This window comes from Saccharopolyspora antiqui (assembly GCF_052246905.1).
Lineage (GTDB): Bacteria > Actinomycetota > Actinomycetes > Mycobacteriales > Pseudonocardiaceae > Saccharopolyspora.
In genome coordinates this window covers 1-115343 of record NZ_JBQQBO010000009.1, presented here as the reverse complement: position 1 = coordinate 115343, position 115343 = coordinate 1, and the positions used below count along the sequence as shown (strand labels likewise).

Genomic DNA, 115343 nt, shown 5'->3' with positions numbered 1-115343 from the left:
GTGCGGATCAGCCTGTCGAACGGGAAGCGACCGCGCTGCCAGAAGGCGATGAGCTGGGGGATGAAGAACTGCGGAACGGCGTCTCCCTCCATGAGATAGGTCAGTACCCGCCCGCCGTAGAGCGCCCGTGGGGGAAGCGTGAGCTCGCCGCCGACACCGACCAGCCCGCAGACACCACGCTCACGCAAAGAAGCAAGGGCCGTGGCCACCACAGACGACACCCCGGTCGTATCAAAGGCGAAGTCCACGCCACCGGTCCACGCCGTGATCTGCGCTGCGACATCCGGTGCAGCGCCGTCGATCGTGCGCGTGGCACCGAACTCCAGCGCGAGCTCCCGGCGGTTCGCGTGGAGATCGACGGAGATAATCTCACTGGCTCCCGCTACACGAGCCGCCATCACCGCGGCGAGACCGACCGCCCCTGTGCCGAACACGGCGATGCTCGCCCCTGCACGCACCTTCAGCGCGAGCAACACGGAACCCGCTCCGGTCTGAATGCTGCAGCCCAACGGCCCTAACAGTTGCAAGGGCAACGAACGGTCGACGGCGACGACGTTCCGCTCGGTCGCGATCGCATGAGTCGCACAGGATGACTGCCCAAACCAGCGTGCGGCCAACGGCTTACCGGTTCGGTCCGTCATCGGGGTGGACCCGTCGACCCGAAGGGCAGTTATGTTGCGCGACTCGAATTCGACGCAATAGGAGGGCTCACCGCCCATGCAGCGGATGCACCGGCCACACGAGTCGAAGCTCATCACGACGTGGTCTCCTGCGACGACACCCGTAACGCCGGGACCGACCTCCTCCACAACGCCCGAGCCTTCATGCCCCACCACCAACGGATGTGGCCGAGTCAACCCATGGCGTGGCAAGAAATCTGTGTGGCACAAACCGGCTCCAGCGACACGGACGAGCACCTCACCCGGCCCTGGACCTGCCAGGTCCACCTCTTCGACGGTGAACGGTTGGTCCGCTCCTCGAAGCACCGCAGCATGCACGTTCATACTGGCTCCGTCCTCAGTCGACGGCCAAGATCGCGGACGCAGGACACAACCGGACCGACTCCTCCACGACCTCCCGCGCATCCTCACCGGGATTCTCGTTGAGCAGCACGACCATTCCTTCGTCGTCCTGGTCGAACACCATCGGTGCAACCATCACGCACTGTCCAGATGCGACACAACGGTCACGTTCGGTCGATACTCGCATCACTTGCCTCCTCGGTACGTGTCACGCAACGCGCGACGTTGCAACTTGCCGGATTCGGTCCTGGGAAAATCAGACAGAAATTCAATGCGGCGCGGACGTTTGAAACCTGCAAGGGCACGGCTGCAGTACGCGCGCAACTCTTCCGCGAGTTCCTCGCTCGGTGTGACGCCGACCATGGGTTGGACGACCGCCAGAACGCTTTGCCCCCACTCCTCGTCAGGCACGCCTACCACTGCCGCGTCCGCGACCGCAGGATGGGTGATGAGGCGCTGCTCGATCTCCGCCGGATAGATGTTCACACCACCCGATACGATGAGGTCAGTACGACGATCGGCCATGAACAGGTAGCCGTCGTCATCGACGTAGCCGACGTCACCGACCGTGACGAGCTGATCCTCCCGGACGGCAGCGGTCGCATCGGGATTGTTGTGGTACTCGAACTCCGGCGCCGTGAAGTAGATGGTGCCGACCTGCCCGCGCGGCTGCTCGACACCGGATTCGTCGCGGATCCGGACCGTCACACCAGGCAACGGGCGTCCGACAGCGCCAGGCTTCGTCAGCCACTCGTCCGGGCTGATCCGTGTCACCAAACCCTCTGTGGCACCAAGGTATTCCCAGATGATCGGCCCGACCCACTCGAACATCTGCTGTTTGACCGCGACCGGACATGGTGCTCCGGCATGGATCAGGACCCTCATGCTCGACAGGTCGTAGCTGCTGCGGGTGCCCGGCGGGAGGCTCAGCATCCGATGAAAGTGCGTCGGAACCATGTGACTACTGGTTACTCGATGATGATCGATGGCCCGCAATGTCGCCTCAGCATCGAACCGCTCATGGACCACGACCGTGTGCCCGGCGTGCAGGAACCAAACCGCGAAATTGCCGGGCGCAGCGTGATAAAGAGGGGAACACACCAAGTGGACGCCGTCGCCTGGCACCACGCCGTACCCCGCCAGGTTTGCCAACGCCAAAGCCTCGATTGACCGCTCGGGAGCGGCGGCGGACAGCGGCCGCCGAACACCCTTGGGACGCCCCGTCGTGCCTGACGTGTAGCCCATAACGGCGCCTGCCGCGCGCTCCTCCGGCAGCGTATCCGGCGCAGCTGCAACGAGTTCGGAGTAGGAGAGCCAGCCGTCGATTTCGCCGCCCACGACATAGCGATGTACTCCGTCGCCGACCTCTAGCGTTCCTGCTTGTTCGGCGTGCGCGACGACGACCCGAGCCCCGCAGTCCGTGATGATGTACACCATCTCCGGCGGCGCCAATCGGTAGTTGATCGGGACGAGGTACAGCCCCACCTGACCGGTGGCCAGCACAAGCTCGAAGTACTCGACACCGTTGTGCACGACTGCCGCCACGACGTCCCCAGAGGAGAGCCCCAGCGACCGCAACGCGTGCGAGATGCGGTTGACGCGAGCTCCGAGCTCGCCGAACGTCACCTCCACACCGCGTGGCGTGATGATCGCCAGGCGATCAGGCTGAGCCGCGGCTCGCTGGTAGAAGCCGACGTACTGCCGTTCAGCATGCGGATCGATCGTCGAACGGTTCGCGGACATCAAGCCTCTCTCAGCGCAGGTATCCCGGTAGAGGTCCACATCTTTTTCGGACGAAAAGTGTCTGATAAAAAGATAGGCACACTGTTCGCCCAACGTCAACCCGCCCCGGCGGAACGACGACAAGGCCGTCGGCTAGCGAGCCAAATCTCAGGAAGGACAAGGAACCACTCCCGCCCCTCGCTCCGCCCCCGCCTAGCAGAAAGGCGTTTCTGACAGCCACCAGGATGCGACTTGGGCCAAGAACGCCAGGTTCGGAGCCGACCGCATCCGATTCGAAGTTTTCGGCTCGGACCTGTGGACCACCGGAGCGGACCGCCTCCCAGTCCCACAGCCGGTCGTTTGACACGGGAACACCCGTCGCTGAACGCGAAGAGGGCGTCCAGGGACCGGAACGAACTCAGGTCGGCTGCGGAGGTCGCCGATTCTTGCGTTGAACCAGTTTCTTCATGGTCGACGGAGGAACGAGCCCCGAGGCGAAGCTGCGACGGCATGGGCAGGTCGTCGGCCCCTTCTTCGACAACCGCGCCTTCAAATTGGCGAGCAGAGTGCTCGCAAGGATTGATGACAAGGCAGGAAAGGTCTTTGGGTCGCGCGGCCCGCACCCCAGCACGACGCCGAGTCAGGGTCCACTGACTACCAAGGCTAGGAAGACCCAATTGCCGGGCACTGCTGGCCGATCCATGCCTCAGCGGCTGCTGCCACGGCACGGCCAACGGGATCAGCCATCTCGCTGCACTAATCCCGAACGTGATCCACACCCCCGCGCGACTACTCGTGAGGAGGTAGTGATGATGCGTGGAAACTCCTCTCGCATAGTGGCGCTGATCAGCGGCGAAGAGCCAGCCCGCACGGCTGCGCTCCCCGACCCGCAGCAACTTTTAGGCCTTGCACAGGAGCTTCGTCCTCGCGTGTCAGGCCGATACGGACGTGACATCGCGCTAATCCGTCGAGAGTGCTGGGACACCGCCGAGTTCTGCCTCGTCACCTCCTGCTGGGCCATGCCCCTGGTGACGACGCTGCACTCCCAGTACCTTCGTCACGAGCCCGTCGTTCACCTCGACCCACAAAGAGTATTCGTTCTCGAATTTTCCGCCGGTCGCGAGTTCTCCGCTCATCGACCAGCGTACGGTGCCGAGGTTGCCCTGGCTGATCTGGCGGTGCACCACGGTACGCACCGAGTTTCCATCGTACAGCGCCGAGAAGACCTTCTTCAGATTTTCGCGGACCTTTTCGCGACCGTAGCTGAGGCGCTTCACAATCTCATCGGGACCGGGATCCGGATCGGCGATCCACCATGTCACGTCCTCCGCGAGGAACGCGGTGATTTTGTCCGGATCCCCTGCAGCATTGACGAGTTGGGCCGCCAACGCGCCCGGCAGCGGGGCCGTCGTGGGCGTCTCATTCATTTCTGCATCATCCTCTCTACTGCATTTGATTTTTCTTCGGTCCCACCCTTTACGACGAGACAGCAGGAGAAAATGTGACGACCGTTCGGCATGACCACCGTCACAGCACTCGGGTGGGACTTCGCATCGTAAGGAATGTAGTTCGCCGTTATTCACAACAAGCCACAGGTGAGTTTGAGCAAGGCAGCGCCAGCCTCCTCGCGCCCGACGGCAACCAGGCGGGCCGTGGCCCCGTAGATCTTCGACGCCCGCATCTCCATGTCTAGTTGCCGGGCGTGCTCGGGACGTCTGGTTGGATCTCACTCATAGCCTGGGATGGAGAGGGCAACCCAGCTTCACGACATCTGCTGAGCAGCGGGGCGGCTGGCGATGCAGGATCTTCCTTTGATCGTTCGTGGGAAACCTTTGCTGCCTTCAAGCACGATTCGCGCATGCTTCGTTGCCTTCTCTGAGATTTCGAGGACGCGGACATGCCGCAGATCGCGGACGGCCCCCGAGGTACCGTCCGCGATCCGGACCATCCCGCGCGCTAGGGCACCCTCTTTCCAGGGCCGTGCAGGATGTTGTGTTCGGCCCGCCATCAACAACAAGGGCTTATCAGTGCGCCCCGTCAGTGGAGCGGCAGACGCCAGCAGGCGAACCTGAACAGATCGGCCTGCCAGTACGTTCAGCCGAGGGCCGGCGTGAACGAGTAGTGGGCCTGTTGAAGGAGTGCTCAGCGTAGTCGGCTGGAGGAATGATCACCATCGTATTGATGACCTGCTTGATGCTCTTCGCCTCTTGACCGGTGAGTTTGACATCACGAGCCCAGACCTCGGAAAGGACCGCGCCGGCCGGACCTAGATCCAGGCATGTCCCATAGGGGCTGGCACGAAGGGAACCGGGTCGAGCCCCAACAGATCTCCCACTACGTCGTGCCCGGCGTACCGTCCTAACGGCATCCCGTACTGGCAGCTCTGCGTAACGACGTGCCCGTCTTCCACCACGGCCGCAGCCGTGTCACCGGCGGCGTAGACCTCCCGCGCACCGGTCACCCGCAGGTACTCGTCCACCACAAGCCGCCCCAGCCGGTCTTTTTCCCGGGGATTTGCGCGGTCAGCGGGCTCGCCAGCATTCCCGCAGTCCACACGGTCGTGGCCGCAGCGGCGATCTCCGTTCCGTCGGACAGCCGGACACCGCCAGGCTTGACGGCCTCCGAGCTCACGCTCAACCGCGGGTGTCGTCGTACAGAGCCGTGGCCGCGAAAGAGAGATTCGCGCTCTCCACGATCTGACGCATGTCGTCGTTGATGACAGTCACCAGTCACCGGCTTTCGATCTGCTGGGCTTCTCGCCTGCCGATGCTGAGCCGGTCGAGGCTGAACGCGAAGGTGCGCACGGGCGACAAGCCGAGCAGCGCGGCCGCGGCGCAGGCCGCGAACACCGAGGCGTTCAGCGGCGCTTCCCAGCTGACGAAGACGCCCATCGACAAGGCGAACACCAGTAGCAGGCCGGTTGCGGCCCAGGCCGACCACCGCACGGCCACGCCGGCCAGCAGGGTAAGGCCCACGACCAACTCCGCCACCGTCACCGCCCACGCGGTCACGTCGACCAGCCCGTCGGGCAGGTACGGGGCGAGCTTCTGCGTGTAGGCGATGAAGGACTCGAAGTCGCCCCAGGTCACCGAGCCGGTGTGGGCGGGTCCCCAGAGGCCGAGGCGGTCGGCGACCGCCGACAAGAACCCGGACGACAACGTCAGCCGGGCGAACACCGTCGCCGTGGCCCACAACGGCTCCCGGCGGGGAGCGTGTTCCAGCTGGCGATGCGCGTTGCGTAACCAGGACATCAGATCTCCTTGTTAATTCAGAATGCGCGCTCTGCTCACGGCCGGGCGGCGTGGCGGGCGCAGTGCAGCCACGGATTGGCGAGCCGCTGCAGCGCGGGCGTGACGACGTACGTCATTGTGGGCACCACGACCGCGACCATCACCAGGGTCCGGGCCGGCAGGGAGAGCCAGGGCAGCCAGGCCGTGGCAGCCCACGAAGCGAGCGTCACCAACGGGTACAGACCGGCGAAGGACAACGCGGCCAGCTGCCACTTGGCGGGCGTGCCGTCAGGGCGGTGCACGGGCGCTGGGACGCCGACCCTGCTCATGGTGGACGAGTTCATGATTCTCCTTCCGTGCTCGAGATCGACACTAGGGCCGGGACGGTCCACAAGGGAAAGACCAACCACGGCGGATTCAGTAGTGTGTGGTTATGGATCTCGAGGCGCGGCACCTGAGGTACGTGGTGGCGGTGGCCGACACACTCAACTTCTCCCGGGCGGCGGAGCGGCTGCACATGTCGCAGCCTGCGTTGTCCGCACGGGTGAGGGCGATAGAACGACACTTGGGCGCCGCCCTGTTCCAGCGGACGACGCGATCGGTGTCGTGCACGGACGCGGGCGCCCGGTTCGCCGAGCGCGCCCGGGAGATCCTTCGGCTCATGAACGAAGCGGAGCAGGAGTGCCGCCAGTCGGCGCACGGAAGGGTGCTGCGGGTCGGGTTCTACGGGGTCGCCGCCGGCGAGCTGACCACGGCCATCGTCGACCGGTTCCGTAGCCGGAACCCGGGCATCGAGGTCGAGCTGCGCCGGCACGGCTGGGAAGATCCTTCAGCGGGACTGCAGGGCCGAGAGGTGCCGCTTGCCTTCGTGCGGCCGCCCTTTCGCTCACGAGGTTTGCGCCTCTTGACGTTGCTTTCCGAGCCGCGCGTGGCCGGATTGCCGGCGGATCATCCGCTCGCTGACCGGGAGAGTACGGACGTGGCCGAGTTGCTCGACGAGGCAGTCGTCGTCCGGCGCACCCCGGATCCGGTGTGGGCCGAGTTCTGGTACGCGGGCAACCTGCGTGCTGGCCGTCCGGCGCCGCGCCTGATCGAGGTCGGCGACGTCGACGAAGAACTGCAAGCGGTGGCAGCTGGACGAGCGGTCACCTTGACCACCGAGGCGGCCGCCGTCTATTTTCCCCGGCCCGGGGTCGCCTACGTCCCGCTCACCGGGCTGCCGCCCAGCCGGATCGCCTTGGCGTGGCACGCGGACGAAACCGACCCCGCCTGCCACGCGTTCATCGATGCTGCGCGACACGTGGCCGCTCAACACCGAACCGGCACGCTCTGACCGCGACGACGGAAGCCGCCGCGGGCAGGTTCACGACCGGTTGGCCCCGACGGCGACCGCGTGGCCTGTACGGTCGCGTTTGGTGCGTAGGTAGCGGATGTTGTCGGTGCCCAGGTCGGCCAGCGTTTTTTCCTTGAAGCTCAGCACTTCAGGGGTGTCGACCTCGTAGACCACCGTGTCGGCGGAGAGGGAGAGGCGAAACACCCTGGTATCGAGCCCGGCGCCGAGGATGGCGAGCTGCCGGCAGCCCGCGTTCACCCGGCCGGTGACATATTCGTCGTAGAAGCCCGTACGGCCCGAGAAACATGCGTAGAGGCCGTTCCACAGGTGCGAGGAACCGTCCTCCCGTGCGGGGCCGAGTCGAGGCAGTGATCCGGCGGCCACGTCGATACCGAGGGCGCGGGCGACGAACTCTTCCGCCAGTAGATCTACGAACAAGCGATCCGGACGACGGGATTCCTGGGCTCGGGCGTAGGCGGCGAACAGCGCGGTGAGACCGACCCCTTCGGGCAGTCTTGGTCCATCCATTGGTGGCCCTCCTAAGATGCTTTGGCTGCTGCAGAATCGGGAGACTTCCGTGCAGGCCGTCTAATAGGGCTCTCCGAGAGGAGTCGTCGTGCACGCGTGGCCCTCCCACGGGCCGAACGCTATCGCGTTGCGACGAAAGCGAGTGGTCCACTTGATTTTCGGTGGACTGGTCCATTCGCGAGTATTCAGCAGGATGTGCTTGTCCTCACAAAAGAAGCTGTCACGCCGGTCCGGCCTCGCCCCGTCTTCGGGAAGACACCAACCCGGGGATTCAGCGGGCGCGGTGGCTGAGTCGGTATTCAGGAGAAAATCATGCGAACTACGAAAATTCTTCGGGCCGCGGTGGGTGGGGCGGCCGTCGTGGCAGTGGCCCTGGCGGTGCCCGGCGCCGTCCACTACAGGACCGAGACCACGGCGGTGGCGGTGCCGATGCAGTCGGTGATCGGCCGCGACGGCGCGGGAACGTTGTTGTCGGTCAAGGCAATCGAGAACCTCGACCCGGTGCTGGCGTCGGTGTCCGGGCGAGCGGATCGGATCACCTACCGCTCCCGGTCGCTGCCCGGTCGCGACATCGTGGTCAGCGGCGCGTTGTTCACGCCGAAGGGGACGGCGCCGCGGGGAGGGTGGCCGGTCGTGTCGTGGTACCACGGATCGACCGGCATCATCGACCAGTGCGCGCCGTCGACCGTGCTGAACAAGGACGGCAAGGTCGACTTGTACGGCTACGGCGGCTTCGTCGCGCAGCTGCTCAAGGCTGGCTATGCGGTGGCTGCGACCGACTACGAGGGACTGGGCAGCGACGGTGAACACCCATACATCGTGGCCGACAGCGAAGGTCGTGGAGGAATCGACGCCGTTCGAGCTGCGATTCAAGCCGAGCCGAACCTGTCAAAGTCGTATTTCAATGTGGGGCATTCGCAGGGTGGGCAAGGCGCCATCGCCGCGGGCGAAATGGCCCAGACCTACGGCCAGGGCTTGGATTTCCGGGGCACCGTCGGGCTGGCCCCGGTGACGAACGTCGGCCAGGCCTACGGGTACGGCTACCCCGCCAACACGGACCGCGGGTTCTACTTGCTGGCGCTGTACGGATTGAAGACCGTGCACCCTGAGCTTCGGTTCGACCAGTACCTGGGCAGCCAGGCACTGGATCTGCTGCCGAAAGTCACCCAGGAGTGCACCGCGGAGATCTGGACCGACTTCTCCGCCAATTTCGGAGACAAGCTGAACGACTGGCAATTCGCTCCGCAGGATGCCGTCGCGGCGCTGAAGATCCAGGATTGGCTAGACCGCGAGTCCGTGCCGCGAGGCAAGACCCCGGGTGGCATGTTGCTGTTGCAGGGCACCGAGGACCCGTCGATCAAGAAGGCCGTGACCTACCAGGCGGTCCGCAACGCTCGCGCGGCTGGGACCTCCGCTGATTTCAGGCTTTACCCGGGCAAGGATCACTATTCGGTGCTCACTCCCCGAAGTGAAGGCGGCGCCGGCGACGACGTCATCGATTGGCTCAACAAGCACGTGCGCAAGTAACTCATCCGAATCGACCGCCCCCGCCACCCCAAGGAACTTGGGGGCGGGGGCGCTCTCAATCGGACGCGCGTTGATCGGCAGGGGCGAGCTGGGTGAGCTTGTCCGGGTTGGACATCCACTGGATTCCGGTGACTAGGCCACAGGAGATCTCGAACGCGCAGACCTGCCACTGCCGGCCGAGCCGGACCAGCACCGCGGCTTGTCCGTTGATTTCGGCGATCTGGAACTCGACGTCGGGGTACTTGTCGATCGTCCCGGTGAGGAACCGGCTGACTCGCTCCGCGCCGGACACCGGGCGCAACGCGGCGCGCGCCTTGCCGCCACCGTCGCCCCACAGGGTGACGTCTTGCGCGAGCAGCCCTTGCAGTGCGGTCCGATCGCCCGTGCGGGCGGCGTGCAGGAACCGTTCCACCAAGGCACGGTGCACCGACGGATCCGTGGGAAACCGGTCGCGGTCGGTGGCAAGGTGTGCGGCGCCGCGCCGGTACAGCTGCCGGGCGTGGGCTTCACCCAGCCCGAGGATCTCCCCGATCTCCTCGTACGGCAGCTCAAAGGCCTCGCGGAGGACGAACACCGCGCGCTCGGGCGCGGAGAGCCGGTGCATGAGCCGTAGCGTGGCCAGCGACAGGGTGTCCCGCTGCGCGGCGGTGTCGGCCGGCCCCAGTGGCTCAACCTCCTGGGTGCGCACGGGTTCTGGCAGCCACGGGCCGACGTACGTTTCCCGGTTCCGGTGGGCCAGCCGCAGGCGATCGATCGCGAGCCGGGTGACCACGGTGATCAGGAACCGGCGAGGGACCTCGATGGCCGACCAATCGGTATCGGCCCACCGCAGCCAGGCTTCCTGGACCACGTCCTCGGCGTCGGCGAAGCTGCCGAGCATCCGGTAGGCGACCCCCAACATCACCGGCCGGTGCCGTTGGAACACCGCGCTGGCGTCATCGTCGAGGTGATCATGGTCCGGCTTCACAGGGTCAGTGTAGGAGACGGCACTCCGGGCGACCTGTTCTTGGTCGGCCGTCCCGAGTGGGGGATTCACACGTCCAGGCTGGCGGTTTGGCGATAACGCCCTTATGCGCGAGCACCCGGGATACCTTGATCAGCCCACTGCACCGCGCACCCTTCGGATACCGCTCGTCCAGCGCTGCCGCGAGTCGCTCGCCCGGGGAGTCGATCGACCTCCACCTCGCGGGATCGCGCCGGGGTATTGCCCCCAGTACCGGGTGGAGCAGGCGGCAAACAGGTCGTCGGCGGCGGGGAAGTGCCGGTACACGGTGTGCCGCTGGACCCCGGCCAGCGTGGCGATCCCGGCGATGGTCGTGTGCGCGGAGCCCATAGTTCCATGCAGCTCGATCGGACCCCACCGACACGGAACGGCTACTGAGTCGCGTTCGTAGGCCAGCCGAGCCCGGGACCGCGGGGTTGCCGGTGTGGTCGACGACGTTGGTACTGCGGGTGGCACGCCTGCTGTTTGCGCTTGTGCGAGACCCGCTCTGCTCTGGCGACGTCAGATATCGCAACTGTCCCAATACCTCTCACGCACGGATGCCGTCGGTTGAACTGCCCCGTTTCGATAGAGACTGTGGTGTGCCGTAGTGGGCGGGCACGTCATAACGAGACCTTGTGCGAAGAAGTCACAACATGCCTCCTGCCTCGTCTATCTGTCAGGCACGGCATCAACAGGTTCAGGAGTGCGCGGCATGTCTGAAGTATTGGTTATTGGCGGCGGGTTCGCTGGTGTGTGGGCGGCCCGCGGTCCGTCGCCGTAAGGACGAGGGTGTTCCCGAGACAGATCTTCGGGCCACACCGCCAGCGTTACGGGGATCGATACCGGCAAGCGGGAGGTCGTGGCCGTCCGCCGGGACGGCGGGACGGAGTTGCTGCGTTATGACCGCTTGGTGCTCGCGAGCGGCAGTGAGGCATGAGCTCACTCCTCACAGGATCCACACAATTCTCTGATGGTAGATATCCAGGATAATCGATGTCAAAGATTCGACACGCTCGACGATGGAAAAACCTTTACACGCCAACTGGTCCAAGAAACACAGCAGCAATTGGACCGACAGCCCCGTCCGCGGCCGGAGTAGCCTCTACCTAGTGCGGGAGAAGAACCCGACGACCGAGGTCCTCGACCAGGAGACGCCGGACGGTCTCGGATTCGCCCGGTAGATCGAGGGCCGCGTGACAGGCGTCGTGACGGCGGACGTCACCGGGGACCGGGCGACGGACTCCGGATGGTCCTCGACCCTGAGAAGCTGACGTTCTGGAACTGAGCCTCGCGAAATCGGGAGCTGTGTCGTCCTCCCGGCAAGGCCCCTGAAGGAGAAGGATTCCATGACCCAGCAAGCAGGTATCGCCCAGACCGAGGCGGAGTATCGGCGCATCGGCATCAGCCCGGACTCCATCGCACAGTGGGAGGACGGCGCCCGTACCGACGGGCGCCGCGGCACCTACGAGTGGTGGTACTTCGACGCCCACCTCGACAACGGGGCCACGCTCGTCGTCGTCTTCATGTCGAAGGACCTGTCTACACCGGGCAAGCCGCTCAGCCCGGTGATCCGGCTGAACCTCGACCTGCCGGACGGCCGGAAGTTCCAGATCATCCAGGACTTCCCGGCGGCTTCGTACTCGGCCCGGACCGACCGGGCCGATGTCCGGATCGGCGACAACGTCTTCGCCGGTGACCTCTCGCACTACGAGATCCGGGCCGAGGTCGGCGGCGTGAAGGTCGACGTCACCCTCACCGCTGAGATCCGTCCGTGGCGCCCGCACACCGGGTACCTGCTCTTCGGGGAGAAGCAGGACCTCGAGTTCTCCTGGCTGCCATCCGTCCCGCAGGGCACGGTCCGCGGATCCTACGAAATCGACGACGTGCGCACCGACGTGAGTGGGATCGGTTACCACGACCACAACTGGGGCAACGTCGGGATGATGTCGATCATCCACGACTGGTACTGGGCCCGCGGTCAGGCCGGTCCGTACTCAGTGATCGCGTCGTACGTCACCTCGCACGAGAAGTACGGCTACACGCCGATCCCGATCTTCATGCTTGCCCGGGAGGGCGAGATCGTCGCTGACGACGCGGCGCGGGTGCGCTTCGAGACCGTCGACACCTACGTCGACAAGAAGACCGGCAAGCCGGTGGCCCGCACCACCCGGTACACCTACGACGACGGCGACGACGAGTACGTCGTCACGTTCACGAAGAGCCGGGACCTGGTAGCCAACACGTTTGTCGAGCAGATGAAGGGCTGGCGCAAACTAGCCGCGCGTGCGACCCGCTTCGACGGTGCCTACCTCCGCTTCACCGGCGATCTCACGATCGAGCGGCGCAAGGGTGGCGAGACCGTCGAGACGTTCTCCGAGCAGGCGATCTGGGAGCTGATGTACTTCGGGCACGCCCGCTGACGCGACACGGGGCGGCTCCTCTCATGACCGAGCACAAATCGAGATCAGCTCTCGACCGGACCGACTGCTGCCGGTCCGGTATGTACGCCGCGATCGGCACCAGCGGCCTTCCAGCTCGACAGGTCCGGCGTCGCGGTGGTGACCACCGAAGCCGCAGGCACCGATCGCACCCTGCTGCATCACGCTGAAGCGAGAACGGTGCGGAGATCGACGTCTTCTGACGATTCTGGCACTCACGATCGCCGGCCGCGCCGCCCTCCGAACCGTCGGCCACTGCTACATCACCCCGCCCCGATGAGTACTGACGTGTCTGTAGCCGAGTCCATCAGAGGCCACGGTGCGCCACCGTACGACCTGAACACCCAGGCCTCGACCTGGCGTCACTTCTGGCACCTGGTGGCCACGGTGCACGAGCTTCGCCAGGCGAGCCCAGTGGCCACGGTCCGATGCAGTGCACGCTGCTTTGGTGGAACGGACGCATGTGCGGCATGCCGTCGCGGTCGTCGAGCACAAGGCTCGGCGCGTCGATGTCGAGGGCGAAGAAGTCGCGGATTGAGGCCCAGAACACGGCGAGATCGGTGACTGACCATCGCCACAGCTCCCAGTAGCCAGCGAACCGGCGACCGTGCTCGCGTTGCAGGTAGTCGAGATAAGTGGTGAGCCGGGACTGGGCGGTGCACTCGAGTGGGGACGCCCAACGGACGCCCCCGCAGTCGGCCGCCGAGTCAGTCGGCGGGATCCCGTACGTCCAGCCAGAGGACGTCACCGAGGCGATGCTCTTCCTCGCCTCCGACGCGGCCCGATACATCACCGGCGTGACGCTGCCGGTCGACGCGGGCCATGCCGCCGGCTGAGGCTCCGCAGATCCGGAGCAGATCCGGAGCAGATCCGGAGCGACATCTCTTGCTCGACCCGCAACACTGAGGTAAAACTGTAAGCAGTTTTGAGGTATCGTTCGAGGAGTTGGAGCGACGATCCCACCTCAACGGATAGATTGGGCATTATCTGTCGACACCTGCCGGTGGTAAAGGAGTCCGCAATGACGCAGGCCGCCACCCCGATTGGCCTTTCACAGCTCCCCGTCCGGCTGCACCACAACGCCTGGGTGACCACCGACCAGGAAGTGACCCGGCAGTTCTACGAGACCGTCGTGGGGATGCCCCTGGTCGCCACGTGGGCTGAGGCCACCGAGATCGACGGCGAGAAGGTGGAGTACTGCCACACCTTCTACGCGATGAAGGACGGCAGCGCGCTGGCGTTTTTCCAGTTCGCCGAGCAGGCCCACCACGACAAGCTCGTCCCGCCGCCGACCCCCTCGATGTTCCGCCACGTCGCATTGGCCGTCGACGCAGCCAAGAAGGACGCCATCAAGGCCAGAGTCGCAGAGACGGGCATCCCCGCGGAGCGCACCTGGGAGATCGACCACGGCTACTGCGAGTCGCTCTATGTCATCGACCCCAACGGGCTCCTCCTGGAGTTCACGGTCGACACGGTCGACGTCGAAGCCGTCAACGAGAAGCGCCGCGCCGGAGCCCACGAGGACCTCCGCCGGTGGCTCGCGGGCGATCACACCCCGAACAACGACGTCCGGCACTGAACGGCGGCAAGAGGTGAGTGATGATCGACATCGACATCGACATCGACATCGACATCGACATCGACATCGACCGGATCGTCAGAGGTTCGCCGCCACCTTCGGAAGCGGTGACGCCGCAGAGCTCGACCGACTCTACGCACCCGATGCCACGGTATGGCACAACGACGGCGCCGGGCCGCAGCCGCGCGACCAGAACATCGCGTCACTGACCTTCCTGGCCCAGAGCATCCGCGACCTCCGCTACGACATCCAGCGGCGGTGACGCCCCCGTCGTGCGCGTACCAGCAGCACGTGGTCCGGGGCGTCCTCTCCTCGGGGGAGGAGATCGCCGTCGACGCCTGCCTGTACTTCGAGATCGAGAACGGCCGGATCACGAAGGTGGAGGAGTACTTCGACCCGGGCGCTGTCACGGCGATCGTCACCGCCTTGCAGAGCGGCTGACCCGGGCGGGCGAGTAGCCGAACGCCGACGGAAGCTGCTCGCAGCCCCACTACACGAGCGCGATGCTGGAGGAATTCTCAATGCGTGATGACGTCTTCGTCATCGGGGTGTCCATGACCGAGTTCGGGGTGTTCCCGGACCGCTCGGTCCCCGCCATGACCACGCAGGTCGTGCGCGAGGCGCTGGCCGACGCGGGGCTCGACGCCTCCCGGGTCGGCGCCGCGTACTTCGGGAACACCGGGCAGGGCCTGCTTGAGGGACAGACCATGATCGCAGGCCAGCTCGCGCTGCGCGAGGCCGGCCTGTCCGGCATACCGGTCGTGAACGTGGAGAACGCCTGCGCCACCGGCTCGACCGCGTTCTCCCTCGCGGTCACCGCGGTGCTCGCCGGCACCGCAGAGATCGCTCTCGCGGTCGGCGTGGAACGGATGAACATCGGCGACCGCGCGCGGACGATGTCGTTGTTCGACGGGGCGAGCGACGTCCACCGCCCGGATCTGCTGCAACAGGAGTTGATCGACCTCGGCGGGGACGTGGACCTCGACCGCGTTGGGACACGCAGCCCGTTCATGGACGTCTACGCGGCGTTCGCGCGGGCGCACATGAAGGCCTACGGCACCACCCAGGAGCAGTTGGCGGCGGTCGCGGCGAAGAACCACCGACACGCCGTGCACAACGAGCGGGCACATTTCCGCAAGGATATGACCGTCGAGGAGATCCTCACCGCGCGTCCCTTGGCTCCTCCGCTGACCGTGCCGATGTGCGCGCCCCTCACCGACGGGGCCGCGGCCACCCTGGTCTGCACCCCCGGTGTGGCCCGGCGGCTCGACCGCAAGGGTGTCAGGGTGCGTAGCAGCGTGATCGGGACGGGGGTGCGACGGGACCTGCACGACTACTCCCGTCACGTCACCCGACGCACCGCCACCCGCGCCTTCGATCAGGCCGGTGTCTGTCCGGAGGAGGTCTCCGTCGCCGAGGTGCACGACGCGACGGCCTTCGGTGAAGTTCTGGTCTCGGAGATGCTCGGACTGGTCGGCGAAGGCCAGGGTGGGCCGGCCGCCGTCCGTGGCGAGACGACCCTCAGCGGGCGGATCCCGATCAATCCCTCCGGCGGGCTGGAGTCCAAGGGACACCCGCTGGGCGCGACCGGGCTGGGCCAGATCTACGAGATCGTCACCCAGCTGCGCGGCGAGGCGGGCGTCAGGCAGGTGCCTGGGGCCAGGATCGGGGTGGTGGAGAACGGGGGCGGATACCAGCACGGCGAGGAGGCCGTCGCCGTCGTCGCGGTCCTCGAGGGCTGACATGCACATCGTCGACTTCTTCGACCGCGGACGTCAGATCGCGCCCGACGGCCCGGCCTTCGTCATGGACGACCGCAGCTGGACCTACAGCGACGCGGGCGACCTGTCCTGCCGCATCGGACACGCCCTGCTCGCCAACGGCATCGCCACGGGCGGCAAGGTCGCGGTCCTCTCGCCGAACGATCCCGTAGCCATGATCTGCGTTGTAGGGCTCTGGCGCGCCGGCTGCGTCTGGGTTCCCCTTAACCCGGGCAACCCGGCAGCCGACAACGTCAACCTCATCCGTCGGTTCGACTGCGAGTTCGTGTTCGTCCACAGCTCACAGCAGGCCGTGATCGATGCGCTCGTCCACGACACCGGGCAGACCCCACAGCTGGTGTGCATCGACCGGGACCTCGAGGACTGGGCAGCCGCCTCGCCGTCGACGCCACCCGAGGCCCCGTACGCCCCGGACGACATCGTGGCGATCATGCCCACCGGAGGCACGACCGGGCCCTCGAAGGGCGCCATGATCACTCACCGCAGCATGTCGGTGGCCCTGGCGCACATGATGATCGTCTTCACCTACCCGTCGGACCACCGGATCGTGAACCTGGCCGCGGCGCCGCTGACCCACACTGCGGGCTTCCTCGCGATACCCACACTGGCCCGGGGCGGCACCGTCGTCCTCCTCCCCAGGCCCGCGCCCGAGGCGGTGGTCGACGCGATCGAGCGCCACGGCGTCACCGAGCTGTTCCTCCCGCCCACGGTGGTCTACCGCCTCCTCGGGCTTCCCGACCTCGCGGCGCGTGACCTGTCGTCGTTGCGCTACCTGCTCTACGGAGCGGCGCCGATGTCAACGGCAAAGCTGCGGCGGGCCATCGAAGTACTGGGCCCCGTGCTGATGGGGGGCTACGGGCAGGTGGAGGCCTTCGCGTCGATCTCCTACCTCCGGCCGGAGGAGCACCTCGTGGACGGCCGTATCGCCTCGGACGAGCGGCTCGGTTCCGTGGGGCGACCGTCGCCGCTGATCCGGGTGCGGGTCGTCGACGACGCCGACCGGGAGCTCACGCCCGGGCAGACCGGCGAGATTTGCGTGCGCGGCGATCTCGTGATGGCCGGCTACTACCGCGACGCCGAGGCCACCGCAGCCGCCGTCGTGGACGGCTGGCTGCACACCGGCGACGTCGGCCACCTCGACCACGAAGGCTATCTCCACATCACCGACCGCAAGAAGGACTTGATCATCTCCGGCGGATTCAACGTCTATCCCGCCGAGGTCGAGCAGGTCCTCCTCGCGCACCCGGCGGTGCAGGACTGCGCGGTGGTCGGGGCACCCCACCCGGACTGGGGCGAAGCCGTCACCGCGGTCGTCGAGCTCATACCGGGTTCCACGGTCGACGCGGACGAGCTGATCGCAGCTTGCCGAGCCGCGCTCGGGCCGGTCCGCACACCCAAGCAGGTCGACTTCGTCGACACCCTGCCCCGGAGCCCGGCGGGCAAGGTGCTGCGCCGCGAGGCCAGGGCCCCCTACTGGGCCATCGCCGGGCAGACGATCTGAGACTGTCAAGAGGAGCACGTCACATGCGAGTGGGAAATCTGTCAGGCCGGTTGAGCGTCTTCACCGACACCGGCACCGGCTCAGATCTTCGCGATCGGGCTGAACTACCACTCCCATGCCGCCGAGAGTGGAGTCACCGATCCGGGCACGATCCCCCTGGTCTTCACCAAGTTCCAGACCAGCCTGACAGGCCCGGTCAGCACGGTGACGTTGCCCTCCGACGACGTCGACTGGGAGACCGAGCTGGTGGTCGTCATCGGACGCCGGGCCCACCAGATCACCGCGGCCGAGGCCTGGGACCACGCCGGGCTCGCCGTCGGCCAAGACCTCTCCGCACGGACCCTGCAACAGGCAGGCTCCGCTCCCCAGTTCGGGCTCGCCAAGTCCTATCCGGGCTTCTCCCCGGTCGGGCCATGGGTGGTCACGCCCGACGAACTCGACGACCCCGACACCCTGCAGTGCACACTCGGCGGGCAGGTGGTGCAGCGCGAGACCACCGGCGACATGATCTTCTCGATCCCCCAGGTGGTGGAGTTCCTCTCCTCGGTCACTCCCCTACTGCCCGGAGACATCATCTTCACCGGCACACCGGCCGGCGTCGGTCTGTTCCGCGAGCCGCCGCGGTTCCTGCGCGCGGGCGACGAGCTTGTCACCCGCGTGGACGGCATCGGCGAGCTGCGCCAGACCTTCATCGACGGGGGGCACGGTCGTGACCCGCCGGGTGACCCTCACCCTGGACAACGGACCGGATCCGGAGCTCACGCCACGCGTTCTCGACATCCTCGCCGAGCGATCTATCAGGGCGGTCTTCTTCCTTGTGGGCCGACAGATCGAGGCCGCGGGCGGGCAGAAGACCGCCCGCATGATCGTGGAGCATGGCCACCGGGTGGGTAACCACACCATGACCCACGGCGACCCGCTCGGTCTGCGGCCCGACGCCGATGCGGTTCAGGAGATCGCCCTTGCCGACGCCGCGCTGGCGGGGCTGGCCGCGGACCCGCCACTGTTCCGTCCCAACGGCGGAGGTGAGCTGGGGCCGCATGTGCTGTCCGCGGCTGCCGCGGAGTACCTGCGATCGACAGGCCACACAGTAGTCACCTGGACCGCAGTGCCCCGAGACTGGGAGGAACCCGCGGGATCATGGGTGCCCCGTGCGCTCGACGCCGTCGAGACCACCGAACACAGCGTCTTGGTGCTCCACGACATCATTCCGCAGACCGTCGAACGCCTTGCGGGGTTCCTCGACGAGTTGACCGCTCGCGGCGTGGACTTCGTCGAGGACTTCCCGGTGGTCTGTGTTCCGATCCGGGCTGGCGAGGTGCTGCCGCACGCCGACCGCCTTATCCGCTCGGAGTGACACCCTGTTTGCCCCCAGAGCGTGTCCTGCTTACACTTCGGCAAGTGGAGGGCACGATCGCGGACATCCCGACCGTCGACGGCGAGACGCCCGGCAGCGTCATGTGGCTCTACCGTCGCGTCCGCGACGACATCCTCAACGGCTCGCTTCCCGCAGGCCAACGCATCTCGCAGGTCCGCCTTGCGGACTCGCTTGGGGTGAGCAGGCCAACCCTGCGCGAGGCGCTGCGCATGTTGCAGAACGAGGGCCTCCTGCAGGCAGAGCACAACCGCCAGATGCGGGTAGCCCCTCTCGACCTCGAAGACTTCGAGCAGCTGTGTCTGCTGCGCCTGGCCGTCGAACCGATGGGTGTCCGCATCACCGTGCCGCGTTTGACCGACGCCGAGATCGCTGAGGTCACCGCCCACGAGGCGACCACGACGAGGCTGCATTCCGAACACGACTTCGCCGGGGCCGAGGACGCCCACGAACGCTTCCACGGCCTGCTCTTCAGCCATGCGGGGGCTCGACTCAATCGGATGGCCGCCGAGCTGCGCCAGGCCGCCGAGCGCTACCGACAGCTGCTGTCTCGACTCGGCAACGAGGGCGCGATCGCCCAGATCGCGTCCGCCGACCACGACGCCATCGTCGCCGCAGCCGCCGATCGTGACGGAGAGCTCTGCGCCGACCTCGTCGCCCAGCACATCACCCGGGTGGGGATCGTGAGCATCTCGCTCATCGAGCCCACGTTCCACCCCCAATTACTCCACGCCGCATCCAAGAAGAGCCACGGCGCCTCACGATCCCGTCGCTGAAACTCGAGACGCGCAAGAGAACACCATCACGACTCGCACTGCGGGCAGCTGGTCGATGCCACACCACTGCCCTGCGGCACATCCCGGGAGACGGTGAAACGCTCCGAGTTGAAGATCCAATCGGAATCAACCATCTAGGGAATCGCGCATATCGTCGAGGACCGACCCGGCGGCCATCACCGGTGAGCGTGGACGACGCCGCGAGAACCACCACCGTGGCCACTGCCCACCAGGACACGGTCGGGCAGGCGCGGACGAAATCTGGACCGTCTCTTCGACTCTTCCGGGCACCACCAAGTTGGCTGTAGCACGAGCTGCCGGCCCCGGACCAAGCCCGGGAGCCGGCAGCCAGCTATTCGGTTCGAACGTCACGCGTCCGGCCCGTCCGCCAGCGCGGACGGGTGCGGGGCCAGCGGGGTGACGACGACGCGCATGTATTTGAACAGCGGCAGGTCCCATAGCAGTTCGTGCAGCTCGGCGTTTCCCGAGACGTCGAACACGCTGAGGTTCGAGTACTCGCCCACCACCCGCCACAGGTGGGTCCACTTCCCAGCGCGCTGGAGTTCTTGGCTGTATGCCTTTTCCGTGGCCAGGAGCTCCTCCCGGGCCCCTGGATCCAGGTCTGGCGGCAGGTCGACGGTCATCCGCACGGCGAACAGCATCGCGCCCCTCAGGCCGGGTCGAGCACGAAGTCGTAGCGGACCTGCTCGCCGCTGCCGTCTTCGGCCGGCTTCGGAGCCAGTATCAGCGCGTCCTTGACGGCTGAGGCGATGTCGTCTTCGACGTGCTCGCCGCCGGTGAAGTACAGCTGGGTCGTGATCAGCTGGTGACCCGGTGCCGAGACCTTGATGTGGAGGTGCGCCGGACGCCACGCGTGCCAGCCGGCGGCGGTGATCAGGGCGCCGGTCGCCCCGTCCGTCGGGATCTGGTACGGCGCGGGGTGGATGGTGTGGATGGTGTAGTTGCCTTCCGGGTCGGTCGTGAACCGGCCCCGGAGGTTCCATTCGGGGATGCCGGGAGCGAACTGCGAGTACAGCCCGGAATCGTCGGCCTGCCAGAAGTCCACTTCGACGCCCGGCAGTGGCTCGCCGGTGACGGAGCGAACCTGCCCGAAGAACCGCAGCGGCCGCCCCGCCTCGCCGTCCCGCATCGGGAGAGTGCCCTCCGAACCGAACTCAGGCGCACCTTCTACGTAGTACGGGCCTTCGATGCTGCCCGCAGTGCCCCGGCGGTTCGCGTTGGCCACCTGCTCCACCTCGTGTTCGATGAACACGTCGAGGAACAGCGGCCACTCGCCGTCGGCTCCGACCTGGATCAGCCAGGCCTTGAAGACGTTGTACTCGTCGTAGGTCAGCTCGTGCTTGCGGACGACCTCGCGCAGTGCGGCCAGCGCGTCCGAAGCGATGGCGTTCACGCGCGCCGCATCCGCGGTGGCACCGGACTTGACGCGCTCCTGGAACGTCTTGGTCGCCGACGCGCCCGAATCCGCGGCAGTGGGCGAAGCAACCTCTGTCATGACAGTTCCTTTCTTCGTGGTGGCAGGGATCAGTCCTGGCGGTAGCGGGCGAGCTTGTCCTCGTCGAGCTGTATGCCGAGGCCCTGGCCTTCCGGCACCCTGAGCTCGCCGTGCTCGATCCGCAGCGGTTCGGCGAGCAGGTCGTCAGTCATGTCAAGGAAGTTCGACAGCTCCCCCGCCCGCCGGGAAGTGAGCTCGAACGCCGCGCCGAACGCCGCTGCGCACAGCGAACCGATCTGGCCGTCAATCTGGTTGCCGATCACCACTTCGACGCCGAGCCCGGAACATTGACTGAGCACTCGCTGCGAGTACGTGAATCCAGTGCGGGCCGTCTTGATGCTGATGCCGTGTGCGGCACCCGCGAGGAGTTCGCGGGTGACCTCGCCCGGCCGGGTAGCGCTCTCGTCTGCGTAGAGGGGGATCCGGCTCTGCGCGGCGAGCCACCTTCGGCCCAGCACGTCGTCCGCGGGACAGAGTTCCTCGGCAAAGAGCAGCCCGACGTCCTCAAGCGCCCGGAGCGCGGTGGCCGACTCCGAAGCCGTCCACCCGCGGTTGCCGTCGATGTAGAGCTCCACATCGTCGCCGAGCGCCGCCCGCAGAGCCCGACAGGCGTCGAGGTCGAGCCGGATCGGCCGGCGCCCGACCTTCACCTTGAACGTGGTGATGCCGTAGGTGTCGCGAATCCGCTCGGCTTCGTCGACCATCTCCCCCGGCTGGGCGAACCCGACCATGTGGCTCACCCGCATGCGATCGGAATACCCGCCGAGCAGCTCGGTGACCGACACCCCGAGGCTCTGCCCGACGAGATCCCACAGGGCCATGTCGACCGCGCTCTTCGCGGCCGGATTTCCCACCGTGCGGTCGAGCGTGGCGTGGACCGCCTCTCTCGCCAGCGGGGACATCCCGACCAGCTGCGGCGCGAAAATCGACTCGACAACCGCCATGATCGAGCGCTGGGTCTCTCCGTAGGTGAATGGCCGGGGTGGCGCCTCCGCCATGCCGACCAGCCCGTTGTCGGTGTGCACCCGCACGAGGACGTGTTCGGCTACGTCGACCTCACCGCTCGCGAACCGCAGGGGTTTGCGATAGGGAATGGCGAACGGGATGGCTTCGACTCTGGTGACTTTCACTGCGTACCTCTCTGGGGGCCCGGATCAGCGCCGGATCAACGGACTGCGCACCACGTTGGCGCCCGCGGCGCGGTCGGCCGAGTCGAAGAAGTCCTCCCGGTAGATGTCCCGGGGGAACAACCGGGCCCTCATCAGGGCCTTCATCGTGTCTTCGACCATGGCCGGGCTACCGCAGATGTAGGCGACGTGACCGCTGGCGCGGGGGTAGTCCTCCGCCAGCAGGGCAGGAACGCGCCCGGACCTGCCGTTCCAGTCCTCCCGCGACAACGCGGGCCGATAGGTGAACCAGTCGTGACATGCGGCCAGGTCCTCGAAGAACTCCCGGTCATAGAGGTCGTCCTTCGTGGCGACGCCGTGGTAGAGCGTGACCTGGTGACCGCCGCCGTTCTCGGCGATGTGCCGGACCATCGACTTCAGCGGCGCCAGTCCGGTGCCCGAGCCCAGCAGCAGGATCGGCTGGGTCCGCAGCGGCCGGAACGAGAACTGGCCGTAGGGACCGGACAACGTGACCTCGTCTCCGGTGTTCAGGGTCGAGAACACCCAACGATCGGTAGCGAGGCCGTTCTCCGACCGTTTGAGATGCAGTTCGATCACGGTGCCGTCCGAGGGCGTGCTCGCGATCGAATACGGGCGCTGATGCCCACCCGGCACGTCAAGCAGCACGTACTGCCCGGGGTTGAAGGACAGTGGTTCGTCGAGGGCGAGCACCAGGCGCCTGACGTCGGGAGCGATCTCCTCGATGCTGTCCACCCGGCTGCGGAAGTCGCGCACCGGGTGGACACCGACGCCCTCGTCCATGTCGACCTCACCCTCAACCACCACGTCGCTGCGGGGCTGGGCCACGCAGATCAGTGCGGCGCCCTCGTCGCGTTCGCTTTCCAGCAGCGCGTACGGCGAGGCATCGCCGAGGTCGACTTCGCCGTCGAGGATCTGGGCCTTGCAGGTGCCGCAAGTGCCGTGTGTGCAGGCGTGCGGCAGCCAGATGCCCTCTCGCAGGCAGGCGTCGAGCACTGCCTGGTCCTCCCGGCACGGGATTTCGACGCCGAGCGGTTCCACGCGAATGGTGTGGGTCGTCACGAACTCTCTCCGTTCAGGCGGTGAACTTCAGCAGTGCCTTGTGGCCGATGCCGAGTTCGGAGAGCGGCGCGTCGCCGGGCTCGTCGAGCGGCTGCCCGTTCAGTCGCCAGTCGCGCACCGCCTTCGGGTCGAACTCCGGGTCGGAGCTGGCCCAGGGCTCGACGACGTTCGCCACGAACTCGACGAAGCTCATCGCCTTGGGCACTCGGAAGCAGGCGGCCGAGCAGAAGAGGGGGTTGCCTTCCCAGTGCACGTAGACGAGCTGGTCGTCGCCGAAGAGCTCGGCACGGTCCGCCGAGGGGAAGTCGTATTCGTAGAGAGCTTTCACACTCATCTCAGACCCCCTGTGCTACGTCGCCGTTGTGCCAGTCGAACCACGACTGCTGGTCCGGCGAGCCTTTGTACTCGCCGTTATCGCCTTCCTGGATCCCGTACCACTCCAGGACCTCCGGAACCGACGGACCACCGCAGTTGCCCTGGTAGATCTGGTGCACCGGCAGCCATGCCTGCACGAACTTCTCCGGTTCGCGTTCGAAGATCCACTGGCACCCGTCACTGCAGGTGTGGTAGGTCTCGCCGCGGAACTCGCTGGTGCGGAAGGAGATCTTCCGCGGATCCTCCTTCTCGGTAAAGGCCATCGGGACCTGGCAGACCTGGCACAGCTGCGGCAAGCCCTGGAAGAACACCCGGCCGCCGTCGGCCTCGATCCGGTGGTGCTTCTCCCACACCGGCCGGTAGTAGCGGTCGAACGTCTCCGGGTATTGCCCGGCCAGCCAGCGCATGTGGGACTCATTGGGCGCCTGCGTGGTGAAGGAGGCGGCGAAGGAGAAATTGTGGAGGATCTTGTAGACCTCGTGCGACAGCTTGTCCTTCTCGGCGATGGCGTCCTGCACGTGCCTCGGGGGCCGGATGCCGTAGAACTCGAGGTCCGGGAAGAGGCCGCCGAGCATCTGATCCTCGAAGTAGAGCTCGAATGCCTCCTTCCAGCTCATCACCGGCTTCGGCAGCATGTAGTCCATCATTCCGGCGACCAGCGCGGACATCCGGTACGCGCGCCAGAACCATTTGTCGATCCAGTCCTGGATGATCGGCACGTTGCCCTCGTCCTGCTCCAGCAGGAACTTGATCGCTTCCAGGCCGAGCGTCATGTGACGGCTCTCGTCCGACTGAGCCGAGAACCCGAACGACATCGTCGGCATGTCGCCGTTGAAGCTGGCGCCGCTCATGAACGGCACGAAGAGCAAGTTGGTCAGCAGGTATTCGAAGCTGAACGAGATGGAGATGAGGAACTCGAACGGACCGGCGGTGATCGCGTCGTCGAACAGCGACTTGGGCACCGACAGGTACCAGACGCGGTCGTGCATCTTGGACCAGCTGTGGAACCCGCCGTAGTACTTGTTGTAGTTGCTGATCGTGTGGATCTGCGTCTGGCAATGCCGCAGCTCGTCGATGCTCTGGCACAGCGCGGCAAACCGCGGGGCCGGGCCTTCGAGGAACCGCGCGAGGTAGGCGAAGTGCCGGTGCGCGGCGTACTCCAGCGGCGTCACGCCCTGGATGAACAGCCGGATCGCGTTGAGGTAGCTGGCGTCAGCAAGACCGAGATGCCCCTGGCTCTGCGCGAAACCATCCATCACGGCGTAGAGCCGCTTGTCCTTTTCGGCCTGGTACTTGTAGTAAGCGTCCACGGTGAGCCGGAAGGGGTCCTCCCAACCATCCCAATCGTGGATCTTGATGCCCTCGTAACTGGTGTGCGGGAAGAGCTGCTTCTTTGTGACGTAGCTGGGCTCCCAGTCCAGGTCCCGGGTGAGCAGCGAGTAGCGCTCCTTGAGCGGCAGCTTGCGGCGCGGCGTGGTCTGAGTCATTTTTCTAGTGCTCCCACTTCACGATGATCCGATCGTCGTCCCATTCCGAGAGGTTGCCCGCGAAGGAGACGATGGCCAGCTGGAACTCGCCGGTCTCCCACTCGCGGCCGAGCTCCCGCTCGACGGTTTCCCGGTTGATCACGATCTGCCCAGCGGCCTGGAGCTTGACCAGCCCCGGCAGGTGCCGGACGGTCAGTTCCGGGTTGTCGGACCGGATCGCGGCGACGATGCCCCGGTTCTCTTCGGACTCTTGGATGTCGATGCCGACTTGGCGCAAGGTCTCGCTCACGCCGCACCTCCAGTGATTCGAGCCCACCACTGCTCAGCGGCCGTGGTGGTGTGCGAGAGCGCAGCGACCGTTCCCGCATCGGTTAGCTGGTTGTCGACCACATGAGCCAGCTCCATGGCCGCTTCGTGAGCAAGCGGGTTCCAAGTGGCCACTATCCGGGCGAGGTGCTCGCGGTTTGCCGAGCCGTACTGCTCGTCGTCGGCCCACGCGGTGATCAGCGCGTCAAGCCACTTCCGCTGGTCCTTGAACCAGTTGTAGAGGTACTGGGTGAACAGGCTGTACGCGCCAGCGCCGCTGGTGAGCGCGACCTCGTCGAGCCCCCGGAAGAGCACCGGGTAGACCAGTGAATCGACGAGATCGACCGCGACCAGGCCCTCCGCCCAGTCGCCTACCACCATCGCCTCCTCGGTAAAGCGACGCAGCGGCTGCAGCGGCTCGCTGTCCAACCATTCGCGCTTGGCCACCTGCAGCAGATCACCGGTACCTGCACCCAGCGCAATTCCGACCCGCGAGAGCATCTGGGCGTTGCCGATGCGGTCGAACGCGGCGAAGGTGCAGCACTGCTCCAGCGCGGTTCCGTAGGCGAATCGCGCTCCGCCGACGCTCACCATCTGCGCACCTGATTCGTAGTGCCGCAATGGAATGACGACCGAGGACAGAACGGTGCGCCACGCCGACGGCAACTTCGCCAGCAGCTCGCGCTCCTCGAGGTAGGCCATCTGCTTGGTGAACTCGTCGTGGAGCGTGGCGCGGTTGGTGACGTACGGCGTGTAGTAGAACTGCCGCGGGTCGGTGTAGCTGTAGGGATCCACCAGTTTCAGCGCGCTGTAGTCGGCGTCGTAGATCTCCCGGTTCTCGTCCCAGGTGGGGCGATAGTGGAAGTTCTCGCGTGGCTGGACGTCGAGCGTGCCTTCCAGGTACCGGCTGGCCGGCTGGTCGCCGAGCCGGTCGATCACGTTCTGGTAGGTCTGCCGTTTCGGCTCGATGACCTGATAACGCAGTTCGTATTGCATGAGTCCTCTTCCGGATCAGCGGTGCAGGGGTGCAGTCAGCAGGCTCAGCAGCAGGGCCCGGAGTTCTTCCTCGCTCGCCAGCCGCCGAGGATCTCCTTCGGGCTCGCCAGCGATGACCAGGTGTGCGATGGCCTCCCGGCCAGCTATCGCGGTCCGGATCCGCGCACTGCGATCGGCAAACCCGACGGTGAACGCGAGCTCCCCGTCGCCGCTGTCATCGACGAGACTGAAAACTTCGCCGTGTTCGCGCAGAATCGCATTGGCCTCACTGACCATTTGCTCGGCGAGCGATCGGATGATCACCTGCTCATCGGTGGCCTCCGCGACGGATCGCGACGCCGCCGATTCGGTGGCCGGCGCGGGAGCTTTCTCCCCGTCCAGCAACGACTGGACAGCCAGCATGAACGGGGTCACGGCTCCTCCTTGAGTCCGGAAAAACACTCATCCAGGGAAATTTGCTGTTTCCGAGTTTTTCCGATGGATTGAGAAATGGGAAATACTTGGATCTGAAAAATTGATAGGCAGGACTTCTGAATCTCGCCCGCTAGCGAGGCCCGCCGACGAGCGAGTGGGTGCGGGACAGCACCTTGGCCACGTGGGGCGAGCCGTCACCCGCGCGAACAGCGACTGCCAGCTCGACCTCACGCGTGGTCCCCGCCAAAGGCCGGTATTGCGACCCGGTGATCTGCAGATGTCGCACCGAGGCCGGCACGAGCGAGACACCGAGCCCGGCCGCCACGAACGAGACCAACGTGGCGGTCTCGCCTACCTCCTGCACGACGGACGGCACGAACCCCGCCTGCTGACAGGCGTCGAACACGGCGTCATACACCACCGAACGGTGCCGGGAGGGGTAGCAGATGAACGGTTCGTCGTGCAGGTCCGCCAGCCGGACCGTGTCGCGGTCGGTCAGCGGATGGCGGACAGGGAGCGCCGCGATCAGTGGCTCGCGGCGTAGAACGCGGACGACCAATCTGGGTTCCCGGACCGGCGGGCGGAGGAAACCGATGTCGAGGGTTTCCTCCACCAGCGCCGACACCTGGTCGGGGGTCAGCATCTCTCCTTTGAGGTCCAGCTCGATGCCCGGGAGGTCGCGGCGCAACACCCGAGCGAGCGAGGGCAACAGCTCGTACGTGGCCGATCCGGTGAACCCGATCGCCACCCGGCCCACGTCGCCGTTGGCGATGCGGCCAGCCTCGACACCCGCCGCGTCCACCGAGGCGAGCACGACCCGGGCCCGGTCGAGGTAGCGCCAGCCCGCGGGCGTGAGCTCCACCTTGCGAGTGGTGCGGGTCAGCAGTTCGACGCCGAGCTCCGTCTCGAGCTGCTTGATCTGGTGTGACAGGGCCGGCTGTGCGATGTGCAGCCGGTCCGCTGCCTTACCGAAGTGGCATTCCTCGGCAACGGCCACGAAATATCGGAGATGCCGTAACTCCATCCGGACCCCGCAATCGAAGGCTGACCCCGACCCGTCCTCAGCTCGCGGCGAGGGTTTCGACCGACTGGTAATCCGGCCACTCCGCTTGCGGGCCCGCCTGGCTCAGCAAGGCCGTCGGATCGTCCACCGGCGGGTAGATCCACTGTTCGTTGATCGTGTGCTTGAGGTCCTTGGCCATTTGCTCAGTCATCTGCACTTCGCGGTCCCAGCCCGAAGTCACAACCGCACCCGCAGGCCCCAAGGCGAGGCAGGTAACGTATGGGGCCGGCTCGAACCGGACCAACTCCTCGTCGAGGAGGTCCGCGGCCACGTTGTGTCCGGCGAACTTACCCTGCGGAACCGCATGCTGGCAGCTCTGCATGACGACGCGCCCTTCCGCGGGCGAGACAGCCGCGGCGGTGTCCCCGGCCGCATACACGTCCGGCAGACCACGCACCCGCAGGTACTCGTCGACGTCGAGTCGACCGAGCCTGTCCTTCTCCGCCGGGATGGAAGCGGTGAGCGGGCTGGCTGTCATGCCCGCCGTCCACACCACCGTGGCGGCCGGGACGAGTGTGCCGTCGGACAACTGGACCGCATCCCGGGCGATCTCCTCGACGCTGACGCCGAGCCGGACCTCAACACCGAGGTCTGCCAGCGCCTTCTCGATCGCCGGGCGAGGCCCCTCGCCGAGCTCGGGCCCGACGGCATCCAGGCGCTCCACGAGCACGACCCGGACCTGCTCCGGCGGGGCCAGCTCCCCGAGCCTGCCGACGAGCTCGGTCGCGATCTCCAACCCGGTGAACCCGGCGCCGACCACCACCGCGGTGTACCGGCCTCGTTCGGCCTCCCGCTCGGGGAGGCGGCGCAGGTGCGCCTCCAGCGTCGCTGCACTGGCCAGCGTGTCGATGTCGAACAGGTGCTCGGCGCCTGGGAACCGCGGCCGGACTACCTGGCTGCCCGATGCGAGGACCAGCCGGTCGTAGCCCAGTTCAGTAGTCGTGCCGTCGCGCCGGATCGCGGTGACCGTCCGCGCGCCGGTGTCGATGCCGGTCACCGTCCCGGCGATCCGGCGGACGCCGATCGGCCCGAGCACCCGGTCCAGCGACACCCGCATCCGGTCGGGGTCGGCTTCGTAGAGCCGCGGTCGGATGACCAGGTCGTCACCGGCGCTGATCACCGTGATCTGCAAGTCGTTTTCGGACAAGCCCCGTTCCTGGCGGAGCTTCGCCGCGCTCGCCGCACTCCACACCCCGGCGAACCCGCCACCCAAAATCAGTACCCTCGACATCCAGATTCTCCTTCTAGCTCCAGCAACACTCGATCCATCGCCGACTAGGCGAAATCTCGAAACTGGACATACAATGTCCTGAATCTTGCCATACGCCGACGCTGGACTCCTCGCTACCTAGGGGGACAAGACTGGATGTTAAATATCCAGGATATCCCGTGTCAACTATTGGGCAGCAGCTGAACTGGCCCAGTAGTTTTGCGATGCACTGGACCAAATCGAGGACCAGAGGCTGCAGTAGCGTTCTTCGCGCACACAGCGAAGGAGCCGCGAAGACCGTGCCGCACCACCCCACTGCTGAGGAGACCACCCAATCGTCCTGGGTGAGTGATCGACGTCGGCTCCACGGACTCAGCACCGCTGACTACCACGCCAGAACATATGGCGGTCATGGTCCGCCACGCCAGCGGCATCGCGTGCGTGCCGATGGGTGCGAAACGATCCCGGAGCCTCTGCCTGCCGCAGATGGTCGAGCAGAACAGCCGATACCCCGGCTTTCACCCTGTTCGAAAAGAGGTCTGATGGGCATCTCACTCGACATCAACGGCAGGACCGAGCAGCCGAGCATCGATCCCGGCGTGGCGCTGCTGGACGCGTTGCGGGAGCACCTGTCCACCACCGGTCCGAAGAGAGCTTGCGACTGGGGTCAATGCGGCGCGTCCACCGTGCACGTCGGCGGTCGGCCAGTGGTCGAACGGTTTCGAGGTCGACCCAGATCACTGGTTGAACCTTCACGCACATTCCCCTGTTGTCGCAGGTTCGAGTGTCGCCAGCGCGTCACGCAGGGACGAGTTGGTGAACTCCAGGTTGGGTGAGGTGCTGACCGCGTAGGAGATGATTTCCCGGTTGAACAGGTCCATCACCGGTGAGAGATAGATCTTGCGGTCGTTGACGCGGAACTCGGTGACGTCGGTGACCCACTTCTGATTCGGGCCAGTCGCGGTGAAGTCCCGCCCCAGGGCGTTGTCGGCGACCGTGCCCGCCGCGCCCTGGTAGGAGTTATAGCGCCGTCGGCGGCGGATCGGGCAGACCAGGCCCAGTTCCCGCATCAGCTTGAGCACAGTCTTTTTCGCTACCCGCCACCCGGCCTGATGCAGATGGCGGTGCACGACGCGATGCCCCCGGCACCTGCTGGTCTCGAATGCCGTGGTGATCGCGGCTTTGAGCTCGGCACGTGGATCGGGCCAGCCCAGGCGTGCCTGGTGGTAGAAAAACGTCGAGCGGGCCAGCCCGGCGACCTCCAGCAGCACCGCGAGGCGATGACCGGCCCTGAGTGCGATCACAGCGGCTACTTTCGCCGCTGTTCCTGCATCCTCAGGGCACGCAATTTTCCCAGGTAGGCGTTCTCGGCCCGCAACCGCTCGTTCTCCCGGCGCAGTGCTTGCAGCTCGCTTTCCCCGCCCGAGCCCGTCTCAGCGGACTGGGGCGGGCGGCCACGGCGTTTCGGCCGTAGCCCGTCCTCGCCCTCGCGGCGGTAGATCCGCGCCCAGGTCTCGACCTGCTTCGGCGAGGACAGGTCGAACTCACGGGCCAGGTCGAGCTTGGTCTCGCCCGCGAGGAACCGTTGGACCACGTCGAGTTTGAACTCGAAGGAGAACACACGCTTGGTCGGCTTACTCACCAACGCCGCACCACCACGGACCCGCCACCGGTCAAACAACCGAGTGACCGTAGGTCTCGACACTCCAAGCCGCGTCGCCACCGCTGTCCTTGCCCAACCTTCATCGAACAACTCTATCGCCGCCGCACGCTGCTCCACGGTCAACGAGCTGGTCCTCAACATGCAACTACTCCCCGGAGATCGGAACTGAATTTTCAGTCCAACCACCGGGGACCACTTCAACACCGGAGGCCCCGTTTTCGCGTGTTCGTCAGCCGTGGCGGGATTGGCAGTCGCTTAGCGTCCGCGGCGCGGCCGGAACGACCTCCCACAGTTCATCGTCGAGCAGTCTCTACCGGCTGGCGCGAGCCGGGCTGGTGCCCGCGCGCCAGCCCACGGCCGACCGAGTCGACCCGGCCGTGCAGCGACCGCTGGAGGTGATGGCAGCGGTTCCGGGGTAAGTGCTCAACGCGCGTCTGGACGTACTGGCGTGGAACGTGCTGTCGTCGAAGCCGATCACGACTATTATTGGAATGGGCAGTCTGGATTCGCCATGTTCACGGCTAACGGACTGCCAACCGGATTCTCGTAGACTACGTCCAGCACGACCGGCGTTGTGCCGAGGTTGCGCCCGATGTGCACGTAGTCGGCCCCGCTTCTCTCAGCGATCGCCCGACCTGGATCGTAGACGCCGTCGACTGAACAATTAGACATGTTGTGGGTGAGCACGCCCTGCTTCACTACACCGAAGACGAGGCCGGGATGATAGTGCCAACCAGTGGTACCACCAGGGGTGATGGTGATTTCTTTCACCACATAGTCGGTTTTGCCGACAACTTTTTCCGAAATGGTGACAGCGCTTACCGGACTCCCCGCAGTGGTGTCAACGGCCCTTATTTTGGGAGCGGGTGAGCTTGCCTTGTTCTCGGTCGTCCCGGTTGCGCTTGCACAACCAGAGACAAAGACCGCGACGGTGACAACAGACGTCATCGCAAATCGAGATAAACTCTTCACGCAAACGTCCCTTCTTGTTGACACTTGTTTGCTGCGGATGCCCATACCTTCAGGACGGCACAGCACATCCGTGTGTGACGTCATCGTGGGAGGGGCGGAGCATTGTGCGGCGCACGTCACAGCCGCAGTACGTTTGCCGGTCGTTTCCAGAGTGAGAGCTTGTCGGGTTTGAGGACCAAGCGCACGTCGGTGCTGCGGGCTCGGCAACCTCAACGGTGACAACGCCGACCCCTCATCAACCAGGGCCAGCGCTCGTCGCCGACCTCGCTCGCAAAACCGCGCGGGACGACTCTTCCGTTGATAGACATGCGGTTGTTCAGCCAACGCGGGTTCGTGGTGTGCGTGCTGGCCGGGCTCCGCCTTGGCCGTTCGCGTTCCCCAGCCTCCTTCATCGTTGGTCGACTAACCCGATTCGGCGCGCGGCGCATCGTCGTCTTCGGCACCCTGCTCGACTTCGTGGGAAACACCTCTGCAGCGGGGCTCTTACGCGTAGCACCCGACTCGTGACCAACGGGGTCATCCCCGCGATAGGGACATCAGTACCGGGACCGGACTGTCCTCACCCGCTATTCAATCTGGTGCCATACAGCGCAGCCGACCACCAAGCGACCGATAGCGTCCGATGTGAATCTCTTCCCTTCGGATGACCAAGTCCTCGACAATCCTGGATTATTCGTATCTCACATGCTTGATACCAACGACCTACCCATCGCCCCGGAAAACCTTTGCGTCCTAACCGGCCCAAGAAATCCCTCGACGATTGGACCGATCGCGCCGTCGGCACCGGAGTAGACTCGAAGTATGATTCTTTCCGCTGATTCAGGATCCACCTACGACAACCTGCTAACGCAGACACCTCCGTTCGTCCCGGAGGGGTCCCACTTCATGGTGGGCGTCGTCACGGTCCCGCCGGGCGACCCGGGAAGCGGTCCGCACAGGCACTCCGGTCCCGTGTTTGGCTACGTCATCGAAGGCGAAATCCTCTTCGAACTCGAAGGGCAGGAGCCCTACCCGATCAAGGCCGGTGAGGCGTTCTGGGAACCCGGCGGCGACGTCGTGCACTACCAGGCCGGCAACCTGCGTGACGACATCGCCAGCAAGTTCGTCGTCTGCATGGTCTGCGCACCCGACGTCCCGATGCTGACCTTCCTCGACGAGCAAGAGATCCGCGGGCGGGACCACCTGCGTCATCCGAAAGCCCGTCGATCGGCCTGAACGCCTACGCCGGTGGGCAGACACGACCGGACGTCTCGCCGAATCACCCACCTGTTGTCTCCGGGATGCCTTACCCGGAGACAACAGTCTCGGCAGCCTACGGCCCGTCAGCAGCCCTGGAATCGGCCGTCACTTCTTGCAGTTTAGACTCAGGTCTGGCAACAAAGATTCCGAAATGCGCTGACGTCGCCACACCGGCGCAAGTCAGGCGCTCCAGCTCAATCGCGGCCGTACGTCTTGCGGGCGATCTTGGCAGCAGAGGGAGCGTGCCTACCGACTTCGGTCCGGATATCCGCGAGCGTCTGCGACGCCAGTGCTTTCCGCCACTGAACTTCGGCGTGCTGCATCGCCGCGTCGACGGCGCACCGTCGACGGAACGAGCTGCGCGGCGCCTCTTCTCCCATCCCCTGACGGCGGATCTCGGCGCACTGGAAGGCGGGCTCGCGCCCCTCGATCGCCGAGACCACGTCCATGAGCGTGATCTCTTCCGGCTGGCGCGCGAGCAGAAAGCCGCCGTGTGCACCGGGAACCGAGTGCAACAAACCCGCCCGCACAAGGGCTTGCAGCTGCTTGTTTAAGTACGCCACAGGAAGTGCATAGCTCGCTGCAAGCTCTGCGGTGGGAACCGGCTTGCCATCGTCAACCCATGCGAGGGACAGCAGGACGTGAATAGACCACTCCACTCCCCGGTTCATCCGCACGGCGACCACTTTAGAGAACCTGGACCTCCGGAGTCAAGGTTCACCCGGCTGGCCCTAGTCGTGCACGGGGCAGTCGGAGACAGACAGCAGCGACGGACAACCGTGAACTGGACCACTGCGCACCCGATCCACTGGACCACTCCCAGCCTCCAACTTGGTTCCTCAGCCGGTGCCGGCCGGCCCCACCGTGGTCCACAACGGAAGGCGCATTCCTTATCTACCCGTTGCGGGACAACGGAAGGACGCCGCTCTGAAACAGGACTGCCGGGCACAGGCCGATCGCGCGCCACTCTCGCCTACGAACCACAAGAACTGCTGACCGCGGTTGCACCCTCTCAACAACGCCTGCCACTATCGGAATTACCTGCGAAAGTGCACAAGGAGCATCGAAGTGGCCAATGGGGAACTGGCCGACGCGGTGACGACGTTCGAAGCCGAGCGGTCGCGCCTGTTCAGCATCGCCTACCGGTTTCTGGGGACTTTTGCCGACGCGGAAGATGTCGTCCAGGACACGTGGATCCGTTGGCAACGTACCGACCGCGGTGCTGTTCGCAACGCCGAAGCGTTCCTCGTCACCACTGCGAGCCGGCTGGCCCTTACCGCAGCCCGTTCCGCTAGGGCGCGACGTGAACTCTACGTCGGCCCGTGGCTGCCCGAGCCGATCCCGACAGGAGAGGACACGCAGGTCGCGGTGGAGCGGGGCGAAGCCCTCGAGCTGGCAGTCCTGCTGCTGCTCGAGCGGCTCACTCCGCAAGAACGGGCGGTTTACGTACTGAAGGAGGCGTTCGACTATCCGTATCGCGAAATCGCCGGGTTCCTTGACATCACCGAGGACCACGCCCGGCAGCTGAGCCGTCGGGCACGCGGGCACGTCGCACGCGAGCGCAGCGCCCGCGTCACACCCGCTGAACGCGACCGGCTGCTACAGGCGTTTCTCGCCGCCTCCCGGCGCGGAGACGTCGAAGGGCTGCAGAGCATGCTGACCGAGAACGCCTTGGCCTATTCGGACGGTGGCGGTGCAGTGACGGCGGCGCGGAAACCGATCGTTGGCCGCGAGCGCGTTGCGCAGTTCCTCACCCGCGCAGTCGGGATCCACGGCAGGGACGCAGACACGGCACTCGTCGAGGCGAACGGGCAGAACGTCGTTTTCGTTTCTCGTGCGGGCAAACCGGTCGCAGTATGCTGGGTAGACGCCTCACCCGAGGGAATCCACGAGGTCTGTCTTGTCGTGAACCCGACGAAGCTCGCCACGCTGGCAGCCGCCGCAGGATGAACCTTGTGCGGAAACCGAGGTGGACCACCGTGGACAAAGACCTGCCGCGACACGGATCGGAACGGAGCCCGGTAGGCATCGACCTGCACATCGACGTCGGCGCGGGTACCGAACCTCGGGCGCGGTCGATCGAATCCGCGCTGCGGGAGGCGGTGACCTCTGGCCGGCTGCCTGCGGGTACCCGCCTGCCCGGCACCCGCAGCCTCGCCGACGACCTGGGGATAGCGCGGGGAACAGTCGTCGAGGCCTACGCCCAGCTGGTGGCCGAAGGCTGGCTCGTCAGCACGACCGGCTCTGGTACCCGGGTCGCCGAAACCCGGCTTCCGTCGGCGAAAATCGCTCCTCGCCCTTCCTCGTCGAACATCCCCACGCGTCGGCTCATCGACCTGAGACCCGGCAGGCCGGATGTCAGCCTTTTCCCGCATGCCCTCTGGGCGGCCAGCGTCAAACGGTCGCTGGCGGCGGCGGACAACAGCAGCATGGATTACGGCGATCAGGCGGGCCTGAGGGTCCTGCGCGAGGCGGTCGCCATGTATGTCTCCCGGACCCGAGGGGTTCGCGCCGAGGCCCGTGCCGTCGTGGTCACGAGCGGCTTCACCCACGGCCTGGCGTTGTTGTCCCGCGCACTGCGTGAATTGGGGGTTCGCACGATCGCCACGGAGGATCCGGGGCTCGCCCACCACCGGCGGATGATCCACGGTGCCGGGCTGGTGACCTCACCCCTTACCGTCGGTCCGCACGGCGCCGACCCGGCTGGCATCCCCCCGGACGCGAGGGCAGTGCTGCTGACGCCTGCCCACCAGCACCCTCGCGGTGTCGTGCTGAGTCCCGCGCTGCGCTCCGCTTTCCTCGACTGGGCGAGTGTCCTCGACGGCTTCGTCATCGAGGACGACTACGACGGCGAGTTCCGGTACGACAAGCAGCCCATGGGGGCCATGCAGGCGCTGGACCCCGAGCGGGTTGTCTTCGCGGGAAGCACCAGCAAGGCATTGGCGCCCGGACTGCGGATCGGCTGGTTGGTCCTGCCGGAACGCCTCCGCATCCCGGTACTGGAGGCCATCACGGCCACCGGAGCCACTGTCGGCGCACCGGACCAGCTCGCGCTCGCTGACCTGCTCGAACGCGGCGACTACGACCGACACGTCCGCGGCGCCCGGCAGAACTACCAGAAGCGGCGAGCCGAGTTGTCCACCCGGCTCGCCGACCTCACCGACGTCCCCCTCGAAGGCGTCCCGGCCGGACTGCACGCGCTGCTCCCTTTGTCCTCCTGGCAGGAGGAGAAGCGCCTCGTCGACGCCGGGCTGGCCGCGGGCGTCCGCCTGATGGGCTTGCACGCCACCGGCTACTGGCAGTCCCCCGGCTGCGGGAACGCCGGGCTCATCATCGGCTACGCCACCCCACCGCAGCACTCGTGGCGCCCCGCGCTCGACGCCCTCTCCCACGTCCTCGACGGAGCCGCGATCACCCCGTGGTGTGGGCGATCCGCCAGCTCCCGGCCCGTCTCCCCTACGGACGCGGGAACTTCTCCTCACTAAACTCCTCCCGCCACGACACGCGACTCGGCGTCCAACCCAACTCTTTGCGTGCGCGGGAGTTGTCCGCACCCCTCGCCCAACCCGCTCGCTCTCCCTCGGTTCGAACCGGTTCCGGGACACCGACTGCGGCGCAGAACACCGGCACCCACTCGTGGCCCGCTGCGGGTTCGTCGTCGCAGATGTTGACCGGGCCCGACGGCCACGACAGCGCGGCGACAGCGGCGGCGGCAGCGTCGTCGACGTACACGAAGCTCGAGATGTCCGCGTTCGCGGGCAGCTTTCCGGCCTGGGCGAGCTGGGCCATGAGGCCGCCAGGCTCGTACCAGGTGCCCGGGCCATACAGCGTGCCGTAGCGCAGGACCACCCATTCGGGCATCTGCGCGACCGAATTCTCCAGGTTCGCCACGCCCTCGACCGTGCCCAGCCGGTCAGGCCCGCCGTCGAGGTCGAGCGGCGTGTCCTCAGTGGCGGGCTCGGCACCCGGCGCGTAGGCCCACGAGATGCTCTGGGCGATCATCCGCCGTACCCCGGCCACCTTCGCGGCGCCGACCAAATTGCGGGTGCCGACCGTGCGCACCTTTGCGTTCGCGGCGCGGTTGCCCGAACTCAGGTCGGTCAGCTGGTGCATTACGACATCCGGCTGCGCGGCGCGGATGTTCTCGGTGAGCGCGGGCGCGTCGTACACGTCGCCGAGGACGGCGATCGCACCCAGTGCACCGATCTTGTCGTGTGAGTCCTGGCTGCGTGCCAGGCCGACCACCTCGTGGCCCTCGGCGAGCAGCGCGGGGATCACCCAGCGACCGACGACGCCGGAGGCACCGGCGAGGAAGATCCGCATCGTCATCTCCTCCTCAGCGCCCGGCCGGACGCGGCGCGCGGCGATCCTGGCGCTCGGCCAGCTCCTCGGGGCTTACGAACGTCAGCATCTCCTGACCCGGCGCGCAGATCATCACCACCACGAACCGGCTCCACGAGTCGGCGAGGTTGTTCGCGGCCTGGTAGTGGATCACGTCGCCGCCCGGCTCCCAGAACGCTTCGCCAGCCCTGATCACACGCTCGGGCTCGCCCTCAAGCTCAAAGATCATTTCGCCCTCCAGCATGTAGCCGAAGACCGGTCCGGAGTGCCGGTGCGGCGGAGTGCCCGAGTCGCCGGGCGGCAATTCGATCGTCGCGGTCATCACGTGCGAATCGTCCGCAATGGACGGAGTCTGCGAGAGCAGCAGATTGATCACGGAGTTTGTTTTGGGTTGTGTCTCAGTCATGCTTCCACGCTAGGCCGCGCCCGGGGGGTCCGGTAGCCCACTTCACATCCGCCACTTTGGACCGGTGCACTCGACAGGTGTTCCCCCGGAACACGCGCGGTGGATCTCCGAGAACGTGGCACACCAGACGTCGCCGAAACCTCGGAGATACCGTAGGAATTCCTCAAAGGCGGCGATGTGGTGCGCCCGGCCGATCACCTGCGGGTGCACCGTGAGCGTGTAGACGCCACCTGGCACGCGCTGGTGCGCGTAATCGAAAATCTCCCGCCACCACTGGAAACCCGGCCGGTGGTCGGCTACACACGACCAGTCGTCCAGATATCCCAACACCGGGATCTCGAGCACGCCAAACCGATCGCTCGGGTGGTACGGCTCGAATTCCGTCCCCATGAGCGAACTGTCCCAAGCAAATCCGGTCTCCTCGAGAATCTCGAGCGTGGCCTCGGTGAAGGCCCACTCCGGCGCGCGGAAGCCAGCCGCTCGGCAGCCGACGACCCTGTCGTAACACGCGAAAGAGCTGGGCAGTATCGCGTCGGACGTGACGGACGCGGTCACGGTGATTCGGAACGACGCACCACCGGATCGGCGCCACCCCTTCACTGTGACGGACGACGCACGGTGTCACGTTCCGCCGGGCTGTCCCGTCTAGTGGGTGATCCGTACTCGAGTGAAATGAGGGAAGACCGATGCGAGTGGCAGTCGCCGGCGGAACCGGCATGATCGGCACGCTGCTGGTGAGGGAGCTTACCGAGATCGGGCACGAGCCGGTCGTGCTGGCGCGTTCCCGCGGCGTCGACCTGACCACCGGCGAAGGGCTCGCCGAGAAGCTGGCAGGCTGCGAGGAGATCGTCGACGTCACCAACATCATGTCAGTACGCAAGAAGCCCTCGGTCGAGTTCTTCGCTGCAGCGACGCGGAACCTGCTCGACGCCGGCTCGGCGGCCGGAGTCCAGCACGTGATTGCGCTGTCCATCGTCGGCATCGACGACGTCGACCTCGGCTACTACTTCGGCAAGCGCGAGCAGGAAGAGCTGGTCCGCCAAGGCCCGATCCCCTGGACGATCCTGCGGGCTACCCAGTTCCACGAGTTTCCGGAGCCCCTTCTGGACGGCGCTCACGGGCCGTTCGTGGTCGTGCCCCGTGAGCTGTCCCAGCCCGTCGCGGCGGAAGAAGTCGCTCACGCGCTGGCAACCCAGGTCGGACAGGCGGCGGCCGGTTACCTGCGACCGCTGGCCGGGCCCGAGCAGCTTCAGATGACCGACATGACGCGCCGCCTGGTCAAGGCGCGAGGTGCGCGCAAGATCGTGGTGTCCGTGCGGATGCCGGGCGCGGTCGGCAAGGCGATGACCGGTGGCGCGCTCCTCCCCAAGGAGGAGTACACCTGCGGCAAGCGCACCTTTGCCGAGTACCTGCGTCGGGTCGAGAAGGACGCCGCACGGGCCTAAGCCGATGACCGCGCTATCCAGACCAGCTCCGGCGCGCCACCGCGTCGCGATCCTCGTGTTGCCGGGCACCGTCGGCGTGGATCTCGCGGTGCCTCTGCAGGTTTTCGGCTCCTGGCCCGACTTCCTCGTGGACGAGGCGCCACGCCTGCGCGAACCCTACTCGGTCGTGCTCGCCGGACCGAACCTCCGGCCGCAGATCGGTGCCGCTCTGGTGGCGACGCGGGTCGAGCCGCTGTCCGCTTTGGACGATGCTGACACCGTCATCGTCCCGGGGCGCCAACCGCTGGACGAGCCGCTTCCTCGGGAGGTCCGGGCGGCGCTGCGCGACGCCGCTGCGAGGGGAGCGCGAATCATTTCGATCTGCGTCGGGGCGTTCGTGCTGGCCGAGGCCGGGCTGCTCGACGGTAGGCCAGCGACCACCCACTGGCGTGACGCCGCAGAACTGCGCCGTCGGTATCCGTTCATCGACGTGCGCGAGAAACAGCTGTACGTCGACGACGGGCAGATCCTGACCTCTGCCGGCCTGCTCGCCGGTGTCGACCTGTGCCTGCACGTGCTGCGTTGCGACCTGGGTTCCACCGCGGCCGACGCGGTCGCGCGCTTCCTGGTCAGCGCCCCGCACCGGGACGGGGACCACCCCCAGCTCGTCCAGCGCCCCGTTGGCTTCGCGGGCGATTCGCTCGAGCGCACCCGACAGTGGCTGCGGGAAAACCTGGCGAAACCGCACACGCTAACCACCATCGCGGCCCACGCCGGCGTGAGCGTGCGCACACTCACACGGCGGTTCCAATCCGAGACCGGGATGACGGCGATGCACTGGCTCACCCGCCAGCGCGTCGCGCGGGCACGCCGCCTGCTGGAGACCACCGACCGCCCCGTCGGGCTGATCGCCCGCGAGGTCGGCTTTTGCTCCGACGAGATGTTCCGCATCCACTTCGCCGACGCGACCGGGACGACACCGGCGCGCTACCGGCGCGAACACCGCCATTCCGCAGCCCAGTCGGCCTGAGTGCCACCGGAAGGAAAACCGATGAACAATCTCGCCATCCGGCTCACCTTGGTGATCCCGTTCTACGAGACGCTGATCGTGGGTGGCTGGAACCAGCTGTTCCCCCGCAGCTTCTACGACAACTTCCCGACCGTGGACCTGAACCCGCCGTTCAACGACCACTTCTCCCAAGACTTCGGCGGTGCGACGCTGGGCATCGCATTGGTGCTGGGCATCGCACTGGTAAAGCCAAAAACCCACTACGCCGTGCCTGCGGCACTGGCGTACTCGATCTTCTCCATACCGCATTTCTTCTACCACCTGCTGAACACGTTTCCCCCGAGCCCGGCGCAGACGGTCTTCCTCCACACCGTCAACGCCGTGGTGGCAATCCTCGGCCTCTGTCCCATCGTCCTCGCCGTCCTGCGGGACCGGCGAGTCACAAAGGGCGCAGCAGCAACCTGACCGCACCCGTCGCTGGATCGTCCAACAGGGTCCCGGCGACACCGAAGACGTCGCGCAGCAGCTCCGGGCCGAACACGTCCCGGGGCCGCCCTGCACAGCAGACCAGTCCTCGGTTCAGCACGAGGACAGTGTTGGCATATTGGGCTGCGAGGTCAAGGGAGTGCAGCGCCGCGAGCACTGTTATGCCCAGCGCGGCGGCTAGCTCCAGCATCGCGATCTGGTGGCGGGGATCGAGGTGGTTGGTCGGCTCGTCGAGCACCAGCAGCCGCGGCTGCTGGGCGAGCGCGCGCGAACAGTACCTGCTGGCGTTCCCCACCAGACAATGTGGACAGTGGACGGTCGGCCAGGTGGCTGCAGCAGTGTCCGCCCAAACCAACACCAGGGCGCCCAGCAATGCAGCGGCCGCCACCGCGCGCCGGTGGTCCGCGCCGACCAGCAGGCGCGTCAGATTCGGCACGACCAGGCCGATGAAACCGATGCTGCCCGCGACCGCGACAGCCGTCCCTGTCAACAGGGTGACAAATACCAGCAGCACGAGCCGCGGCCGCGACGCGTCAAGGCCGAGCGCCGCCGCGCCGCCGCGCACTCACCGTGGTGGTCGGCGCGCCGGAAGCGCACCCGGAGGCGAGCAGGCCCGCCAGGATGGTCAGAACGAGCGCGGTTCGGACAAACGCACAGCTCACCTCTCGGCTCGGTTCCTCAAGAATGGTCAGGTAAACCGGTGTCGTGGTTCGCTGCAGGCCGGAACCGTTGGTACTCCAGCACTTCCGCCACACGGTCGGCCGCAGCCCGGCCCTCGATCCGCTCGACCAGCCACAGCCCGAGGTCGATGCCGCTGGTGATTCCGCCGGAGCTGATCACGTCTCCCGCATCGACGACGCGGTCGGTCACCACGTTGGCCCCCATCCGGTGCAACCGGTCGAGCGACGCGTGGTGCGTGGTGACGGGACGAGTGCCGAGCACTCCGGCCTGTGCGAGCAGTAATGCCCCGGTGCACACCGAAACGAGCGCGGTACCCGAGGCTGCTGCGGCGGCGAGCGGAGCGGACCAGGCACCGGAGGTGAGCTGGCCCCCCACTCCCGTCTTGTCCCCCGACCCACCACCGGGGACCACCAGATAATCGGCGCCCGGCTGGTACACCCTGTCCGGCACGATGGACACGCCATGGGCAGTGACGATGTTCTGCCGCGTCAGCGTGACGGTGTGGAGCTCGATGGGCGCACCCCGTTTTCGGGCAATACCGAGCGCTTCTAAGGGTCCGAACACATCGAGGTCGTCACAGCCGTCAAAGAGCACGAGATCCGCCTTGACGGTGGTGCGGGGTCCGGTCATACCCCGGAGCATGCCGGGGCATGACCGGACCCGGACACCACCCATCCGGCCGTTCTTCCCTGGGATCGAGCCACATCCGTCGAACAATGCGCGCAGAGCTTGCTCCCGGACGTCCTAGATTCCTAGCGTCCTGATTTGGCAATTCTGTTCTGTTTGTCGTGCGGGAAGGGAACGCACCATGTGGACTGATGTCGGCGCCTCTGCGTTCCGGCTGCTGGCCAACGTCGCCGGAGCGTTGACGGCAGGTGGCGCGGTGTTCACGGCGTTCGTGATGCCGGGACCGGCGTCCGGAGCCGTCTCCCCCGCCGCCCTCGCGGCGCTGCGCCCCGTACGGTGGGCGGCCAACGTCTGGGCGGTGGCAGCCGGCGCGATGGTGCTGCTTTCCCCCACGCAGCCGACGGCCTGGCTGATCACCTTGGCGCTGGCCGCTGCGGTGGCGCTGGCGGCCTGGACGCTGGTCTCGTGGCGCGCGGTCGCGCTGATGTCCGTGGTTGCTGTGGCGGCGCTGCTGCCTCCGGTGGTCGTCGGCCACGTCGCGGTGGGTGCGTGGCACGACGTCGCCACCAACAGCATCGTGTGGCACGTCACCGCGGCGGCAGTGTGGACGGGGTCGGTGGCGGCACTGATCTCCTGGGCACGCCGGGGTGAACCGAGCCCGCTGGTGCTGCGCCGCTACCGGCGGCTGAGTCTGGTCTGCGCCGTGGTCACCCTGTTCTCCGGCGGGATCAGCGGATTCCTGCTGACGGGCCCCGACGGGCTCACGAGCGGTTACGGAGTGCTCCTTCTCGTCAAGATCGCCGCCACAGCAGCGCTGCTCGCGATTGTCGCTTGGGCCCGCAGCCACTGGGGCGCGACCACTGCCGTGCGCATCGCGGGGGTCGAACTTGCGCTGCTTGCCGCGGCGACCGCGTTGTCGGTGGGGCTCGCCCAATTGACACCGCCGACGTTCTTCTGGCGCATCACCTCCACGCAGAACACAATCCTCGGTTACGAACTCCCCGACCCGCCCAGCCTGGCCGGACTCCTGCTGCACTGGCGACCTGACCTGCTGTTCGGGGTGGTTGCCGTGCTCGCCGTCGTGGCCTACCTCGCCGGAATGCGCCGGCTGCATGGCCGGGGCGACGCATGGCCGAGAGGCCGCATGTTCGCCTGGATCACAGGCTGGTCGCTGATCCTGGTGTCGACGTCATCCGGGCTCGCGGTGCACGCACCGGGTTCCTTCAGCCTGCACATGGTCGTCCACATGCTGCTGAACATGTTGGCGCCAGCGCTGCTGGCGGTCGCGGGTCCGGTCACGCTGGCGCTGCGCGCGCTCCCGGCGACCGGGAAGGACGGCCCGGCCGCCGCCCGTGCGTGGCTCGTCGCCGCGCTGCACGCGCCAGTCACCAGGTTCGGAGCCCATCCGCTAGTCGCGTTCGTAGTGTTCGTCGGGTCGTACTATTTGCTTTACTTCACTGGGCTGTTCCCGGCCGCGATGCAGCAGCACTGGGCGCGCCAGCTGATGAATGTCCACTTCGTCCTCACCGGTTACCTGTACTACTGGGTGGTCGTCGGCGTCGACCCGGCGCCGCGACCGTTGCCGCACGCGGCGAAGCTCGGCGTCCTGTTCGCGGCGTCGCCCTTCCACGTCACATTCGCGGTCCTCGTCCTAAACGCCCAGGACGTGCTCGGCGAGCGGTTCTACCAGGCCCTCGGTCTCACCTGGCAGACCGATCCGCTCGCAGACCAGCGGCTCGGTGGCGGGATCGCGTGGGCCGGTGGGGAGCTCCCGCTCCTGGTCACCGTTTTGCTGCTGCTCGTGCAGTGGAGCCGCCACGACGACCGGCTCGAACGCCGCCGGGCGAGGACCGGGATCGGCGGGCTCGACGACAACCACCACGCTCTCCTCGAAACGCTGGCCACACGGAAGGTCCTGCCATGAAGGCGATTGCGGGTTCCCTGCGGACGGACCTGGTGATCGGCGGGATGACGTGCGCCGCCTGCGCCACGCGCGTCGAGCGGGCGCTCAACCGAATCGACGGGGTCGACGCCACAGTGAACTACGCCACCGAAAAGGCGTCAGTGAGGTACTCCCCGGCTGTGTCCGCGGTCACGCTGACCGGCGCGGTACAGGCGGCGGGCTACACCGCCGCACCGGCTTCGCCCGGGCTCGACGAAGACCGTCACGGGGCGCGGGCCCGGGACCTGCGGCGGCGGATGGCCGTCGCAGCGGTGCTGACGTTCCCGCTGTGCGACTTCTCGATCACGCTTGCGCTGGTGCCAGGACTGCGGTTCCCAGGCTGGGAAGCGCTCTGCCTGCTGCTGGCCTTCCCGGTGGTCTTCTGGTGCGCCGCGCCGTTCCACCGCGCGGCGCTAGTGAATCTGCGGCACCGCGCGTCCAGTATGGACACCTTGGTGTCGCTGGGGGTGCTCGCCGCGTTCGGCTGGTCGACGTGGCCTCTCGTGACGGGATCCGGTTCTCCGGCCCCGGCTTGGTTCGGCCTGGACGTGGGCGGGGCCAGTACGCTCTACTTCGACGTCGCCGCTGGGGTCACCACTTTCCTGCTCTCCGGCCGGTATTTCGAGGCGCGGGCGAAGACCGGGGCGGCGAGTCTGCTCACGGCGCTCGACGCCCTGACGGTCAAGCAGGTCTGCGTCGTGCGCGAAGGCGCGGAGGTCCTGGTCGACGTTGCTTCGCTCCGGCATGACGACCTCTTCGTCGTGAAGCCCGGCGAACGGCTGGCCGCTGACGGAGTGGTCGTGTCGGGTCGCTCGGCCATCGACACGAGCGCGGTGACCGGCGAGCCGCTCCCGGCGGAGGCCGGCCCTGGCGACCGGGTGCTCGGCGGCACGACCACGCTGAACGGGCGGCTGGTCGTCACCGCCACCGACGTCGGCGAGGCATCGCAGGTCTCGCGGATGGCCGCCCTGGCCGAGCGAGCACTGGCCGACAAAGCGCGGGTGCAACGGCTCGTCGACCGGGTATGCGCGGTGTTCGTTCCGGTAGTTCTCGCGAGCGCGCTGGCGACCTTCGCGGGCTGGCTGCTGACCGGCCACGAGGTGGGCGACGGGTTCGCGGCCGCTGTCTCGGTGCTGATCATCGCCTGCCCGTGCGCGCTCGGCCTGGCCACGCCCACCGCACTGCTGGTGGGGATCGGGCGGGGTGCGCAGCTGGGCATCCTCGTGACGAGCACCGAGTCGCTCGAAGTGACGCGCGCCGTCGACACCGTTGTCCTCGACAAGACAGGCACCCTGACGACCGGACGGATGACGGTCACCACAGTGCATGCTTTCGGCATTTCCCGTGACGAGCTGCTCCGGCTCGCCGGAGCCGTCGAGTCGGGCTCGGAGCACCCGCTCGGCGTGGCCATCACCGCGGCTGCGGGACCGGTCGCCGCGGCCGACGACTTCCGGGCTCTGCCGGGGCTCGGTGTACGCGGCCGCGTCGACGACGCCGTCGTGACCGTCGGCGCAGTGCCGGATGGCCTCGCTGTCCCAGCGGATGTGGCAGCCGCCGCCGAACAGTCCCGTGTGGACGGAGCAACGGTCGTCTTCATCACCCGGGACGATGCTGTCGTCGGCTTCCTCACCCTCTCCGACCAACTCCGCGATTCGGCGCGCGAGGGAGTGCGTGAACTACACCGGCTGGGGCTGCGCACGCTCCTGCTCACCGGCGACCACGAGGCCGCTGCCCGCGCCGTCGCGGACAACATCGGTGTCGACGAGTGGCGCGCCGGCGTGCTGCCCGCCGACAAGGCGAGCACCATCCGGGAACTGCAGGACGCGGGCCGATGCGTGGCGATGGTCGGCGACGGAATCAACGACGCCGCAGCGCTGGCGACCGCGGACCTCGGTATCGCCATCGCCGACGGGACCGACCTGGCCATGAAAGCCGCCGACGTCATCCTGGTCCGTGACGACCTCCGAGCGGTCGCCGACACCATCCGGCTGGCGCGACGCACCGTCACCACAATTCGGGGGAACCTGGCGTGGGCCTTCGCCTACAACATCGCGGCTATCCCGTTGGCAGCCCTCGGACTGTTGAATCCGCTGATCGCCGGCGCTGCGATGTCCCTGTCATCGGTGCTGGTGGTGTCGAACAGCATGCGGCTGCGTTCGTTCACCAGTCACTCTTCTTAGGACACGTCATGCCGTAGGCACGCGAAGCCCGACGACAGCACCGGCGCGCCACCGGCCAGCACCGGTATGGCGTTCTTCGGGCCGGCAGGGTGGACGGGTCTCCGGAACGCACTACTCCGCAGCCAAAGCGGGCGTGCTCGTTCTGGCGAAGGTGTTCGCCCGTGAGCTCACCTCGTGTGGCACGACCGTCTTTGCGGTCTCGGTCCGGTCGCCGGTCATTGACGGCCTCCCTGCCCGAAGCGCTGAGCAGGCTCGCGTCAGCTGTCTCGGTCGGACGCTTGGGAACCCCGGGGGAAGTGGCTGCGCTCGTCACTTATCTGGTGAGTGAAACCGCAGGACACATCACCGGTGCGAACTTCGACATCAACGAGGGTCTTTCATGCGCTGACGGCACGAGGGTTTTCGAGCCCACTCGCGGGTACGAATCGAGCAATCGTCAGGCGACCTGGATGGAGCGGATGGAATTGTTGCCGACCATCCCGTCGACGGCGGTGGTGACGGTCGTGTCGGGGTGGTCGGCGGCACCTAGGGTGAGCAGAAGCGGGACGAAGTGCTCGGCGGTGGGATGGGCGATGTCGGCACTGGGTGCTTTGTTGTGGTAGTCGGCGAGAGCGTCGATGTCGCCTCGGGCGAGTGCATCGGCGGCCCAGGTGTCGAAGGCCTGGGTATATCCGGCGAGTGCAGGGCTGCGCACGGCTGCGAAGCTGTGGGTCATGAATCCGGAACCGATGACGAGAATGCCTTCCTCGCGCAAAGACCGCAGCCGCTGCCCGAGGGTGAACAGCTCCGCGGGGTCGAGCGTGGGCATGCTGAGCTGGATGACCGGGACGTCGGCGGCCGGGTACATGGCCATGAGCGGAATGAATGCCCCGTGGTCTAGGCCGCGGCGCGTGTGCTGGTGCACCTCGGTGGTGTCGGCCAAGGTGGCGGTGACGCGCCCAGCGAGCGCGGTGGCGTCCGGTGTCGAATAGGGCAGCGTGTAATAGTGCGGGTGGAACCCACCGAAGTCGTAGTACAAAGGAGTTCCGGCCGCCGGGTTGGTGATGGCGAGGGGGGCGTCCTCCCAATGCGCCGACACAACCACGATGGCGCGGGGCTTGGGCATGGTCTGCGCCCAGGTGTACAAGTCGTTCAGCCACGGCGAGTGGTCGAGGGTCGGTGGGGCGCCGTGGCTGACGAACAGCGCGGGCAGCGGCCCGTCACTGCTGCCCCAGGTGCGTTGCGCACGAGCCTGCGGCAGCACACGGGCCACCAGCTCGTGGTAGGCGCCAGCTGGATTCTTCGGGTGCTCGTGGAGTGCGTCGATCACGATCGATCCTTCTCTTGCTTGGGTATGGGTCAGCCTGCGACACACCGAGTGCAGGCTGTCAATCCCAGCCCGTACCCGGATTCGGCGCTCCCGGGAATACATCGCGCCTGAGCCGTTGAGATCTCGCCGAAACTCCTCGCCAAACCGGGGCAACGCCATATCCGCGAGTAGGGTGAGGAGCGCGCCGACACCAGACGTTAGCGGTGATTCGTGTGTCAGATGAATCCTTGTCGTAGTGCCCAGGCTACGGCGTGGGTGCGGTTGTGGAGGTGGAATCGTCCGGTCACACCTTTGAGGACGTTTTTCACGGTGCGCGACGAGTAGGCCATTTTCTGAGCGATTTCTTCGGTGTTGAGGCCGTCGGCGGCCAGTTGCAGGAGGCGGATCTCCCTGGGGTTCAGCGGTGCCAGACATTGGGACGGATACGGCGGCATGGGCTTGTGCGACGGAGTGGCTGGGGGGACGCAGGGCGGTGGCTGGAAGTCGCTGATCGGCTCGCTGCGGGCGATGGCTGCGACCATATGGGTGAGTTGTTCCTGGTTGGCCTCAGTGCGGCGTACTAGTGCCAGCACCCCGTGCGCCAGCAAGTAGGGCAGTGTCACTGCACCGACGATGTCCAGTACGAGCCCGACTTGTGTCCGGCTGCGCCGCAATCGGCGCAGCAGTCTCAGGACGGGATCGTCGATTTGGTGCGCGACGATCAGTGAGACTCGGGCGCGGGAGGTTGCGACAGCGGGAACCAGCTCGATGTTCGCATCGTGTTCCAGTGCGGTGAGAACCGCTGCCTTCATGATCCCGTCGTCGGCGTAGACGGTCACGGATACGCGGGCTGACGTATCTGGTGGGCTGTGTGCAGGTGTTCCGTTGCCTCGGACAACCTGGCGCCGCATGGCTGCCAGATCCATCTTGTCCCGCCGAGCCAGTTCGCATCCTGCCGTTTCGGGCATGTGGGGTCTCCACGAATCCGATTTCCAGATCGATAGCACGCGGTTCCTCAGCGTCGGCGCGGACCGCTTCCCGGGCCACCTGGCGGGACCGTGACGACACCAACCATGAAGTGGGCGGCCTCTGGCATGAAGGGCGGCGTATGCGTCAGCAGGTTGTCGTAGGTGGTTCCTGAGTCGGATGGAAGTCTCATGGGTAGAGGCTACTCCGGCCGCGAGCGGGACTGTCGATCCAATTGCTGCTGTTTTTCTTGGACCAGTTGGCGTGTAAAGGTTTTTCCATCGTCGAGTGCCGAATATGGACATCGATTATCCTGGATATTTGTGTGGATCCTGTGAGCCGTGAGCTCATGCCTCCGTGAACTCCACCGGGAGTTCGTCGGCGGGGTTCGCACGGACGCAGTGAGGGCATCGCGAGACATCACCACGACACGCCACAAGCAAGGCTGCGGCCAGCAGACATGAACGGCCACCTCCGGTGCTCCTTCCGGGGCCAGCGACCGTTCTGTCCTCAGTGGCGCCGAAGCGGGACTCGGTACTTGGTTGGAGTCGGCGCGACGCAACACCCTCAATCGGACCGCGGACTCCGGGTCCCCGCCGTTGACTTCCGATTCCGTTGACGTGGACTCCGACGAAGACGCATTGGCCGCCTACAACGCCATGCTGGCCCGTCTGCACGATTCGTCACAAAAGTCGCAGCCGGGTCCGGATCGGCATCGCCCGCGGAAAGTCGAGTAGGTCACAAGCCGGGAACTCCGGGGCGTGGGTGTCCGACCTGCTGACTGGACGCAGACCGCTGGTGAGGCGAGCGGCCCTAGCGGGTGGAGAGGACACGCATGACGCCGATGATGAGCATGTCGTTGCTGCCGACCTGGTTGCGGTTGGTGTGGGCGGTGATGTTCGTCGGTGTCCTCGTCGTGCATGCGTGGCTCATGCGGGCGCAGGCCCGGTGGTGGCACGTCGGCCACTGCATCATGGCCGTGGGAATGCTCGGAATGCACCTCGTGCCGCACATGGCACATCCCGCGTTCTACCGAGTCGGGTCCGGTGTGGTCCTCGTCCTGGCAGCTGCGCAGGGGCACCGCGACAGTTGTCTTTCGCCGCCGCGAAGGGATGCTCAACCCGCTGTGGGTCGCGGCGACGATCGACGAACTGATCATGGTCTACATGCTGGTCTTCCCGATGGGAGGGTCTGCGGCGTTGACCTGGCTGCTGGTGGTCTACCTGGCGGTTCACGTCGTGGCATGGATCTTCGCGCTGTGGGGCCGTGCTCAGGTCTTCCGCCCCGGCGCGGTCGCCGGCTCCGGTGGAACCGTCCCCGCCGAGGGTGGCATGGCAGCCCGACAGGCGGTTGCGGTCGGTGGAGCTGGCCGTTGGGGGTATGACCTGCGCCGCGTGCGCGGCGCGGGTGGAGCGCAAGCTCAACAAGCTCGACGGGGTCACGGCGAGCGTCAACTTCGCCACGGAGAACGCGGCGGTGCAAGCCCCGCACGATGTCCCGGTCGATTCGCTGATCGCGGAGGTCGAACGCGCTGGCTACCAGGCGCAGTTGGTCGAAGCGGGCGAGGACGAGATCGATGACGGCCAGGTGCGCTACCTCTGGCGGCGGCTGGTGGTAGCGCTGCTGCTGGGAGCTCCGCTGGCGGACTTGTCGATCACGATGGCCTTGGTGCCATCCCTGCGGTTTCCGAGTTGGCAGTGGGTCCTGCTGGCGATGACGGTTCCGGTTGCGACGTGGTGCGCGTGGCCGTTTCACCGCAAGGCGCTGGTGAACGCGCGGCACGGTCGAGTTCGATGGACACGTTGGTGTCGTTGGGAATCGTCGCGGCCAGCTGCTGGTCGGTCTACACGATCTTCGCTCATGGCGGGACGTCGGCCGCGACCGATGGCGCGTGGGGTTTGTTGCTGCGCCCAGGCGGTTCCGTCGACCTGGACGTGGCGGCCGGGGTGACGACGTTCGTACTCGCCGGGCGGTTGTTCGAAGCGAAGGCGAAGCGCCGCGCCGGCGGGGCGCTCCGCGCTTTGGCCGCGATCGGCGCGAAGCATGTGGCGGTACTGCGCGATGGTCGGGAACAGTGCGTTCCCGTCGCCGATCTCCGCATCGAGGAGCACTTCGTGGTTCGGCCGGGCGAGACGATCGCCACCGACGGTGAGGTGCTGCGCGGGCACGGCGCGGTGGACACCAGCACGATGACCGGGGAATCCGCACCGATCGAGATCTCTCCCGGCGACGAGGTCATCGGCGGGACCGTTGCGCTCAGCGGCCGGGTGGTGGTGCGTGCCACCCGCGTGGGGGCAGACACCCAGCTGGCCCAACTGGTGCGGTTGGTCGAGCGGGCGCAGAACGACAAGGCCGGGATCCAGCGGCTGGCCGACCGGATCTCCGCCTGGTTCGTGCCCGTGGTGTGCGGGCTTGCCGTGCTGACGTTCCTGACGTGGTGGCTGCTCGGCGCTGCCGTGGAAGAGACGTTCAGCGCAGCGCTGGCGGTGCTGATCATCGCCTGCCCGTGCGCGCTCGGTCTGGCCACGCCGACCGCGCTGCTGGCCGCATCGGGCCGCGGCGCCCAGCTGGGCATTTTCATCAAGGGCCACCAGGCGCTGGAGTCGGCCCGAGCGATCGACACGGTCGTGCTGGACAAGACCGGCACGCTCACCACCGGGAGGATGTCCGTCGTCGACCTCCACCTCGCCGGAGGGGCTGATCGGGCGACGCTGCTGCGCCACGCCGGGGCGGTCGAGGACGCCTCGGAGCACGTGGTGGCGCGGGCTATCAGCGGTCTTGCGCGACAGGAATTCGATGAGCTGCCCGTGGTGGAGGACTTTTCCAGCCTGGCCGGGCTGGGCGCCTGCGGGGTGGTGGACGGTCGCGCGGTGCTGGTCGGCTCGGCCCGCATGCTGACCGAATGCGGCGTGGCGATCCCGGCCGAGCTCGACGATCAACGCATCCGGTATGAACATGCGGGGAGCACCACCGTCGTGGTGGCCGTGGACAACGTGGTCGCGGGAGTCTTGGCGGTGGCCGATACGGTGAAGCCGTCGACCGCCCCTGCCGTCGAACGACTGCACCGGCTGGGCCTGCGCACGGCGCTGCTCACCGGCGACAACGAAGCCACCGCGCGCGCAGTCGCCGCCGAGGTCGGCATCGACGAGGTCCTGGCCGAGGTGCTACCCGCTGACAAGGCCGCCACGATCGAAAAGCTGCGCGGACAAGGACGCACCGTGGCCATGGTCGGCGACGGCGTCAACGACGCACCGGCGCTCGCCCGGGCAGACCTCGGCCTTGCCGTGGTCACCGGCACCGACGTCGCACTCGGCGCGGCCGACCTGATCCTGGTCCGCGACGACCTCAACGTCGTGCCCAGCGCGGTCTCGCTGGCTCGCGCCACGCTGCGCACGATCCGCGGCAACCTGGTCTGGGCGTTCGGCTACAACATCGCAGCCCTGCCGCTGGCCGCGTTCGGCTTGCTCAACCCGCTGATTGGAGCAGGAGCCATGGCTCTGTCCTCGCTGTTCGTGGTGACCAACAGCCTGCGGCTACGCAAGTTCGGAGCTCCGGGCCGGTCCTAACGACGGTGCGGCATGGCCGCCAGCGTGGGCGGTACGCACCGCCTCATAGCCCTCCGGTGACACCAACCTGGACGCCACTGGGACGGACATGCAGGCGGCAAAAGCCAAGCCCCCGACGCATCCGATCGCGGCCACATCCGCAATCAGCCGCAGCAGCGGCGTTCCCAACCGAACCACGACACCCGGGTCGGAATTGCCCACCGCCGCATAGGGACCGGCCCCAGCCAGCAAGCTCGCGGACTTCACTCCGACTGCCGACGGCGCGACGACGAAGGACGCAACAGCAACCGATGCACGAGAACTCCAGCAACAGGCGCACCAGATCGACGAGCGTGAACAGGCCGAGCACGCCGAGAAGTACCCACCGAATCCCCAGGTCCGTCTTCCCCCCGACACCTGCTCACTCCGCGCCCGCGCGGTCCGCGATACCCGCCCAGGCTCATATGTACGACTGGTTGGAAGATCTCCGGAAGCTATCCGCCCAGGAGGTGTTGCTCACTGCAAACGAGAGCGCTTTCGACAGTTGACCGCCGAACCATCACCAACAGCGACAATCGTGCCGCTGCTGGGCCATACGTCGCAGCCCTGCTCCAAAGCAACGACCGTTCACGGTTCTCGACCATGACCCCGGGGTCCACGTCGTGACGCGGCGGCGAGCGTGACTTCCGCTGTGTCCAGGGCACAACTCGGCTGGATCAGCTGTAGGCAGTGGGTTCAGGTCGTCTGCCGATGAGGAAATGGGCTCCGACCTCTCGGGCTTTGTAGGCCACCGGGTCGTGCAGGGTCAGGGTGCGGGCGTTGCGCCAGAACCGGTCGAAGCCGAACCGAGTGGCGGTGGCCCGCGCGCCGATGAGCTCGAAGATCTTCGCCGTGGTCTCGTTGACGGTCTTGGTCGCGACGATCTTCGCCGAGAAGATCGTCGCGGCTGCTGCACTGCGGTGCTCGGCGGTCAACGCGGTGCCTCGACCTGCCACGTCCTGCAACGCGGCTGTGGCATGGTCGGCGAGCAGTCCGGCCGCTTGCACGCTTGCGGCCAGTTCGCCGTAACCGGCCAGGATGTACGGGTCCTCGGTTGCCGCGTCCACGCCGCTGAGCACCCAGGGCCGGGTGCGCTGGCGGGTGTAGTCGGCGGCTTCGGCCAGTGCGCCTTCGGCGATGGCCACGCACAGGTGGGCGAGGATTGCTTGGAAGGCCAGCGAGCTCAGTGACATCTGGAGTGTTCGCGGATCGTCCGCATCCGGTGCGGGCGAGCCGAGGATGTCGTCGGTGTCGACGTGTACGTCGTCGAAGACCACACTGCCGCTGGCGGACAGCCGTTGCCCGATGTTGTCCCAGTCGTCGAGGTGGGTGATTCCGGGTGCGCGGGCGTCCACGAGGAAGGTGCAGCTCCCGCCGGTGTCGTCCCGCGTGGCGCTGACGAGCAGACGGTCCGCGACGCGGGTTCCGGTGGCGAAGGTCCTGCGGCCGTTGACCAGGAACCCGCCATCGGCGGGTGTCATGCACAGCCCCGTGTCCAGCGGATTGGGTGGGTTGCTCACTCCGGCCCAGAACAAGTGGGGGTGCCGACGCATCCGCGCGACCAGCTCGGTGTTGCCGAACAGCCCGGCTCGCCACAGGTGCAGGTAGTGGTAGCCGAGCAGGTGGCCGATGGAGGGGTCGGCTGCGGCCACGACTCTGGTCACCGCGTGGGTGGTCACGTGGTCGTCCGGTGGGAGGGCGAGCAGTCCGGAATTGCGGAGCAGTTCGACTTCTTCGCACGGTGGGTGGTTCGCGCGGTCCCGTTCGACGGCGTCGGCCCGCAGTCGGTCGGCGATGTCCGCGGCCACGGTCTTGGCATCATCCGGATCCATGGTGCTCCCCAGGGTTCTCTCGCACGGAGGATCGCGCGCCCGTCAACCGACGCGCGACGAGTAACAGCGAAGGTAGGAGTGCGCATTGCGCGGCGACGGCGAGCCAGAACAGATGGGCGCTGTCGGCGCGGTCGAGCAGGTCGTAGCCGAGGCCGCCGATGATGCCGCTGGTGAAGGCCCCGATTCCGGCAGCGAGTCGTTGCTGCCCGAACACCACGGCCGGTGGGCGACTGGATCGGGCGAGGGCTTCGAGTTCGTTCTTGAGGAAGAGCACCGCCTCGCCGAGGCAGAGGACGAGCACACCGATCAGGATCGCGACGGCGGTGCCGATCGCCAGCACGCCCATTCCGATGGCCATGGCCGTGAAGCCGATCAGCATCGCACGGGGGTAGGTCAACCGTCCGATCCAGCCGGACAACAGGGGCGGCACCACCGCCATCCCCGACGAGTAGAGCATCAGCACAATGCCGTAGAACACAGTGGACACTCGGGGTACGGCGTAGACGGCCAGGTAGTTGTAGAAGAGCATGTGCAGGTACAGGGTCAGCACGGTGATCCCGAACGGCAGGATGGCGATGCTGGCCAGCACCTGCGACGCCTTCCCTCCGGGAGGTTCGGTGTTGCTCGCCGCTTCCCGAGGCAGCAGCGCATGTCCGATCGTCACGACGGTGAACAGCAGAGTGATCGCGATGAACAGCGCGGTGGAGTCGTGGAGCGCAAAGGGCGCGGCAGCCACCGGTCCGAGGGCGATTCCGGCGTTGATCGCGGAGTTGCTGGCCGACACCAGCAGCGGGCGAGGACGCCCGTTGACGCCGAGCAGCAGGTACGCCTTGTTCGCCGGGAGGTACAGCGCCGCTCCGCAGGAGGTCAGGACCAGTGCCGCGACTGCGGCACCGGGCCAGCGCAGCCCCACGATGAACCCGGCGAACCCCGCGGTGCGGATCACCAGCGCAAGCAGCATGGTCCGTTGCAGGCCGATCCGCTCGGCGACGGCGGCTCCCACCACTGCTCCGGCGAACTGCACTAGGGAGGCGACCGCGAGCACCGCTCCGACAGTGCCGAGGGGCATGCCGAGACGCTGGTGCAGCACCACGGACATGTAGGGCAGCACCGCGAACCCGCCGAGCGCGATGAGGAACGAGCCCACCAGCAGGAAGCGCTGCCGATTCGTGAGCAGCCGCAAACCGGCCAGTTGCCGCGACAATTCAGGGCCCTGTGACGACCGGGCGCAGGCAGTTGGCGGCGCTGAGCGCGCGGTGCAGTGCGAGTTCCGCAGTTGCGCCCTCGGCCAGCACGATCCCGGTGCAGGCTCGCTGGTCGCCGAGGTCGTCGATGTGGTTTCCGACCGCCATGGTCGGGTACCACTCCGGGTTGCCCGGTTGACGGGGAAGCTGATCGGTACCGGCCACGCCGGTGAATATCCCGGTGCGATCGGGGTAGATGAGCGCGAATGCTACCGCTGGTCCTGGCTGCCATGCGGCGCGCAGCAGTTCCGGTTCACGCCCCAACGCCATGTCGATCATTGCTTCGTAGACGTTGGTGCCGAGTGCCCGGCACAGCGCCTCCCCCACCATGGCGCCGCCGATCCGAGCGTTGATCTCGATCAGCCCCGGCCCGTTGGCGGTGTGCACGAACTCGACGTGTGCGAAACCGCTGCGGTAGCCCACGGTCGCGAGCACTCGCAACACCCATTCATCCAGCTCGGCGAGGTCGTCTTCCGGGAAGGCGACGGGGAACGCGGCCGCCTCTTCACGGACCGCCGGATGCCTGGACATCTGTCGACTGTGGACGCCCAACAACCGCGTTCGGCCCTGCCAGGTGAGGGTTTCCGCACTGTAGACAGGTCCGGCCAGGAAGGGTTCGGCGAGCAGCCGACCGAACAGCGGTCGGGCGGTGGCTTCGCCGAGCGCGGTATCCAGCTGTTCGTCGTCGTGCGCCAGCCACACGTTGCGCGACGAGGTGCCTGCGGAGTCCTTCAGGACGGCGGGCAGGCCGATTGTTCGCCGGACGAGCTCGGCCGCCGATGGATCGGCGGGAACCCGGATCGCCCTGCCCCGGCTCATGCCTTGTTCGTGCAGGAGAACTCTGACCTGGAGCTTGTCGCGGAGCGTGCGGACCACGGCGGGATCGAGGCCAGCCAGGCCGAACTCGGCCGCGAGTTCGGCCCCGGGGCGCAACCAGGTGTCCGTCGAGTTGATCAGACCGTTGAGATCAGGCAACTGCTTGAGCTCAGCGGCGCACGCCGCCATGTCATGGGTGTCCACGTCGACGACGTCCAGCGCATTCGGGGCGAGCTGCGACAGTTCGTGCCGGTAGACATCGCGGTTGCCGGTGAGCAGGCACAGCCGTTCCCCTGCCCGGTCAGCAGCTCGCACCAGGCGGCCCAGCCCGAAGGTGAGCGCCTCCAGCATGGCGATCGTCATCGCGCGGTCTCCTGTCCGTTCCGTTGCACCGGGGGCTCCCGGCGGACCCATGGGCGACGCTTCCACTCCATCGCCGACCACGGCGGCGCGAGGGCGGCCAACGAGGTGATCTCCTTGGGCCGCAACCCGGCGGGGTCCAGCGCCTCCTGGTGCCTGGTGAACACGCGCTCGACGTACCGGTGGCCGGTGTCGGCGCCGATGACCAGGTGCGTCTGCTGCGGGTTCCGCGCGGACTCCCACCCAGCCACCAAGTGGGCCGCGCCGGTGGACAGGCCGGCGAACACGGCGTGCTCGCGCAGCAGCCCGACGGCACCGGCCATCGCGTGTTGGAAGTCGACCCAGTGCACCGAGTCGTAGAGGTGGTGGCGCACGTTGTCGAACCAGATCGAACTGCCGATCCCGGCGATGATCGCGTCCGGGTCGCGGAAGCCTTCGCTGCCGAAACTGACGCTCCCGAAGGGTTGGACGCCCAGCAACCGCGCCGACCGACGGCTCTGGCGCAGTGACTCGACCAGTCCGCCGGAGGACGCACCGGTGCCGACAGCGCCGATCACGGTCAGCGGGCCGTCGGGCAGCGCATCGGCGACGAGGTCGGCGAATTCCCGGTAGCCCACGTAGTGCACGCTGTCGTGGTACTGGCGCATCCAGTGCATGTCGGTGTGTTCGGCGAGGAGTTCGCGCACGCGTTGCACCCGGCGTTGCTGGTCCAACCGGAGATCCGAGGACGGGGGCATCTGGTCCACGGTAACGCCGAGGACTTCGAGTTGGGCTCGCATCGTGGCATCCACAGTGGTCGACGCGACGATGTGGCAGCGCAGGTCGTAGCGGTGGCAGGCCATGGCCAGCGCCAACGCGTAGATGCCACTGGAGCTGTCCACCAGCGTCTGTCCAGTTCGGATGGTTCCGCGCTCCAGCAGGGTGCGTACCGCGCCGAGCGCTGCGTAGACCTTCATCGTCTCGAACCGGGCGAGCACGACGTTGTCCGTCAACCGGATCAGGGCGGGCGTCTTCAGCGCGTCGGTGATGTGCTCGTGCACGGTCGCGAGATTGGCGGTGGCGGTCGTGGTCACCGGTTTCACCGTCCAATCGAGCGCAGGTAGGCGGCGAACTCTTCTGCTCCCTTGACGTTTCGCGGGCCGCTGACCGCGTCGCCGTAGGACAGCACGAAGTAGCGGTCCTGCTGCACGGCTGGCACCGACTGCATCGCGGGCAGGGATTCGAGGAACGCACGCTTGTCGGCGGCGGACTGCCCTGCGTAGTCAATGATGATGATCACCTCGGGTTCGGCGGCCACGACGGGCTCCCAGCCAACCGTGGTCCAGCTCTTCTCGACGCCGACCACGTTGCGCCCACCTGCTGCGGCGATGATGTCGGTGGGTGGCGCATACCGGCCCGCGGTATAGGGCTGGTCGGTTCCGGAGTCGTACACGAACACCGACACCGGCGCGGCACCGGCAGGACGGCTCTGCTCGACCTTCGCCACACGACCCTGCAGCTCCGCGACCAGACCCTCGGCCCGCTGCTCGACACCGAAGATCTTGCCGATGTTGCGCAGGTCCGCGTAGAGCGCCTCCAGCGGCGGTACCGGGCGCTTGTCTCCGTAACCCCAGCACGTTTCGGTGTGCAGATAGCTGCGGATGCCCACCTGGTCCAGCAGGTGCGGGGTGATCCCCCGCTCCTCGCTGAACCCGGAACCCCACCCGGCCAGCACCCAGTCGGCCTTGGCGTCCACGACGATCTCCCGCGTGATCCGCGAGGTGCCCAGCCGCGGAACGCGGGCGTAGTCGTCCCGCCACGGCGATCCGGCGATCGACGGATCGCCGAGCGAGTTCATCACGTAGCCCCGCATCTGGCCCGCCAGCCCGAGAGCGAACATCTTCTCCGCGCCGCTGACCTCGTAGGACACCGGCCGCTGCGGGCGCGGATAGGTGACCGGCACGCCGCAGTTGGAGATCGTGACCGGCGGTGGATCATCCTGGGCCGCCGGTTGCACCGACGCGCCGCAGCCGGTGGCGAGCAACGCCGCGACCAACGGCGCAGCCAGCGACCGGCGCTTGGCAAATCGGATCATGGTCGAGTCCCTTCGTAGACGGCGCTGGTGGCGGTGAGGTCATAGAGCAGTTGCGGGGCGCCGGTGCGCGGGTGCGTCACGACGGCGACTTCCACACCGAACACCTGTCGGATCAGCTCGGTGGTGAGGACGTCGGTCGGGCGGCCGGTGGTGACCAGTGAGCCGCCGGAGAGCACGGCGAGCCGGTCGCAGGTGCTCGCGGCGAGGTTGAGGTCGTGCAGCGCGACCAGCACCGTCAGGCCGGATGTCCGCAGGAATGACAGCAATTCCACCTGGTGGCGCACGTCCAGGTGGTTGGTCGGCTCGTCGAGCACCAGAACGCGCGGTTCCTGCACCAAGGCGCGTGCGATCAGCACCCGCTGCCGCTCGCCACCGGACAGGCTCAGCACACCGCGATCGGCGAGATGTGCCACGTCAGCCTGTTCCATCGCCTGTTCGCACAACTCACGTTCTCGCGGGCTGAGGGCTTGGTTGCCACGCAGGTGCGGGGTGCGGCCAAGCGCCACCACTTCCGCCACGGTGAAGTCCAGCTCGCTGTTGCTTTCCTGGGTCAGCGCTGCGATGGAACGAGCGCTCTCGCGCAGCGCCATCCCCGCCAGGTCAGCGCCGTCGAGCAACACCGCCCCAGTCGTGGGTCGCAGCGCTCGGTAAACACAACGCAACGCGGTGGACTTGCCACTGCCGTTGGGGCCGAGCAGCCCGACGATCTCTCCACTTCGGACCTCCAAATCCAGGTCACCGACCAGCGTCCGACCAGTCACTTCGACGGACACCCCGTCCAGGCACAGCTGCATCTACCGACCTCCGAACAGGTATCCGCGGCGCCGCAACAACGTGATGAACACCGGCACACCCACCAGCGCAGTGATCACGCCCAAGGGGAGCTCTTCCGGGGCGAACAGGGTCCGCGAAACGAGATCGGCCCACACCAGGAAGCAGGCCCCGGCCAGTGGCGCCACGGCCAGCACCCGGCGATGGCTGGCACCGACGAGGATCCGGACGAAGTGGGGCATCACCAGCCCGACGAACGCGACCGCACCGCTGACCGCGACCAGCAACCCGGTGACCGCGGAGGTGAGCACGAACAACCAGCGGCGCAACGAAACCGCATCCACCCCCAGGCTCGCCGCGGTCTCGTCACCCATCGACAACACGTCCAACGAGCGGCTACGCCGGTTCAGCACAGCGACGCACACCAGCACTGCGGCCGCCGCCAACGGCAGCGATCCCCAGTTCGCCGCGCCCAGACTTCCCAACAGCCAGAACAACACCGTCCGGGCCGCGTCACCGTTCGGCGCAAGAAACACCAACACGCTCATCACGGCCTGAAACCCGTACGCCAGCGCGATTCCGGTAAGCACCAACCGCAGCGGGGTCAACCCCGCGCGGCTGCTCGCCGCGGCATAAACCAGCGCCGATGCGCCCAAAGCGCCGAGGAAAGCGGCGACCGAAAGCGCGTATACGCCCAGGCTGGCGAACACGCCGAACACCAAGACCGTGGTCGCGCCAACCGAGGCACCCGAGGAGATGCCCAGCACGAACGGGTCAGCCAGGGCATTGCGCACCATCGCCTGGATCGCCACTCCGACAACGCTCAACCCGGCGCCCACCACCACCGCGAGCAACACCCGCGGGGTGCGGACCTGCCAAACGATGCTGTAGCCGGTGACCTCGTCGGTGCCGATCGTGCCACCGGTCAGCGCAGCCCAGAGAAAGCGCACCACCTCGTGCAACGGCACGACTGTTGGGCCTAACGCGATGCCCGCCAGCACCGACACGACCAACGTCGCCAACAACACAAACACGACCGCGACCAGACGGCCCCGAGCGCTTCTGCGGGTGGATGCGGAGAGTGGGTGCCGCCGTGGTTTGGTCGTGGCTGGCGGTCCGGCCGAGCCCTGCGCCATGAAAAGTCCTCCTGCTGCAGAGGTGCGTCCATGCAGTGGTCGCACGGACACGGCATGAAGTTCCCGGCAAGATCAATCCACTCGAATTCCACGGACGATCAACCGCTTTGCGTGGTTGTCGTAGGGTTCGGCGCCGAAACCACCGAAGCACTCCACATCGTTGAAGCCCGCCGCCTCGAACAATGCGACCAGCTCTGCGGCGCTGTAGACGAAACACGTGATCGACGCATGCTTCGCGGTATCGCCATGCACGAGCGTCCAATCGGTCCGAAACCGGGTCCAGCCATCAAGAATCGTGTCGCGCATGACGACCATGCCGTTGTCGAGGTCCACCACCTTCGGCGGGCCCACCCAACCCGCGTAGACCTCCTTGCCGAGCACATCGACCACCAGCTGGCCGCCTGGCGCCAGCGATGCGTGCGCGTTGCGCAAGACCTGAAGGTTCTGCTCCGGATCGTCGAAATAGCCGAAGGATGTGAAGAGGTTCAGCACCACATCGAAGGAGCCCGGCTGCACATACTGAAGCACGTCCGAACGCACCAGCCGGATCCGCACCCCGGCATCCGCGGCCGCCTCTTCCGCCCGGGCCAACATGATCGCGCTGAGATCGACACCCGTCACCGCATAGCCGCGACGCGCCAGCGGCACGGCGAACATCCCGATCCCGCAACACTGATCGAGTACCCGCGCCCCGGGAGGAAAACCGAACAGTGGTGACCTGGCCACCACCTCGGCCGCCAGCCCTGCCCGCTCCGGGGAGAACATCACCGACGAAAAGGCCGACCACAACTCGTCGTCCTCGTACCAGGCCATGCCTGCGATCCTCTCCTCCGCGCCGATCCAGCGTCTCGACGTAGAAGTCGGATCGGAAACGCTCATGGTTCCCGCCTTCCCCAACTCCCGTCCGATCGGCACCCAGTGGTCAAACTCTCGGGCCAAGTTGGATGAAGCCGGTTCCTCCGCCAACTGCGGAAACCGGAGCAGCGACGTGTCCGACGCCTGAAGCAGCAGAAGCACCCGTTGGTTGGCGTCGCCGTCGATCAGATCTCGACCACAGCAGTTGACAGGCAGTCGCGACCCGAGCACGAAAGGCTCCCGCCGATTGAGAAAGCCCTCCACGAGCCGCTGTGTTGCCGGGCACACAACGCAGGCAGCCGTACTCCACGCCCCAACAGCCGACTAGCCTGCCGGGCTATGAGTCGCTCCGAAGCTGAGGATGCTCGACTGACCAAGCTGGCCCTGGCAGCAGGATCAGGTGACGGTTCCTCGCTGGAGAGGTTCATCCGAGACACCCAGCGCGACGTGTGGCGGTTCATCGCCCACCTCGCCGGCGTCCACCACGCCGACGACCTCACGCAAGAGACCTACCTGCGCGCGCTCAAGAGCATCCGCCAGTTTTCCGGACGCTCCTCGGCGCGCACCTGGCTGCTGTCCATCGCTCGCCGCGTGGTCGTCGACCAGGTGCGCTACGAGCGAGCCCGACCGCGCACCGACTCCGGAACGGACTGGACCGCCGCAGCCGACCGAGCGCACGCCGGGAGCCAGTCCGCCCGTTTCGAGCACGTCGTCGAGCTGAACATCCTGCTGGACCAGCTCGACGACGAACGCCGCGAGGCACTGCTGCTCACCCAGGTGCTCGGGCTCTCCTACCAGGAAACGGCCGTGGTCTGCGGATGCGCACTCGGCACTGTGCGCTCACGTGTGGCCCGCGCGCGTGAGCAACTGCTGGACAGCAGCACGAAGCGCTCCGAAGAAACCGGGTGAGGCGCAAACCCGGGTGGAACTCTCCCTGTTCTCCGTACGACAGTATGGACGTGGACTGTTGCACCTACCGCGAGGCGTTGTCAGCGCGACTGGACGGCGAGACAACGCTCGTCCCCGACGAACAGCTCAAGGATCACCTCGCGGAATGCGCCGAGTGCCGATCCTGGCAACAACGCGCCGCCGAACTCACCCGGGCGATGCGGGTCCGCCCCGTCGAACCGACACCAGACCTGACCGAGTCTGTGCTCAACGCCGCCTCGCCCCTGCGCGACCGCTTCCTGCGGCGCTGGCCCCGGGTCCTGCTCGCGTGCGTCGCAATGTGCCAGATCGCGCTCGGCGTTTCACAAGTCCTGGGGATCAACAACTTCGCCAACCACGGTCACCACATGGGCGACGTCATGACCGGGCACCTGTTCAACGAGAGCACCGCCTGGAACCTCGCACTCGGCCTGGGCATGCTGTGGACCGCTTGGAGGATCCGGGCGAGCTCCGGACTGCTGCCGGTACTGGCTGCGTTCTTGGCCGTGCTGAGCGGCTTCAGCATCCACGACCTCATCAACGACACCGTGCCGATCGGCCGCCTCCTCACCCACGGTCTCCTGGTGCTGGGATTGGTCTTGCTGCTGCTCATGAAACGCGACCTATCGCGCTGGCGTCCTCGCCCCGGAGATGAACAGAACCCGTACCCGCATTCGATCGGGGCTGCCGACCCACCCGCAGACCATGACCCCGGAACTCCACCCCAGCAGGCCCGCAGGCACTTGGGCCCCACAGGATTCCGACGAGCCGCCTGACCTGAGCTTGGACGGACACAGACCCAGGGGCGCCTCGGTAGTCGAAACCGCAGATCACGCAGGCCATGCCTCGGGCTGCAGTGAGGTCAGAGAGGCGACGATCTTCTCCGGGTTCATCCGGCACAACCTCCTTAACGGCGGCGATGCTGAACGATCTTTACGGAGGCGGATAGGCACAGCTCACGGCAGTCCTGGTCCCGCGTAGATGCGCCGCGCCGGGGGCACGAACGCACACAGCGACTGCATCCGATTAGACCAACCCTTAAGGAACTGACTGGATCTTTGGACAGCCGGAACGCCCAGCGCTACCATCGCAGCCATGGAGACGAATCCCCGGTTCGGGGATTCTTCCCACTGGCAGGGGTTCAACTCTCGGACACAGAATTACCCCACGAGGTAATGATCTTGCGAGCGCTGCTGAATGCTGGTTTCGAGCAGTCCCACCTGGCTCGAACTCAGCTCGGCACTCTGGCAAGGCCACTGTTCTCTTCAGCGCCCTACCGGTGCATTGGTCAGCACACCGGTAGGGCCAGCTGTGTGCGGCCGATCCGTGGTGTCGTTGCGGGTGCTTCGGGCGGGATCTCTTCGATAGCCCAGTCCGGGCCGAGGTAGACGATCACCAGACCGTTCGTGTGGAGGTAGTCGGCCAAGTCGGTGTCGTCGTCGCCGGTGACGTCGGCCAGGCGGGCGCGCAGGCCAGCGAGAAGGTGCTCCTCCCTGACATAGGTGCTCTTCAGAACCGGCGCCTCGGTGCGGGCGCTGGTGCGGCCGTGGCGGCAGCGGTAACCGGGACGGTTGTGCACCCGGTGCAAATCGAACCGCCGATCACACGCCCCACACACGATCAACCCCGCAAGCCGATAAGTCCGGACGTCGCCATCCTGGGACTTCCTCGCGGCCCGGATGCCCTGAACAGAACGAAACGTCGCCTCGTCAACCAACGCCGCGTGTGCGGGCGCGTTCGACACCGCCCACTCCCCCGCATTCGCACGACCACCCGTGCCGCCGGCACGACGCGCGGCGCCAGGGCTCTGCACTGTGCCGGTGCGGTTCCACACCTGCCAGCCTGTGTAACGCGGATTGTCCAGAATCCCCGCCACCGTCGGCGTCATCCACGCCCGCCCTGAACGGTGCGGATTACGCTCCGGGTCGGCACCCGACGGACACAGCACCCCACGATCATTGAGATCCCGTGCGATTCCAGCAATGCTCCGCCCGGCGGCACGCTCTTGAAAGATCCACAGCACCCAGCCGTCACCGGATCCGGCTCAAGCTGATGCAGCCGACGGCCCCACCGTGCATGCGCCTCAACCGGGTGCGGCCCCGCATCAACAAGCCGATACCCATACGGCGGCCTGCCACCAAGAAAACGTCCCTACGCACACGCCTGCGTACGCATCGCCGCCAGCACCCGATGCCGCGCCCGCAACACCTCACGCCGCGACTGCGAACCCAACAACAACATCAACGCCTGATGCGCAGGATCCTCCAAATCCACCGGCCCACCCGCCTCCGGTAACCACAGCTGTATGCCCCGCGCAGCCAGAGCCGCCAGCACGTCGCGGAACTGGTTCCCGCAGAAGGCTCGCTCGTACTCCCCGACGATCACAGCATCAAAACCACAATCGACACTCCCAGCCGCCGCCATCAAAGCCGACGCAGCAGGCCGCTTCAACCAGGACGACCGTCGTGAACAACCCTCATCGAAATACTCGGCCACGATCACCCCGCCGGCAGGCGATCGTCTCCTCCGCAACCTCACGCTGCCACCGGCACGACGTCTCCCGATGCTGAAACTCCTTGGTCGACATCCGACCGTAAAACGCGAACCTCACCCCCACCCCGCCGTGCCCACTCCCCCGACGCCGCATACCGCGACGACCACAACCGGACACCCCAGATGGCCCTGCCCCTGTCTCAGTCACTGCGTACCTCACATCCCGAACCGCTCATCAAGCAGTCCTGAAACGTCGGCACACCGTCCCCGTGACGCCACCCGCGCCGGCACCACCCAAATACCCGCACCCCAGACGCCACGACCAGGCCCAACCGTAGGCAGGCGAGGTTGTGTCGACCCGCCTCGACGGAGGACGCACCCACACCGTGCGCACCCGGTTTTTATGCCCGTAAGCGGGCGAGGTTGTCGACTCGACGATCTCACCGGCATCGAAGGCAAGACCACGATGTTTCTATGCCTGTGGGCGGGCGAGGTTGTGTCGACGCCCGGCACCTGAACAACATCTTCGCCAAGGCTGGAATGTTTCTATGCCCGTGGGCGGGCGAGGTTGTGTCGACGTCGAAGTAGCTGGGAAACGTCAGACGATCGACATGTTTCTATGCCCGTGGGCGGGCGAGGTTGTGTCGACCGCTGTCTTCTGAGAAAGCCGTTGACCTGGGGAACTGTAGCCGGTTTCGAGTGCCCCGGCAACGGAGATCGACATCTTGGGTGCCAGACCAGGAAGTGGATCACTTCGGTCGCCTTGATCTGCGCAGACAACGTTGCGAGCGGCTCCTCGCGGCCAAGCGTCCGCCGGGGTGCTCGCAGAGGTGTGAGCGCTGCATCTGCGTCGATAAGGACGGGCTGGACATCAGGGAACGATCTCGGTGAGCTCCATTGCGCCGAAACCGTGTGGCGTTTGAGCTCCGATCCCGGACATAGTCGCGTACTGCATGAGTGCGGCGAACAAGGTGCTTGTCGCGTGGTCGGCGGTTTTGGTCAGGCCGAGCCGGAACGTTCCGAAGAATCCGATCTGTTTCATGGTCGCCGACACCGGAGTTCGGATGGTTTTTCCGTCCATCTCGTGAAGAATGACCCGGTCCGAGAGCGATCGGAATACGTCATCGGGGATGGTGAACTCGGCAGGGGCATGTGCGTTCCAGCGTTGCGCGAGACTTCTCACGATCGATACTGGATCCGGCAGCGGGTGGTCGCGTCCGTCCCGGGAGAAATACAGCGGACTGAGCGTCTCGAACTGCGCGTGCCGAGCAGGCTTGGCCTGGGCCAACTCCGCATATCCCAGGTTCTCGAGCCGCACTCCCCGCACCGCGCAAGTCACATCGCCAAATCGGACGCTCCCGGGTAACCGGGCGGGCTGTTCCTTCCCAAGCCAGCCAATGCGCCAGCGCGTTCCGTCCTCGTTCCCCCGCAAGGGGCCTGCGGCGAACGGCTTGTGCTGTCGCCGGTGGTCTGCATCTGGCTCTTCCAGGATTTTGCACAACGCCCCGTGCAACCTGGCCGGGTAGACTCTGATGCGTTCAGACGATTCCAGCGTGAGCGTGATCGTGGCCGGCATTGGAGTTCTCTCCCCCATGACATGATTTGGTCGTGTGATTCCTCATCGACGACCGATCCGAACGCGCGTCAACCTCGCGCAGTGAAAATTTGGTTGATCACCCTAGGCGATTTTAGTCGTCCAATCGGAATTCATTATCCAACCAGCGATCCAATTGTGATTCCGCCGAGTTCGCTGACTCGTCAGGCGGCAATTTGAGTTGGAGGTTTTTCGCGGATCCCGTGCCCACTAGTACGGCACCTTCGGGCAACACTTGGGCATAGAAGACGTGTGTGACGATTCCCCATTCGTTGCGCGAAAGCTGCACCGGCCGCAGCCATACCGGTGACGCTCGCCGGAGCCCTTCACCGCCTTTAACCTCAGCGGATATCTCTCCTTTGAAGGGCGAGCTTCCTTTCCGCGAGTAATATCCTACGGGCAAGCCAAGTGCACCGATCGGGAAGTCGTTGTTCGGTCCTTGGATCGACTTCACCCATTCCGGAGAGCGTCCCGGTGACGGTGGCGGTAGGTCTTTGCTTGGATGATCGCCCAAGCGAAATGCACGCCACTTCTGTCCGGCTAGATCTAAGGCCTCCCCGAACGACCGGAGACGGTCCTTGAACAAGACACCGCCCCACCACTTTGGAGCGAGCATCGGGTGTGCGGGCATTGTGTCATTGTCACCCGCCGGCTCCCCCAGCCACGTCGACCATCCGATTTGGCGTTCGTCCCGCAGGCTACCTGGGATAGCGCTCTCGCCGAGACTTCCCAGTCGCGTCGTTCGGTCATAGCCTTGAGCAACGGACTTCGCGTCGCGCCGGAGACCTCGACGCACCGCAGCTGGCCGAACCCGCGCCGGACGCGGGAGCCGAGGCCACCGTAGGTCAGCCATGCCCACATCGCGAGCAGAAATCGACTGTTGACCTGCTCGTCGTGGTCAGTCAGGCGGACCTGCAACTCGAACCTCCCGCCCGGTTCGACGAAAGGCCGAGTGAGCCTATCTCGATGACTCCAAAGGCCTTGACCAAGCAGGTAGTGCACGCCGTTGAATTGGCCTTTGTTCCGGTCGCGACCGTGCCCGCCGCGAGCCGCACCGTTGCTGCGCGGCTTGGCCCAGGCTGGTTCGGTACCGCTCCCCCCGGCGACCAGCTGACTGATCACTCGCATCCGGATAGCTGATGGATTCTGCGTGTCGCCGAAAATCTCCGACTCTTCCTTGGCCAGTGTGGATAGATCATCGACACCGTGACCTGTGGCGACCGCACGGAACCAGTACCGAAGCGCGCCGCGGATCGACGGGACGCGGATTGGCGAGTCCGTGCTCGTCGGGTCGTCGCCGCTGAACAGCGGCGTGACGACCTCCAGGTGAAACGTGGTCCATTTCGTCAAAACGATCCTCCTCGACGATGAAGCCGCCCGAGCGGCGCGGTCACCGGCTGGTCGTCCCACAACAGCTGAAGCGCGATTCCAATAGCGAACGACCACCCGGTCAAGACCGTCAACGCTCCAGCCGGCGCCGCCGCCGAACCACGCGGAACCGAATCCGGCCACATAGCTAGCGCTTTCGTGCACTCAGGGGTCAGGTCTCGGTACTGCCACGCGGGATGGCTCCACAGGCCGGTCAGACACTCGCCGTGCTCGGCCACCGCTGGGGCAGCGAATCCCAACACCACGAGGCTGATCAAGAACGCGTACGAAATTCCAATGAGGCCGACCAGAAGACCGCGGCGTAACGCCGACCAGCGGCGCTCGTTGTGCAATCGCGATTCCAGCACCAGGTAGAGCATCGCCGCCACAGCAATGGCAACGGCCGTCTTCCAGCCGTTCGGCGACACCCACCATCTCGGTGTCAACGCCAACATCGCTGCGGTGCCGGCAGCTACAGTCGCAGGTAGCCTCAGCAACAGCAATGCGTCCCAGCCAGACGGCAGCAGCAGGCCGGTTATCAGTAGAGCGCTCAACGCGACGCCGGCGCACCACCGCCCCCAGTCCGGGCCTGGCCAGAACAATGTCGCCACGGCCACCAATGACGCGAGCGCAACCGGAGCCCACGGAAGAAGCTGGACCCCCCGACGGCCTGGGCCGAAGGCACGAGCCGCGGAGCGGACGTCGCCGATCGGTAGCCAATGCAGGTCGACAACTCGTCCAGCGATCTCTCGGTGATCAGCCTGGAACTCGGCGGTGTCAAGAGTCGTGGAATGCAGTGACAACGGCCCGGAACCGGGTCGTTGCGGCCACTGCTCGGTCAGCCAGCGGTGCTCTTCGTCGAACCGCACGAGACAACGCGCGCGCAGGCCCGACAGCCACGGGTCGGTGTCGGCCGTGGCGAGGCACGCCAACCACTCCTGTCTAGCGTTGCGCGCCAGCTCCACCGCGTCGGACAGGCCGAGTTGCCGTTGAAGGACATCCGAGGGGTCCTGGAACAACTCGGCACCCCCATCCGGATCAGGTAGCCGGAAAGGCAGTGTCCACACCAGGAATCGGAACCGCACCGCCAGGGCGCGGAGTCTCACAGGCAGCTGCTCGGTCGGATACTTCTCCACCAGACAAGCGAGGTCGGCCAGTAACCGATACTTCTCCGCGGCGTCCGCGCGTCCGTATCCCTCGATGAGCGTGGGATTGCGGAGCACGTTCCCGAGCTGGTCTGCTGCGCGTCCGGTGAGCTCGAGAGCTTGCCATTCTCCCGGCTTCGGGAACGGCGAGCGAGAGCCAGAGTCTACGACAAGGGCGTCGGTCTCGTAGTCGCGAACTAGATCCGCAAGCACACTCAGGTCTCCCACAGCGTCCTCGCAACGATCCTGCCGGCTGGAGTCAGGCTGCGCCGCCCAGCCCGCAGCTCCCCGTCCAGATACAAACCCACCAGTCCGTCAACCGACATGTCGTCCACATCGGTCTCACCGCCGTTGCTTGCCTCAGCCAGGTTGAAAACCCGTTCGCGCAGAGAGCCAGTGAAATGCGCGACCGGCAACGCAACAGGACGACTACCCTGCTCATATAGACAGAATGCCTCAATCGGGGGATTTCCGTCCTTCTGAACGGGGGGATTTCCATCTTTCTGAAGCTTGGTCCGGACGGCTTCCGCCATCGTCAAGAAATACGGCAGCATTGCCTTGTAGCCGCCGGATAGGTGGAACACGACCTTGTAGTGACGCGTCGAAGCCGCCGCCTGCAGTTGAGTCGAGCAGCGCACGGCCAGGCCGCCAAGACCGCCCAGGCCCAGCCACGTCTTCTCAGGCAAGTCGGCCCCGGACGACAGATCCAGCCCGGGGATCCGGGCGACGTAACATCCGCCGGGCTGCAACGGGAAACCCTCTGAGGTGTGCGGGTTGTCCACGTAGCGCAGTGAGACATTCTCCTGCCGGTACGTGTGCCCAAGAGCTGTGAGAACCGCAGCGCGTGATCCTTCTTCGGTGTCCGAACCCACGAACACCCACGTGTCCAGCTCGGCCTCCGGAAACTGCTGCTTATACCGGTCCAGTGCGTCCCATTCCGCACACGCCTTTGGCTCCAGCCCCGCAAGCGCCAACCGTGCCTTCGCATGGTCGGCGCCAAGAACCGCGTCGGGTACCTCGACTGTCTCCTGTGGCCTGGTCCGCAGCTCCTGCCAGACATCCCGGTTGCCAAGGACGCCACGAAGGACAGGATGCCCGCGCTTGCGGGCGCCGTCATCGCAGTCTTTGCGCCTGCCTTCAAGAAAGTTCAGCAGTGAGATGCCCACCGGGATGATGTGCAACCGACTGCTCATGACGGGTTCTCCAGTTCGCAGTAGCCGTAACCTGCCGCGGTCTTGCCGCCAAGACCGCGATCATCCAGACCGGACTTCAGGTATGCACGGAACTCGTCGACGTCGGCCTCGTCCCCGATCAACACGGTGCGGAACGGGGTGGCGCCCACTGCGAGGAATCGGACCGGCACGGGGCTGTGGTATTCGGCTGGCGGGGTCTCGACGACGTCCTTCTGCGGGTCGTTGACCTCTTTGTAGTACTGAACCTGATGCGGGGTCAGCACGTCGATGACCAGCTTCGGAGGAGTCTCGGGCAGCGCGTCGAGGACGATCACTCCACCTTGTTCGGCCTCGCGCTCGGAAACCTGATCGTGGTCATGGTCGGGGCTCATCGCACGTGGTGAACCGAACAATCTGACCAGTGTCTCGGTGTCCGCAGGTTCAGCGCGGTCGCCGGCCTGCGCCGCAGCGAGGCCTTTCAGTCCCGATGCGGGCCAGAGCGGGACTCCATATGTGCGGGAAAAGGTAAGTCCGGTCTCATAGTTGTCGTCGCCGCCATGACCGACCACCACACGCCATAGTGGATGGATCACGACTTCCTGCGCCACGCGCCCGGACCGCTCTGCCAATGCGCGCGCGGCCTCGATTCGACGCCGGTGCAAAGCGGTCAACATCCGGGCGTCCACCTGCCCGGATGTTTCGACGACCTTCTTGAGATGTGTGACCTGCCCGTCGGGATCAGGTGTCAACGTGCCATCGCTGTCGCGTTTCCCGACCCACATGCCAGTGAACACCAACGCAGTGTTCGGGCCGCCACGCAGGTTCCGAGCGCGCAGATACGGATCGACCACAGCAGCCGGGCTTTCGGCCTTGGCAGAGGAGGGAAGTCGCGTGTAAATGGCCATCAGTCGTCTCCTGACGCCTTGCGTGCAGAGCCGATACGGCCCAACCACACCGCGAGCTCCTGCGCTCGACGCTGTGCGACCACATACTTCTCGTTGGGAGCCTTGATCAGCCTGTCGAGAATCACCAGCGGGTCATCGGATTCGACGTTGAGTCGAATCACATCGGCTGCCTCCCGCAGTAGCACGCAGGCCACCGTCCAGTACCGGTCGTCCTTGTGCGCACCTTTGGCTTTGGAAAGCAGGTAGGTTGCGGCCATGGCCAGGCCGTTGTTGTGGATCTGAACCGGCACTGCCCGCAACACGGTCAGCAGCTCACGATCCACCTGCCGCGGGAGAGCATCGGCGGCCGCCACCGCCAGTCCCTGGTCGATTCGCTGGGCCATCAGCTCGTCTCCTTCGAAGCCTTCGCGGCGAAGACGGTACGCAGGGACGTGGCGTCGTGGACCCGGCACCAGAACAGGCCCTTGCCGATCGTCTCATTGCCACCCAGCTGCAGTGGCTTACCGTCGAGCAGCGCCGTCAGCGAATCGAGTGCCTGCGCCGGCCCAGTCAGCAGAGCGGTGAGCACACTCTCGGCGGGCAGATGCTCGGAATAGAACAGGTTCTTCGCCGTCTTCTTCTCGATATCCAGCTGAACCCGGGGCACGACGTCGGTTCCGGTGTTCGTCAATTCGCTGAGCACGCCGTCGGCCACGTAGAGAACGTCACGCGAGAGCTTCTCACGGGTGTAGTCGAACACCCCTGTCTCCGGACAGCTCAATCGCGCCAGCACCGCAGCCCACTGCTCGACCGACTGCCGCACCTCAACGGGAAGCACATTCGGGCCAATTACCTGCTGACCGCCTGCCCAATCACCCGTCACAAACGCTTGGCCTCCGGGATTGGGCGGCGGCGTCGGGATAGCGGTATCGGCCGAAACCAACGCGACTTTCCGGGTCAGTCGCGACACCAGCTGCGGGGACGTCGCCCAACCGTAGGTGTTGATCAGTGTCGGCGCCGGAAACAGCATCAGCTGGGCGTCGCCGAACGACACCTCACCCTTGACCAGCTTGCTCTCGCCGTTGCCGTCGTCGGCCGCACCGTCGTCGCCCTGTGCGCCAGGCGGCCGGGAGCCGAACACCCGCTTCTCATCGCCCAACCGGTACCACTTGGCGTCTCGGGCCGCGACGCGCGACGCGCCCTTGAGACTCTGCCCCCACACCACGGGCAGGCCGGTGGCCGCCTCCCGTTGGATGGGAAGGTCCACAACCCCGGTGGATTCGCTGCCCCCAGCGTGTATGGGGGTTTCCGCGAACAGCACCAACAAACGTCGTTCCACTACCAACTCCCGGTGAAGCAGGTGCCGAAACCCGCTGTGGCGATGCGTGATTCTCCATTGCTGCCGCTTTCGCCTTGTGCGTCTGGCGGTAGCAATGTGCCGTGCCATTCACTCGACCACCGTCGAGCGTCATCCTCGCTGTCGAACTGCAGGTAATAGACGGTTCCCGCAGGCACCGCCCAGCGCAGAAGCCGCGTCTGCCCGAACCCCCTGCGCCACGACGCACTGGCAATGGGTGCGGGGCCGGTGAGCGCGACCGCACACAGTCGCGCCTCCGGCGGATGCCAGAAGACGTCATTGACCAATGCGGGTGTCGCCAAATACACCGTCAGCCGTCCGTCCGGAAACCTCTGCGCGGCAGCCGGGATCGGGCTGTCACCGTGTTCCCTCACATGCGCTATGCGTCCCCGACCACCGATGAGCGCCAGGTCGTTGCGCACGGTCAGCACCTTGTCGTCCTGGCATCCCACCAGAAGTCGTGTGCCGTCCTCCACACGCAAGTGATTGGCGAAATACAACATGTCCTCGGCCGCAGTGTCCCGGTGTTCGCCGAACCACTCCCGCGCCAACCCCAGCCGGGACTCCTGCGTCCACGGCTCCGAGCACAGGTACTCGTCCTGGCCCTCGATGTCCAACACGGTGCCCGGAGCGAACTCACCCGACAGCCAGGCTTGCAGGCCCTCGGCGGTGACCCAACTCCGCTCGCGACCTCCCTCGCCGTCAAGGACATGACTGAACCGGAGCTTTGCGTCGAGGTCACTGACCACACCGACAGGCCGTTCGATGACACTAAGCCGGGCGGTGTCACCGTTGTCGTTACGGACGAGGTCGGCCGGTGCGGGAAAACGCCGGCGGCCCGCGACGTCGACGATCGGCCCGATGATCCGGTGCTTCACGTTGTCACCGATCGCATGCCGCACCACGCCACCGAGCGTCGAGGGCGGCGGAGCGACAGCCTCGCCGCGTCCGTTCTGGCCCGCGTTGAACGCCCGTCCGTCGCGCACCATGAGCGTGTCCAGCGGTTCTACCGCCAACCATGTCGTCTTCATCGGCACTCCTGGGCAAGGAAACGAGCGACCAACGTCGACGGCACCGGGTCGAATCTCGGTACCTCGCCAGGTGGCCGACGTTCCTGCTCGCCCAGCTTGATCACGGCATCGGCGACCTCACTGGAGCCACCCTGCCTGGTGACCAGCCGCCGCACCTCGGCACGGGCTGTCTCCCGCACAGTGGTGTCGGAATGCGCGGCGAGCCGGTTCAACTCGTCGCGATCGCGCTCCAGGTGGCTGGCGAGCCTGCCGGAGAACTGGGCATCCGGAGCGATCGCGCGCAGCAGCTCAGTCGTGTTCTGGCCCTCGGACGGGTACCACGGCTGAACGGTTCGCGCCCGCTCGCCACCCCGGCGCAGCACGACCACACCCAGTGCATCGCGTTGCTTGCGCCCTGCTCCCTCGGCGTCCTTGGCCTGGTCGAGCGCGCGTTGGGCTGTGGCAATCGCTTCGCGCAGCGGACTGGTCATGTGACTGAACACGACCGCAGTCGACGCGGTCACCTCACGCAACGCGGGCGTGTTCTGCAAATGCGCGTGGGTGAGTTCGCGGATCGCCGCGGCCAACGACAACGCGGTCGCCGCAGGAGCGAAGGCCAGGAAATCGTCCCCGCCCGCGAACACCGGTACCCCCAAGTATCCGGGCTTCTCACTCAACGCGCGCTGGGCGCAGCCGAGTTCCGTCAGCGCCCGAGAAGCGCTGCGTTGGTCCGCCAGCCCCAGGTCACCGAGCTTCTTGCCCAACCGGTCCAGATCCTGCACGACGATCGCGAAATACGGTGTCAGTTCAGGAACGTCGTGCTCGCTCGCGAGATTTCCGATCTGGGAAGCGATCTGCCGCCCCGCCGATGCTGAAGCGCCGGCTTCGTCGCCGTATTCCTGTAAGACTCGCGGTTCCCATGCGTCCGGGCTAATCAGCGTGCCGAGAGCCGTCGAGAGCTCCTCCAAATCCGGTGGCACGGTAGTCGGCAACCCGACGTGCTTCACGTCGTCCAACGGAGCCAGCTCGGACATCCGCTGCACCAGCGGAACGAGCTCGCCACGCAGGTTCGGACTCTCCACCGCCCGCCGGATGAGCTGATCCCGGAACCAGCTCGACGCAACCACCGTCGTGGCAGGGAAACGACTACCGAGACCGTAAATCGTGTTGCCCACGTGCCGCTTCACCCAGCCAGCCGCCGATAACTGCTCGTGGCGTTCGTGCTTGGGCACGCTCATCGCATCACGACCGCGCGGTGCGGTGACCGAGGGCAACAACGGCGACTGGGCACACAACGTCTTACTGGTCGTCCTGCTAACCTCGAACCATCGAGTTCGTTTCCGCTGGTCCAGCGAACGCGCCGCAGTCGACCACAGCTCCCGGTACCCGTCGTTGCTGATCTCACCGGCAACGCTCACCCACGCCAAGTCGGGCATGCCCGGAGTGGGCGGGATCGACCCGTGAGTCTCGGCCACGAGCGAGGTCCACTGCCGACCAGCTTCCTTGACAGCGGCTTCCGCCACCGTGGCGGCACCGGTGTTCGGCGGTGCCAGATAAACGATCTTGTTGCTGATCCCGACAGGAACCCGTTCGCTATCATCGATCAGCGCACCCGGATCCGGTATGACCAGGCCATACGGCTTGTCGTGCGCGGCCAAGGCATCGCGTACGCTCAACGCCGCGGCGGCCACAACCTGCCGCACCACGACACTCGCACCCGCCGCGTCCGCAGTCTTGCGGGATTCCGCGATGAACGGCTGCACACCACCGACGGTCAGCATCACCAAGTCGCCCTGCACAGCGGAGTCATCCCTGGGCTCGCTCACACCGCCCCCAGAGGACCACGATCGCCGCAATGCGTCATTCCACCAGGCGTGATCGAAAAATCTGACGTGTGATTTTCCTTGACACAGCGCAAAGTGCGTTGTGCATGCCCCACGCAACAACCTCCACGAGACCCTACGATCGCTGTCTTTGATCAAGATAGCAGGCGGCTCGCATCTGTTCCCCGGATTCCCAGAAAATGGGTACACGAATCCGCGCCGCAGGCGCGGGCACCCGCTCGATCGATTCCATCACACCACCGACCAGCCAAATACGGACGCTCTTCCCATCCGCGCGTCGTCCTGGGGCCTGATACTTCTATGCCCGGCCGGGCGAGGTTCTGGTGAACGCCGGCATCAAGGACGAGAACGATTACGGCCAGCCGAGTTTCTATACCCGCAGCCCGGCGAGGTTGTGCCGACTCCGCGTGATGACGACGAGAACGCCCGCTTCATGGGACGGAGTTTCTATGCCCGTAGCCGGGCGAGGTTGTGCCGACACGATCCGTCCACTGACGACGTGGCACTGATCAGGTTGTTTCTATGCCCGTAGCCGGGCGAGGTTGTGCCGACCCGCGCCGCTTCGAGGTCGAGCTTGACTTCAACCAGGAAGTTTCTATGCCCGTAGCCGGGCGAGGTTGTGCCGACGGAGTGGATGGTGGCCATGCCGGTCATGTCGATGCGGTTTCTATGCCCGTAGCCGGGCGAGGTTGTGCCGACCAGCAGCCATGCGCTGCGCCTCGGTCATTGCATACGTGAGTTTCTATGCCCGTAGCCGGGCGAGGTTGTGCCGACCCCCTGACGGTGCGGACACGAAGACGTCTTGAGTGCGCATGTTTCTATGCCCGTAGCCGGGCGAGGTTGTGCCGACGAGCAGAACCGAGACGACCTGAGAGGAATCACGTTGGTTTCTATGCCCGTAGCCGGGCGAGGTTGTGCCGACACCGGCAACGCGATGGCTGTCTTTGGACACCTGTCCAGTTTCTATGCCCGTAGCCGGGCGAGGTTGTGCCGACCTGCTAACAGCTTCGGCGACGGATTCGTTGGCATCTGGAAGTTTCTATGCCCGTAGCCGGGCGAGGTTGTGCCGACGGTTCAACCGCCGCTGCCCTGACTGCAACCCCGGACGTTTCTATGCCCGTAGCCGGGCGAGGTTGTGCCGACCCCCGAAATGGTCGACGGGAAAGGACAGGTCGCCACCGTTTCTATGCCCGTAGCCGGGCGAGGTTGTGCCGACTGCTCACGTTTTGCGTGGCCGGTGACCTGCGGAATCGTAGTCGGTTTCGAGCGCTTGGGCAACGAAGATCGTCATTCTGCCTTCCTACCCGTAATGCTGATCACCTTACCGCTCTGACCTGCACTAACCATGCCGCGAGCGCCTCCTCAGGGCCAACCGCGAACCGAACCGCTCGCAACCTGTCGCAGCTCAAGTAAACGGAAGCAACCAGCGACCCAGCACTACCGGCCCGACACGCCAGCATGCACCGGCCGAATCCGCGTGACCCGCGTCGCGGAAGCGACCGCAAAACTCGCCGCCATCACCTACCGGCGCACCCCGATTCCCAGCCCCATCGGTGGCAACAGCCCTATACGAGCTGAGCACACGCGGTAGTCACCGCGAGAACCATCGGGCGACTTCCCAGAGCCGCGATCCGGGCGCACCCTGCGGCTTATCCGGCACCGTACCGGACTTGGCTGCAAGAGATGATCGTATGGACGACCCACTTCCCCTCGGCGCCCGTGCTGTCGGCGATATCCGATTCTGCGAACGCCTGTTCCACCTACAGTACGCCGAGGGCTACCGACTCGACAGCGAGGAAATGCGGCTCGGCCGCCACGTCCACTCCTCCGTTGATATCCCCACCGGCCAGGAACGCCCTGCTCAGCGCATTAAGCCGGCGAACTGGAAGATCCGTTCGCTTGCCTTGTCTTCCGCCGAGCGCGGACTGTGGGCCACCTGCGACGTCGTCGAAGCAGTCGATGGGAGCGTCCATCCCGTAGAGTTCCGCCGGGGCGCACCGCAGCGTGACGGCAGTCCCTGGCTGGACCAACATGTGCAACTCATGGCACAAATCGTGCTTCTCCGGCAACACGGCTACGAGTGCACTGAGGGCTATCTCTGGTACGACTCCGTTCGTCAACGTGTTCGTGTTCCCTGGACCGCCGAGGCCGAAACCGAACTGCGCCGTGCAATCGATGACGCACTCAAGCTGGTCGGTCAACCGAAACCGCCGCCTCCGCTACGACACAGTCAGAAGTGCGTGCTCTGCGCGATGCTTCCGATCTGCATGCCGGACGAGATCAACGAGCTCGCAGAGCGGAACACCAAGAAGCCCAGACGTCTTCTCCCCCGTGCTCCTGCCCGCGATCCGATCTACATCGCCGAGCCGGGATCCACCGTCGGTGTTCGCAGTGATCGCCTGGTCGTCAGCAAGGGCGAGGACAAGCTGCTGTCCGTACGGCTTCGAGACGTATTGCACCTCGTCGTCTCGGGCCCAGTCACGGTCACGAGTCAAGCTGTGCATGCGCTCGCCGATCAGGGCAGCCCACTCGTGTGGACGTCGACTCACGGCAGCCTCAAGGCGGTCGGAGTTCCGACGCTCGGCAACCATGTCGAGCTGCGCCGGCGTCAGTTCACGGCACCTCCGGATCAGATGTTCGACATCGCACGTCGGATGGTCAGCGGAAAGATCCGCAACTGCCGAACCCTGCTTCGACGCAATCCACATCTCAAAGACCAGGATCTTCTCGACCGACTCGACGCCGAAGCCGCCCGGGCGCAGCGCGCTCCGACCCTGAGCACGCTGCTGGGCATCGAGGGCGCCGCGGCCCGCACCTACTTCAACGGCTTCGCGCGTTCATTACGCAACGATCATCGTCTTCCCGGTCCGTCGTTCGAAGTTTCCGGACGCACTCACAGGCCACCGGAGGATGCCGTGAGTTGTCTGCTCTCGTTCCTCTACGGCCTGCTGGTCAAGGATGTCATGACCGCCTGCTACGCGCTCGGCCTGGACCCGTACTACGGCTGCTACCACCAGCCGCACCGCGGCCGCCCAGCGCTCGTTCTCGATCTCGCCGAGGAATTCCGTCCCCTGATCGCGGATTCGACGGCTTTCACTCTGATCAACAACCGCCAGGCCCGTCCTGCGACATTCCACGTCCACCCGGTCTCGGTGGCGCTCACCAAGACCGGCCGCCGTGAGGTCATCGACGCCTACGAACACCGCTTGGCGACCGAGATTCGCCATCCGGTCTTCGAGTACCAGGTCACCTATCGACGCGCGATCGAGATCCAGGCGCGGCTGTTCGCGGCCTGTCTGCTGGGCGAAATCTCCCACTACACCGCATTCACCAGCAGGTGAATCCTGATGCTTCGACGCCGCTACCTGGTCGCATACGACATCCGTTCTCCCCACCGGCTTCGCCGGGTCGCCAAGCGGATGGAGGACTTCGGTGACAGAGCGCAGTATTCGGTGTTCCTGTGCGATCTCACTCGTGCGGACGTCGCCGACATGACCTACATACTCGACCAGATCATCGACCCAACAGCGGACCGCATCCTGATCGTCGACCTCGGGAAACCCGACGACACAAGCCGACTCGAGTTCCTTGGACGTCGGCACCCGTTGCCCGCTACGGGACATCGGGTGGTGTGAAACCCCATCACAAGAAAGGAAAGGATCATGACCACGAACAACGACGCCACCACAAGCACTTTCGTCCCGCCTTACAACCTCACCTTCGGGGTGTTCATGTCCAGTCTCGATCGAATGGCCGACGACGAGGCGCTCCCGTCGGTCATCGACCGAAGTTACCTGCACTGGATGCCCGGGACTGTGCAGTCGAACTATCTCGCCCTGTTCCGGCAAACGGGACTCATCGATTCAAACGATGTTCCAACCCAACTGCTTCACGACATCGTTTACAACCAAGACGCGCGCCCAACCGTGGTCGAACGGCTTGTGCAGGAGCACTACGCACCGGTCTTTGAGCTTGGCCTCAACGCCACTGCGCAACAACTTCTTGACCTCTGGCGCGAATCCTTCGGCCAGAGCGGTGAAACCCGGCGCAAGGCGATCCGATTCTTCATGCAGGCGGCCAAGTTCGCCGGAATCCAGGTGAGCAAGAACTGGGAACGCAACGCCGACAAGATCAGCAGGCAAACCGCGCCATCGCGGCCGAGGCGCTCCCGCGCTCCGCGAGTCCCGAAACAGGCGAGCGCACCCGAGTCAACGTCGCGTCCTACTGAGATCGTCACCCTCGCCGAAGGGGCGGGGAAACTCAGCCTCGGCGTCGAGATCGATCCACTGAAACTCACCGAGGAAGACCGGAAATTCGTCTTCGGAATCATCGACAGCATCCACAGCTACCGCGAGGCCCACCCCGGCAACGAGCCCGATGACACCTCCCGCGAAACCGACAGCAACACCGACTGAATCCGCACATCAAGAAGGAAAAGACCATGGCCAGCTATGGACGTGACCCGAAGCGCCGCGCCGACCCGCAGCAACGCGCACACCTGTTCGAAGACGCAGGTGGCCAGTGCCAGCGGTGCGGCGCGCAACTCGGGCCCGACTATCACGCAGCACATCTCATCGCCCATTCGCACGGCGGCGCCACCACCCTCCGGAACCTGGAGGCCTGGTGCCCGAGCTGCAACCTCGGACTCGGCAACCACGACGCGGACCCGATCGCCGGCCTCACTCTCCGGCCCTGGCAGGCTGACGCACTACCCGTGATCGCCGACCGAATCTTCCGGCACGGCACCGCCACGCTCCAGGCCACCCCTGGCGCAGGCAAGACGATCTTCGCCGCCCTGCTGTTGCGCCTCCTGTTCGACGCAGGGCTCATCGAACGCATTGTGGTCGTCGTGCCCAGCACCGCGCTGGTCAGGCAGTGGCGATCAGAACTCGCCCAGCTCGCAATTCACCTCGACCCGCACCCGACGGACGGTGCACTCGAGGCCGACGGATTGGTCGGCGTGATCGTCACATACCAATCTCTGCCCACCTACGCGCGCGTGCACGCGACCCGGATGCGACAGCGAACAACCCTGCTTGTCTTCGACGAAGTGCATCACGTCGCCGACGAGGCATCGTGGGGAAACGCTGTGCGGTGCATGGTCGGCGATGTCGCGGCGGGCGAGGTTCGCGCGGGCGCTGTGCTCAACATGACCGGAACCCTTTTCCGTTCCGATCCGCGCCGCCGCATCTCGACCGTTCGGTACGAACGCGTGACCGTCGACGGCACGCCCAAGCTTCAGGCCCTCACCGACTGGGCCGTGCCTACACGCGAGCTCGTCGGCACCGAACTTCGCGCACCCGATCTCTATCGCTACGGCGGACGAGCCGAGTACCTCGACCTGTCCAGCAGTTGTCCGGTACCCCGCAAGCAGATCGCCGACCTGGAAGAGCATGAACGCACCGCACTGCTCTCACAGGTGCTGGAGTCGCCGGAATGGATCGACCGTTTCGCAGCCGAAGCCGTGCGGCTGCTCAACGAGCAAATCGAGGCGCTCGATCACGCGGAGTACCTGAAGCTGCTCTTCGTCGCACCAACGGTCGTCGTGGCACGTCACGCCGCACGCGCACTGAACAAGGCCACGGGTACCGACTTCGCGCGCTTGGTCGTCTACGACGAGCCTGATGCTCTCACCAATCTCCGGACCGCCCGTGACGAACCGCAGTCCTGCGGGATCGTCACCGTTCGCATGGTCACGGAGGGCTTCGACTGTTCGCAAATCTCCACGATCGCGTACGCCTCGAACATCGTGGCACCGCTGTTCGTGGCCCAGATGATGGCGCGTGCGATGCGCCTGACCCCAACCGAACGCGACACTGGAAAGCATCTGCCAGCGAAAATCCTCATCCCGGACCATCCCGTGATCCGCGAGGCGTTCGCCGACATTATTCGCGATACTTTTCCGCTCACCGACGAGACCGAGCCAGAAGTGCGCGGTGCCGCACCGGAAACCACCCGCTCGGACCGCTACGACCTCGTCGGAATCGACGACCCGCACCTACGCGGGATCGACGTGCTCGATCTGGAGCAGTCAGTGTCCACTATGGAACACGAGAACGCGACCTCAGTTTGCGAGATCGTACTGATCCCCACGACCTACGCAGCCCGATTGGCTGTCGGCATCCGTCTGGACGGCGAGAGCCACGGCAACTCCGGCTGAGATCGGCCCGAGATCGGCGTTTTGCCCTGCGCTGCGCTCCACAGCGCAGGGCGGAACGCCGGTTCGACTACCCGCAGACATGCGAGTTCGTGCCGACCACAGGGAACGAACCGGAGCCGATCAACCGCCCCGGCACCCGCGCGCGGGCGAGATCCCACCTACTTCGAGGTAGACATGATGACCCGGCACTAGCGGCACCGCGGTTTCTATGCCCGCAAGCGGGCGAGGTTGTGTCGACTGTTCCTCTGGTGAGGCGGTGAACACGGGGTATTGACTGTTTCTATGCCCGCAAGCGGGCGAGGTTGTGTCGACCCACCGATCCCCAGCGAAGACACCAGCGGCACCAACACCGGTTTCTATGCTCGCAAGCGGGCGAGGTTGTGTCGACCGCAGTCGTCTCAGGCGTCGGTGACCTGCGAAACCTTAGCCGGTTTCGAGCGCCCCAGCAACGAAGACCGAGATATCGCCGCCCAGCCCGGACAACGGATCAGTAAAGACCCCTTGCCCTGCACAAACACGGTCGCGAGCGCCTCTTCACGGCCTAGCTTGAACCGAGCCGCTCGCAAGATGTACGCCCTACCGATCTCGACCGATCCGCTGCGCAGTCGCCCGGCCAGCGCGTCGCACAAGGCTCCGCTCACTACAGCTCGTCCGAAAGGCCTGCGATCCGTTCATACGACTGGCGACGGTCGTCGTGGTCGAAGATCGGCGTGGCCACCTCGTATTGCTGCAGCAGCACCTCGCGTTCAGCCCCGAGAACGTGCAGATGGCCCCGCAGTCGATCGCGCTCATGATCTGAGCTTGAGTTTTAACCGGGTGTTGCTGTGGTGTGGCCCTGGTTGATCATGGATGAAGCCCTTGGTTGATCATTCCTCTTGCGACAGATGGAAGATCACAACCAAGGGCTTCGATGATCAGTGTGCCTGACCCGGGCCGAGTTGGTGCGCTCGGGGAGTTGTCCGGGTTCCGTCAGCGGTTTTACGCGTGTCTGACCGGGCGGGCGGATACGTTGTTCGAGCTGACCGATGCGGTGTTATGCAGCGATGGACCGGTTACCGGCCTGGCTGAGCTGTCGCTGACTGCTCAGCACCGGCGTGGGCACGGCGCTTTGTACGATGCGGTCAACCACGGCCGTATCGAGGTGGACCGGCTGCGGAGGGCACTGGCGGGATTGCCAGTTCCCCGCGCCGCGGATGGGCGGATCGTGCTGGCGGTGGACGTCTCGCCATGGCTGCGCCCGGACGCGCCCTGTAGCCCCGACCGGTTGTTCTGCCATGTTTACGGCCGCTCGCGTGGTGCCCCGCAGTTCATCCCGGGCTGGCCCTATTCGTTCGTCGCCGCGTTGGAAACCGGGCGCACATCGTGGACGGCGGTCCTGGACGCGGTGCGGCTGGGGCCCGCCGACGATGCCACCGCGGTCACCGCCACCCAACTGCGCGATGTCGTGAGCCGGATCATCGAGACCGGACAGTGGCACGCGGGCGATCCGAGCATGCTGATCGTGATGGATGCCGGCTACGACGTGACCCGGCTGGCCTTCGTGCTCGACGATCTGCCCGTCGAGGTAATAGGCCGGATCCGTTCCGACCGCGTCATGCTGCGACCCGCGCCGCCCCGGCCGCCCGGCACCCCCGGGCGCCCACGCAAGCACGGCGGGGTGTTCACCCTGGCCGACCCCGACAGTTGGCATGCCCCCGACCACACCACCGGCACCGACACCGAGCGCTACGGGCACGCCGAAGCACTGGCCTGGGACCGGCTGCATCCGCGTCTGACCCGCCGAGGTTCGTGGCTGGACCACCACGGCGAACTCCCCATCGTCGAGGGCAGTGTCATCCGGCTGACCGTTGAACACCTGCCCGGCGAGTGCGACCCCACACCGGTGTGGCTGTGGTCCTCGGCCACCGGCGCCGACGCGCAACTTATCGATCTGCTCTGGCAGGCATTCCTGCGCCGGTTCGATCTCGAACACACCTTCCGCCTGTTCAAGCAGACCCTGGGATGGACCCGCCCAAAACTGCGGACACCCGAATCAGCCGACCGCTGGACCTGGCTGGTCATTGCCGCGCACACTCAGCTCCGCCTCGCACGCCCCATCACCGAGGATCTCCGACGGCCCTGGGAAAAACCGGTCACCGAGCCCCGCCAGTTGACCCCCGCCCGCGTCCGACGAGGATTTCGTAACCTCCACCCGAACACCAGCCACCCCACAGCCGCACCAAAACCCTCCCGACCCGGCCCCGGACGCCCACCCCGCTCCCGCAACAAACACCCCGCCACCCGCCACAACGTCGGCAAAACCGTCAAACGCGACCTCAACCTCCAACAACACCAAAGCCGCACAGGCTAAAACTCAAGCTAAGAGCACGAGCAGCCGGCAGGGCGTCGGAACCGGGGCCGGTTAACACGAGCCCCGCCCGAGATCTGCCGGCCACAAGTGCAGACGCATCTTGGACTTCAGCAGGGCTGCACTGAATCAACAAGGTACCTGCGGAGCCACGCAACCATGGTGACGTCTTGGCCGAGCGCACCGCACTGGTCGGCGTGTCCTGCAGCGGTAAGCGTCGTGGAGAAGGAGTGGAGTCCCGTGCAGTACCTTGATCGGTGCCCGACATAGATCCCCTCCCACGGTCGCGCCGCAGGGCGTACGACGCATTCCAGAGAACACGGACGGCTGCCACGCTCCCTGCTGCACGGAGACCACTGGCGCCCAGTCGGCCACGTGCAAGGTCGCGTCCGGCCCATACAAGCTGCTGCGTCCCCGATTCGGTGTCGGATCACTCAGAGTACTGGGCGAAGGCCACTGGGCTCATCGTCACATCAGGCGGAATCCAGCCCACGCACAGCGGAAAGGGGCCGCCCAGCCACACGCGCCGACGCGGCCCATCGAGCCGATCAGCCCGTGCGGGCGCAATAGGTGTCAGTCTTTCTTCCCCGGAACTGGCTACCGCGGTCCGAGTGGACGATCACGCCGCTCGGAGCAGCGGCTGAAGGCGGCGTCGAAACGGGCGGTCGGACGCTTCCACAACAAAGGCCGTACGAATCTGACGGCTTGGGCGGCGCCCTGGAGGCGCTCCATGCAGGCGTCTTCCCATCCGACCGAGATCGGGCCGCTGTAGCCGACGGCGCGCAGGGCGCGGAACGCGGCCTCCGCGGCACGTCACGGTGTCCAGTGGAGACGAAATCCCACCCTCGTCGCGGATCGGCCAACAGCACGTGTGAACCGAGCGCCCCGGCGCGGCCGTTGAGTGGCCGGAGCCGGGCGTCCTTGTCCCAACGCCGAGTTCTGTTTTACACGGCGCGGGGTTCCGGGCAAGGTGGGACACCTGGCAATGCCTCGTCCCGCGCCAGGTTCCTAACCGATTTCGCAGGTCACAAAGCAAATCCACCTGTCCCACCGAGGTGTCCCGGACGGGACGTAGGCGGGACACGCGGGACAGCAAAAAACGCTCTCGACCTCACCCGATGTCGGGAAGGCGGAGCCGTGTAGTTAGCGCACAACTCCCCCCTCGGACACGCACACTATTCACCCGGCTCACCGGGTGAATTTTTATATCGGCGGCCCGCTCGGCGGGTTCGTAGCGTACTTGCAGGTCAACGGCCTGGTAGAGGTTGGCGAGTCGGTCCGGTTTGGCGCTCGACAGGGCTGCGCCGACGTCGCCGAGTGAATCAATCATGGCGTAGATCTCAGCATCGGTGAGCACGTTGGACGGTGGCCTGTTCTCCAGTTCGGCGCGAGCAGCGGCGCGCTCGGCTTGAGCCTCGTTGATCGCCTCAGTCAGCGCCTCCGGATCAACACCCGCCCCGATCGCAGCTTGGAAACGGCGCAGCCGCGCGTCGGCGAGCCGCTTCTTAGCTGTCTCCAGCGTGCCTGATGTGGCGCTGGGCGTGTTCTGCGTCGCGACCAAGGCCGCGACGGTCTCAGGGGCGAACAGACCACCGAGCCACCCGTTGATCTCGTCCCTGATCAGATCCTCGCGGAGATACACGGCGCGGATGCTCGGCAAGAGCTGGCGAACCGGGGGCGAGGGTACGGGCCGGGCAGCGGTAGTACATGCCGTGCGCGCGGGGACTCCCCTCCATCTTTCGCGTGCACACCCCGCACCGGATGCGACCACGAAACAGGTACGTCCGTTTCGTGGGACGGCCACTGCGCTCAGCCTTGCGAGCGGTGCGCAGCCCGCCCGCCCCCTTGGAACGGCGAAGAAGCTGCGCTTGGGTGAAATCCTCCACATTCACGATCTCCGGATGAGCGGGCCGCCGGGAATCCAGTCGATGGGCGCGGTGCATCGCAATCATTGAGGCAGCGGGCGATGTGGGCGAGGCTCGCGCTTGGAGGCGTTGCTCGGACATCCATCGCATATGGTGCGCTGTGGGCGTGGTTGAGGTTGGGGTGCGGGCCGGCGTCGATGAGTTGATACCCGTATGGCGGACGACCACTGAGGTAGCGGCCTTGGTCATGGGTCTGGGCTGCGCATCGCAGTCAGGGCGCGGTGGCGGACCCGGAGCGCTTCGCGTTGGGATTGCGGACCGAACATGCTCATCAGCGCTTGCTGGGCCGGGCTCTCTGAGTCGAAGCGACCTAACATCAGCTCAGAATGGATTTTCCAGTTCAAAGCCGCGCTATCAGATCGATGCGCGTGTCATCCGTCGGAACCATGAAGAGGGCGTCACGCCCGAGCGCCCACCCTTCCGGAGCAAAGATGTACTTGTCACCGGTGCGGATGAGCATTCGCAGGCCCTCATAGCGAAAGTGGAACCGAGAGCCCTCCTGTGTAATCTGATCGACCCTTACCCCGGGCCCGGCTATAGCCAGCCGGTCAACGCTGTAGAGCGCAACCTTCGGCTGACTCGACAGGCTTGCCTCAAAGTCGAGTGCATAGCGCTCGCCGATTAGCTGCGCGTGGAGCGTGATGATCCACAATGCGCCAACAACCACAAGCGCGACGAGAGCCGACACCCGTACGCCGAACCCGCTCTCATCCGTGGATCGCGAAGACAGGTAGTCGGAATATGCCAGCAAGGCAGCTCCCACCATCAAGGACACCGGAAGCCAGAACTCTAGCGGCGGGCTAATCGATGAATGCGCGATCAAACCGACTATAGTCAGCACCAAGCCAACACAACCTCCTCCCCGGATCAACGGTAGGAAAATCTTGGGCAGTTTGTTGTGCAGCTTAGGCGCCAGACTGCGGTGCAGCCAACTAAGCATGAAGGTTATGATCCCAAATCCCACCAGAGGAAGTAATACAGGGTTAGCCCCACGCTGAAGATACTCTAGGGTTGAGAATTCAAGAAGGCTAATATTGATACCAAGAATTGAGTAAGTCGCCTGGGTACGCACCCAACCAAAGTAGTAAACCAAGCCGGCAATGACTGTAACCTCGAGCACGAAGGCGGGTGCCCGCGTCCACCATCTCGCCTTAGCGATGCCGTGATCATTATCTACGTCCTGCCTATTGCAGGTAGGGATCACCACTGACCCGTCCAATCTGGAAGAAACATCGGGGCCAGGGTGTTTTCAGGCTTTTGGTCAGGCGTATGAGAAGCGCTAGCCGACGGACCACTCGTGGCTACCTGCGGCCGCTGGGACGGAGAAACCTGGGATGTCTGCCCAGACTGGAATTGAGATTGAAACGCCTCCGGGTGACTCGGCCGGTAATCGTGCTAAAGGAGCACGGAAAACTACTCCGGCGTGCGCTGATCCTTCATCCCAACGAAGATGGTGAGTGTGATCGTGTTGTCCAGCAGTTGTCGCCGTCCCGCCTGCTGGTAAAGCTCTTCGAGATGCGCCACTGACTGCGCGGCCCAGTGGACGAGCTCACCACGACCAGCGGAGCTGGCCACGATCGCGGGCAGTCTTGGCACTGGGATGGCGTCGTAAAGCTCGTCGAGCACGGCGGTGGTAGGAGGATCCAGCGTCGGGCCGGGTACAGAGACAGCTTCTAAGCGGTGGTCAGAACGCGGGCTCAATGATGCCGTGCCAACAAACGCTGCTCCCCGTACGACAGGTACGTCCGACACGGTAGGTGTCCGCTGCCGTGGCGCACGGAGTCGCGAAGGACGCCGAGGGCGGCGAAAACTGACCAACTCGGCGCTGCTACCGCCCTAGTTCGACCAACAATGCCTGCGGACGTGGGCGCGTCCTCGGCCCGGTCTGGCCGAGGCCGACTGGACACAACCGGGGATGGAGTCCGTCCGAGTGAAAGATCCTAAGACCTCAAGTCACACAGTGCCGAGTCGATAACATAGGCAGCCGAAAAACCACGCCTCTGACCAGCAAATAGAGGAGCACAGATGCCACGCCCCTGGGAAGCCGACCCAGCAGCGTCCTTCAAACGGCGGCTCGGCAAGTCGGCCCTCGAAACCGGCGATACCAAACACGACCCGTCATGCCCGGACATCTGGGAACTGGACAACGGTGACATCGCCGTGATCGGCCGCGATCTCACCGACAACTATCTCCCTCGACTGCCGGAGGGTGTGAGTGTGGGAGCTGACGAACGACTGGTCATCATCCCCGGACGAATGCTGCGGTTCGCGAAGGCCGACATCCCTGATGCTTGAGCCTGCAATTATCGGCGCCTGGTTGTCCGTCGACGAATACTTCGAGGACTTCGGGCAGCGGTTCTGGGCCACCGGCCGAGAAGGTTGCTGGAAGTTGGAGCGCCGCCAGCACTTCCTCGAGCCCGACGACGAGAGTTGGCAGGCATTCCACGGCGGAGCGTGGTCCCGGGCCCTCGAACTGCTGGAGCATGAGCGTCCCGAAGTCCAGGCGTACGAGGACCGACTCGCCCGCAGCGGTGTCGAGGTGCGCCGGGTCCGGGTCGTCGAGCTGCCGATAAGCTCTTACGTGATCTGGGAGCTCAACGCGCTGCGAATCAGACAGGAATGCGGCGGGCGGATCAATGTGGTCGGCCTGGACGCGGTGGCCGAGTTCGAGCACGATTCGGAGTTGCCCGAGATCTTCGTCCTGGGGACCTCAGTGGTGTACGAGGTCCGTTACGACGAGGAGGGCACGCTCGCTGGGGCTGTCCGATCACTCGACCCTGCAATCGCGCAGCACTGGGCGAATCTCGCGAAAACTCTTTATGAACGCGGCGAACCGCTGACCTCGTTCTACCACCGCGAGGTTGCGGGTCTCCGTCCACCCAACGCGGCCTGAGCCGGGGCGCGGCGTGAGCGGCGACGCGCGCAACGACTTTTTCGGAGCAGCCAAGGATTTCGTGCAGGCTCGCGACGTCAGCGGAGGTGTGCACTTCCACGGCGCCAGCGGGACCAGCGGACCACCACCGCGCCAGCTTCCGGGTGATGTGCCGGGTTTCGTCAACCGCACGGAGGAACTTGAGCGACTCGACGTGATCCTGGCCGACCGGGGCCAAGGCGCGATCGCCACCTGCGTGGTGGTTGGCACAGCCGGAGTGGGCAAGACCTCGCTCGCGGTCCACTGGGCGCACCAGGTAGCTGACCACTTCCCCGACGGACAGCTCTACGTCAACCTCCACGGTTACGACCCGGACACGCCGGTCACCGCTGACCAGGCACTGGAGCGGCTCTTGCGCTCGATGGGAGTCGCCGCCGAGTCCATTCCGGTCGACCTGGAGTCCCGGGCCGCTCTGTACCGCTCGCTGCTGGCGGGCCGCCGTGTGCTGGTCGTGCTGGACAACGCAGCTTCAGTGAGCCAGGTTCGGCCGTTACTGCCCGGTGTCGCCGGATGCCTGGTGCTGGTGACCAGCCGCAGCCGCCTATCCGGCCTGGTGGCACGGGACGGCGCCTACCGCGTGACCCTCGGGGTTTTCCCCGACCATGAAGCTGTGAAGTTGCTACGCGGAATCACCGCCGGGAACCGCCTGCCCGACGAGGCCGCCGAACTCACCGAGCTCGCCAGGTTGTGTGCCCGACTTCCGCTGGCTCTACGGATCGCGGCCGAACGTGCGATCAGCCGTCCACGTACGCCATTGCGCGATCTCATCGCGGAATTACGCGACGAGTCGGCGTTGTGGGATGCGCTGACCGCCGATGCCGACGACGAGTCCGATGCCGTACGCACCGTGTTTGCTTGGTCCTACAGGGCCCTGCCCGAGGACGCCAGCCGGCTCTTCCGGTTGCTGGGCCTGCATCCCGGGGTCGCGTTCAGCTCGGCCGCGGCGGCTGCGCTGGCCGAGCTGCCGCTCGCCCGCACCCGCCGGCTGCTCGATGACCTGGTCGGTGCGCATCTGCTCGAACAGCCCCAGCCCGACCGCTACGAATTTCACGATTTGCTCCGTGCGTATGCCACCGACCAGGCTCGGGTTGAGGAAACCGCCGACACGGCGGAGTCCGCTGTACAGCGGGTGCTGACGTGGTACCTGCGGACCGCCGAGGAGGCAATGAACGCGCTCGAAGGATCGGACAGCTCCACATTCGCCGACCACCGGCAGGCCAGCGACTGGTACGAGCAGGAGCGGCCGAACTTTGTGACCGCGTCGGCCGTTGCTGAAGAAATGGCAATGTACGAGATCGCTTGGCGGCTGCCCGCGCTGCTGAGCGAGATCTACACCAACCGAAACCACCTCGGCGACCTGTTCGCCACCGTTCCCAGGGCTCTGGGCGCGGTGCGGCGGACAGGTGATCGGACTGGCGAGGCGGACCTGCTGGAAAACCTGGGAATAGCGCACACTCAGTCGGCGAACCCCGCCGAGGGCATTAGATTCCAAGAAGCGGCGCTAGCTATCCGGCTGGAACTCGGGGACCGTCGAGGCGAGGCTCGCTCAACCACCGGCCTCGGCTTGGCGCACCTGCGTGCCCGCGACTTCGACCGAGCGCGTTCACAGTTCGACCGCACGCGAGCAATCGCCGCTGAACTAGACGACGACTTTTGGGCTGCCGTCGCGTTGAACAACATCGCCAACGTGGAGCTGGAGCTGGAGCGGTTCGCCGAGGGTGAGGAAGTGCTCGGGCAGGTACTGGAGATCTATCGCAGACTCGGGCACCGGGAAAGCGAGGGCGACGCCCTTCGCGGAATCAGTCGAGCGCATCGGGGCCTTGGCAACCTCGACGAGGCGAGCCAGGCGATAGAGCGTGCCCTGGCGATCGCCGAGGAGGCCAGCAACCGTGCCCGCGAGGCGTTCTGGTTGATCGAGCGCGGACGAGTGCGGCTGGAATTGGGCGAGGCGGCCGAAGCGATGGTCACCTTCCAGCGCGCCGCCATGCTGCAACGCCGTCTGGGCGACAGAGCACGAGAGGCCACTGCGCTAGACGCGACCGGGGAGGCATACCAGCAGGCGGACCGATATGCCGAGGCGGCCAGCTTTCACCGCATCGCGGCTGCAACCTTCCGCGAACTTGACGACCAGTGGCAGCTGGCCGTCGCACTCGATCACCTCGCCACCGCCTTGGACGCAACCGACGCGGCAACCGAAGCCGAGACCTGCCGGGAGGAGGCAGCTGAACTGCTCGACCGGTTCCACGATCCGCGTGCTCGCCGCATGCGCGCCCGGCTCAGCGACACGACCTGATCACCAGTCCGGACCATGTAGACAGATGAAACGCCGTCCATTTCCTAACACTGGTCACCATCTACGCGGCCACAGGCAGAGGTTTGGATACAAGCCGGGACACCTGAAAAAGCAGCCCCGGCCGACTCTATCTACTGAAATGGCAGGCCATTAAGAGCGTGTCTCGTCCAAAAAACTCACAGGGACCAGTTCAAGGGGCGGGGCCTGCCGCGAGTCGGCGCGCCGTAGTGTCGGCCGCTGGCTTCGGTGGAACCACTCGTCTCAGTGCGATCGCTTCATCGGGTCAGTCCGGCGAAGCGGAACAGGTTGTGCGGGTCGTACCGAGCCTTCAACTCGAGCAGGCGCACGTGCGTCGCAGTGCTGAAGGCGGTCGCGACGTGTTCGGGAGAGTCGCTGGAGGTGAAGTTCAGCAGGACGTGCCCGGTCTTCCAGGGCTCCAGCGCCGACTCCAACGCGGTGTGTTCCGCCTCGGCTGCCGCTGCCAGCTCAGGTGGAACGATCGAGCACGCGTATACGAGGAAGGCGGCATCGCGGTTCTCGACCGCGTTGGCGTGCCGCGGTTCACGTGAGAGGGCGCCCCCGAGGTGGCGGATCTCGACCGCGGTGGTGAGGCTCTCGACTCCCGGTCCGGCGACCTGCAGGAGTGCCTCGACGGCGTCCGCCGAAAGCTCCGTGACGAGCGTCGAAGTGTCCCAGAACGGGATGGGGCCGGGCGGGTCGTTGTGGATGCTGCCCGCCGCCGAGAACGGCATCTCCGCGACGGTATCGATCAGGACGGGAGCCGCCTGACGCAGCGGTTCCACGATCTGCTGCCCCTCTGCGGCGGGGCCGTTGTAGGCGACTCGCAGGTGGACGACGAACCTGCCCCGCAGGGGCGGCGGGAGATCCGGGTCCTGCGGGAGCCGGAGCAGCGCGATGGACGAGGTCATCGCGTCGGGCACGGTTGCGGTCCAGTCGCGGTACGCGGTCAGTACCTCGCGCGCCGACTCGCCGGGGAAGAAGATCCCGCCGCCGTACAGGGTGCGCACCGGGAACAGGTCGATCTCGATCGAGGTGACGACCCCGAAATTGCCCTTGCCACCGCGGACGGCCCAGAAGAGATCGGTGTTCTCATCCGGGCCTGCCGTCCGTGTCGTTCCGTCGGCGGTGACGATCTCGAAGGAGCGGACGTGGTCCGCGGCGTATCCGTGGGAACGCGCGAGCGGGCCGATGCCGCCACCAGTGATGTAACCGACGGCGCCGACGGACGGCGCCGCGCCGCTGAGCGGAGCCAGTCCGTGGGCGGCAGCAGCCTCGACGACGCTGCTCCACCGTACGCCGGCGCCGATGCGCGCCGTCCGCGCCTGGGGGTCGATCCGGACGTCCTGGATCCGATGGGTGCTGATCACCACGGCGCCGTCGGCCGGTCGCATCGGAGCATGCCCCGTGGCCTGAACGGCGATCGGCAGACCGTGGCCCGCGGCGAACCTCACCGCTGCGGTGACGTCGTCCGCCGACGTCACACCGACGACGACCGCCGGTGTCTGGCGGATGGCGAGGTTGTAGCCGGCCAGCTCGGCCTCGTAGGCCGGATCGCCGGCTACGAGGACCGGCCCAGCGACTGCGGTGGCGAGCTCCTTGAGGGCGTCGGCGAGGTCGTCGGCGACGGCCGGGGAGTCGCTCTGCGAGTTCACATCATCTCCTTGTGGTTCGGCTGGGTGGGACGTGGCCGTGCGACGACTTGGGGTCGCGCGGCGGAGCTGCGATCGGGGTCGGTGCCACACGCGGCTAGTCGTGGTGGAACGACTGTCGGCCGGAAGAACAGTCAGCCGACATATCATACGGCCGCGCCGAGTGACGAACCGCCGGGGTCGCGCAGGGGTCGAGGGTGCCATGCGCAGCTCAACTCGTATTTCAGCGGTCGTCGCCCGCCGCTGGGATCTGCGTTCGTCCGAACGCGTTTCTGTGAGGCCACGGCCCTGCTGAACATGCTCGAGCAAGCTGCGGTTCTTGCATGATCGCAACGGACCATCACGAGGTGATCAGCTGCGCACGACGAGATCGCGACGGTCAGGACACCGTTGTCGAACGGCTGAGCGTCTCCCAGGTGGTGACGTCGGCCAGCAGGGACTCGTGGTGGTTGCGCAGCCCGTCGACCGCGTCCTCCCCGAGCAGGAAGTGCAGCGGCGGGTTCTCGGCGTCGAGCACCTTGAGGATGGCCGCGGCGCCCTTCGCCGGGTCGTTCGGCTCCTGGCCCACGACGCCCTTGACCATCCGCCGCAGCTCCCCCGAGGTCGCGTCGTAGGCCGGGTTCTCGGGGGTCCACTGCAGGCTGGTGCTGAACCGGGTGCGGAACATTCCCGGTTCCACCACCAGGACCCGAACGCCCAGCTGCGCAAGTTCAAGCGACAGCGCCTCGCCCAGAGCCACGAGTGCGTGCTTCGTAGCGTTGTATCCGCTCAAACCCGGGAAGGTCATCACGCCGCCGAGGGAGCTCATCACCACGATCGTCCCGTTCCCCTGCTCGCGCATCACGGGGAGGACGGCCTGGGTCAGCTCCACAGCACCGAAGTAGTTGACATCGAACATGCTGCGCAGGTGCTCGACCGAGGTTTCCTCGACGGCACCGATCACGCTGATTCCGGCGTTGTTCACCAGAACGTCGATGCGGCCGAACACGGCCAGCGTCGCCTCGACCGCGGCCCGGATGGACGTCGAGTCCGTGACATCCATCGCCGCGGTGCTGATCCGGTCACCCCCGGCCTGCGCAAGATCGGCGAGAGTCTCCGGGCGGCGTGCGGTGGCCATCACACGGTCGCCGGCAGCCAGCGCGGCCAGCACGATCTCCCGGCCGAACCCGCTCGAGCAACCCGAAATCAGCCAGACCCGGCCCGGTGTGTCGTTCGTCATTCCCATGCCTTTCGAGGTGGTATTTACCGAGATCGATGGTTGTCCCGCCACCCCATCGCCGTCCAACACCGGCTACCTGTCGCAGCTGTAGCCTTTTCCTGTGACCCCCGATCTTCGGCAACTGAGATATTTCGTCGCCATCGCGGAGGAGTCCAGCTACACACGCGCCGCCGACAGGCTCACGATCAGCCAGCAGTCGCTGTCCCAGCAGATCACCCTGCTGGAACGGATGCTGGGCGTGAAACTCTTCGACCGCGACACCCGAGGCACCAGCCTGACCACGGTCGGCGCGCTGTTCCTCCCCGAGGCCCGCGCGGTGCTCACCCGAGCCGAGGAAGCCGTCAACGTCGTGGCCCGAGCCGCACGCGGCGAGATCGGCAGCCTCTGTCTCGCCTTCCTCGCGACCACGACGAACTACCTGCTCCCGCCGGTGGTGCGGGCGGTACGACAACGACTCCCCGAACTCCGGCTGACAACGGAGGAGACGACGATCGCACCTCTGGTCGAGGGTCTGTTCAAAGGGCGCTACGACGTCGCGTTCACCCGGCCCCCGCTGGTGGACGGGCTGGAGAGCAGGAGGCTCGTCAGCGAACCGGCATGCGCGGTCCTGCCCGCGGGCCATCCGCTAGCCGGTCGCTCGGAGCTGACGCTGGGCGAGTTGGCCGACGAGCACTGGGTGCTGACCCCGCGCAGCTCGTGGGAACCGTGGCACCAGGCGTTCGACAGTTCCTTCCGCTCGGCCGGGTTCACCCCCGACGTGGTCCAACGGGACGCGAGCGCGCAAGGTCTGCTCGGCCTCGTGGCGGCTGACGTCGGGGTGACTCGGCTGGCCCTGTCGGCAAGCAGCCTCCGCCGCACCGGTGTGGTGTTCGTGCCACTGGCCGGGGAGTTCGTCCCCACCGAGATGGTCTGGTTAGCTGGCAACAACTCGCCCGCTCTGCACGCCCTGCTGGACGTGGTCACCGAGGTGGCCGCCTCCACCGACTTCACCCAATCCGGCTGACCAGCCGGGCACGCGGGATCCGCCGAGCGAGCACGAGTGGGACAACCGCCGCCTGAACCGGGACAGCCAACTCTGGAAAGCCCTGTCCACCACCAAAGGCCCCCTGCGGCTGTCCTGGCCCCAGGTCAAGCTTTGGGCCCGCTCCGACCGCCGTGCCGCAAAAGCCGAGAAAACGAACTGAACGCCACATCGAGCCGGTCGAGGTACTCCAGTAGCGGCGAATATCGCTGGTCACCTCACCAGTGTCGGCGATCGTCGCGGCCGATGAGTAGCGCGGCTCAGACCAGGTCGCTACAGCCAATTTCGCTGACGTTAGGCAGGAACCAGCAGAGATACCGGCACCGAACAGGTCGGCGCGTTGTTCCTCGTACCGGGCCGGGGTGCGGCGGCCGATGGCCTTGGCATATCCCGGTGACTCGTCCTGAACGAGATGCGCTGGCCGCTCTCCTGAACTGGTTCCGCCCCGCAGCGGTCACCGACCTCGCCTACATCCGCGACCGGGACAACACGCTCACCTCGCTGAACATCACCGAAAAGCCCTGACAAGCACACACGCACAACCCTCTGCCCGTTTCAGGGCGCAGGACTCGGCACCGAGGCCCGCGCAGCCGCGCTCATCCTCGCCTTCGACTACCTCGCTGCCATCCAGGCACGCACCACCGCATGGGAAGACGCGCACGCCTCCCACCAGGTCAGCCGCAAGCTCGGCTACCGCCCCGACGGCACCGAACGCGGCGTGCAGCGCGGACAACCGGGTTCCTTCACCCGAATGCTGTTGTACCGCGGCGACTTTGACCATCATCGGCCATTGTGGCCACTGGAGATTGACGGTGTGCAGCCGTGCTTACCGCTCCTCGGCGTCAACCACTGATCCCGCCAGCAACGCGGAGGGGCTGGGAATCTGCTCACCAGGGGAATGCGGTCCGTTGGCGCTACTCATTGGTTCAGCGTGCACGCAGAGGGCGGGATCTTTCCGGTGACAGGCAGCGCTACTCGAATACGATCCGCGCCTGGCGCCCACGATTGGTGACAGCACGCCCCCAGCCGCACCTCGAATACAGGTCGCTCAATTAGGAGAGCTCACCAGACTCAATCCCCGACAAAGCGAAGAAAAGGAACTCCTCGCGACTGGTACGCGAGTGACTGCGGCGGATTCCCGCCCGGGACCAAGTCCCGGGCGGGAGTCCGTGTGCTCGGCTCAGCCTGGCGTTTGTTCAGCGGACTCCGGCTGGAGCGTAGACGTGGTTGTCGGCTGGAGTGAAGATGTGGCTGTCGGCTGAGGCCGTTGCGGGCAGTGCCAGCATCAGTGCTGTAATTGCGGCCGCCACTGCGGTCATCATTAGTCGTGGTTTCCGCACTTGTTCTCCCCTGTGTCATAACCAACCCCCACGCTCGGATGCAGTGGGATGCTTTCAAGGTGCCGGGATTCAGTCGGGGCGTCATTAGCAGAGCGTCCACAATTTCTTGACGCTGCGTCAACTCCGAGTGTGGAGTCTTTGTTGGCGGTAGTCGCGGGGTGGGGTGCCGTAGACGGTGCGGAAAGCACGGGTGAAGTCGGTGTGGCCGGTGAATCCCGGGGGCCGCCGATAGGGTGGTTCGCCTGGTGGCCGCTGGCTTCGGCGCAAATCGGCGACGAGGCATCGCTGGAGCCGGTACAGGTCAACGGCTACCCGGCTCTGATCATCCGGATGCGCCGACGGGCCATCCACGTCCGCGCGCTCGTGCGAGGCCAGAGGGTCGTTGCCCGCGTCGGCGGCGTCGGGCACCGGTACGGCACCATCGCGAGGGATCAGGTGGAAGTGCACGCCACCCTGGATCGAGCCGGCCTGGACGGTGGGCCCCAGCGCACCGCCGGCGATCGAGTTAGAGGTGGTAGGCCGCTCTCCTTTTTCCAAGCGATCTCCTTGCTAGCCGAAAATGGCATGCTCTCACGGGAGGCGGCACCCACCGGGCTGTTTTCGGGGAACTTCGTCCTGCGAGGCGAAGGGCGCCTTCTGCCAACACCGTTGATAAAAGGTGCATTCACGTCTCCCGGTTCGGGGACGGCCCGCGCGGTGTTGTGGTCGCTCTTGGTGGCGAGGATTAGGCGGTCCGGGCAGGGAACGAACCGAGCCCTCCGGATTCAGCCGGTCGGGCCGACGCCGGATCAGGTGATCCCAGAAGCGTCGACAGAAGGCATCGGTGCAGTTCAGCGCAGTCTTTGCAGAACGTGTGCAGCATTCATGCAGCGATCACGCTCTGGCCGCTGAAACCAGCCGCTCGGTTGACTGCAGTGCGGTTGCGGTGAGGCGATCCTGTTTCAAGCCCGTCCCGGGAACCCCCCGACCGCCTCACCGCGACCGGCCCCACATGCAGTCAACCCGCGAGGCGAAACCCATACTTCATGGACTCCCGTAACGACCCCAGCAGCACAGACGTTCCCGCCGAGGTCGATGAACTGTTGGCCTCCGTCGCACGGGACGGTTTCACCTTCCGGTACTGCAATGGGCCTGATCAGCCAACCGTCATCGTCGGTACCTACGACTGGGGAGACTTCGTCGACGTCGTCGTAATCCGAGGCGTCGACGACGTCGTCAGTGCGCGGATTCCGACCGCGGACGTCACCGACATTTTCGAGCCCGAGGTGGTCGTCTGGCTCTACGCAGGGCACGCGCAGTACGTGCTTCGCGCGCTGCTCGACCTTCCATATCCCGAGCATGCGCAGGCACCAAGAACGAAGTTCCCTGCACCTATGGCGTTGCATGTTCCGGCCGCACGGCGCTGCCCGGTAACCGTCCGCCATGCCATCACCCCTGGCCGCCTGCGCCCGCCAGATACGTCTCGGTGCGGCCCTACTCACTGGTGCCACCAAGCTCCCGAACAAAACGGGGTGAGAACATTGCCGTTCCGAATCGGCAAGCGCTTTAGCTTCGACGCTGCACACTGTCGGCCGAGCCTTCCAACGGATCACAAGTGCTCCCGCCTCCACGGGCACACTTACACGGTCGAGGTTGTGCTGTCCGCCGCAACTCTGACTCCTCCCGGGTTCGTGACTGATTTCGGCGAGTTGCGACCGCTCCGTCACTACATCGACACCAGGTTGGATCACCAGCACCTGAACAAGATCCTCGACATTCTTGGTAAACAGCTTCAGCAACCATCCGGACCGGTCAGATCCAGGCCCTGCTCGCGCAGCCTGGACCACCATCGCCGCCGCAGCGGCCTGCTTCGGCGACAACAGCCGCCCCATCTGCTTCTCACTCTTGCGTGGACTCACAGCGTCCGATGTCATCACTCACAGTGCCCGATTCGCCAAACCGTTCACCCGGCGTGTCGGGCCGGAAACACCGTTTGATGCACAGACCCGCAACATGATCGTCACTCATTGGAATAGCCTGCTGCGTTGTGGCGAACGGTCGAGTCTATGGCGAAATTCAAGGAATTCCTGAGGGAACAGCGTTTCCTGACCGCGTGTCCCTACAGCAAGCGGGGGTGCATCGGCCCAGGCAGGCCGGGATCTCCGGTGGGCAGGACGGGGCGGACTCGATCGTTGTCTCCGGTGGATACGTCGACGATGAGGACCACGGCAACGAGATCATCTACACCGGCCACGGTGGGCGAGACCCCGAGTCCGGGCGCCAAGTTAAAGACCAGGAGTTGGCCCGGGGCAATCTCGGCCTCGTCCGAAGCCAGCAGGAAGGCTACCCGGTGCGCGTCATTCGCGGTTCCGGCGGCGATCCCAAGTACTCCCCTGAGACTGGGTATCGATATGACGGGCTTTTCCAAGTCGTCGACCACTGGCAGGAGACAGGCAAAGACGGGTTAAAGGTCTGGCGGTTCCGCCTAACGAAGATCGAGGATGTCTCTCTGAGCACGACAGCCGACAAGGCGGCTCCGCAGTCGAGTGAGGTGGCTGCCGATGATGAGCCATCAGCAGGTACAACGCACTCTGACCACGAGCGATGGGCCGCCGACGCACCCGCTACCCAGGACATGCTTAAACGCGATGCTCTTGCGTCCGTGCTCGCCGCTCGATTGCGTCGCTTTTCCCACCACGAACCCAAGCACTCGTTCTTGCTCCACGTGGACGGCCCGTGGGGATCCGGCAAGAGCACCCTGCTCGAGCTACTCGATCGGCATCTCAAGCCGCACTACCTCGTCGTGCCCTTCGACTCATGGCAGAACGCCAAAGTGGACCCGCCGTGGTGGGCGCTGCTCGCCGCACTGCGACAGCACATTTCCCACGACTTGCCCCGGTGGCGTCGGCCATTCTTTCGGATCGCAGATGCGTTGGCCCGTGCCCGTCGTGGCAGCACCCCGTATGTGTTGACCGGGCTGGTAGTTTTGCTGCTACTCGTGGGACTGGCACTTCTGACCCCAGCGTCGATGACACCCCAGGGTATTGGCCAGACCGTCAAAGCGATCACCACGCCACTAAGTGCCGTCGGGTCAGTCGCGCTAGCAGTTTTGCTAGTCAGCCGCTTTGTGTGGTGGGACTCCGCACGAGGTGCTCGACGGCTCGAACAGGTGCACACCAACCCGATGCAGGAGGTCACCCAGCATTTCAGCTGGCTGCTGGCCCGCGCCCCACGCCGCGTGGTCTTTTTCATCGATGACCTAGACCGCTGCGGCGATCGATACGTAGTCGATCTCCTCGACGCGGTCCAAACCCTGGTCCGCGACGCGCCGGACACGAAGCGCAAGACTGGTCGATCTGCGTACTTTGTCGTCGCCGCGCACGGAAACTGGCTGCGGCGGGCGTACGAGGCGGTGCACCAGCCCTTCAAAGGCGCAGTCGAGGAGCCGGGACGCGGGCTTGGCCACCTCTTCCTGGCCAAACTGTTTCAGCTGACCGTACCGATGCCCGCACTCGGCCCCGACACCAAGCAGCAGTACTTCGACCATGTCCTTGGTATCCAGCCACCAGATCACGCTGACGCCGACGAGAGCGACGAGCTCCGCGAACAGATCGAGGCCAGCGCCAGTGAGACCGAACTACTCGAGGCGCTGAACTCTGCCAATCAGCAGCAACGGGAAGCCGCAGCCGTGCGTGTCGTTGAGCGGATGAGCGAACCGACGATTGCCGAGGTAACCGAGCACGCTCTCCAGAAGTTCGCACCCTTGATGGACGGCAATCCCCGCAGCATGAAGCGGTTCATCAACACCTACAGCGTGTTGCGCGCTGCACGCACCTTGGAGGGCATCACGGTCGACAGTGACGTGCTGGCGTTCTGGACCATCCTGCACATGCGCTGGCCGCTCCTCACCGAGTACTTGGAAGCAAACCTCAACTCAGTCGCGGGCATCGGGTCGATTGAGGTACGGCTGGACTCGATGCCCGACGAATACTCTGCCCTGCTCGAAGACCCCGAACTGCTGCATGTGCTTGCGAACTCACCAGTACGCCTCACACCCGAACTCGTCAGGGCGTGCTGTGGCGCCGTGACCTACACCGAGCCCGATGAAGGCCTAACCGGGACCGCGGACGGGTGACACGCCTGCCGAAAAATCTGCTGATCTGACAGGGCCTGCAGCCCGTGCTTCCGCATTACTGCCGCCGCGATAAACGGCAGCTCCCGGAGGAAACCGCGACTTGACCAGCGTTGAACCGGCCATGGCGAACTGAGCGTCATTTAGATGCGCTACAGGCCGTTCAGGACACGTTGGGACACCCGAGAGCGCGTGCTCGGGACCTGAGCTGATTGGCATTCGCGCAGGTCACAAGGCATTGCCGCCGGTCCCGCCCAGGCGTCCCAGGTCGGCTCCCGGCGGGACAGGTAGGACGGTGAAAAAGCCCCTGCCTCAACCGATTTAGGGAAGGTGAAGGCGTGTAGTTAGCGGGCAACTCCCCCTCGGACACAGGATTCATCCCAGGTCAAGCTTTTTGACCTCGGGTTTCTTCGTGCCCGCTTGGACGACCGCTTCCAGTTCAGCCCTCCAACCTGCGCATTTACTGGTGGGGGTTCAAAACCCTTCCGGATACGCACGTACGCCACGGTCTACGTCTCGTCCGCCGCGTGTCTTCAGACTCGACGTCGTGCGCTGCCATCACCACAGTGCCATCAACGTGACCGGCTCCCCGCCCATCGCGGACCATCGGCGCGATCCGATAGGCTGCAACTTCTGGATCTTCGTGCTCCCACACCCGAACGACCAACCAGCCGGCAGCAGTCAGCTCGACATCGGTAGCGTGATTCCGTCGCATGCCCTCCAATTTGCGCCGCCGTCGCGCAGCTCGTTTCCAGAGTCATCGGGCCACGGTCGGCAGAGGCCGGGCTGAGGCGTGCGCAGCATCCCACGCGATTGCGCGAGTCGATACATCGCCTCAATTGGCGTGGGTTGAGTCTTGTAAGCTTCCGTTCCATTCCAGCGACCGTTATGCCTTCTCTTGGGTGGATGATCTGCCGTTCGTCGAAGGGCAACACGGCGATGTGCGCTCGCTGGAGCACTTTCGCCAGCTGGCCGCTACGCCGGTTCATCCGCCGGACATCGTCCACTAGCGGCATTTCACCGCCGCCTCGACGGCAGCCGACGTAGTCACCCAACTTTGCGAACAACCCCTGGCGTGCGCAGCGTCGGCAGCTCGGTCGAGCTGTCCGGTCCGTGTGCCTGACGGTAGCGGCCGTCAAGCCTCGGCTTAGGACAATGCTTCGCTTCGGCGTCAGCCAGTCGCTTCTTGGCTGTCTCCGGTGTGGCCGATGTGGCGCTGGGCGTGTTCTGCGACGCGACCAGAGCCGCGACAGTCTCAGGGGCGTACAGACCACCGAGCCGCCCGTTGATCGCGTCCCTGATCAGATCCTCGCAGAGATACACGGCGGGCGGGTCCTCGGCCAGAGCTGGCGATGCTCGTGTCGATAATCCCGTCCGCGCAGGTCACAGGGCATGTTCGTACTCGTGGAGGATGCCGCCGAGGCGATCGCATCGTCGTATGTTGAGGCGGGCTAGCTGGACTGGTCGGTGATCGACGCAAGCGAGTGGGAAGACGTACCCGACCAGCGCGCCGCGATCGAAGCCGACATCAAGAACGAAGCCGGCAAACTCGCACAAGCATGACCACTGGGCCAGATGTGGCACACAAGATCACCTGCGTTGCCAAGGCTGACGACTTTCTCGGACGAGCATACTCACGGCTCATGGTCGGGACGGGTGCTATCGGGTGTCCCTCCGCGTGCCCAGGGCAAGCCCGTGGTGCGTCCAGCGTGCGCCAGGTAATGAGACAGCCTGTGTGTCCGGCAGGAACCGCACTTGCCGACTCGACGGTTCCACTGTTTACCGCACAAAACAGCCTGTCCCGCCACGGGCGTCCCCAGGCCAACTCGCAGGACAGGCAGAAAGCAAACAGCCCGCCGATTCAACCGCTTCCAGGAACCTGAAGTCGTGTGGATAGTGTGCACCTCCCCCTCGGACACAAAATCGCGTGAAATTTCCCCAACACGCAGAGTGCTCATACCGCGCACCGCAGTGGCTATACAACCGCTGCGGTTGTTTGCGCGTCCAGGCTTGGTGTGGTCTGATCGGCGTTGGTCACCGGGGTGGCGGCCATGGGTGAACGGATCGTGGCGGGAGTGGTTCCGCCCACCGGAAAGCCCACCCTTCTGGGAGGCGCGCAGCGTGGCGAGGGCCGGGGCTTGCCGGTCCCAGCCAGGGCCGCGCGACGTGAACTCACAGTGACGTACGGGATGACCCGAGTGGACGCCTCCGGCCGGATGTCTGCCCAGTCACTCCTGCAGGCGCTGGGATGGCGGCCATCCCAGCGTCTGGGCGTCCGAATGATCTCAGATGTGCTCGCTTTGTACCCTGTGGGGCTTGAATATTGGATTTTGGGTCGATCTGGACGGTGGGCGGCTCAGGAGGCGATTTCGTACTCGCTGGTGAGCCCGTCGAGGATGGGTCTGCGGCGGACCTTGTAGTCGGCGAGGTCGATGGGTTCGGGTGGCTGGTTCTGGGCTTGCGTTGGTGCGAGTTGCGCGAGGGTTCGGTGCGGCCGTGCCGTATTGAAGTGTCGAAGGTAGACGGTGAGGATTCGGCGAAGGTGCCGTTGGTTGATGATCAGGATTCTGTCGAGTAATTCGCGGCGTAGGGTTCCGATCATTCGTTCGCAGATCGCGTTCGCCTTGGGGGCTTGGGGTGGGCTGGCGAGGATCCGGATGTCGGCAGCGGCGAAGACCGTGTCAAAGGCCGTGGTGAACCGGGAGTCGCGATCTCGGAGAAGGAACTTCATCGTGTCGGCGCGGTCGCCGAAGTCCATGAGCAGGTTGCGTGCGGCTTGCACGGTCCACGCGCCGGTTGGGTTCGCGTTCACTCCGGCTACGTGCACCCGGCGGGAGCCGTGCTCGATGACGATGAGTGCGTAGAGCCTCTTCAGGAACACGGCGTCCACATGCATAAAGTCCACTGCGAGGATGCTTTTGGCCTGCACGGTGAAGAACTGCTTCCACGTCGGACCGGACCGTCGCGGTGCTGGGTTGATGCCAGCAGTGTTGAGGATTTGCCATACGGTCGAGGCGGCGATGTGATGCCCGGGCCGGATGAGCTCGCGCTGGATTCGGCGGTGTCCCCAGTGGGGATTGTCGGTTGCCATGCGGATCACGAGTTTTTTGATCGCCGTGGTGGTCGGTGGCCGTCCGGGCTTGCGTCGTGCCGTGTAATCCCATGTCCGCGAGATCAGTTTGCGGTGCCAGGCCAGGATCGTCGATGGCGTGAGGGCGAACACCTCGGTCCAGCGGCGACGCGGGATCAGACGCGACAACGCTGCGAGCCATAGGCGGTCGGCGGGGGTGTAGCGAACCTGTGTGACCTGGCGGCGTAGCACCGCATTCTCATGCCGCAGGACAAGTACTTCGGCGTCCTTGGCCAGGTCCCGTCGCAAGAGGACGGCTGCGAAGCCGATCAGGCAGCGCAGGATCTGATAGATGATCGACAGCAACATCCGATGATGATCCCGAACCGTCGCGCGCAGCAACAGTGCAGGTCGGGACACCGCATCGAGTTCCCGAGCCCCACAGGGTTTGCGGGATTCCTCATGCTTGTCAGCCGTGCGTTTGACGGTCTGAACACGTGACCACGCTGGTGCAGGCTGCAAACGGTCCCAGGCCGTTTGCAGCCTAGTTTCTATTGACGTCTTGGCTTTGCGGCAGACAGGTTTACCGGTGTTGCCAGCGTCGGTCGGCCTCTGCCACGCCGCCGCAGGCCAGTCAGCCTGGCGTGACAGAAGGGAACAGTCGCGGTGCCTCTTGAGATCATTAAGTCGACGGACGGCCGGGTGCCCGATCCCGGCATCCGGGCCCTTTACACCCTGGACTCGCGCTGGCAGCAGTGGCTCGACGTGGAGGCAGCCCTGGCCCTGGCCCAAGCCAGGGTCGGCCTGGTGCCCCAGGCCGCCGCCGACCGGATCAGCGCCGTGGCCCGCCTTGACCTCCTCGATCGGGAGCGGATCGAGGAGGCCAATCGGCGCACTGCCCACACGATCGTGCCGCTGATCTGGGAGTTGGCCCGCGTGGTCGGCCCCGAGGCCGGCGGCTGGGTCCACTGGGGCGCCACGACGCAGAACATCCTCCAGAACGGCGACGCTCTGGCTTTGCGTCAGGTCCACCGTCGATTCCTCGATCTCCTCCGCCGAACATTGGCCGGCCTGGCCGATCTGACCGAGCGGACCGCCGATCTGCCGACCGCCGGCCGGACCCACGGCCAGCACGCCATCCCCGTCACCTTCGGGTTCAAGACGGGCGCGTGGATCGACGAACTCCTCCGTCATGTCGAGCGTTTGGAATCGGCGGGGCGCCGCGCTTTGGTGGTGGTCCTCGGCGGGGCAGCGGGCACCTTCGCGGCCATGGGTCCCCTTGGCCCGCAGGTCCAAAGTGAGCTCGCCGACGTCTTGGACCTGGGGGAGGTCACACATCCTGCCCGCAGCATCACCGACCAGTTGGCCGAGTATGTCGCCGTGCTCGGACTGTTGGCCGGCACGACGGAGAAGATCGCCCGCGAGGTCTACTCGCTCATGCGGACCGAATACGGCGAGGTGGAGGAGCCGCTGCCGGCGGGCACGGTCGGCAGCTCCACGATGCCCCAGAAGCGCAATCCTCACGTCTGCCAGGACATCATCGCCCGCTCGGCCAGCGTCCGCGCGGCGGTGCCGATGGCAATGGAGGCCATGATGACCGAGCACGAGGCTGACCGCTCCCGGCATCTGCTCATGCAGGAAGCCTTGAGCACGGCCTGCATCGCCATGGGGGACGTCCTCGCCCGGCTGGTCCACGTGACCGACGGTCTTACCATCCACCCCGACCGGATGGCGGCGAACCTCGACCTCACCGGTGGCCTCATCATGTCCGAGTCCGTCATGATGCGCCTCGGCGAAGCCCTCGGCCGCCAACACGCCCACGACCTCGTCTACACGGCTGCCCAAGAGGCTGCCGCCGGGGGGCCTCCGTTCGCCGACCGTCTGCGGTCGGACCCGGACATCGCGGCCCACCTCGACGCCGCCGCGATCGCCGATCTGCTCAACCCCGCCAGCTACCTCGGCCAGGCCCCTGCCATCGCCCGCGATGCGGCCGCCCGGGCACGCGCCGCGGTGGCATCGCTCAACCCTCCCACGGAAGGCCCCGAAGCATGAAGATCCGAGACGTCCAGGCGATCCCGATCCGGGTGCCGCTGCGCCAGCAGTTCGACGCCGCGACCTATGCGATCACCGAGCGCTGCACCATCGTCGTCGAGGTCCACACCGACGACGGTCCGAGCGGCCGCATCTTCATCGGCGACAACCGCGACCAGCAGGACGCCGTCGTGACCCTCATCCACGACCGCCTGCGCCCGGTGCTGATCGGGGAAGATCCCGTCTGCGTCGAGCGCTGCTGGCAGCAGATGTTCCAACTAACCCGCAGCCTTGGCAATCGGCCCTTGCTCTGTTCCGCTATCGCGGCGGTCGACGCCGCCCTGTGGGACCTGGCTGGCAAGGTCTGCGGCCAGCCGGTGTACAAACTGGTCGGCGGCTGCCGTGACGCGGCCCGACCCATCATCATCGCCGGCTACTACGCACCAGGCAAGGACCTGGCCGCTCTCCGCGACGAGTTCGAGGGCATCAAAGCCCAAGGCTTCGCCGGCGCCAAGGTCAAGGTGGGCGGCGTGTCGCCTCAAGAGGACGCCCGCCGGATCGAGGCCATCCGAGCCGCCGTCGGCGACGACTTCATCATCGCCTGCGACGCCAACCAGGGCTGGGATCGCTTCGAGGCGGTCGAGTTCGGTCTCGCCGTCAAGCCCTTGGGCATCGCCTGGTTCGAGGAACCCGTGCAATGGCACGACTACGTGCCGGGGATGCGCTTTGTGCGCGAGCAGACCGGCTTGTCGGTGACGGCCGGCCAGAGCGACTTCTTCCACGACGCCTGCCGCACCATGATCGAGCAGCGCGCCGTCGACATCATCAACCACGACATCTCCGGCGGCTCCGGAATCACCGACTGGTTGAAGATCGCCCGGATGGCCGAGCTGTACCAAGTCCGCATGGCCCACCACGAGGACCCGCTCCTCGCCATGCACTTGCTCGCCGGCGTCCCCCTCGGTCTCTATCCGGAGTACTTCTCGGTCGAGCGTGATCCGCTCACGCCGGACATCGTCGTCGAGCAACCCGCCATCCGCGACGGCTGGGTGCGGCTCGGACAGGAGCCCGGCTTTGGTCTGGCCTTCAACGAGGACTTCATCGGCCGCTACCGCGTCGATCGGACGTAGTGGCCCTATCCCAAGGCCACGAACAAAGGAGTTCACCCCATGGCCATCCTGCTCATCATGATCGCGTTCGTTGCGGTCAACCTCGCCATCGGCTTCTACTCGGCCCGCCGGATCAAGTCCAGCGACGCATTCATGGCCGGCGAGCAACGGATGGGGGCGACGGTCCTCGTGTTCGCCACCTTCGCCACCTCGGTCGGCGCCGGCGACGTCCTCACCTACTCCTCCCTCGGCTACCTTCAGGGCTGGAGTTCTCTCCACTTCATCTTGGCCATGCCAGTGGTCGTCATCATCATGGCGTTCACTGTCGGTCGGCGTTACTACGAGATGAAGGTGACCACGCTCAGTGACGTGCTGTGCAAGGTGTACGGCGAAAGCCGCCTTATGCGCATCGTGCCCAGCATCTTCCTCTCCCTGGGCATGTTGTCCTGGCTGGCCGGCCAGTACTCGGCCTTCGGTAAGACGCTCAACCTGATGACCGGAGCCAACCCGCTCCTTGGCATGGTCATCGGCGCGGCCATCTTCATCTCCTACACGGTGGCCGGCGGACTGGTCAGCGTCATGCTGGCGGACGTGTTCCAGGGGGTCTTCCTGGCCATCGGCATCATCGTGGTCTTCGTCGTGGCCACGTCGCAAGGCGGCGGCTTCATCGAAGTCCAGCAGTCCCTCCCAGCGGACTACCACACATTCATCGGAGCGTCGGGAGCCGTCATGATCCTGATGTTCTGGATGAACAAGGGACTCTCTCGTTTCACGAACTTCGCGTACTGGCAGCGCCTCGGCAGCGCCAAGAACGCCAAAGCGGGCATCTGGGGCGTGTCCCTGGGCATGGTCCTGACCGGGCTGCTCGGTATTCTCCTGGCCCTCATCGGCATGGCCGCGTTCAAGATCAGCCCCGGCGGCATCGACGACCCGGAGATGATCTTCCTCGACGTGTCCGTCAAGTACCTCCCGACCTGGGTCGGTGGCATCGTGCTCGGCGCACTATGGGCCGCCATCCTGAGCTCTGCGGCCGGCTTCCTCAATTCGTCGGCCACCCTGCTGGGCCACGACATCTGGTTCAAGATCATCAAGAAGAGCCGGACGAGCCCGACGGCCCTGCTCAAAGATCTGCGCGTCATCACGGCGATCATCGGTGCCGGGACGCTCGTCATCGCCTGGCTCGTCCCCAGCGTCCTCGATCTGCTGGTGTGGGCTGGCGTCTGGTTGACCCCGCCGCTTATCCCCGTGCTCTGCGCCACGGTCTTCGACCGCAAGGGGACACGCGTGCCGGCCAATTGGCTCATGGTCAGCATGGTTTGCTCGGCGGCCATCGGCTTCTTCTTCGAGGTCATCCCGGCCCTCAAGTCCGTCCTCAGCGGCGGGACGATCCCAGCCTTCATCACATCCCTGGTCATCGTTCTCTTGGGCGTCGCGGTCGGCCGGAAGAACCCGCTGGTCGGCGAGCCCGCCACCGCGGAACATCCGGCCGTGGCCGACTAGCGTGACGCGTCCGAGGGAGGCCCGGAGGACTCCTGGATGTTCATCCGGCCCGAGAGCGCGATCTGGACCGGCGCCGCAGGGGGCGTGCCCTGGTTCTCGACGCGGGAGATCATGAGGAGCGCGGCCGTCATGGCGAGTTCTTGGACGGGCAATGTGTAGGTGGTCAGGCGCGGCCGCATCAGCCGCCCCCACGAGGGATTGCCGAGGCCGACTAGCGAAAGCTGCTCGGGGATGGCCAACCTGGCTTCCTCGGCGGCGAGGGCGGTGCCGAGAGCCAGCTGCTGCCCAGCCGCGTACACGGCCGTGATCCGCGGTTCCTGCGCGAGAAGCTGACTCAGAGCGTGGCCGCCACCTTCGATGGAGTGCTCGGCATAGCGGATCGGGACGGCGGCCCGGTCGAGGCCTGCGCGGTCCACGGCTTGCAGGACGCCGGCCACCCGCTGCGTGGTCGAGCCCAACCGTCTCGGCCCGACGATCAGGCCGATCCGACGGTGGCCCAACTGGACCAGATGCTCGATGACCTGGACCGACCCCTGCGACTCATCGTGGACGACCCCGTCGAGCTTGGGCGAACCAGAGGCTCGGACGAACTCGACCACCTGCAAGGGATCCTGGCCGGTCATCAGCAGCTCCGCGTTGGCGGAGCCGAGAGGCTTGTGGAACAAGCCAGCGATGCCCAGGCGGGGCAGAGTCTCCAGGTAGTCCTTCTCCAACTCTCGGTCGTGGTGGTAGGCGCACAACACCAAGCCGTAGCCGTAGTCCTTGAGCTGGCGGTGTAAGAGTTGCGAGCCCTCCGACGAGAACGAACTGCTGCGCGTGTCGGGGAGGAGCATGCCGATGACGCGATTGCGGTTCCGTCGCAGGCCCCTGGCCAGCAGGTTTGGCTCGTAGCCCAACTCGGCCGCCACCTGTTTGACCTTGGCACGGGTGTCCGCAGCGACATGCTTGCTACCAGACAACGCCCGCGACGCCGTCGAGACGGACACTTGCGCCGCCTGCGCGATCTGGCTGAGGTGGACCATTCCCGGGAATTTAGCACGGAATTGCAGAACGGAATTGCAGAGAAGACTGCCGGGACATCCGGCCCGCCCGGGTCAAGTCCCACGCCCGTCGAGTTTGCGATGATCTACGTGGCCGCAGACGCGGCCTGATTACTGCATACCCCGAGTGCCGACCAGACCGGGGGTAGCCCCCCTTAACTGCCCTCGCTGGAGGCCGTGCTCGGCCAACTTGTTTGCCGGACCGCAAGTCGGCCACGTTCGAGGAGTGGTTACGGGACCATCCTGGCGTGGAGATCGTCGTCCGGGACGGCTCGACCACCGACGCCGAGGCCGTGCGCCGAGTCCTGCCGGAGGCAATCCAAGCCTCCGACCGCTGGCATCTCTGGCACGGGCTGGCCGGTGCGGTGGAGAAAGCCGTGGCCGCACACAGCCGATGCTGGGCCGCGGCCGGTCCGAAACGACAAGCCCTGACCCGCGAGAACACCACGCTCGAACGCTGGCGCGCCGTCCATGATCTGCTGGAGCACGGCGTCGGACTGCTGGACTGTTCCCGCCGACTCGGCCTGGCGCTGAACATGGTCAAACGCTACGCCCGCGCCCCCGAACGCCTGCGCCGCCCGCCGCAGTATCGGGCCAGCCTGGTCGACTCGTATCGGGACCATCGCCAGCAACGCCGCGTGGACGAGCCTGGCGTGTCGGTGGCCCGGCTGTTCACCGAGATCACCGACCTCGGTTACACCGGCAGCCTGAACCTGCTGCACAAATACCTCAACCAGGGACGCGAACAACGCGACCGGATCATGCCGTCCCCGCGACGCTTGGCCTCCTGGATCCTGACCAAGCCCGCCGATCTGCCCGAGCAGCGGCGCACCCACCTGCACGAACTTCTCGCCGCCTGCCCCGAGATGACCGCCCTCGCCAGGCTGGTGGGCGAGTTCGCCCAGCTCATGGCCGAACGGCACGGCCGTGATCTCGACCAGTGGATCGCCCAGGCACGCCAGGCCGGGATCTCCGAGCTCGACCCGTTCCTGCGCGGCCTCAACCAGGACCACCAGGCCCGCGGTCGCCGGGCTGTCACTGCCCTACAGCAACGGCCCCATCGAAGGCGTCAACACCAAGATCAAACTACTGAAACGTCAAACCTACGAGAAGCCAGCTTCACCCTGCTCCGCAAGAGAATCCTGCTCACCCAATAGCCCCGCCACCACCGATGCCAGCGATCGTTGATCACTCAACCAGCGCCAGAGCCATACCAACCGTGTAAGCCGCGGATGGACCAAGATCAGGTCAGGTGCTGCCCAAGAAGGGGTGCGAACCTGGTGAGCTCGCTTAATCTTTTCCGGGTGCGTTCGTTTCCTGACGCAGAGGCTACGAGCTGTGCTCGTGGCGCTGGGCGAGCCGGTCTTGGAGCTTGGCCTGCCGGAATTGATAGACGGGTCCGACGGTGCGCAGGATGTGCCGTGTCCGTGCGTCTTCCAGGAACTGCATCAGCCGCCACGGCGTCCGTCGTCGTAAGGCAAGAATGATCTGAGAAACCAGCACTGGCCATGTCTTCGTAACGGTGAACCAGACGACTGCGAATGGGTCAAGAAGGGCCAGCCGCTGTGTCTGATCGGCGACTCCGGCACCGGTAAATCCCACCTGCGCATCGCCCTGGGCACCGAAGCCGCCATGGCCGGCTTCCGGGTCCGCTACACGCTGGCCACCAAACTCGTCAACGAGCTCGTCGAGGCATCCGACGACAAGATCCTGAGCAAAACGATCGCCCGCTACGGACGAGTTGATCTCCTTTGCATCGACGAACTCGGATACATGGAGCTCGACCGCCGCGGCGCCGAGCTGCTCTTCCAAGTGTTGACCGAGCGGGAAGAGAACTCCGTCGCCATCGCCTCCAACGAAAGCTTTGGCGGCTGGACCAAGACCTTCACCGACCCGCGACTATGCGCCGCGATCGTCGACCGGCTCACCTTCGGCGGCACCATCATCGAGACCGGCACCGAGTCCTACCGACTCGCCCAAACCCGCGCACGAGCCGCACAAGACGACAGCGCATGATCCACAACTGACGTCACCTTGTCACCAACATTGATCACGACAAACCCAGGCCCGTGATGCCGGAAACGACCGACAAGTGACGTCACTTCACACCGTCAAAGTCGCCTATCCAATCGCTGTCGCCCTTCCCCCATGCACCAGGCTTTCCCCGGCTCGGAGTACTACGACGACTCCCCCCGTCCCGAACCGATCGGCCGACGATGAACCCAGCCCGCATCAGCGGGCAAGATCCGGGACGGTTCCCGTGTTCACTGTGGTTCGCTCGATCGAGGAGGAACCCGACTCTGCCCCAGCGGCCTCGCCGCGCCTACGCCGCAGACCTCAGCACGGCCTCCCGGTCACCGGCTTCACGATTCCCGAAAGTTCCCATCCCACAAGGGAAAGGACGCACCGCTCCCGGCCCACATCCACCAGATTCGAGCCGGTAAAGCAATGAGAGACTTTACAACATCGGTTCCTCGCGTATTCCTCTCGATCCCGCTACAGGAACCGCACCATCTGGCAGTACTGGCACGTCCCGGCTTTGTCAGGGCTGCTCCAACCCTCCCCGGCACCTCCCGGATCAGGCTGCCCTCAGCTCCTACCCAGCCGCTGCGACGACCAGGCGGCAAAGGTCTCCCACCTCCGCTCAAACCACAGCGCCTCACGGCGCACGAAACCCGCACTCAACGCCTTCGCAATCACCTTCGAAGACCGCATCACCCCGAACGGAAACTTACCCATGCCAAGCCAGATCCACCGATCACCGGACAGTCCCGATGCGGCAGACTGATCGTTTGTGGCGGAGGCGCAAGGCAACCACAACGAGATCAGGCGGCGACGGCGTTTCGGGCTGTATCGACGAGTGTCCGCAGAAGATTATGGAGCGAGCGGGGATCAGTGCCTCTGTCCAGTTCGGACATGTTGCCTTGGTCCATGTTGCTGAGCCAGTCGCCCATGATGACTTCGCAACGGTTCAGGCAGTCGAGCAGGTCGGTGCTGGTGGGCTGGAGGCGTCCCTGCCTGAAGTGGCACATCGCGTATTGGGTGTCCGCACGGGTCGTCACCCGGAAGCAGAAGACGGCTTCGGGGGTGGCTGGATGCCGTGGGTGAGCCGCGCCCGCTCCGGGTGGCATCGCCAGGATCGCACTGCGGACCGCTGGGATACGGAGCGCGTTGCCGAGCAGAGTTCGCGCTCGCTCGTACGGACTGAGCGGGGGCGGATTCTCGATGCGATCGAGATGCGCGACGGCTATCCCGAAATCGCGAGGCGTTTCGCTGGAGTGCGGAAGCAGGGATGTCGGCACACCGACGGTGGAGGCAGCTGCCGCGATCTTGTCGTACAGGATGGACATCAGTTTCAGGACGAGGTCGAGTGCTGTGTCCGGCAGGATGGTGAAGCAGTGGACGACGTCGTGTTCGGAGTCGAACCGGTAGAGGCACCCGATGCGTTGCCCGAGCGCCTGCGGGTTCCAGGGGAGGTCGTAGTTGATGAGGATGCTCCCCTGCTGGAGGTTGTGCCCTTCGCTCAGCTGGTCTGTGCCGATGAGCACGTCGTACAGATCGGCAGGCTGGGCGCCCCGCACAGCACCGTTAGGCGCCGCGGCAGTACGAGGCACGAAGTGAGCCAGGGTGTACAGGAGGGCTTCTTTAGTCAGAGGCTTATCTGGAGCGGCAGTGGCCATTCGACCTTTGAAGACGGCCAGTTCCCGGTCCTGCTTGATCGCAATGTCGAGTTTGGCGTCGAGGTCGACAGCGGTGCGGCGCGAGCAGGTCAGCACGAGGATCTTTTCGCCAGGATGCTCCCGGGCAATGTGACGGAGCAGGCCGTGGAAGGCGGCGAATTTCGGGTCGTCCGCCGCACAGCGAGCGGACCGAGCCATAAGGAGGCCGACCGTGACGACGAGGATCATCGCCAGCACGGCCGCGATCGCTTGGGAGTACAGCACGGCAGCCGGAACGTAGGGAGGTGAGCACGGCACCGATCACGAACGACTGGGCGACGCCGCTGAGGTGCCCGAAGCCGTCCGCGTCGCCATCGCGGTGGCGCGGACGCGGGTGGGGAATCCCGACCTGGTTGTCAACTGCCCGAGTGTTCGATGGCTCGGAACCAACCGTGCCGTGCTCAGTGGCTGACACCCTGATCGTGTGCGTAAGGGCATCGGTCAGCGACTCGGGGGCTGTGTGCTCAGGTTTCCAGTCCGGGAAGTCCGTCGATGCTGGTGGTGTTCTTCTGCGCCCGCTCGGAGGCCAAGCCCTCGGGTCCCTTTTTGTTCGCGGTCAGCCGCAGCAGGTCGCGTTGCTCGACCAAGTCCATGATCGGCACTCCATGTCCACAGGAGTCGCTGATACGGTCCACGTCCACGACGATGACCGCTCTGGTGCTCGGGTGCGACGGTCGCTGAGCGGCCACCTCGTCGTAGGCCAGGTCACCCGGGAGCGCGACATTGCCGCGGCCGTGCAGACGCACGATGCGGGGACGTCGGTCAAAGGAGGCGAACATCAGGCAGATGCGGCCGTTCTCGCGTAGGTGCGCGATCGTTTCCACGCCGCTTCCGGTGTAGTCGGCCCAGCCCACCCGGTGCGGTCCGAGGATGGACAGGCTGCTGCCCGGCCCGCGAGGTGAGACGTTGACGTGCCCGTCGACCGCCAGCGGTGCGGTGGCGACGAACCACAAGGGCTGCGCTGCAATCCACGAAGCCAATGCCTCGTCGATGCTCTCGAAGACCTTTCCCATCCCATGGAGGGTAGATCAAGCGATGGCCCGCACGGTTCGCATCGGAAATCCCACTCGGACGCCTGAGGGGATGGTTTCCAATACCTGGGAAGATCAGGTTATGGAAGCAGCTGTCGGTGGCCAGTTCCAATTCCCCACTGATGGCCAGTTGGTGGGGAGCTATCTGGCCGTAGCAAGGATACGTTGTGTAACGATGGGGACGAAAATGGTGCGGTCCAGTCATCTTACCCGCCGACGCGCGTGCCAAGCTTCGAACACCTGCGAACGGGAATGTCGGTGGAGGATGGATGATCGGTGACCGGTGGGGTGTGAGCGACAGCGAGATCGTGCGCTCCTACCCGTGCGACGACTTCGTCACTTCGCCCGCGCTGGAGGCATGGCGGGGCGTGAGTGTCCAGGCGCCTTCCGGGGCGGTGTGGCCATGGGTCACACAAGTGAGGCTTGCGCCCTACTCGTACGACTGGATCGACAATCTGGGGCGCCGCTCACCTCGCGAGCTGGTAGATCTTCCCGAGCCGCACGTCGGTGACACCTTCACGACCGCCTGCGGGCGCAGGCTGGGCCGGATCGTTTCGGTCGACCCGGGGAAACAGCTGACCGGCACCATCCTGAGCGCCGTCGTGTCCTACGTCCTCGTGCCCCAGGATCACGACACGACGCGTCTACTGTTCAAACTTGTCATGCGAACCAGCCGCTGGGTGGCGCTCGGGGTGTCCGTCGGCGATCTGATCATGGCTCGACGGCAGTTATTGAACCTGAAGATGCTCGCCGAGCGACACCAGCACTGAGCTGCGGCGCGGGTTGAGCGGCTTGACGCTGAGAACGCCGAGTTGACCGGTATAGGAACGCCGCCGATGACGCCCCGCAGCGGATGGCGGCGTGACAGTCCGTGCAATTGGCCGCGAGCGGGGAACACATCTGGCCACGATAACTGGCCGTCCACGGGGAATCCACGCTGGCCGCTGACAAGCAGCTGGCGGCGACGAGGTCGTTCCTTGTTTCCACTAGGTCCAACCGTGCTCGATGGGTATGAAGCAAGTGAGGAGACGACGGCCGTGCTTCGACGCTCTCCTGGTTGGTGGTTGCAATTCCTTGGCGCTGCACACGCCGTCGTAGGAGGTGCGGTCTACGCCCACGCCCTAAAGCTTGTCCCTTAATGATCAAGTGTTGGTGGTGTGCGAGGGAAACGCGGCCGGTGTGGTGGAGGTCGGTGTTCAGTGGGTCATGGTGAGGTTGCGCATGAGTGCCACGCCTTGTGCGGCGTGGTAGACGCCATCGCGTTTGCGTCGGCGGTTGCGCAGGATGTTCCAGCACTTCATGTGCGCCAGGGCATGCTCGACGCGGGCGCGGATGCGCTTGTGAACGGTATTGAGTTCTTCTTTCCAGTCGGGAAGTTCGTTGCCGTCAACAGGTTTGCGATACGGCATGATCACACCGGGACTGCCTTGGTAGCCGCCATCGGCCATTACATGACCACCCGCACAGTGCTGGTCGACACCGGATTCGGTGTACGCCCGGCAGTCGTTGCGGTTGCCCGGCAACGGTTTTCCGATCGCTACCGTCAGGCGGGTGGTGGCGTCGATGACCACCTGCAAGTTGGTCGAGTACCGGTAGTTCTTCGACGACGCACTCACGCTTCGGTCATGAGTGGGAACCAGGTGAGGTCGGCCCGGGGCGCCCTGCCGGCGTTTCCATCGGTGGGTTTCCCCGAGCCGCCTCCCGCACCCGCCGTGCGCGTCTCCACGCAACGGGCGCTCCACAAGTCCCGGTGGGTTTCCCGGT

At 65.8% G+C, this 115343-nt stretch carries 102 protein-coding genes, 8 pseudogenes and 1 CRISPR repeat array (1 of these 111 running past the window's edge); of the genes and pseudogenes, 44 read left to right on the top strand and 66 right to left on the bottom strand.

Going from position 1 to position 115343, the window contains the following annotated elements:
- From ACTWQN_RS16790 to ACTWQN_RS16760, 7 genes are all read right to left on the bottom strand, one after another.
- Window positions 1-1004, bottom strand: the 5' portion of a protein-coding gene (locus ACTWQN_RS16790) for an NAD(P)-dependent alcohol dehydrogenase (RefSeq protein ID WP_443204416.1). The gene continues 94 nt to the left of window position 1, outside the view; the window shows 1004 of its 1098 coding nt (coding positions 1-1004); the start codon lies at window positions 1002-1004; its stop codon lies beyond the left edge, outside the window.
- Between the two features lie 13 nt (window positions 1005-1017).
- Window positions 1018-1209, bottom strand: a complete 192-nt coding sequence (locus ACTWQN_RS16785) for a ferredoxin (RefSeq protein ID WP_443204415.1) — start codon at window positions 1207-1209, stop codon at window positions 1018-1020.
- Window positions 1209-2765, bottom strand: coding sequence for an AMP-binding protein (locus ACTWQN_RS16780; RefSeq protein WP_443204414.1), 1557 nt, complete (start codon window positions 2763-2765; stop codon window positions 1209-1211). Before ACTWQN_RS16780 ends, ACTWQN_RS16785 begins: the two co-directional genes overlap by 1 nt.
- A 938-nt stretch (window positions 2766-3703) precedes the next feature.
- The gene (locus tag ACTWQN_RS16775; protein WP_443204413.1) at window positions 3704-4171 is read right to left on the bottom strand and encodes a nuclear transport factor 2 family protein; all 468 of its coding nucleotides are present in this window, start codon (window positions 4169-4171) and stop codon (window positions 3704-3706) included.
- An 839-nt stretch (window positions 4172-5010) separates the two neighbouring features.
- Entirely contained in the window at window positions 5011-5223 is a 213-nt protein-coding gene (locus tag ACTWQN_RS16770) for a hypothetical protein (RefSeq protein ID WP_443204412.1), read from the bottom strand.
- A gap of 250 nt (window positions 5224-5473) precedes the next feature.
- Entirely contained in the window at window positions 5474-5995 is a 522-nt protein-coding gene (locus tag ACTWQN_RS16765) for a MauE/DoxX family redox-associated membrane protein (RefSeq protein WP_443204411.1), read from the bottom strand.
- A 35-nt stretch (window positions 5996-6030) separates the two neighbouring features.
- A complete protein-coding gene (locus ACTWQN_RS16760; protein ID WP_443204410.1) occupies window positions 6031-6318 on the bottom strand; it encodes a putative antibiotic biosynthesis monooxygenase in 288 nt (95 codons plus the stop codon).
- Between the two features lie 89 nt (window positions 6319-6407).
- Here ACTWQN_RS16760 and ACTWQN_RS16755 point away from each other — a divergent pair, with 89 nt between their 5' ends.
- Window positions 6408-7307 (top strand): LysR family transcriptional regulator, encoded by a 900-nt coding sequence (locus ACTWQN_RS16755; RefSeq protein ID WP_443204409.1) that lies wholly within the window; start codon window positions 6408-6410, stop codon window positions 7305-7307.
- A 30-nt stretch (window positions 7308-7337) separates the two neighbouring features.
- Here ACTWQN_RS16755 and ACTWQN_RS16750 read toward each other — a convergent pair whose 3' ends face one another.
- The gene (locus tag ACTWQN_RS16750) at window positions 7338-7835 is read right to left on the bottom strand and encodes an SAM-dependent methyltransferase (RefSeq protein ID WP_443204408.1); all 498 of its coding nucleotides are present in this window, start codon (window positions 7833-7835) and stop codon (window positions 7338-7340) included.
- 312 nt (window positions 7836-8147) lie between these two features.
- On the opposite strand from ACTWQN_RS16750, the gene ACTWQN_RS16745 reads away from it, so the two are divergent.
- Window positions 8148-9362 (top strand): alpha/beta hydrolase family protein, encoded by a 1215-nt coding sequence (locus ACTWQN_RS16745; RefSeq protein ID WP_443204407.1) that lies wholly within the window; start codon window positions 8148-8150, stop codon window positions 9360-9362.
- A 55-nt stretch (window positions 9363-9417) separates the two neighbouring features.
- Here the strand turns inward: ACTWQN_RS16745 and sigJ (ACTWQN_RS16740) are convergent, their stop codons facing one another.
- Both sigJ (ACTWQN_RS16740) and ACTWQN_RS16735 read right to left on the bottom strand, forming a co-directional pair.
- Window positions 9418-10329 (bottom strand): RNA polymerase sigma factor SigJ, encoded by a 912-nt coding sequence (gene sigJ / locus ACTWQN_RS16740; RefSeq protein WP_443204406.1) that lies wholly within the window; start codon window positions 10327-10329, stop codon window positions 9418-9420.
- 129 nt (window positions 10330-10458) lie between these two features.
- Window positions 10459-10821 carry a TetR/AcrR family transcriptional regulator gene (locus tag ACTWQN_RS16735; RefSeq protein WP_443204405.1) on the bottom strand — a complete coding sequence of 121 codons (363 nt, stop codon included), beginning with the start codon at window positions 10819-10821 and terminating at the stop codon, window positions 10459-10461.
- An 872-nt stretch (window positions 10822-11693) separates the two neighbouring features.
- On the opposite strand from ACTWQN_RS16735, the gene ACTWQN_RS16730 reads away from it, so the two are divergent.
- The 10 genes and pseudogenes from ACTWQN_RS16730 to ACTWQN_RS16685 all read left to right on the top strand — a co-directional run bounded on the left by ACTWQN_RS16730 (window position 11694) and on the right by ACTWQN_RS16685 (window position 19797).
- Window positions 11694-12767: a lipocalin-like domain-containing protein gene (locus ACTWQN_RS16730; RefSeq protein ID WP_443204404.1), complete on the top strand. Its 1074-nt coding sequence runs from the start codon at window positions 11694-11696 to the stop codon at window positions 12765-12767.
- 674 nt (window positions 12768-13441) lie between these two features.
- Window positions 13442-13621, top strand: coding sequence for an SDR family oxidoreductase (locus tag ACTWQN_RS16725; protein ID WP_443204403.1), 180 nt, complete (start codon window positions 13442-13444; stop codon window positions 13619-13621).
- Window positions 13622-13806: 185 nt separating this feature from the next.
- Complete coding sequence (locus tag ACTWQN_RS16720) at window positions 13807-14364, top strand: VOC family protein (RefSeq protein ID WP_443204402.1); 558 nt, start codon at window positions 13807-13809, stop codon at window positions 14362-14364.
- 20 nt (window positions 14365-14384) lie between these two features.
- Entirely contained in the window at window positions 14385-14573 is a 189-nt protein-coding gene (locus ACTWQN_RS16715; RefSeq protein WP_443204401.1) for a hypothetical protein, read from the top strand.
- 49 nt (window positions 14574-14622) lie between these two features.
- Complete coding sequence (locus ACTWQN_RS16710) at window positions 14623-14805, top strand: nuclear transport factor 2 family protein (protein ID WP_443204400.1); 183 nt, start codon at window positions 14623-14625, stop codon at window positions 14803-14805.
- Between the two features lie 80 nt (window positions 14806-14885).
- Window positions 14886-16106 (top strand): thiolase family protein, encoded by a 1221-nt coding sequence (locus ACTWQN_RS16705; RefSeq protein ID WP_443204399.1) that lies wholly within the window; start codon window positions 14886-14888, stop codon window positions 16104-16106.
- Window position 16107: 1 nt separating this feature from the next.
- A complete protein-coding gene (locus ACTWQN_RS16700; protein WP_443204398.1) occupies window positions 16108-17646 on the top strand; it encodes an AMP-binding protein in 1539 nt (512 codons plus the stop codon).
- 84 nt (window positions 17647-17730) lie between these two features.
- A pseudogene (locus ACTWQN_RS16695) lies at window positions 17731-18324 on the top strand (fumarylacetoacetate hydrolase family protein); the annotation flags it as partial.
- A gap of 31 nt (window positions 18325-18355) precedes the next feature.
- Complete coding sequence (locus tag ACTWQN_RS16690; protein WP_443204397.1) at window positions 18356-19003, top strand: polysaccharide deacetylase family protein; 648 nt, start codon at window positions 18356-18358, stop codon at window positions 19001-19003.
- Window positions 19004-19047: 44 nt separating this feature from the next.
- Window positions 19048-19797 carry a GntR family transcriptional regulator gene (locus ACTWQN_RS16685; protein WP_443204396.1) on the top strand — a complete coding sequence of 250 codons (750 nt, stop codon included), beginning with the start codon at window positions 19048-19050 and terminating at the stop codon, window positions 19795-19797.
- Between the two features lie 368 nt (window positions 19798-20165).
- Here the strand turns inward: ACTWQN_RS16685 and catC are convergent, their stop codons facing one another.
- From catC to ACTWQN_RS16630, 11 genes are all read right to left on the bottom strand, one after another.
- Window positions 20166-20459 (bottom strand): muconolactone Delta-isomerase, encoded by a 294-nt coding sequence (gene catC / locus ACTWQN_RS16680; RefSeq protein ID WP_443204395.1) that lies wholly within the window; start codon window positions 20457-20459, stop codon window positions 20166-20168.
- Between the two features lie 8 nt (window positions 20460-20467).
- The gene (gene catA, locus ACTWQN_RS16675; RefSeq protein WP_443204394.1) at window positions 20468-21313 is read right to left on the bottom strand and encodes a catechol 1,2-dioxygenase; all 846 of its coding nucleotides are present in this window, start codon (window positions 21311-21313) and stop codon (window positions 20468-20470) included.
- A 29-nt stretch (window positions 21314-21342) separates the two neighbouring features.
- Window positions 21343-22443, bottom strand: a complete 1101-nt coding sequence (locus tag ACTWQN_RS16670; protein WP_443204393.1) for a mandelate racemase/muconate lactonizing enzyme family protein — start codon at window positions 22441-22443, stop codon at window positions 21343-21345.
- Window positions 22444-22467: 24 nt separating this feature from the next.
- Window positions 22468-23520 carry an NADH:ubiquinone reductase (Na(+)-transporting) subunit F gene (locus ACTWQN_RS16665; RefSeq protein ID WP_443204392.1) on the bottom strand — a complete coding sequence of 351 codons (1053 nt, stop codon included), beginning with the start codon at window positions 23518-23520 and terminating at the stop codon, window positions 22468-22470.
- 13 nt (window positions 23521-23533) lie between these two features.
- The gene (locus ACTWQN_RS16660) at window positions 23534-23854 is read right to left on the bottom strand and encodes a phenol hydroxylase subunit P4 (RefSeq protein ID WP_443204391.1); all 321 of its coding nucleotides are present in this window, start codon (window positions 23852-23854) and stop codon (window positions 23534-23536) included.
- Between the two features lies 1 nt (window position 23855).
- Window positions 23856-25382: a YHS domain-containing protein gene (locus ACTWQN_RS16655; RefSeq protein ID WP_443204390.1), complete on the bottom strand. Its 1527-nt coding sequence runs from the start codon at window positions 25380-25382 to the stop codon at window positions 23856-23858.
- Window positions 25383-25386: 4 nt separating this feature from the next.
- On the bottom strand, window positions 25387-25671 hold the full coding sequence (locus ACTWQN_RS16650) for an MmoB/DmpM family protein (RefSeq protein ID WP_443204389.1): 285 nt from the start codon (window positions 25669-25671) through the stop codon (window positions 25387-25389).
- Window positions 25668-26684: a ferritin family protein gene (locus tag ACTWQN_RS16645; RefSeq protein ID WP_443204388.1), complete on the bottom strand. Its 1017-nt coding sequence runs from the start codon at window positions 26682-26684 to the stop codon at window positions 25668-25670. The genes ACTWQN_RS16650 and ACTWQN_RS16645 overlap by 4 nt, the downstream gene beginning before the upstream one ends.
- 15 nt (window positions 26685-26699) lie before the next feature.
- Window positions 26700-27098, bottom strand: coding sequence for a hypothetical protein (locus ACTWQN_RS16640; RefSeq protein ID WP_443204387.1), 399 nt, complete (start codon window positions 27096-27098; stop codon window positions 26700-26702).
- A 130-nt stretch (window positions 27099-27228) separates the two neighbouring features.
- Window positions 27229-28122, bottom strand: a complete 894-nt coding sequence (locus ACTWQN_RS16635; protein WP_443204386.1) for a LysR family transcriptional regulator — start codon at window positions 28120-28122, stop codon at window positions 27229-27231.
- A gap of 37 nt (window positions 28123-28159) precedes the next feature.
- Complete coding sequence (locus ACTWQN_RS16630; protein ID WP_443204385.1) at window positions 28160-29392, bottom strand: NAD(P)/FAD-dependent oxidoreductase; 1233 nt, start codon at window positions 29390-29392, stop codon at window positions 28160-28162.
- Between the two features lie 327 nt (window positions 29393-29719).
- Here ACTWQN_RS16630 and ACTWQN_RS16625 point away from each other — a divergent pair, with 327 nt between their 5' ends.
- Together ACTWQN_RS16625 and ACTWQN_RS16620 are read left to right on the top strand one after the other, a co-directional pair.
- Window positions 29720-29914 carry a 3,4-dihydroxy-2-butanone-4-phosphate synthase gene (locus ACTWQN_RS16625; RefSeq protein ID WP_443204384.1) on the top strand — a complete coding sequence of 65 codons (195 nt, stop codon included), beginning with the start codon at window positions 29720-29722 and terminating at the stop codon, window positions 29912-29914.
- Window positions 29914-30084: pseudogene (locus tag ACTWQN_RS16620) on the top strand ((2Fe-2S)-binding protein); the annotation flags it as partial. The gene ACTWQN_RS16625 and the pseudogene ACTWQN_RS16620, both read left to right, overlap by 1 nt.
- Window positions 30085-30123: 39 nt before the next feature.
- Here the strand turns inward: ACTWQN_RS16620 and ACTWQN_RS16615 are convergent.
- The 4 genes and pseudogenes from ACTWQN_RS16615 to ACTWQN_RS16600 all read right to left on the bottom strand — a co-directional run bounded on the left by ACTWQN_RS16615 (window position 30124) and on the right by ACTWQN_RS16600 (window position 32090).
- Complete coding sequence (locus ACTWQN_RS16615; RefSeq protein WP_443204383.1) at window positions 30124-30642, bottom strand: IS3 family transposase; 519 nt, start codon at window positions 30640-30642, stop codon at window positions 30124-30126.
- Window positions 30643-30680: 38 nt separating this feature from the next.
- Entirely contained in the window at window positions 30681-31013 is a 333-nt protein-coding gene (locus ACTWQN_RS16610) for a helix-turn-helix domain-containing protein (RefSeq protein WP_443204553.1), read from the bottom strand.
- Between the two features lie 24 nt (window positions 31014-31037).
- Window positions 31038-31175, bottom strand: a pseudogene (locus ACTWQN_RS16605) (helix-turn-helix domain-containing protein); the annotation flags it as partial.
- 342 nt (window positions 31176-31517) lie between these two features.
- On the bottom strand, window positions 31518-32090 hold the full coding sequence (locus ACTWQN_RS16600; protein WP_443204382.1) for a cupin domain-containing protein: 573 nt from the start codon (window positions 32088-32090) through the stop codon (window positions 31518-31520).
- Window positions 32091-32807: 717 nt separating this feature from the next.
- Between ACTWQN_RS16600 and ACTWQN_RS16595 the strand changes: the two genes are divergently transcribed.
- Window positions 32808-33221 (top strand): cupin domain-containing protein, encoded by a 414-nt coding sequence (locus ACTWQN_RS16595; protein ID WP_443204381.1) that lies wholly within the window; start codon window positions 32808-32810, stop codon window positions 33219-33221.
- Window positions 33222-33439: 218 nt separating this feature from the next.
- Here the strand turns inward: ACTWQN_RS16595 and ACTWQN_RS16590 are convergent, their stop codons facing one another.
- The gene (locus ACTWQN_RS16590; protein ID WP_443204552.1) at window positions 33440-33916 is read right to left on the bottom strand and encodes an RrF2 family transcriptional regulator; all 477 of its coding nucleotides are present in this window, start codon (window positions 33914-33916) and stop codon (window positions 33440-33442) included.
- Window positions 33917-34313: 397 nt separating this feature from the next.
- On the opposite strand from ACTWQN_RS16590, the gene sigJ (ACTWQN_RS16585) reads away from it, so the two are divergent.
- Entirely contained in the window at window positions 34314-35195 is an 882-nt protein-coding gene (gene sigJ / locus ACTWQN_RS16585) for an RNA polymerase sigma factor SigJ (protein WP_443204380.1), read from the top strand.
- 29 nt (window positions 35196-35224) lie between these two features.
- A complete protein-coding gene (gene pdxR / locus ACTWQN_RS16580) occupies window positions 35225-36730 on the top strand; it encodes a MocR-like pyridoxine biosynthesis transcription factor PdxR (RefSeq protein ID WP_443204379.1) in 1506 nt (501 codons plus the stop codon).
- On the opposite strand, the gene ACTWQN_RS16575 is transcribed toward pdxR, so the two are convergent.
- From ACTWQN_RS16575 to ACTWQN_RS16565, 3 genes are read right to left on the bottom strand one after another with little or no spacing between them, the layout of a single operon-like run.
- Window positions 36702-37574: an NAD-dependent epimerase/dehydratase family protein gene (locus tag ACTWQN_RS16575; RefSeq protein WP_443204378.1), complete on the bottom strand. Its 873-nt coding sequence runs from the start codon at window positions 37572-37574 to the stop codon at window positions 36702-36704. The two genes, pdxR and ACTWQN_RS16575, sit on opposite strands and share 29 nt — an antisense overlap.
- A 7-nt stretch (window positions 37575-37581) precedes the next feature.
- Window positions 37582-37992, bottom strand: a complete 411-nt coding sequence (locus ACTWQN_RS16570) for a cupin domain-containing protein (protein ID WP_443204377.1) — start codon at window positions 37990-37992, stop codon at window positions 37582-37584.
- A gap of 42 nt (window positions 37993-38034) precedes the next feature.
- Window positions 38035-38547, bottom strand: a complete 513-nt coding sequence (locus ACTWQN_RS16565; RefSeq protein ID WP_443204376.1) for a polysaccharide deacetylase family protein — start codon at window positions 38545-38547, stop codon at window positions 38035-38037.
- Window positions 38548-38678: 131 nt separating this feature from the next.
- Here ACTWQN_RS16565 and ACTWQN_RS16560 point away from each other — a divergent pair, with 131 nt between their 5' ends.
- Genes ACTWQN_RS16560 through ACTWQN_RS16550 form a run of 3 tightly spaced genes read left to right on the top strand, consistent with a single transcriptional unit; the run spans window position 38679 to window position 40890 of the window.
- Window positions 38679-39437 carry an SDR family oxidoreductase gene (locus tag ACTWQN_RS16560; protein ID WP_443204375.1) on the top strand — a complete coding sequence of 253 codons (759 nt, stop codon included), beginning with the start codon at window positions 38679-38681 and terminating at the stop codon, window positions 39435-39437.
- 4 nt (window positions 39438-39441) lie between these two features.
- On the top strand, window positions 39442-40446 hold the full coding sequence (locus ACTWQN_RS16555; RefSeq protein ID WP_443204374.1) for a GlxA family transcriptional regulator: 1005 nt from the start codon (window positions 39442-39444) through the stop codon (window positions 40444-40446).
- 21 nt (window positions 40447-40467) lie between these two features.
- Window positions 40468-40890, top strand: coding sequence for a hypothetical protein (locus ACTWQN_RS16550; protein ID WP_443204373.1), 423 nt, complete (start codon window positions 40468-40470; stop codon window positions 40888-40890).
- Here the strand turns inward: ACTWQN_RS16550 and ACTWQN_RS16545 are convergent.
- Together ACTWQN_RS16545 and ACTWQN_RS16540 are read right to left on the bottom strand one after the other, a co-directional pair.
- Window positions 40865-41476, bottom strand: coding sequence for an iron chelate uptake ABC transporter family permease subunit (locus ACTWQN_RS16545; RefSeq protein WP_443204372.1), 612 nt, complete (start codon window positions 41474-41476; stop codon window positions 40865-40867). The genes ACTWQN_RS16550 and ACTWQN_RS16545 overlap by 26 nt on opposite strands.
- Before the next feature lie 113 nt (window positions 41477-41589).
- Complete coding sequence (locus ACTWQN_RS16540) at window positions 41590-42222, bottom strand: DJ-1/PfpI family protein (RefSeq protein WP_443204371.1); 633 nt, start codon at window positions 42220-42222, stop codon at window positions 41590-41592.
- 178 nt (window positions 42223-42400) lie between these two features.
- Here ACTWQN_RS16540 and ACTWQN_RS16535 point away from each other — a divergent pair, with 178 nt between their 5' ends.
- Both ACTWQN_RS16535 and ACTWQN_RS16530 read left to right on the top strand, forming a co-directional pair.
- Window positions 42401-44143 (top strand): cytochrome c oxidase assembly protein, encoded by a 1743-nt coding sequence (locus tag ACTWQN_RS16535; protein WP_443204370.1) that lies wholly within the window; start codon window positions 42401-42403, stop codon window positions 44141-44143.
- Window positions 44140-46341, top strand: a complete 2202-nt coding sequence (locus tag ACTWQN_RS16530) for a heavy metal translocating P-type ATPase (protein WP_443204369.1) — start codon at window positions 44140-44142, stop codon at window positions 46339-46341. The genes ACTWQN_RS16535 and ACTWQN_RS16530 overlap by 4 nt, the downstream gene beginning before the upstream one ends.
- 436 nt (window positions 46342-46777) lie before the next feature.
- Here ACTWQN_RS16530 and ACTWQN_RS16525 read toward each other — a convergent pair whose 3' ends face one another.
- Both ACTWQN_RS16525 and ACTWQN_RS16520 read right to left on the bottom strand, forming a co-directional pair.
- A complete protein-coding gene (locus ACTWQN_RS16525) occupies window positions 46778-47650 on the bottom strand; it encodes a DODA-type extradiol aromatic ring-opening family dioxygenase (protein WP_443204368.1) in 873 nt (290 codons plus the stop codon).
- A 215-nt stretch (window positions 47651-47865) separates the two neighbouring features.
- Complete coding sequence (locus tag ACTWQN_RS16520; RefSeq protein WP_443204367.1) at window positions 47866-48468, bottom strand: helix-turn-helix transcriptional regulator; 603 nt, start codon at window positions 48466-48468, stop codon at window positions 47866-47868.
- A 1507-nt stretch (window positions 48469-49975) separates the two neighbouring features.
- Between ACTWQN_RS16520 and ACTWQN_RS16515 the strand changes: the two are divergent.
- Window positions 49976-52161: pseudogene (locus ACTWQN_RS16515) on the top strand (heavy metal translocating P-type ATPase).
- A 695-nt stretch (window positions 52162-52856) separates the two neighbouring features.
- On the opposite strand, the gene ACTWQN_RS16510 reads toward ACTWQN_RS16515, so the two are convergent.
- From ACTWQN_RS16510 to ACTWQN_RS16475, 8 genes are all read right to left on the bottom strand, one after another.
- Window positions 52857-54011, bottom strand: coding sequence for an acyl-CoA dehydrogenase family protein (locus tag ACTWQN_RS16510; protein ID WP_443204366.1), 1155 nt, complete (start codon window positions 54009-54011; stop codon window positions 52857-52859).
- Window positions 53998-55215, bottom strand: coding sequence for an MFS transporter (locus ACTWQN_RS16505; protein ID WP_443204365.1), 1218 nt, complete (start codon window positions 55213-55215; stop codon window positions 53998-54000). Before ACTWQN_RS16505 ends, ACTWQN_RS16510 begins: the two co-directional genes overlap by 14 nt.
- 1 nt (window position 55216) lies before the next feature.
- A complete protein-coding gene (locus ACTWQN_RS16500) occupies window positions 55217-56434 on the bottom strand; it encodes an ATP-grasp domain-containing protein (RefSeq protein WP_443204364.1) in 1218 nt (405 codons plus the stop codon).
- Complete coding sequence (locus tag ACTWQN_RS16495) at window positions 56431-57471, bottom strand: pyridoxal-phosphate dependent enzyme (protein WP_443204551.1); 1041 nt, start codon at window positions 57469-57471, stop codon at window positions 56431-56433. The genes ACTWQN_RS16500 and ACTWQN_RS16495 overlap by 4 nt, the downstream gene beginning before the upstream one ends.
- A 38-nt stretch (window positions 57472-57509) precedes the next feature.
- Window positions 57510-58505, bottom strand: coding sequence for an ABC transporter substrate-binding protein (locus ACTWQN_RS16490; protein ID WP_443204363.1), 996 nt, complete (start codon window positions 58503-58505; stop codon window positions 57510-57512).
- The gene (locus tag ACTWQN_RS16485; RefSeq protein WP_443204362.1) at window positions 58502-59299 is read right to left on the bottom strand and encodes an ABC transporter ATP-binding protein; all 798 of its coding nucleotides are present in this window, start codon (window positions 59297-59299) and stop codon (window positions 58502-58504) included. Before ACTWQN_RS16485 ends, ACTWQN_RS16490 begins: the two co-directional genes overlap by 4 nt.
- Window positions 59300-60310 (bottom strand): FecCD family ABC transporter permease, encoded by a 1011-nt coding sequence (locus ACTWQN_RS16480; protein ID WP_443204361.1) that lies wholly within the window; start codon window positions 60308-60310, stop codon window positions 59300-59302.
- 174 nt (window positions 60311-60484) lie between these two features.
- A complete protein-coding gene (locus ACTWQN_RS16475; protein WP_443204360.1) occupies window positions 60485-61531 on the bottom strand; it encodes a class I SAM-dependent methyltransferase in 1047 nt (348 codons plus the stop codon).
- A 75-nt stretch (window positions 61532-61606) separates the two neighbouring features.
- On the opposite strand from ACTWQN_RS16475, the gene ACTWQN_RS16470 reads away from it, so the two are divergent.
- Entirely contained in the window at window positions 61607-62176 is a 570-nt protein-coding gene (locus tag ACTWQN_RS16470; protein WP_443204359.1) for a sigma-70 family RNA polymerase sigma factor, read from the top strand.
- A 50-nt stretch (window positions 62177-62226) separates the two neighbouring features.
- On the top strand, window positions 62227-62970 hold the full coding sequence (locus ACTWQN_RS16465) for a zf-HC2 domain-containing protein (protein ID WP_443204358.1): 744 nt from the start codon (window positions 62227-62229) through the stop codon (window positions 62968-62970).
- A gap of 512 nt (window positions 62971-63482) precedes the next feature.
- Here the strand turns inward: ACTWQN_RS16465 and ACTWQN_RS16460 are convergent.
- From ACTWQN_RS16460 to ACTWQN_RS16410, 11 genes are all read right to left on the bottom strand, one after another.
- Complete coding sequence (locus ACTWQN_RS16460) at window positions 63483-64217, bottom strand: recombinase family protein (protein WP_443204357.1); 735 nt, start codon at window positions 64215-64217, stop codon at window positions 63483-63485.
- Between the two features lie 128 nt (window positions 64218-64345).
- Window positions 64346-64690, bottom strand: a complete 345-nt coding sequence (locus tag ACTWQN_RS16455) for a hypothetical protein (protein ID WP_443204356.1) — start codon at window positions 64688-64690, stop codon at window positions 64346-64348.
- A gap of 868 nt (window positions 64691-65558) precedes the next feature.
- Window positions 65559-66263, bottom strand: a complete 705-nt coding sequence (cas6, locus tag ACTWQN_RS16450) for a CRISPR system precrRNA processing endoribonuclease RAMP protein Cas6 (protein ID WP_443204355.1) — start codon at window positions 66261-66263, stop codon at window positions 65559-65561.
- A gap of 564 nt (window positions 66264-66827) precedes the next feature.
- Window positions 66828-67631, bottom strand: a complete 804-nt coding sequence (gene cmr1 / locus ACTWQN_RS16445; RefSeq protein WP_443204354.1) for a type III-B CRISPR module RAMP protein Cmr1 — start codon at window positions 67629-67631, stop codon at window positions 66828-66830.
- Window positions 67628-69022, bottom strand: a complete 1395-nt coding sequence (locus ACTWQN_RS16440; protein WP_443204353.1) for a hypothetical protein — start codon at window positions 69020-69022, stop codon at window positions 67628-67630. Before ACTWQN_RS16440 ends, cmr1 begins: the two co-directional genes overlap by 4 nt.
- A complete protein-coding gene (locus ACTWQN_RS16435; RefSeq protein WP_443204352.1) occupies window positions 69010-69987 on the bottom strand; it encodes a hypothetical protein in 978 nt (325 codons plus the stop codon). Before ACTWQN_RS16435 ends, ACTWQN_RS16440 begins: the two co-directional genes overlap by 13 nt.
- Window positions 69984-70871 carry a type III-B CRISPR module RAMP protein Cmr6 gene (gene cmr6, locus ACTWQN_RS16430; RefSeq protein ID WP_443204351.1) on the bottom strand — a complete coding sequence of 296 codons (888 nt, stop codon included), beginning with the start codon at window positions 70869-70871 and terminating at the stop codon, window positions 69984-69986. The genes ACTWQN_RS16435 and cmr6 overlap by 4 nt, the downstream gene beginning before the upstream one ends.
- The gene (locus ACTWQN_RS16425; RefSeq protein WP_443204350.1) at window positions 70871-71254 is read right to left on the bottom strand and encodes a type III-B CRISPR module-associated protein Cmr5; all 384 of its coding nucleotides are present in this window, start codon (window positions 71252-71254) and stop codon (window positions 70871-70873) included. Before ACTWQN_RS16425 ends, cmr6 begins: the two co-directional genes overlap by 1 nt.
- Window positions 71254-72189, bottom strand: a complete 936-nt coding sequence (gene cmr4 / locus ACTWQN_RS16420) for a type III-B CRISPR module RAMP protein Cmr4 (RefSeq protein ID WP_443204349.1) — start codon at window positions 72187-72189, stop codon at window positions 71254-71256. The genes ACTWQN_RS16425 and cmr4 overlap by 1 nt, the downstream gene beginning before the upstream one ends.
- A complete protein-coding gene (locus ACTWQN_RS16415; protein WP_443204348.1) occupies window positions 72189-73238 on the bottom strand; it encodes a type III-B CRISPR module-associated Cmr3 family protein in 1050 nt (349 codons plus the stop codon). The genes cmr4 and ACTWQN_RS16415 overlap by 1 nt, the downstream gene beginning before the upstream one ends.
- Window positions 73235-75199, bottom strand: coding sequence for a Cas10/Cmr2 second palm domain-containing protein (locus ACTWQN_RS16410; RefSeq protein WP_443204347.1), 1965 nt, complete (start codon window positions 75197-75199; stop codon window positions 73235-73237). The genes ACTWQN_RS16415 and ACTWQN_RS16410 overlap by 4 nt, the downstream gene beginning before the upstream one ends.
- Before the next feature lie 228 nt (window positions 75200-75427).
- A CRISPR array of direct repeats spans window positions 75428-76277; the repeat unit is 36 nt; unit sequence GTTTCTATGCCCGTAGCCGGGCGAGGTTGTGCCGAC.
- 475 nt (window positions 76278-76752) lie between these two features.
- Here ACTWQN_RS16410 and cas4g/cas1g point away from each other — a divergent pair.
- The 5 genes from cas4g/cas1g to ACTWQN_RS16385 all read left to right on the top strand — a co-directional run bounded on the left by cas4g/cas1g (window position 76753) and on the right by ACTWQN_RS16385 (window position 83571).
- Entirely contained in the window at window positions 76753-78402 is a 1650-nt protein-coding gene (gene cas4g/cas1g, locus ACTWQN_RS16405; RefSeq protein ID WP_443204346.1) for a CRISPR-associated endonuclease Cas4g/Cas1g, read from the top strand.
- Between the two features lie 6 nt (window positions 78403-78408).
- Window positions 78409-78696, top strand: a complete 288-nt coding sequence (gene cas2 / locus ACTWQN_RS16400) for a CRISPR-associated endonuclease Cas2 (RefSeq protein WP_242191202.1) — start codon at window positions 78409-78411, stop codon at window positions 78694-78696.
- A 27-nt stretch (window positions 78697-78723) separates the two neighbouring features.
- Window positions 78724-79476 carry a hypothetical protein gene (locus ACTWQN_RS16395; RefSeq protein ID WP_443204345.1) on the top strand — a complete coding sequence of 251 codons (753 nt, stop codon included), beginning with the start codon at window positions 78724-78726 and terminating at the stop codon, window positions 79474-79476.
- Between the two features lie 26 nt (window positions 79477-79502).
- The gene (locus tag ACTWQN_RS16390; RefSeq protein WP_443204344.1) at window positions 79503-81221 is read left to right on the top strand and encodes a DEAD/DEAH box helicase family protein; all 1719 of its coding nucleotides are present in this window, start codon (window positions 79503-79505) and stop codon (window positions 81219-81221) included.
- Between the two features lie 910 nt (window positions 81222-82131).
- Window positions 82132-83571 (top strand): NF041680 family putative transposase, encoded by a 1440-nt coding sequence (locus ACTWQN_RS16385; RefSeq protein WP_443204550.1) that lies wholly within the window; start codon window positions 82132-82134, stop codon window positions 83569-83571.
- 594 nt (window positions 83572-84165) lie between these two features.
- Here the strand turns inward: ACTWQN_RS16385 and ACTWQN_RS16380 are convergent.
- The 5 genes and pseudogenes from ACTWQN_RS16380 to ACTWQN_RS16365 form a co-directional block, all read right to left on the bottom strand.
- Window positions 84166-84491: pseudogene (locus ACTWQN_RS16380) on the bottom strand (sugar phosphate isomerase/epimerase); the annotation flags it as partial.
- Window positions 84492-84679: 188 nt separating this feature from the next.
- On the bottom strand, window positions 84680-85210 hold the full coding sequence (locus ACTWQN_RS16375) for a hypothetical protein (RefSeq protein ID WP_443204343.1): 531 nt from the start codon (window positions 85208-85210) through the stop codon (window positions 84680-84682).
- Window positions 85143-85304 carry a hypothetical protein gene (locus tag ACTWQN_RS38070; protein WP_504230366.1) on the bottom strand — a complete coding sequence of 54 codons (162 nt, stop codon included), beginning with the start codon at window positions 85302-85304 and terminating at the stop codon, window positions 85143-85145. Before ACTWQN_RS38070 ends, ACTWQN_RS16375 begins: the two co-directional genes overlap by 68 nt.
- Before the next feature lie 529 nt (window positions 85305-85833).
- Entirely contained in the window at window positions 85834-86565 is a 732-nt protein-coding gene (locus ACTWQN_RS16370; protein WP_443204342.1) for a hypothetical protein, read from the bottom strand.
- A gap of 341 nt (window positions 86566-86906) precedes the next feature.
- Window positions 86907-87119: a TraM recognition domain-containing protein gene (locus ACTWQN_RS16365; RefSeq protein WP_443204341.1), complete on the bottom strand. Its 213-nt coding sequence runs from the start codon at window positions 87117-87119 to the stop codon at window positions 86907-86909.
- 399 nt (window positions 87120-87518) lie between these two features.
- Here ACTWQN_RS16365 and ACTWQN_RS16360 point away from each other — a divergent pair, with 399 nt between their 5' ends.
- From ACTWQN_RS16360 to ACTWQN_RS16350, 3 genes are read left to right on the top strand one after another with little or no spacing between them, the layout of a single operon-like run.
- Entirely contained in the window at window positions 87519-87788 is a 270-nt protein-coding gene (locus tag ACTWQN_RS16360) for a hypothetical protein (protein WP_443204340.1), read from the top strand.
- Window positions 87789-87810: 22 nt separating this feature from the next.
- Window positions 87811-88386: a DUF6879 family protein gene (locus tag ACTWQN_RS16355; protein ID WP_443204339.1), complete on the top strand. Its 576-nt coding sequence runs from the start codon at window positions 87811-87813 to the stop codon at window positions 88384-88386.
- Window positions 88387-88399: 13 nt separating this feature from the next.
- Window positions 88400-90718 carry an ATP-binding protein gene (locus ACTWQN_RS16350; RefSeq protein WP_443204338.1) on the top strand — a complete coding sequence of 773 codons (2319 nt, stop codon included), beginning with the start codon at window positions 88400-88402 and terminating at the stop codon, window positions 90716-90718.
- A gap of 275 nt (window positions 90719-90993) precedes the next feature.
- Here the strand turns inward: ACTWQN_RS16350 and ACTWQN_RS16345 are convergent, their stop codons facing one another.
- Window positions 90994-92391, bottom strand: a complete 1398-nt coding sequence (locus tag ACTWQN_RS16345; RefSeq protein ID WP_443204337.1) for an FAD-binding oxidoreductase — start codon at window positions 92389-92391, stop codon at window positions 90994-90996.
- A gap of 376 nt (window positions 92392-92767) precedes the next feature.
- Entirely contained in the window at window positions 92768-93676 is a 909-nt protein-coding gene (locus ACTWQN_RS16340) for an SDR family NAD(P)-dependent oxidoreductase (RefSeq protein ID WP_443204336.1), read from the bottom strand.
- A gap of 31 nt (window positions 93677-93707) precedes the next feature.
- Here ACTWQN_RS16340 and ACTWQN_RS16335 point away from each other — a divergent pair, with 31 nt between their 5' ends.
- The 3 genes from ACTWQN_RS16335 to ACTWQN_RS16330 all read left to right on the top strand — a co-directional run bounded on the left by ACTWQN_RS16335 (window position 93708) and on the right by ACTWQN_RS16330 (window position 95153).
- Entirely contained in the window at window positions 93708-94610 is a 903-nt protein-coding gene (locus ACTWQN_RS16335) for a LysR family transcriptional regulator (protein ID WP_443204335.1), read from the top strand.
- A complete protein-coding gene (locus ACTWQN_RS38065) occupies window positions 94525-94791 on the top strand; it encodes a hypothetical protein (protein ID WP_504230365.1) in 267 nt (88 codons plus the stop codon). The genes ACTWQN_RS16335 and ACTWQN_RS38065 overlap by 86 nt, the downstream gene beginning before the upstream one ends.
- A 230-nt stretch (window positions 94792-95021) precedes the next feature.
- Window positions 95022-95153: a hypothetical protein gene (locus ACTWQN_RS16330; RefSeq protein ID WP_443204334.1), complete on the top strand. Its 132-nt coding sequence runs from the start codon at window positions 95022-95024 to the stop codon at window positions 95151-95153.
- Between the two features lie 932 nt (window positions 95154-96085).
- On the opposite strand, the gene ACTWQN_RS16325 is transcribed toward ACTWQN_RS16330, so the two are convergent.
- On the bottom strand, window positions 96086-96505 hold the full coding sequence (locus tag ACTWQN_RS16325) for a helix-turn-helix domain-containing protein (protein ID WP_443204333.1): 420 nt from the start codon (window positions 96503-96505) through the stop codon (window positions 96086-96088).
- A gap of 488 nt (window positions 96506-96993) precedes the next feature.
- On the opposite strand from ACTWQN_RS16325, the pseudogene ACTWQN_RS16320 reads away from it, so the two are divergent.
- Window positions 96994-97662 (top strand): annotated as a pseudogene (locus tag ACTWQN_RS16320) (6-carboxytetrahydropterin synthase); the annotation flags it as partial.
- 57 nt (window positions 97663-97719) lie between these two features.
- Here the strand turns inward: ACTWQN_RS16320 and ACTWQN_RS16315 are convergent.
- A pseudogene (locus ACTWQN_RS16315) lies at window positions 97720-97881 on the bottom strand (IS256 family transposase); the annotation flags it as partial.
- Between the two features lie 113 nt (window positions 97882-97994).
- Here ACTWQN_RS16315 and ACTWQN_RS16310 point away from each other — a divergent pair.
- Entirely contained in the window at window positions 97995-100082 is a 2088-nt protein-coding gene (locus tag ACTWQN_RS16310; RefSeq protein ID WP_443204332.1) for a YDG/SRA domain-containing protein, read from the top strand.
- A gap of 2353 nt (window positions 100083-102435) precedes the next feature.
- On the opposite strand, the gene ACTWQN_RS16305 is transcribed toward ACTWQN_RS16310, so the two are convergent.
- Complete coding sequence (locus ACTWQN_RS16305) at window positions 102436-103518, bottom strand: integrase core domain-containing protein (protein ID WP_443204331.1); 1083 nt, start codon at window positions 103516-103518, stop codon at window positions 102436-102438.
- Between the two features lie 297 nt (window positions 103519-103815).
- Here ACTWQN_RS16305 and ACTWQN_RS16300 point away from each other — a divergent pair, with 297 nt between their 5' ends.
- The 3 genes from ACTWQN_RS16300 to ACTWQN_RS16290 are packed head-to-tail and all read left to right on the top strand — an operon-like array spanning window position 103816 to window position 107789.
- A complete protein-coding gene (locus tag ACTWQN_RS16300; RefSeq protein WP_443204330.1) occupies window positions 103816-105201 on the top strand; it encodes a class-II fumarase/aspartase family protein in 1386 nt (461 codons plus the stop codon).
- Window positions 105198-106310, top strand: coding sequence for a mandelate racemase/muconate lactonizing enzyme family protein (locus ACTWQN_RS16295; RefSeq protein WP_443204329.1), 1113 nt, complete (start codon window positions 105198-105200; stop codon window positions 106308-106310). Before ACTWQN_RS16300 ends, ACTWQN_RS16295 begins: the two co-directional genes overlap by 4 nt.
- A gap of 39 nt (window positions 106311-106349) precedes the next feature.
- On the top strand, window positions 106350-107789 hold the full coding sequence (locus ACTWQN_RS16290) for a sodium:solute symporter family protein (RefSeq protein ID WP_443204328.1): 1440 nt from the start codon (window positions 106350-106352) through the stop codon (window positions 107787-107789).
- Here ACTWQN_RS16290 and ACTWQN_RS16285 read toward each other — a convergent pair.
- Entirely contained in the window at window positions 107786-108811 is a 1026-nt protein-coding gene (locus ACTWQN_RS16285; RefSeq protein WP_443204327.1) for a LacI family DNA-binding transcriptional regulator, read from the bottom strand. The genes ACTWQN_RS16290 and ACTWQN_RS16285 overlap by 4 nt on opposite strands.
- Window positions 108812-109023: 212 nt before the next feature.
- Here ACTWQN_RS16285 and ACTWQN_RS16280 point away from each other — a divergent pair, with 212 nt between their 5' ends.
- Both ACTWQN_RS16280 and ACTWQN_RS16275 read left to right on the top strand, forming a co-directional pair.
- A complete protein-coding gene (locus ACTWQN_RS16280; RefSeq protein WP_443204326.1) occupies window positions 109024-109986 on the top strand; it encodes a transposase in 963 nt (320 codons plus the stop codon).
- Between the two features lie 331 nt (window positions 109987-110317).
- Window positions 110318-110845: an ATP-binding protein gene (locus tag ACTWQN_RS16275; RefSeq protein WP_443204549.1), complete on the top strand. Its 528-nt coding sequence runs from the start codon at window positions 110318-110320 to the stop codon at window positions 110843-110845.
- 809 nt (window positions 110846-111654) lie between these two features.
- Here ACTWQN_RS16275 and ACTWQN_RS16270 read toward each other — a convergent pair.
- Window positions 111655-112773, bottom strand: a complete 1119-nt coding sequence (locus tag ACTWQN_RS16270; protein ID WP_443204325.1) for a helicase-related protein — start codon at window positions 112771-112773, stop codon at window positions 111655-111657.
- A gap of 239 nt (window positions 112774-113012) precedes the next feature.
- A complete protein-coding gene (locus ACTWQN_RS16265) occupies window positions 113013-113561 on the bottom strand; it encodes a pyridoxamine 5'-phosphate oxidase family protein (RefSeq protein WP_443204324.1) in 549 nt (182 codons plus the stop codon).
- Window positions 113562-113848: 287 nt separating this feature from the next.
- On the opposite strand from ACTWQN_RS16265, the gene ACTWQN_RS16260 reads away from it, so the two are divergent.
- On the top strand, window positions 113849-114349 hold the full coding sequence (locus tag ACTWQN_RS16260) for a polyketide cyclase (protein ID WP_443204323.1): 501 nt from the start codon (window positions 113849-113851) through the stop codon (window positions 114347-114349).
- A 426-nt stretch (window positions 114350-114775) separates the two neighbouring features.
- On the opposite strand, the pseudogene ACTWQN_RS16255 reads toward ACTWQN_RS16260, so the two are convergent.
- Window positions 114776-115219 (bottom strand): annotated as a pseudogene (locus tag ACTWQN_RS16255) (transposase); the annotation flags it as partial.
- Window positions 115220-115343: the final 124 nt, after the last annotated feature.

Bases quoted from the DNA above. Each gene is read 5' to 3' on its own strand.
- ACTWQN_RS16785 (WP_443204415.1), bottom strand. From the start codon at position 1,209: ATGCGAGTATCGACCGAACGTGACCGTTGTGTCGCATCTGGACAGTGC.
- ACTWQN_RS16780 (WP_443204414.1), bottom strand. From the start codon at position 2,765: ATGTCCGCGAACCGTTCGACGATCGATCCGCATGCTGAACGGCAGTAC.
- ACTWQN_RS16775 (WP_443204413.1), bottom strand. From the start codon at position 4,171: ATGAATGAGACGCCCACGACGGCCCCGCTGCCGGGCGCGTTGGCGGCC.
- ACTWQN_RS16765 (WP_443204411.1), bottom strand. From the start codon at position 5,995: ATGTCCTGGTTACGCAACGCGCATCGCCAGCTGGAACACGCTCCCCGC.
- ACTWQN_RS16760 (WP_443204410.1), bottom strand. From the start codon at position 6,318: ATGAACTCGTCCACCATGAGCAGGGTCGGCGTCCCAGCGCCCGTGCAC.
- ACTWQN_RS16755 (WP_443204409.1), top strand. From the start codon at position 6,408: ATGGATCTCGAGGCGCGGCACCTGAGGTACGTGGTGGCGGTGGCCGAC.
- ACTWQN_RS16750 (WP_443204408.1), bottom strand. From the start codon at position 7,835: ATGGATGGACCAAGACTGCCCGAAGGGGTCGGTCTCACCGCGCTGTTC.
- ACTWQN_RS16745 (WP_443204407.1), top strand. From the start codon at position 8,148: ATGCGAACTACGAAAATTCTTCGGGCCGCGGTGGGTGGGGCGGCCGTC.
- ACTWQN_RS16730 (WP_443204404.1), top strand. From the start codon at position 11,694: ATGACCCAGCAAGCAGGTATCGCCCAGACCGAGGCGGAGTATCGGCGC.
- ACTWQN_RS16720 (WP_443204402.1), top strand. From the start codon at position 13,807: ATGACGCAGGCCGCCACCCCGATTGGCCTTTCACAGCTCCCCGTCCGG.
- ACTWQN_RS16715 (WP_443204401.1), top strand. From the start codon at position 14,385: ATGATCGACATCGACATCGACATCGACATCGACATCGACATCGACATC.
- ACTWQN_RS16705 (WP_443204399.1), top strand. From the start codon at position 14,886: ATGCGTGATGACGTCTTCGTCATCGGGGTGTCCATGACCGAGTTCGGG.
- ACTWQN_RS16700 (WP_443204398.1), top strand. From the start codon at position 16,108: ATGCACATCGTCGACTTCTTCGACCGCGGACGTCAGATCGCGCCCGAC.
- catC (WP_443204395.1), bottom strand. From the start codon at position 20,459: ATGCTGTTCGCCGTGCGGATGACCGTCGACCTGCCGCCAGACCTGGAT.
- catA (WP_443204394.1), bottom strand. From the start codon at position 21,313: ATGACAGAGGTTGCTTCGCCCACTGCCGCGGATTCGGGCGCGTCGGCG.
- ACTWQN_RS16660 (WP_443204391.1), bottom strand. From the start codon at position 23,854: ATGAGTGTGAAAGCTCTCTACGAATACGACTTCCCCTCGGCGGACCGT.
- ACTWQN_RS16655 (WP_443204390.1), bottom strand. From the start codon at position 25,382: ATGACTCAGACCACGCCGCGCCGCAAGCTGCCGCTCAAGGAGCGCTAC.
- ACTWQN_RS16645 (WP_443204388.1), bottom strand. From the start codon at position 26,684: ATGCAATACGAACTGCGTTATCAGGTCATCGAGCCGAAACGGCAGACC.
- ACTWQN_RS16635 (WP_443204386.1), bottom strand. From the start codon at position 28,122: ATGGAGTTACGGCATCTCCGATATTTCGTGGCCGTTGCCGAGGAATGC.
- ACTWQN_RS16630 (WP_443204385.1), bottom strand. From the start codon at position 29,392: ATGTCGAGGGTACTGATTTTGGGTGGCGGGTTCGCCGGGGTGTGGAGT.
- ACTWQN_RS16600 (WP_443204382.1), bottom strand. From the start codon at position 32,090: ATGACGTCACACACGGATGTGCTGTGCCGTCCTGAAGGTATGGGCATC.
- ACTWQN_RS16595 (WP_443204381.1), top strand. From the start codon at position 32,808: ATGATTCTTTCCGCTGATTCAGGATCCACCTACGACAACCTGCTAACG.
- ACTWQN_RS16590 (WP_443204552.1), bottom strand. From the start codon at position 33,916: ATGAACCGGGGAGTGGAGTGGTCTATTCACGTCCTGCTGTCCCTCGCA.
- ACTWQN_RS16575 (WP_443204378.1), bottom strand. From the start codon at position 37,574: ATGACGATGCGGATCTTCCTCGCCGGTGCCTCCGGCGTCGTCGGTCGC.
- ACTWQN_RS16570 (WP_443204377.1), bottom strand. From the start codon at position 37,992: ATGACTGAGACACAACCCAAAACAAACTCCGTGATCAATCTGCTGCTC.
- ACTWQN_RS16560 (WP_443204375.1), top strand. From the start codon at position 38,679: ATGCGAGTGGCAGTCGCCGGCGGAACCGGCATGATCGGCACGCTGCTG.
- ACTWQN_RS16555 (WP_443204374.1), top strand. From the start codon at position 39,442: ATGACCGCGCTATCCAGACCAGCTCCGGCGCGCCACCGCGTCGCGATC.
- ACTWQN_RS16550 (WP_443204373.1), top strand. From the start codon at position 40,468: ATGAACAATCTCGCCATCCGGCTCACCTTGGTGATCCCGTTCTACGAG.
- ACTWQN_RS16540 (WP_443204371.1), bottom strand. From the start codon at position 42,222: ATGACCGGACCCCGCACCACCGTCAAGGCGGATCTCGTGCTCTTTGAC.
- ACTWQN_RS16535 (WP_443204370.1), top strand. From the start codon at position 42,401: ATGTGGACTGATGTCGGCGCCTCTGCGTTCCGGCTGCTGGCCAACGTC.
- ACTWQN_RS16530 (WP_443204369.1), top strand. From the start codon at position 44,140: ATGAAGGCGATTGCGGGTTCCCTGCGGACGGACCTGGTGATCGGCGGG.
- ACTWQN_RS16510 (WP_443204366.1), bottom strand. From the start codon at position 54,011: ATGGATCCGGATGATGCCAAGACCGTGGCCGCGGACATCGCCGACCGA.
- ACTWQN_RS16500 (WP_443204364.1), bottom strand. From the start codon at position 56,434: ATGACGATCGCCATGCTGGAGGCGCTCACCTTCGGGCTGGGCCGCCTG.
- ACTWQN_RS16490 (WP_443204363.1), bottom strand. From the start codon at position 58,505: ATGATCCGATTTGCCAAGCGCCGGTCGCTGGCTGCGCCGTTGGTCGCG.
- ACTWQN_RS16485 (WP_443204362.1), bottom strand. From the start codon at position 59,299: ATGCAGCTGTGCCTGGACGGGGTGTCCGTCGAAGTGACTGGTCGGACG.
- ACTWQN_RS16470 (WP_443204359.1), top strand. From the start codon at position 61,607: ATGAGTCGCTCCGAAGCTGAGGATGCTCGACTGACCAAGCTGGCCCTG.
- cas6 (WP_443204355.1), bottom strand. From the start codon at position 66,263: ATGCCGGCCACGATCACGCTCACGCTGGAATCGTCTGAACGCATCAGA.
- ACTWQN_RS16435 (WP_443204352.1), bottom strand. From the start codon at position 69,987: ATGAGCAGTCGGTTGCACATCATCCCGGTGGGCATCTCACTGCTGAAC.
- cmr6 (WP_443204351.1), bottom strand. From the start codon at position 70,871: ATGGCCATTTACACGCGACTTCCCTCCTCTGCCAAGGCCGAAAGCCCG.
- ACTWQN_RS16425 (WP_443204350.1), bottom strand. From the start codon at position 71,254: ATGGCCCAGCGAATCGACCAGGGACTGGCGGTGGCGGCCGCCGATGCT.
- ACTWQN_RS16415 (WP_443204348.1), bottom strand. From the start codon at position 73,238: ATGAAGACGACATGGTTGGCGGTAGAACCGCTGGACACGCTCATGGTG.
- cas4g/cas1g (WP_443204346.1), top strand. From the start codon at position 76,753: ATGGACGACCCACTTCCCCTCGGCGCCCGTGCTGTCGGCGATATCCGA.
- cas2 (WP_242191202.1), top strand. From the start codon at position 78,409: ATGCTTCGACGCCGCTACCTGGTCGCATACGACATCCGTTCTCCCCAC.
- ACTWQN_RS16395 (WP_443204345.1), top strand. From the start codon at position 78,724: ATGACCACGAACAACGACGCCACCACAAGCACTTTCGTCCCGCCTTAC.
- ACTWQN_RS16390 (WP_443204344.1), top strand. From the start codon at position 79,503: ATGGCCAGCTATGGACGTGACCCGAAGCGCCGCGCCGACCCGCAGCAA.
- ACTWQN_RS16385 (WP_443204550.1), top strand. From the start codon at position 82,132: ATGATCAGTGTGCCTGACCCGGGCCGAGTTGGTGCGCTCGGGGAGTTG.
- ACTWQN_RS38070 (WP_504230366.1), bottom strand. From the start codon at position 85,304: ATGGAGGGGAGTCCCCGCGCGCACGGCATGTACTACCGCTGCCCGGCC.
- ACTWQN_RS16360 (WP_443204340.1), top strand. From the start codon at position 87,519: ATGCCACGCCCCTGGGAAGCCGACCCAGCAGCGTCCTTCAAACGGCGG.
- ACTWQN_RS16305 (WP_443204331.1), bottom strand. From the start codon at position 103,518: ATGTTGCTGTCGATCATCTATCAGATCCTGCGCTGCCTGATCGGCTTC.
- ACTWQN_RS16295 (WP_443204329.1), top strand. From the start codon at position 105,198: ATGAAGATCCGAGACGTCCAGGCGATCCCGATCCGGGTGCCGCTGCGC.
- ACTWQN_RS16290 (WP_443204328.1), top strand. From the start codon at position 106,350: ATGGCCATCCTGCTCATCATGATCGCGTTCGTTGCGGTCAACCTCGCC.
- ACTWQN_RS16285 (WP_443204327.1), bottom strand. From the start codon at position 108,811: ATGGTCCACCTCAGCCAGATCGCGCAGGCGGCGCAAGTGTCCGTCTCG.
- ACTWQN_RS16265 (WP_443204324.1), bottom strand. From the start codon at position 113,561: ATGGGAAAGGTCTTCGAGAGCATCGACGAGGCATTGGCTTCGTGGATT.
- ACTWQN_RS16260 (WP_443204323.1), top strand. From the start codon at position 113,849: ATGATCGGTGACCGGTGGGGTGTGAGCGACAGCGAGATCGTGCGCTCC.